Genomic DNA, 115,343 nt, shown 5'->3' with positions numbered 1-115,343 from the left:
CAGCACGCGCAACGCCCAGCGGCCGATGGTCGCGCGGGTTGCCGGTGTCATCGTGTGCCGCCGTCCGGCACCTGCATGCCCAGCGCATGCATCAGCAGGTCTGCCGAGCGATGCGCCAGACGCTTGCGCTCCGTTTCGTCGTTACCGCGCAGGCAGCTGCCCAGCATGTCGATCACCAGCAGCAGTTGCTCGTCGTCGACATCAGCCCGGCACAAGCCGGCGTCGCGGGCACGGTGCACGAACGGCAGGAAGATCGCCACGACGCGGCGGTCGGCCGATTCCACTGCCGGATTTGCGCGTTCCATCGAGCGCCAGAAATCCACCAGCGGCGCGGACTGGGCGATGTGCTCGGCCACGTCGTGCAGCAGCATGGCCAGTCCATCCGGGCGGTCGGCCAGATCGGCGGCCAGCCGCTCCAGGCCATCCAGCCCGCGTGCCATCAGCGCGGTCATCAACGCTTCCCGATCCGGGAAATTGCGGTACAGGGTGGCGCGGCCAAGGCCGGCGCGCTCCACCACCAGTTCCAACGGGGCGTTGACGCCGTGTTCGCTGAACACTTCGTCGGCAGCATCGAGAATCTGCCGGCGGCGGAGCGCGGCATCGGGGCGGGGTGTCGTCATGCCGGCATTATCGGACAGATTTGTCCGCTAATGCCAGAGCCCGCTTGCCGATTTCGCGCCCTCTCCGACCAACGGTTGGATCAGCCGGTGTTCTGCACCCCTTGCGAGACGCCGTTGACGCAGGCGACCAGCGCACGCAGCAGATCTTCGTCTTCGCCGTCGGTGGCGCGCCAACGCTGCAGCAGGTCGACCTGCAACACGCTGATCGGGTCGATATAGGGGTTTCGCAGGCGGATCGACAACGCAAGCCGCGGGTCGTGCTGCAGCAACGATTGCTGTTGCAGCAGCGCCTTGACCCAGCGCTTGGTCAGCGCCAGTTCGTCGCGAATCTGCGGGAAAAACCGCATATGCAGGTCACCGGACAGCCGCGAAAACAGCTCGGCGATATTAAGGTCGCCCTTGGACAGCACCATGGCGATGTCGTCCAGGAAGGTGCGGAAGAACGGCCAGTCCTGCGCCATCTCGCGCAGGCTGTCTTCATGCCCGGCATCCACCGCCGCCTGCAAGCCGCTGCCCACGCCGTACCACCCCGGAATCACCGCACGCGCCTGGCTCCACGCAAATACCCAGGGGATCGCGCGCAGATTCGACAGCGCCGCATCCTGGCCCAGCCGACGCGACGGGCGCGAGCCCAGCGTCATGCGTTCGATCACATCGATCGGCGTCGCGAGGCGGAAGTACTGCATGAAATCCGGCGCACCGACGAAGGCGCGATAGGCCACGGTGCTGCGTTCGGCAACCAGATCCATCACCGGCCGCCAGTTGTCCTCGCGCGGCTCGGGCGCGCGCGGACGCAGGCTGGACAACAGCACCGCACCGGTCATCTGCTCCAGCGAGCGCAATGCCAACGCGCGAATGCCGTACTTGCGATGGATCACCTCGCCCTGCTCGGTGACGCGCAGGCGACCGTCGACGCTGCCGCGCGGCGCAGCATCCAGCGCACGGCTGGTCTTGCCGCCACCGCGTGCGATCGAACCGCCGCGGCCATGGAAAAAGGTCAGCCGCACGCCCAGCTCGGCGGCCGCTTCCAGCAGTTCCACCTGGGCGCGCTGCAGGCCCCAGCGCGAGGCCGCGATGCCGCCGTCCTTGCCGCTGTCCGAATACCCCAGCATCACCATCTGCGTATCGCCACGCGCGGCCAGGTGTTGGCGATACACCGGGTCGGCCAGCAGGTCCTGCACGGTGCCGGTGCCGCCGCGTAAATCGTCCACCGTTTCGAACAGCGGCACGATATCCAGCGGCACCGCACCAGCGTCGTCGACCAGGCCACCACGCCGCGCCAAGGCAAGCACGGTGAGCACATCGGCGCGGTTATGCGCCATCGAGATGATGTAACTACCCAGTGCATCGGCGCCATGGCGCATGCGTGCATCGGCAAGTGCGGCGAAGACCGCATCCAGCCGTGCATTGCCTTCGTCCTCCACGCGCGGCAACGCCTGTTCGCCGGACGCGTACGGGCCGAGCAAGGCAGCGCGCTGCTTGGCATCCTGTTCGTCCCAGTCCGCCTGGCCGAGTGCATCGGCCACTGCACGCGCATGCACGCTCGATTCCTGGCGCACATCCAGCCGCGCCAGATGAAACCCGAAGCTGCGCACGCGCCACAACAGCCGGCGCACCGCAAACCAGCCGGCGTGCAGTCCCTTGTTGGCCTGCAGGCTGTCCAGGATCAATTGCAGATCCTGCTCAAGCTCCGACGGCGCGGTGTAGGCGCCATCGGCATCGTCCAACGTGGCCTGCAGGCGTGCGCGCATCAGATCGTTGAGCAACCGGTACGGCATGTCGCCGTGGCGCGGGCGCGAGCGCGCGGCAGCGTCCGGCAGCAAGGCGCGATAACGCTCCAGTTGCGCGTTCAACGCTGGGCTCACCGCCACCAGCGTGGTGGACTGGCTGAGCAGGCTGGCCAGCTGCCAGAGTTCTTTCTGGTAGCGGTCCAGCACGGCGCGGCGCTGCGCATCCAGCGTGCCGGCAATGGTGGTGGCATCCACGTTGGGATTGCCGTCCATGTCCCCGCCCACCCAGGTGCCGAAGCGCAGCAGGCGCGGCAGGGACGGCACGCTGCCGTAGGTTTCTTCGATGGCGTGTTCGAGGGTTTCGTACATCACCGGGATGACGCGATAGAGCACCTGGATGAGATAGAACCCAACGTGCTCGCGTTCGTCGTCCACGGTAGGACGCACCGGCGAGGAGTCGGCGGTCTGCCAGGAGGCGGTCAGCGCCATGCGGAAGCGCGCCGCATCGCTGGCGCGCTCGTTGGGCGTGCGCATGCCGTCGAGGTTATCGACCAGGCTGGCGACCATCAGCTGTTCTTTTTCCAGCAACGCGCGGCGCACCGCTTCGGTGGGGTGCGCGGTGAACACCGGCTCCACGTCGATGCGCGGCAACCACTCGCTCAGTTCATCCAGGCTCACGCCCTGCGCCTTGAGCCGGCGCAAGGCATCGTGTAGGCCGTCGGGCTGCGGCGTATCGATACCGCTGCGCTGGTACTCGCGGCGGCGGCGGATGCGATGCACGCGCTCGGCGATGTTGACCACCTGGAAATACGTGCTGAACGCACGCACCAGCGACTCGGCATCGCGCGGCTCACGGCCGGCCAGTTGCTCGCTCAGCGTGGAGGGCGGCGCATCGCTTTCGCGCCGCGCGATGGCAGTGGTGCGGACGCGTTCTATTTCATCAAGGAATTCCGCAGACACCTGTTCGGCGAGCAGATCGCCGACCAGTGCACCGAGGCGACGCACATCGTCGCGCAAGGGAAGATCGGGGGTAGCGAACACAAGACTGCTGCGGTACTCGTTCATCGGAAACGCACACCCTCTTCAAGCGCAAAGTCGTCGAAGACTAACCCAAAAGGATTAGAGGGTTGCGACGATCACGACGGTTTCAGCTCGAACCATCGCGCCCAAGCTCGACGACTTGCGCAGGAGCGCGTCCCGGCGCGACCAGACTCGATCGATGCGCTCCATCGCACCCGCCCACGCATGCGTGCTACGCCCTTTCGTGCTGCGCGCCACGCGAATTATGCGAACACCTCAGCCAACCGCCTCGTAAAGCGCACCTGGACGCGATGAGGCCTACCGGTAACACCTCCTCGCGCGCAGCTCCACAGCGACCACGCCCTGTCAATCAACGCGCGTGCGTAGCGCGCTGCTCCTTCACCGGCTCGCCAAGATTGCGCTTCAACCACTGCTCACTCTCTGCCAGCATCTGCAGGATCGATTGCCGCGCGCGGTAGGCATGCGATTCGTTGGGCAGCAGTACCAGCTTCGCGGTGCCACCCAGGCCCTTGATCGCGGCGAACATGCGCTCGCTCTGGATCGGGAAGGTGCCGGTGTTGTTGTCGTCCTGGCCGTGGATCAGCAGCAGCGGGTCCTTGATCTTGTCGGCGTAGTTGAACGGCGACATCGCCTGGTACACCGATTGCGCCTGCCAGTAGTTGCGTTCTTCGGCCTGGAAACCGAACGGGGTGAGCGTGCGGTTGTACGCACCGCTGCGTGCGATACCGGCCTTGAACAGCCGCGTGTGCGCGAGCAGGTTCGCGGTCATGAAGGCGCCGTACGAATGCCCGCCGATGGCGATGTGCTCGCGATCGGTGACCCCGCGCCGCACCACTTCATCCACCGCTGCCTGCGCATCGGCGACCAGCTGCGGCACATAGGTGTCATTGGGTTCGGCATCGCCTTCGCCGACGATCGGCATGGTCGGGTTGTTGAGCACCACGTAGCCGATCGCCAGGAACGCCTGCGGGCCCCAGTAGCTGATGGCATTGAAGCGATACGGCGAGTCGGTGACCTGGCTGGCGGTGTCGGCGCTTTTGAACTCACCCGGGTACGCCCACATCAGCAACGGCCGCGGGCCGTCGCGTTTGGGCTCGTAACCGGGCGGCAGCAGCAGCGTGGCGGTGAGGTCCACGCCATCGGCGCGCTTGTAGCGGATCTGCTCCTTCTGCACGCCGCGCAGCTGCGGCAGCGGATGGGCGAAGTGCGTCAAGGCACGCGGTGCTGGCGCCGCATCGTCCAGCGACTGCACGAAGTAATTGGCCGGTTCTTCAGGCGATTCGCGGCTGAGCAGCAACCGCGTGCCCTGCGCATCCAGCAGCGCCAGTGGCGCGGAATAAGTGGGCGCCTGCGAACGGAACAGCCGTGTGGCGCGCTTGCTCTGCAGATCGAAACGATCCACAAACGGCCGGTCGCCTTCCGGCGAGGCGCCCTTGCCGAGCAGGAACAGGCTGTTGCCGTCGCCGCTGGTCTGCAGCAGCAAGTGGCCCTTGCCGTCGGCCACCGTCGCCGGTGTGCCTGGGTCGTTGTAGCGGTCCTGCGAGGAACGGTCCCACAGCAGCTCGGGCGCTTGTCTGGGCTGATCGGGGGCGATGCGCCATTGCTTGATGCGGCGGGTCTTCCACCAGCTCTCGCTGAGGATGGCCAGATCGCCACGGCCCCACTGGATGCCATCGAACCGGCTGCCCAGCTGCGCCAGCGTCACCGGCGCACGCGTGAACGGCGCGGTCTGCATCCGCACCACATCGCGCACCTTGCTCGCGCGTGCCGGGTCGCCGCCATCCTGCGCCTCGGCCCAGACCAGGGTGGCTGGCGCATCGACGCGCCAGGCGATGTCGCGCACGCCAGTGCGTACCGCGTCGTTGCCGGTCGGCAAGCCTTCCACCAATGGCAGCTGGGCGATCTGGCGCACCAGCTTGCCCTGCAGATCCAGCACCTCGATGCGGCGCGCGAAGTTGTCCACCGGCACCAGGTACGAGAACGGCCGCTCGCTGCGTTCGCTCAGAATGTAACGGCCATCCGGCGACACCGACAGGTTGAGATAGATGCCCGGCGCGGCGATCGGGCGCACCTGCCCACTGACCGTGACGATGATGGGTTGGCCGGTGGCGTAATACTCGAACACGCGCGCATCGGCCTCGTTGCGCAACAAGTCCTGATAGGTCGGTAGCGAGCGCACGCCGGCTGCAGCGCTGGTCTGCTGAATCGCCGGGCCATCCGGTGTCGCATCACGTGCGGGCGGTGCGCCCTGCCCCGCCACCTGCTGTTGCAGCAGCAACCCGCTGCCATCTGGCAACCAGCGCAGATCGTCGTTGACGCTCGTGTTCAAGCCGGCCACCAGGCGCTTCGCCTGCTTGGCCGCCACGTCCACCAGCCACAGCTCGTTGGCGCCGCTGGCGGCATCCTCGCGGCGGAACGCCAGATAGCGCTGATCCGGCGACCAGCTCAAATCGGCCAGCGACAGCGGCGACGGCAGCCCGGCAATCTGGCGCTCGCTCCCATCGGCCACCGCCAGCAGCCACAGCTTGCTGGAGAAGGAGAAGCGGCTGGCCGCATAGGTCTTGGGGTGGATGCGCACGCCGGCCAGCTTGAGTTCGGGCTGAGCCACCTCGGCGATGTCCGGCAATGCCGGCAACTGCAGCATCGCGGCGAGGTCGCGCTTGGGCGACAATTGCAGCAACGGCGCGCGCGGCGCGTCCACCACCGCCTGCAGCGCCGGGGACGGCAACTGATAGCCGCTGCTTGCCGCTGCCGCTGGCGGGGATGCCGGCACACCGGCGGCCGGGGCCTGCAGCGGCGCGGCCAAAGCCACCACGCCTGCCCACGCCCATGTGTACCGCCGCACCGCTCGTGCCTTGGGCTCGCTTTGCATTGTCCGCTTCCGCTCTGGATCGACTCCGGACCATAGCAGCCGCCCGTCGGCTGCTCCCCTGCCGTTGGTTGGGGTGGGGGGCAATTCATGCCGGACGGGGGTGCTGCCGATATAATCGGACCCTCGTCGAGGGGCGCTGCGACCGTCATGGCAGATCGATCTGCCAACTGCACCAACCGTGCAGATAGATACGGCCAGGCTCGACAGGGATTTCTCGTTCAACGGCGCCCGGAATTGCAGACATTCGCCTGCCTACCGGAGCAATTGCATGAACGCTGTCGCAAAAACCGCTGCAAACGACGACTTCAAGGTCGCCGACCTTTCCCTGGCCGACTGGGGCCGTAAGGAACTGGACATCGCCGAGCACGAGATGCCGGGCCTGATGTCGATCCGCCGCAAGCATGCGCAGACCAAGCCGCTGAAGGACGTGCGCATCACCGGCTCGCTGCACATGACCATCCAGACAGCGGTGCTGATCGAAACGCTCAAGGACATCGGCGCCAACGTGCGCTGGGCCTCGTGCAACATCTTCTCCACCCAGGATCACGCTGCCGCCGCGATCGCCGTCAGCGGCACGCCGGTGTTCGCCTGGAAGGGCGAGACGCTGGAAGAGTATTGGGACTGCACCCTGGACGCGCTGACCTTCACCCTGCCCGACGGCACCCAGACCGGCCCGGAGCTGGTGGTGGACGACGGCGGCGACGTCACCCTGCTGATCCACAAGGGCTACGAGCTCGAAAACGGCAGCACCTGGGTCGACGAGCCTGCCTCCTCGCACGAGGAAGGCGTGATCAAGGCGCTGCTCAAGCGCGTGGCCGTCGAGCGTCCGGGTTATTGGACCCGCGTGGTCAAGGACTGGAAGGGCGTCTCCGAAGAAACCACCACCGGCGTGCACCGTCTGTACCAGATCGCCGAAGCCGGCAAGCTGCTGATCCCGGCCATCAACGTCAACGACTCGGTCACCAAGAGCAAGTTCGACAACCTGTACGGTTGCCGCGAGTCGCTGGCCGATGGCCTCAAGCGCGCAATGGACGTGATGCTGGCCGGCAAGGTCGCCGTGGTCTGCGGCTACGGCGACGTCGGCAAGGGCAGCGCCGCCTCGCTGCGTAACTATGGCGCCCGCGTCATCGTCACCGAGATCGACCCGATTTGCGCACTGCAGGCGTCGATGGAAGGCTACGAGGTCAACACCATCGAATCCACCCTGGGCCGCGGCGACATCTATGTCACCACCACCGGCAACAAGGACATCATCACCGCCGAGCACCTGCAGGCGATGAAGGACCAGGCCATCGTCTGCAACATCGGCCACTTCGACAACGAGATCCAGGTCGATGCCTTGAACGCGCTGAAGGGCGTGGAGAAGATCAACATCAAGCCGCAGGTGGACAAGTACGTGTTCCCCAACGGCAACGCGATCTTCCTGCTGGCCGACGGCCGCCTGGTGAACCTGGGCTGCGCCACCGGCCACCCGAGCTTCGTGATGTCCAACTCGTTCGCCAACCAGACCCTGGCGCAGATCGACCTGTGGGAAAAGCGCGACACCTACGAGAAGAAGGTCTACATCCTGCCCAAGCACCTGGACGAGGAAGTCGCCCGCCTGCACCTGGAAAAGATCGGCGTCAAGCTGACCACCCTGACCAAGGAACAGGCCGACTACCTCGGCGTGGACGTAGCTGGTCCTTACAAGCCGGATCATTATCGCTACTGAGACGTGGGCGCACGTTCGCCCATCCTCGACAGTGTGAATCAACGGGCGCCGCAAGGCGCCCGTTGTGCATCAAGGCCTTGATCGGCACGACGCGAAGCTGAATCTGCGTACGCTTCGCGCGACGCGTCGCCCCTTGCGCTGCGATCGGCCGAAAGTAGCGGGCCGCGCGGTCACCAAGGCCACCAAGGCCACCAACACCGTGACACTTGCTGCAGCCGCTGGTGGCCGATCTTCGCCAACGACACCGTCAGCCGCGTGAGCTCGCCTAGTCCGCATCCATCGCAGCAGGCTCATACACGGAAATCTGGCTCCGGCTGCGCGCGGTATAGGGCTGCCCGCTCCAATCACCCCATCTGGCCCGCAAGCGCAAGCCGGCGATCCGTGCCATCAGATCCAGCTCGGAAGGCCACAGATAACGATAGCGATCGTTGAAAACGCGAGTCGCCGATTCCCCGATCATCACGATGCGCTGCTGTATCAGCTGCCGGGCCGGATCGGCGCTGGAGCACATCAGCATCACCGGCACGTCGCCATCGTCCAGGGCTGGCGCCTCCAACGACCTCACCTTGCCGTCCGCCAGCAACGTCTCCGCCTGCGGCACCATTGTCTGCAGGACGAACACGCCGGAGGTTGCCAGGCGTTCGCGCACCGCGCGCAGGCAACGCAACTGCTCTTCCTGCGTCAACAGATAGCCGAGCGAACACACCGAATAGATCAGGTCGAACGGCCCGGCGACCGGGACATCGACGAAATCGGCGCAGACCAGGGTCAGTCGCTCGGCACCGGGCTTGGCACGTAGCATGTCCAACATGCCAGGCGAGTTGTCGATGCCGCAGACTGCCGCGCCGCCAGCGGCCAGCGGCAGCGCAATGCGGCCGGTGCCAATCCCCAACTCCAGGGCCGTGCCACTGCCGACCAGTGCCGCCAATGCCTGCGCACACTGCGCTGCACTGGCAGCGGCCCAGTGGTCCCTCAGGCGATCGTAGTACTGCGACACCTGATCGTAGGCGTGCGCCGACGATCCATCCATACCGTTCGCCGCGAAAGACTCGCTGCCCACCCTAAGCAACCATCCCGGTCGACGCATGCGCCGCCGACGCAATATCGCCCGTGGCGAGCCAATGCGCGCACTCGGCGCCAAGCTCGGCTACAACACGCTGCCGATAGGCCGCATCGACTGCCGGGGCCAATCGGTCGCGCCACCGCCCATTGAGACCTTGATTGAAGAAGGCCCGGCCGCCGTCGCGCCAGAAACCGGTGCCCTGTGGAACGTAGCGCGCCGCATGCGCGCGCATGTAGTCCAGACTGCAGTGCGCCAGCACGCGCTCGCAGCACTGGGCATCCAGCGGGATATCCAGGAATGCGGCAATGCGCAATACCTGCGCGGGCAGGTCATGCAGCAACGCGGAGTAATGCACCAACAGCACGTTGTCGTAATCGCGCAGCGCCCACCAGGAACGCACGCCCTCCCAGAACGGCCACAGCGGCGCACCATCAGCGCCCATCCAGGTCTGAAAATAGTCCTCGACCGAGCACGTGGGCGGTGGCATGACTTTCAATTTACCGTTGCTGGACGGCTCCGCATCCAGACGTGCCTGCGCATCCGCGCTGACTGCCCGCTGGTGGTCGTACAGGCTCCAGACGATGTCGCGCGCATCGCGGCCGACGTAGAGATAGCGGGCGCGTTCGGAAAGTACCAGCGCATCGGCGGGCAGATGGGTTTTCACGAAGCGGCGATGGCGTTGCTCGGCGAGCAGGCGCTGCTTGGTCGCCTTGTCCGGATACACCGAGTCGAACCAAGGCGACAGCCGCGAGACTTCGACCTCCTCGGCGCCACTGAAGATCAGTTGCGCGACGATCTGCTGCACCCAGGTCGTTCCTGCCTTGGCATAGCTGGCGATGACGACATCGTCGTCGCGAAAGGCGAAGTCGTTCCAGACTGTCGAGTCGAAAAAGCGATTGGAATATTCGCGCTGTTTGGAGGGCATGCCCACATCGGCGTCCTGTCGGTTGTCATCGCATCGGACTCATCGAACGTGCACGCGCCAGGACTTCGCAGCCGCATGATCCGCATACGCGCCCAGTCCAAATGCCGGGCAATAGGGCGTCACGCGCCGCTGCACGTCCGCACACTGCACTTGCAGGCCGCCTTTGACCTGCGGCAACGCGCATCGCCGTCGCCGACGATGCGCGTGGGGCCATCTGGTCAAGCCGGCCCTAGCACTGCAGTTATTGCGTATAGATATACGCCACCTTGCGCGGACCAAACATTTTTAGAATCTTAGAAAACACGAGTGACAGCATGGATTTGGCAGTTTTCATCACGCGCACCTCTTCTGGAAGTTTCAGAAATGGCGAAATCTGACATTCGCCTTATTCAGTTTAGCAATAGTCATATGGCCAATCAACATTATGGTTGTTACTTTATTTTTAAAATCAAATTACTGGGCATGTGTCGCAGAATAAGCCACGCAATGTGCGTTTATCCGAACAGATCTTCGCGCAGGTACTCCAGATATTCGCGCACATGCTGCTCGCGTGCGGCAACGTCGTCCGGCAGACGCAAGCCGCGCGCAAACCAACGCAGCCGCGGCCGTGCGTGCAAGTGTGGGTAAGGCTTGTGCGGCACCGGTACGCCGAGGAAGCTGCACAGTGGCGCCCAGCCTTGCCGAGCCGAAAATACCAGCAGCCGATCGGCTGGCACCGTATCGATCACCGCCTGATTCCAGCGGTTGAAGTAGTCGACCATGAAGGCGCGGTCCTGACTGCGCCCGCCCATCTGCTGCTTCAAGAACGTACTGAATGTTTCGCCTTCGGGGCCGACGAAGGTGCTCTTTCTGCCCGGCATCAGGATGGTCTGGGTCACAGACTCGAACCAGCTGTCGGGATCGCGCACCGTCAGGACCACCTTGGCCTGCGGATATACCTCAATCAATTGCCGCCAGTAATAGCAACCGGGATGGTCGGTGCTCGAACGGTAGCCGGCGAAGATGGCCGACCAGTCTGCGGCACCGCGTTCGGCGGCATTCCACAGCGGCAGTGCCGCACGCATGTTCGCGGCGACCTCCGTGGCGTGATAACACGGTCCAAATCCCAAATGTTCCAGCGCGAACTTCAGCGACAGCGTCCCGGTTCGGCCTAGGCCAGCACCAAGCACTTGTAACGACATGGCGATTCTCCGATCCATTACACGCAGGGCGGCAACCTAGCACGCAGCGATGGCGTACGTCCCAGCACGGGCAGTCAGGATGGATGCGGCAACTACACACGCCGCGCGCAATTTAATTGGCGGACAACAACGCGAACCGAAGCGACGCCCTCACCCACGCCAATTGGCATTGCGCTCCCAGAACGCGACGCTACGCCGATACGCATCGCGGTCCAGCGGGGTGCCCGAGCCGCCCTCTTCCACGCCCAAGGCATTGCGCAACATGGTGATCGGTGCCATCGGAATTTCGTCCGGCTCTGCGGTGTAGAGACAACCGACCACACCCCAGTCTGCCTCGATGGGCGTGCCTTCCCTGGCCAACTGATCGCGGCTGTAGAGGATGGGCAGCAGAAACGCGGCCACCGGTGGCTCGACACCTTCGAACCAACGCACCAGCACGGCCAATTCCTGCGTGCTGCGCGCCTCGTAGCCGGAACGCAGCAGGTGCCGGTTGTCATCGGTGACGGGAACGGTGAGGCAGCGGGTCGAGGTCCAGTTGCGGTGCACATGCAACTGACAGAACGGTGCATAGCCCTCGATCACGCGCAACGGCGGCTCATCGTTGAGCCGCTGGACGAACTGCTCCGGCGTGCAGTCCTGGATTGCATTGCGACGCCCATCGCGCGGAAACACGCGGTTGCGGGCGAACTGGGTCAAGACGATCGACATGGGCGGGCTACGCGGCGACAAAGAGCGCCAGGTTAGCGCGCAGGCGTTCGCACGACCACGTTGATCACCATCCACCAACCGCGCGGCGAACGGCCTGGTACAAGTGCTTGGCCCGGTTCCCAGCAGTCAGCGAACACGCACCCACAGCATGCAGCGTTGTCGCACCTGCGGTGGCGCTGACCCCATCCAGCAATCACCCAATGCGGCAGTTCGCCGGCGCTACCAGATCAGATCGTCCGGCACCTTGAACTGGCTGTAGTAGTCGTCATCGCTATCGGGCGCGGCCGGCGCGCTGTTGCGTCCGTGGTCCAGCACCACGGCATCGGCATCGCGGCTGTACACCTTGTCGGCGGCCGCGCGCGGAATCAGCTCAAAGCCATCGCCATGCCGCACGATCACCAGTGCGCCACTGGCCAGTTGGCTGCGTAGCGCAGGATTGACCAACACGCTGCGGATGACGCTGCCATCGTTGAAGCGATAGTCGATCTCGCCTTCGCGCTTGACCTTACTGGTCTCCACAATCTGCCGCACCTGCGCCAGTACTTCCTGCCGGCGTTGCTGCACATTGCGCTCTTCCGCCAGCGCACGATCGCGCTCGGCACGCTCGGCCTGCAACCGCGCCGCATCCACCTTATCGGCATCGGCAGGCGTAACCGCACCACCCTTGGCGTGCCGTTGCTTGACCTGCTCGCGTGCAACCTTGTCCACCTGGGCTTTTTTGACCAGGCCAGCCTTGAGCAGCTGTTCTTGCAGTGGATTACGCATGGCACATATCGGCAGTGAATTCGCTGCTAGTTTAACGCGGCAGGCGCCGGGGGGCCTTCGTCGCCGGTCCGGACCACCGCCATCGCTCGCCGCGATGCGCCCGGGCAGGTGCGCGACCGGCCAAGCAGCGCTTATGATTCATCACTTCCATACAGTTCAAGGACGAATGATGATCATCTGGGGATCGGGCGGCGACGCCATCGCACTCGGCGCCGCCGACGGCGCGCATTGCGACCAATGCGCGCAACAGCGCAGCTTCCGCAATGTCCTGTATTACCGCTACGCGCACCTCTGGTACCTCTTCAGCTGGGTTACCAAGAAGCAGTACCTGCGCGTCTGCGACGGCTGTAACCACAGCACATCGCTGGATACCAAGGCCTTCGAAGCGTCTCACGGCAAGCCGCCGATTCCTGCCTACCGCCGGTTTGGCGGGCTGGTGCTGCTAGGGCTCATTGCGATCCTGGTGGTGTTTGGCGCCTACAGCGCATCACAGACATCCAAGCAGGACAACGTGCTGCTGGCGCAGCCAGCGGCAGGCGACTTGTATACCGTGGACCTGCAGACGGTGGTGCCCGGCGCCTACGATGGACACGCCTACGGTGTGGTGCGGGTGCAGAGCGTCAGTGGCGAAACCGTCACCTTGGCGCTGCCGCAAAAGGGCTTCAGCAAGTGGAAGGGCGCAGAGCGCGATGCGGGCGGCAGCGCCGCCAAGCAGCCGGCGTATTACACCGACGAGCACATCGACCTACCGCTGACCAAGCTGCAGGAATTGCATACGCGCGACGAGCTCCGCCACGTGTATCGCTGAGTACGGCTCGCCGGCCGGTGCGGCGTGGGCTGCACCGGCGCACTGCGTGGGAGCGCGTGTTGCCTGCGACGTTTCTCGCTGTGTTGTTGCGTAGACCGCTTAAGACGGCTTCGAATACGTGCGACGACGAGCGCGCACAGGTTGCCTAGCGCGTAAAGAAGGCGCTCGTCCGGCAGCGTCTCGCTACTGCAGCAGGGTTGTTCGCAACGCGCGGTAGGCCAGACGCGCCACTCAAAACAACACCAGCCCGATGCCCTGCGCGCCAGCCGCAGCGGATTGACGCACTGTGCGACCAACCACGCTATTGCCGCCAAACTGCGCGCAGTTTGGCGGTGGCGGCATTGAATACGTATGCACAACACCGATGCTGCGCCGCGATGCGCGCTTAGCATCACCGCGCGCTGCACGTCGTGCGCGCGCTTTCCGGAACAGGGGCCGGAGGCCTCGATGTGGGCATCGCGGACTGCGCGGATGCTCGCACTTACCGACTGGAGACTCATCCGATGCGTAGCACGCCTGCTCATGCTCCACCCTCGCTCAAACAACGCTGCGGCCGCCTGCTGCTGACAGCGCTGGCCTTGCTGCTGACCACGGCCAATGTCCAGGCCGATGTCATCCTGCATGCCTTCAACTGGCCCTATGCCACCGTGGAAGCACGCGCCAAGCAGATCGCCGATGCCGGTTATCGCAAGGTGCTGGTGGCCCCGGCGTATCGCTCGCAAGGCAGCGCGTGGTGGGCACGCTATCAACCGCAGGATCTGCGTGTGATCGATGGGCCGCTGGGCGACACCGCCGCGTTCGCGCGCATGGTGCAGGCGCTGGCCAACAACGGTGTGGAAACCTACGCCGATGTGGTGCTCAACCACATGGCCAACGAAGCGGCGACACGCTCGGACCTCAACTACCCCGGCAGCGCGGTGTTGTCGCAGTACGCCGCCAACCCTGGCCGTTACGATTCGCTACGCCTGTTCGGCACCTTGCAGTCGAACTTTCTGAGCGCCAGCGACTTCGGCCCTGCGCAATGCATCGCCAACTACAACGACGCCTTCCAGGTGCGCAATTACCGTATCTGCGGCGGTGGCAGCGACCCGGGCTTGCCGGATCTGGTCGGTAACGACTGGGTGGTGCAACAGCAGCGCGCCTACCTGCAAGCACTCAAGGGCCTGGGCGTCAGCGGTTTCCGCATGGATGCCGCCAAGCACATGACGTTCGATCACCTGAATCGCGTGTTCGATGCCGGCATCCGCTCCGGCGTGTACGTGTTCGGCGAAGTGATCACCGGCGGCGGCACCGGCAACGGCGATTACGACCAGTTCCTTGCTCCGTACCTGCAGTCCACGCCGCATGCGGCCTACGACTTCCCGTTGTTCAACGCAGTGCGCAATGCATTTGCCGTCGGTGCCAGCATGCAGCAGCTGGTGGATCCGGCCAGCAGCGGGCAAGCATTGCCTGGCAATCGCGCGGTGACCTTCGCCATCACGCACGACATCCCCAACAACGCCGGCTTCCGTTACGCCATTCTCGACCCGGTCGACGAAACCCTGGCCTACGCGTACCTGATCGGCCGCAACGGCGGCGTGCCGATGGTCTACACCGACAACAACGAGAGCGGCGACAACCGCTGGGTCAACGCCTACCAGCGCGACGACCTGCGCCGCATGATCGGCTTCCACAACGGCGTACAGGGCACCGACATGCAGGTGCTGTCGTCCAGTTCCTGCCACATCCTGTTCCGTCGCGGCAGCCTGGGCATCGTGGGCATCAACAAATGCGGCAATCCGGTCACCACCACCGTCGGCATGAACAACAGCGTGTTGTACTGGAATGCAGACTACGTGGACGCGCTGGGCTCGGGCACCGTGGTGCGCATCACCAGCGGCTCCTACACGTTCACCCTGCCGGCACGCGGCAGCCGGATGTGGCGGCGCTGATCTCGACCACTCGCACTCCGCCCATCGGCGCCTTCTGCAGGAGCAGGATGTCCATCACACCAGCACACCTGGCAGTGCCGGATCTCGCAAACAGACAGCCAACATGGCGGCGGTGTGATCGCCACGCGTGGTTGACCGCATCAACCAACGCCTGCGCCGCATATTGCGTGCGCAGGCGTTGTGCGTGTGCAGGCCGCACGATCGCTTCGCTTCGCGCAACGAGACTGCGCGCGTGCGCCACGCTCGATCACGCGTGGACATGATGCGCCGGCTGAGATCGACACATTCTTGGTCAGCAGCTGAATCGATCAATAAAAATCGCATGCGCAGCGCAACGAAACGCTCGGCTCGGCGGACCTACTGGCGACCGGCTGCACGTCACCTCACCTGCCCACCTGGCATGCAGCCGTTCGACGCGAGCCGATGGCCTTGCCACATGAAGAACGATCGACACAACGTCGCGAGCAACCGTCGGGTGGGCTGACGGCGCGAGACGACGACGGAGATGCGGCCCACGCCGCAGCCATCCGCGGCTGCCTGGCAGCGACGCAGGCGCCGTGTCGGCAACTCCTGTCGCAACGCGATCGGTCTCACCGACCAGTGGTGTATTACCGGAGCCCAGCCGATGCCTTTGTACTTCGTCCGTCATGGCGAGTCGCTCGCAAACGAACAGAACTATTTCGCAGGCGCGCAAAACTCGCCACTCACCCCGCTGGGCCGTCGCCAGGCGCATCAGGCAGCCGACTACGTTCGTCAACGCGGGCTGCACTTCGACCAGGTCCACGTTTCAACGCTCGAGCGCGCGCAGGCAACCGCTACCATCATCCTGGAGGGCGTCATCGGGACACCGCAGGTGATCTCCAGCGCCGCCTTGGTGGAGCGCGATTTCGGCATCTTCGCCGGCAAGAACAAGACGCTGATCAAGAAGTCGATCGGCCACCGTGACTATGACGCTTGCTTCCACGATGCCGGCGGCGCACCACCCGACGGCGAACACTGGATGGACATGTATGCGCGCTGCAAGCATTACTACGAGACAGTGCTTGCACCATTGGACCGGCAAGGACAACAGGTCCTGGTGGTAGCGCACAAATACATCGTCGAAGTGTTTGCGCTGATCGCCTCCGGCCTGCCACCTGCCGACTACATCGACTTCCGGCCCAATTCCCGGCCGCTGTCGTGGGACGAGCTCAAGCAAATGACTGCGCGCAGTTCCTCGCGCATGAACTATCTGGGCGAGCAGACCGAAATCCACCTGTTGCAATGGATGATGCTCGCCGCGCTAGGCGGCTTCGCGCTGTCATGCGCGGGTGTCCGAATGCCGCATGTTGCCAGCACCACGGCCATCGTCGCATTGCTGGCAGTCAATGCGTTCTTCCTGTCGGTACGCATCGAGGCCGGGGCCTTGCGCCTGAACCGGGGGCCGGAAAACATCGCGCTCGGTGTGCTCAGCGTGGCACGCGCACTCTGAGCCATGCTGTTGCTCACACAGTTCCAGAACGAATGGATCCATGTGATCGGCCTGTTGTTGATCGTGCCGCCGGCATTGTCGGTGCCGACCTTCTCGCTGGCACGCGGCGGCGATTACTTCTTTGCAGCGCGCTATACGTTGGTGTTGTCGGTGCTGCTGCCGCTGCTCTTGCTGGTGTTGGTTGTGGATCACCGTGAGCTGCTGGGCAATGCGCATGCGCTGGAGCGATTCTTCTTGGTGCTGCTGTTTGCCTTGGCACTGCCCGCGCTGGCCGCACAAGGCTGGCGACGGGCACGTCCGATCGCCGCCGGCAAACTCGCGACCAACTGGGGCTGGGTGGGTGCATTGACGATGGTGCCGATGGCCTTGCTGGTCGGGCTACGCACCGAAGGAACTGCACTCGTCCAGACGTTGACGCATGGCGGTTGGCAGGCCTGGGGAGCATTGCTGCTGCCGTTTACGCTATTGCTGGCTTTCCGCGTGGGCAGTGCCTTGTACTTACGCGCGCACCAGAGCGTCACCGGCAAGCGCATCAATGCCGGCATTGCAGCGGATATTCATTTGCTGCAAACCTCGCCCAATATCTTCCTGTGGCTCAGTCTGCTGCTGCCTGGTACCTTCACACATGTGCCCACGTTGGTTGCCGGCGCCTTGTTGGGTTTTTTCGCGTTTGCCCTGCTCGATGAGACGTGGGTGGTCAGGCGTTTCCGTGCGCAGATCGCCCCAGCGCTGCGCAAGCCGGCTGGTTCACCCACCTCGGTGGCAAATGCCCACGATGCCGAAAACATCGAGCAAGACGAGGTGGCACTGGAAAGCCGTTGATAGCATTGGCAGCGACGCTGCCCCTGCACGCGTGACGCGATCGCGTTGACGTCACCGTGCACACACGCGATCCCGTCAGAACAACACCGACCCATGGCCGGTGTTGTTCTTCATTACGGTCACCGCAATAGCGCCATCGATTACCAGGCAAACGGTGCGGTGACCGTACGTGCCCCGAGCAGGAACGCATCGGCCACATGCACGAACGGTGCGACATCCACCTCCGATTCGCCGGCACGTACCAGCTGCACAAATCGCCGATACAGGCCATCGTATTCACTGGATGCAGGCAGGTCCCGGGCCTGCCCGTCGATGTGCAGTTTGGCGCCGCCTTCGCTGAGCATCAGCAGGCCCTGGGTGGTCTCCACCTCGATATCCCAACGCTGCTGGCCGGTCTGCAGGAAGTCGAACTCGGCCGTCACTGGCACGCCGGCGGTATCGACAAACGCAAGCCTGGCGTACAGCGGCGCCTGACGGTTTTGCGGCGTATGCAGCTCAGCCTCCCTCAACGCGAAGCTGCGCGGCAGCAGGTGAGTGACGATGGACAACGCATTGATGCCGGGATCGAACACGCCCATGCCGCCGGGTTCGAGAATCCAGTCCTGCCCGGGATGCCAGTGGCGGATGTCTTCCTTCCAGGTGATATGCGCACGCACGACCTGCTTGTCGGCCAACCACGCGCGTGCAGGTTCAACGCCCGCCGCGCAACGCGAATGCCAACTGGTGAACAGGCTGCGCTGCGCATGCTGCGCCACCGTGCGCAGGTCGTCGATCTCGGCAAGCGTGGCGGCCGGCGGCTTTTCCAGAAACACATGCCGGCCAGCAGTCAACGCCGCTTGCGCCAAGGCATGCCGCCCGACCGGTGGCGTGCAGAGCGCGACGGCTTCGAGCTCCGGATGCGCGGCGAACGCTTCGTCCAGGGTGTGATACGCCGGGACGCCGTCGACCGTGCCATGCCGGCTGACCGTGGCCACCAGCTGCACGTCCGCACGCGCGGCGATGGTCGGCACGTGCTGGTCGCGGGCGATCTTGCCGATACCGACAAGGGCAATGCGCAATGCGTCTGGATGCTTCATCGAAACCTTCGTGCTGTTAGGGGGCTCGCGACACTGCGCTGCCTAAGCGCAGCTAACAAAACTATGGTGCTTGCCGCCAGGCAGGCGTGGCCGGTGCTCGGTGCGGCATGTACCACGCGTAGACTCTGGCTCCTCCGCGCCGTCCACACCCGCCTGGCGACTGCTCGCTACGTTTTTACCGTTCTCAGGCAAAGGCAGCGGGCCGACGCAACGTATAGCGAGGCCTCCGGCCACATGTGCGACGGCGCAGTGTACGGTCAGGCGACGCCCCGCCGCGAGACATCGCTCCTGCTTGTTTTGCTATACCTGCACGGGACGTGTGGTGCTTCCTTCAGCGCTGCGCAGCTGCAACGCCTGTCGACAGGTGCGATACAGGCCGCCGCGCCGATTGCGCCACGTCTCTTGGAGGCCCGCAACCCCTGCAGCGATTGACGTAGTGCATCCGCGCGGATCAGGATCGCCGGCCGGCACGCGGGTGCCACACATCGCAGGACTGCATCGATGCTGCATCACGTCTCCATTGGCGTTGGAAACATCGAGGCATCGGCTGCCTTTTACGACGCCGTGCTGGGCGTACTCGGCTATGTGCGGTGTGGTCGGACCTGGCACCGGGCAGGCTCGATCAGGCCGTCGGCTACGGCCGCCCCGGTGGCGAGGATTGTCTTGCGTTGAAACAACAACAGGCCACGCAGTGCGCGCCGGGCCGCGGATTCCATCTCGCATTTGCCGCCAGCACTGCTGCTGCGGTGGACGCCTTCCATCTGGCCGCGCTGCAGCACGGCGGCCGCAGCAACGGCGCCCCGGGTTTGCGACCCGAGTACGGCGACGCGTATTACGCCGCGTTTGTCATCGACCCTGACGGCCACCACATCGAAGCGGTGGTCGACCGCACCGCATAAGCATCTGCCAGCGGTATCGGCGCGCATCGCCTTGCCGCTGCGCTTTCAGTCGACGGGCATCTAGCGGAGATCGCAGCGACGGCCGAGCGCGGACTACATTTCCAGCACCACCTTGCCCAGATGGCTGCCCTGCTCCAGATAGCGATGCGCCGCGGCCGCCTCGACGAGTGGGAAGCGCTTGTCGATCAGCACGCGGATCTTGCCTTGTTCGATCCATGGCCACACCACGCGCTCGACTTCGGCCGCAAGGCGCGCCTTTTCGTCGGCAGTGCGCGGACGCAGCGTCGAGCCGGTGAGGATGGCCTGCTTGCGCATCAGCTGCGGAATCGGCACCTCGATGGTCGAGCCGGCCTGCGAGGCGATATAGACGATGCGCCCGCGCGGGTTGAGCGCTTCCAGCGTATCGGCAAAGACCGCGCCACCCACCATGTCGAGCGACACGTCCACGCCGCCATGCGCCTGGGCCACGGCCACAAACGATTCGCTGGTGGAATCGATCGCCACATCGGCGCCCAGCTCGCGCGCTTGCGCCGCCTTGCTGGCCGAGCGCGCGGTCGCCAAGACATGCGCACCGGCGGCCTTGGCCATCTGGATCGCGGTGACGCCGATCCCGGACGTGGCGCCGTGCAACAACAGCCACTCGCCAGCCGCCAGCCGGCCGTGCTCGAACAGATTGGTATAGGCAGTGAAGATGGTTTCCGGCAACGCGGCCGCCTGGACCAGATCCATGCCGGCGGGAATCGGCAGCACATGCCGCGCATCGACCGCGGCATATTGCGCATAGCCTCCGCCGCCCAGCAGCGCACAGACACGATCGCCCACCTTCCAGCGACCGGCTGGCTCCACGATCTCGCCGGCCACTTCCAGGCCCAGCGTTTCCGGCGCGCCCGGCGGCGGCGGGTAGTGCCCTGCGCGCTGTAGCAGGTCCGGGCGATTGATGCCCGCCGCGTGCACGCGAATCAGCACTTGTCCGGGGGCCGGACGCGGGCGCGGTTGCTCGGTGGCATACAGCGCGTTGGCGTCGCCCTTGCCATCGCGGATGGCGACAGCGGTCATCGTGGTGTCGGACATGAAGGGGCTCCGTAAAGGGGCGCCCAGTGTAGGCAGGCAGATGTAAATGCCTGGCGTAGAGCGTGCGGCGCTCCACGCCACGCCTGCATCACGCGCGCCTGCGTGTACAACAGACGCGCGTGGCAGCACTCACTCCGCCCTAGGGGCGGCGCCCTGATCGATGTACCGGCGGATCGCTTCGAACACCTTGGAGGTACCGTCGTCCTGGCCAGACGGCAGACGCGCTGCAAAGTCGCTCAGCAACTTGCTGCCGTCCATGCCGGGCTGCTCGGCCAGGGCGAGCGCTAGATCGCCGACGCTACGCGCCAGCGCGACCCAGATGCGGCCCAAGGATTGGGCGATAACGTCCATTTCCTGCTCTTGCACGTCGCGCTCCAATCAAGCGGCGTGGTACCCGAACTTACCGCGGGCGCCGCGCCATGCGACAAGCGTAGACAAGCGGGCCCGGCCATGCGGCGGTCCTTGCACGCTGACATCGCCAGCAATCGGCACCCGCAACCAAATATGCATTCATCGCGATGAAGCGATATTATTCGAGCACGATCCGCCGGACCCGCCGCGATGACGCATCTCAGCTTCGAGTTTTACCCGCCCAAGACCGACGACCAGCGCGCGCAGCTGGACCGCACCGCAACCAAATTGAAGGGCTATGCGCCCGAATATGTGTCGTGCACCTTCGGCGCGGGCGGCTCCACGCTCAGCTACACCTCCGAGACGGTGCGCCACCTCAAACAGAAGCACGGCTTCGAGGCAGCGCCGCATCTGTCCTGTGTTGGCGGCAGCCGCCAGGAGATCCGTGAACTGCTCAAGCTGTATCGCGCCATTGGCTGCACCCGCATCGTGGCGCTGCGTGGCGACCTGCCCTCGGGCATGGGGCATCCGGGCGACCTGCGCTATGCGTCGGACCTGATCGCCTTCATCCGCGCCGAGCACGGCGATGCGTTCCGGATCGAAGTCGGCGCGTACCCGGAAACCCACCCGCAAGCGGTCGATGCCTTGAGCGACCTGCGCTACTTCAAGGCCAAGGTTGATGCCGGCGCCGATGCGGCGATCACCCAGTATTTCTACAACGCCGATGCCTACTTCCATTTCCGCGATGCGGTGCAGCGCATGGGCGTGGAGGTACCAATCATTCCCGGCATCATGCCGATCTCCAATTTCTCGCAGCTGCGGCGTTTTTCCGAGCAATGCGGTGCAGAGATCCCGCGTTGGATCGGCAAGAAAATGCAGTCTTACGGCGACGATGCCGATGCGGTGCGCGCCTTTGGTGCGGACGTGGTGGCCAGCCTGTGCGAGCGCCTGATCGCCGGCGGCGCACCGGCCTTGCACTTCTACACGCTCAACCTGGCCAAGCCGACTACACAGGTCCTGCAACTGCTGGGCCGCTGAACGCCGCCACGCATCGGCCCACGTGCGGCAATCCACCGGTAAACGATTCAAGCGACGCGTGTGCGGCCAGCGACACGCGCGCAGGCGCGCAATCTTTCGCGTTCCTCGCCAGCTCACGCGCGCCCGGCTACGCTGCGCGGATGTCTCGCCTCCTGCCAGTGATGTTGCTACTGCTCTGCCTGCCTGTCGCCACCGGCGTAAAGGCTCAGGAGATCCGTCGCTGCGTTACCCCGGACGGGCAGACCATGTTCACCGATCGCCGCTGCGAAGATGTGGGCGCCGCAACGCGAGCGCCACCAGCCCCGCGCCCGCAGGGCGATGCCGGGCTGCATCGCTATGGCTGCCCACGCAAGCTGAGTGAGCTGGTGTCGCTCCTGCAAAGCGCCGTGGACAGCCGCGACGTCAATCGACTGTCCAGCCTGTACCTGTGGAGCGGCCAATCCGACGCGGCCGCCAACCAGGTGCTGAGCCGGCTGGAAGCCATCGTGCAACGTCCGCTGCTGGACATCGTGCCGATGTATCCGCAGGCCGATACGCCTACCTGGGATGCAGACACTTCCACGACAACGCCATCCCTGGATGGCAGCGCAATCGACGCGCCATTGCCCGCGCCCACACGTCCGCGCCCATGGGGGTTGCGCCTGGAACAGAACCTCGCCAGCGGCACGCCTGCGCGCAGCGTGTTGCGCTTGCGCCGGCAGTACAACTGTTTTTGGGTGACGTTTTAAGGCGACCTACGAACGGACTGCGTCGACCACACAGCCGTCGCCACTCGTGCCAATGACACGCGCCGGCGTAGTTTTTTGGACACTCGCCTGTCGCGCCAAACGACGCATGGCGACAAGTTTTTCAGCAGCCACCTACTGGTACGAGATTGGATCGGCCCATCGCACACATGGGCTGCGGCGCCAGACTGCCTGTCGTCCGAACGCCCTATCGACATGACTCCGGCCGCACGCAGGCCCACATCAGGATGCGCTGGGAGGCGGCGCATCAAGACGGCGCATGATCTCCACAACTGCCTGCCGCGGGCTCAACATCGCGCTGTCGATCACCCAATGCGGCTCGGTCCAGACGCGATAGTCATGCGCCACCACAGATGACCACTCCGGCGGACGCAGTCCTGGGATCTCGCTACGTCGCGCCTCCACGCGCTGCCGGTGCAGCGCGCGATCGCTGCAGACCACTTCGATCTCAAACAGGCGGCTTTGCGTGCGCTGCGCCACCTCGCGCCAGGACGCCCGCGTCACTGGCAACGGGTTCACGCAGTCGGCAACCACCACACGGCCTTGGCGCAGGTTTGCCTGCGCGAGTGCGTAAGCGATCAGGTAGCCGGCTGGCCCGACCTTGTTGGCGAGCTCACCACTGTCGCGCAATGCCTGCTCGATGGTGTCGATCCGCAGATAAAACGCTGGGCATTGCGTCAACAAGGCCTGTGCGATGGCGCTCTTGCCCACACCCGGCAATCCACCGAACACCACCAACGTCGGCGGCGATTCGCTTACTGCGGCCACAGCGAGCGAATGGCCGCAATGCCTTGCGCGCCATGCGCGCGTGCTTCGCGCAGGTCGGCCGCCTGCATCCCGCCGAGCGCGTAGATCGGCAACGACACCTGCTCGCGCAAGGTCTCGAAGCCGTCCCATCCCAACGGTGTCGCCCCGGGGTGCGATGCGGTGGCCCGCACCGGGCCCAGCACCGCAAAATCGCAGCCAAGTCGCTGCGCATGACGCAATTCTTCCAGCCCATGGCACGAGGCGGCCACCAGTTGTTCTGCGGGCAGCGGGCGCTCCTGCAAACCGGCCAACTGCTCCGATCCCAGATGCACGCCGATCCCTAGTTCCGCAGCCAGCACGATGTCGCGATTGAGCAACAACTGCGCGCGCACACGGCCGCGCAGGTTCATCACCTGATGCAACAACGCCTGCCAACGCGCTGGCGCGACCTGGCGCCCGCGCAGTTGGATGCGGGTCACCCCGTCCTGCAGCGCGCGCTCCAGGCCCTCCAACCAGCGCGTATCGTCCTCGGGTTCGGGCGTGATCAGATAGCGATCGGGCTGACGCAGCACGCCCACTACCGGCACATCGGCCGGCGGCATCGAATAGCGAGTGAGCTTGTCGGCGGCCACCCAGGTCATCGCCTGGCCCTCGCGCCCGCGCGGGCTGCCTTTCCAGCTCACGATGTGGCGCACCTCCAGGCGCAGGCGCTTGTCCGGATACAGCTGCGGCACATCCATGACCCACTCGCCGACCTGAGCCTCGATGCCGAGTTCTTCATGGAGCTCGCGCACCAGCGCCTGCTCGGAGGTTTCGCCGGGCTCGCGCTTGCCGCCAGGGAATTCCCACAGGCCGGGCATGTCGCGGGTTTCGGTACGGCGCGTCAGCAGGATGCGGCCGCGCGGGTCGGTGATCACGCCGGCAACGACGTGGATGGAGCGAAGGGAATCGGGCATGCAACAAGAGTGCCGCGAGTGAGCGGTCCAACGCAATCGCTTGGGGGCTGGGATTCGTAATTCGGGATTGGTCAAAGCGCAGCACGTGCTTGTGCCAATCCGAACCCCAAGTTCCGGCCCTACAGCGGCTGCCCGATTCGCCACAGCACGCCACTGGGATCATGCAGGGTGAAATCGCGCGCGCCCCATGGCCGATCTTCCGGTGCACTGAAGCTCACACCGAACTGCTCATCCAACCCCACGTCATGCAAGTGCTGCCACCATCCGTCGGCATCGTCCACCCACAGATGCAGCATCAGGTTTTCGGCCAGCTCGCGCACATAGAAATCCTGCAGCAAGAACGCGCAGTGCGCACCGTGCCGAAAGCAGGTGACGTTGCCCACCTCGTCCTCCTGCACGAATCCCAGCGCACGATAGAACCGCTGCGACAGCGCGTAATCGCGCGCAGGCACGAACACTTTCAATTGCTGGCTGGCTAGAAGTGACACGACCGCACTCCACCGAGAACGTGGGTCGAGCATACGCCCAGGCGAGCATCGCCAGTATCGCGCCGCAGGCGACCAGCAATGACGAAGGGCTCCTTGCGGAGCCCTTCGATGTAGGTTCAGCAGACCGATGTCGCTTAGAAAGCGACCTTCCAGTTCAACTGCGCGCCCACCTCACGCTGACCATCGCCTGCACGTCCCTGCCCAACTAGGGACAGGCGGCTATTGGCGGAGGTGTTGAGGGAGACGCCGAGCTCGGCGATGCCGACATTGCGTGCCAGCGGTACGCCGCCAACCGTGAATGCGCTGCTACCGGCAACGAATCGCTGGCGGGAATCGGCGCGTAGTTCACCAGCGGCATTCTGCCAGGCCAGGCCAGCTTCCAGGCGTGCACCATCTTGCAGACCGCCACTGATATCCCAAGAGGCCCGCACGCCAGCGGTGGACGTCCACACTTCATCCTTGCTGGCATCAATCGCCAGCGCCGCACTGCCGCCAGCTTCCACTCCCGCGTCAGTGGACAATCGCGTGTAAGCTGCGGCGACGTGTGGGGTCAGCGTAAGGGCACCCAGCTCGAAGTCCCAGCCGCCCTCAACAAAAGCCGACACTGCGTCAGCGTCGTAACGACCGCCCAAGCGCTGGGCAATACCGGTCCCCACGCCGACAGTGCGTTCGGTGTCTATCTGGTAGTCCGCATAGCTGGCAGCGCCGTTGATCCATACAGCCTCGCCACGATAGCCACCATATAGCCCGGCATGCACCGCATCGACGTCGGAGGACGCGTTACGCGCCTGTAGCTGCTGACGCAGCGACTCGGCACCGGCGGCAAGCCCGACCGTCCAACGCTCGCCAAACGACCAGTCCACACCAGCCATCAGACCGTCGCGATTCTGGCGAGCACGGGCAGCGGAGCCATCACCATCCTGCCGATTGGAAGCGCCACTGCCGGCAACCCAGGCCGACGCACCGCCGTCTTCGGTAAAGTCCGGGGCCTGGCGCAGGCGCTGGCTGATACCTTCCCGCAGAAAACGGTCTTCCAGCAGCAAGGCACGATTGCTGGCATGGACTTCACCCGAGAGATCATCGAATGCAGCACGGGCAGTATCGGCATCCATGATCAGCAGACCGTTATAGAGTGCCAATGCATCACCGGATTGCCGCAGCGTATCCAATGCCGCAGCGGTAGCACGCTGGTTGCCGCTGATTGCGACCGTACCGAACACCAAAGGCGGGGCAATGGGAGCAACCGGGGTGACAGGCGCGATCGGCGGCGCAGGTGTCACCGGCGTAACCGGATCGACCGGGGTGACCGGAGTACCCGGATCGACAGGTGGGGCCGGAGTGACAGGCGGAGTAGTGTCCTTCACCGCGAGGGTCAACTGCACCTGGTTGGCGGTATAGACAACGCTCGGGTCTATAAAGGCAGAGCGCGAGGTCACTTGGTCGAAGCGGCCTTGCACCCCGCCAGCTGCCTCCAGAATCGTATATGTCTGGCCGTTCTGATAACTGACAGACGGGTCCAGCGCAGTCACGCGCAACGCGGCGTCGGCGGTGTTGGTCAAGCCGGAGGTACGGCCCAGATAGGCCGTGCCGCTCACGGCGAGCTGATCGTTCTGGCCGTTGCCGAGCACATCGACGTCATAGAACGATGTGCCGCTAATCGTGGCGCCCAACCCATTATTTGCAGAAAGGTATAGGTCTCCATCGAAGGTCATCTTGCCGATGCCGTTCTGGCCCGGCGACAAAGTGCCACCGTCGCCAAGAAAGGTGTCCCCGAGCCTGGCGTTACCGGCCAGGATGCCTTCGCCAGTTACCACAGCAATCGAACTGCGTACAGTCTCGACCGTGCTACCCAGATTGATCTGCTGTTGAAAACCTGACGTACCGTTAAGCACCAAAGTGCCGCCGGACACAGAGATCTCCTGGACAAGTGCTCGGCTGGGATTCGTGTAACCCTGACCGGTGTAAAGATCCGAGTTGATCAGCAGCGTGCCGCCAGTGACGTTGATCTCACCTCCGAACGCGGTCAGATCGCCATCCAAGCGAGTATTACCGGAGAGTTGTAGCAGTTGTCCGCCGACCCACGTATTGCCGCTGGGCACGCTTCTGATGGTGTTCGACAAAGTGGCATCGCCAGTGTGATTGAACACCAACCCACCGGAATTCACCTCCATCGAGATCGGCGATGCAGATAGTTGCCCGACCGCTTCGGCAGCGCGCCAAACCGGCGCAGTGGTGGCGAGCGACCACTGGTCCATGCCCCCACCCAAAGCCAGATAACCTGCGTTGCCCAGCGTAATCCCGCTACCGCCATCGATGCGGCCACCGCTCGCCGCGCTGAGCACCCCATAAGGTTCGAACACAGTGCCTCCAACGGTCAGACCGTTGGCTGTGACGATCGCTGATCCGACACCCCTGACGCGAACCTGATCGTGCTCAAGCCGGGGCGCAAACGTCGAGGAGTTGAGTCCGCCGGAAACCGACAAGGTATCCGTCGTGATCACTGCGCCGTCGAGTATCTCGACATTGGTGAAGGCCCGCATCGCACCACTATTGGTCCAGTTGGAACCAGCACCAGTAAGCGTCGCGTTGGTCCGGGTATTGGCGTAAGAATCATAGAAGGCAGCAGTGGTCGAACGGATCGCCGCACCGCCTTCAACCAGCAGCTCATTGCTGACATCAACGCGCGGGGCTTCGATCGCCGAACCAGTACCACTGACCACGATACGGCCGGTCTGGCCAAAGTTCTCGCTGATGCCGTGGGGGAGCTCGGCACGCACGTCGGTGGTTGCACGGAGCACAGCGCCGCCGGACAGAGTGAGGCTTCCGTCGCCGTTGGAGCCGACCGAGACCGTGTCTGCGTTGATCCTGCCTGTGCCGGTCACGGTCACCACGCCACTGGAATCGCTATGTACACCAAGGATCAGCTCTGCGGTATTGAGCTCACCACCAGCAGCCACGTTAACGGTGCCGTTGCTGGTGCCGTTGTTGCTCAGGCTGATGAGGGTGCCGCCCAGATGTACACCGCGGTCTGCGTTGACTGTGCCGCCATTACCGATGTTGAGGGTGCCGTCGCGGACCATGCCGACCAACAACAAATTGTCGGCGATGGCCAGAGTACCGCCATTGCTGACATTGACCGTACCGGCGCCATTGGTGCCGTCACCGAGGCTCATGCCGTAGTTATTGACCACCGAGTACGGGCGTGTTGTCGTGACAGTGCCGCCGTTCGTGATGTCCATGGTGCCAGTGCCGCCGCGGCCGACGCGGATCTCACGCGCGGTGAGCGCCGATCCGGCCCCGGTCACCAGCACATTGCCGCTACTGCCCTGCTGGTTGCCCAAGGTCATCAAGCCCGCAGTGGTGGCCTGGCTACCGCCCTGCAGCGTCAAGTTGCCGACGCCGGCTTCACCCACAAGCAGGTCCCAGAAACCGCTATTGATGGCCAGGCGTGCACCCGGGCCAGTCAGCCGCAGGGTGCCATTGCCAGCCGCGGTGCTGCCCAGCGAGATGTCTTCCTCGGAGGTGACCACAGCAGCGCCGCTGACATCGACCACAACCGTGCCGTTCGGGCCAACGCGGAAGCCATCGGTATACACGCGCGAGCTAGTGATAGTTTCATCGCTGTTGAAATCGAATACGGCGGCAAACGCGGAAGGCGCTGCAACTGAGCCGAGCGCAGCCAGCATCGCCGTGCTCAACAGAGAACGGTGGCAGAGGCTGAAGCCGGTTGTGCGAGGGGGAAAACCCTGAGAGGTGGCAAGTTCGGATGCAACCTGCATCAAACCGGTGGCGCGGTTGAGCACCAGGCGATAGATCCTGTTCATGAAGCTCCATTTGATGTTGATCAAGGACACGATGACGCCGCAATGCGCGGAACGTCGCGGCGTGCTTAGGCCCGGCGTATTGCAGGCGACGCGGGCTCACAAAGGTAAATGCTCGCCGCACCGCGACCTAGGCTGCACGCCCTGGCGTGGCGTAGGCGTGCACCTGAAGATCAAGTCAGTTTTTTCCTACTAGTGCATATGAGCTATATCTAAATTGCCAAGTATCAATCAACGATTACTACCTTCGATGGAATTTCCGGCAAGCAACGCAGTGCCGATGAGTCGTCGGCCCAAATAAAAAACCCCGCACGAGGCGGGGTTTTTCGAATCAGTAAAACCGCTACGCCCTAGCTGAGCTGACCGTGGCAGTGCTTGTACTTCTTGCCGCTGCCGCACGGGCAGGGATCGTTGCGGCCGACCTTGGGCTCGTCGCGGGTGACCTGCGAAACCGGCACCGGCGCGTTGCCGCCCTGCATCTGTTCCACTTCCTCGTCGGCGCCGTAACCGCCGGCATCCTGGTGCTGGAACTGCGAGGCCATCAGGCGTGCTTCGGCCTGACGACGCTCCTGTTCTTCCAGCTCGGCCACTTCTTCTTCGCTGCGGATACGCACGCGTGCGAGCAGGTTGACTACCTCGCGCTTGACGTTCTCCAGCATCTCGGAGAAAAGCTCGAAGGCTTCCTTCTTGTATTCCTGCTTGGGCTGCTTCTGCGCGTAACCACGCAGATAGATGCCCTGGCGCAGGTAATCCATCTTGGCCAGATGTTCCTTCCAGCCCTGATCGAGCACGGTCAGCATCACGTGCTTTTCCAGCGCGCGCATGGTGTCGTTGCCTACCGCCGCTTCCTTCTCGGCGAAGTGCGCATCCACCGCAGCCTGTACCTTGGCGGCAATCTGCTCGGCGTCCAGTTCTTCCTGCGTGCGCGCCATTTCGCGCAACGCCATCGGCATGCCCAGCTCCGATTCCAGCGTGGCTTCCAGTCCCTGCAGGTCCCACTGTTCGTCCACCGAATTGGGCGGCACGAAGCGGGCGACCAGGTCGTAGATCACATCGCCGCGGATACCGTCGACGTTGTCCTTCACCGACTCGGCGTCCAGCAATTCATCGCGCTGTGCGTAGATCACCTTGCGCTGATCGTTGTTGACGTCGTCGAAGTCCAGCAGGTTCTTGCGGATATCGAAGTTGTGCGCTTCGACCTTGCGCTGCGCCTTCTCGATCTGCCGGCTGACCAGGCGATCTTCGATGACGTCGTCCTCCTTCATGCCCATCATGCGCATCGCCTTCTGGACCCAGTCCGAGGCGAAGATGCGCATCAGATTGTCTTCCAGCGACAGGTAGAAGCGCGAGGAGCCCGGGTCGCCCTGGCGACCGGCGCGGCCGCGCAACTGGTTGTCGATACGCCGCGATTCGTGACGCTCGGTCCCGATGATATGCAGGCCACCGGCCGCCTTGACCGCGTCATGCCGGCGCTGCCAGTCGGTCTTGATCTTGAAGCGTGCGTCTTCGGGCGCATCCTCGCCCAGCGCGTGATACTCGGACTCGAGCGAACCACCCAGCACGATATCGGTACCGCGACCGGCCATGTTGGTCGCGATGGTCACCGCACCCGGCTGACCAGCGTTGGCCACGATGGTCGCTTCGCGCTCGTGCTGCTTGGCGTTGAGCACTTCGTGCTTCACCCCGGCCTTGCGCAGATGCTCGGACAGCATCTCCGAAGTCTCGATCGAGGTCGTCCCCACCAGCACCGGCTGGCCGCGCTTGGCGCAGTCTTCGATGTCGGCCAGCACTGCATTGAACTTGCCCTTGCGGTTGAGGAACACCTGGTCCGGATGGTCCTTGCGCACGGTCGGGCGATTGGTCGGAATCACCACCACCTCCAGACCGTAGATGCTCTGGAATTCGTAGGCTTCGGTGTCGGCCGTACCGGTCATGCCGGACAGCTTCTTGTACATGCGGAACAGGTTCTGGAAGGTGATGCTGGCCAGCGTCTGGTTCTCGCGCTGCACCGGCACGCCTTCCTTCGCTTCGACCGCCTGATGCAGGCCGTCGGACCAGCGACGCCCGGACAGCGTGCGGCCAGTGAATTCGTCCACGATGACCACTTCGCCATCGCGCACGATGTAATCCACATCGCGCTGATAGATGGCGTGCGCGCGCAGCGCGGCGTTGAGGTGGTGCACCACGCTCAAGTTCTGCGCGGCGTACAGGCCGTCTTCGGCGTTTTCAAGGATGCCGGCCTGCATCAGCAGTTCTTCGGCGTGGCCCATGCCCGCCTCGGACAGATGCACCTGCTTGCCCTTCTCGTCGATCCAGTAATCGCCCTCGCCTTCTTCGCTTTCCTGCTTGGTCAGCTGCGGCACGATGCGGTTGACGCGGATGTACAGCTCCGGCGATTCGTCAGCCGGGCCGGAAATGATCAGCGGGGTGCGCGCTTCGTCGATCAGGATCGAGTCGACTTCGTCGACGATCGCGTAATGCAGATTGCGCTGATAGCGGTCGGCACGCGACAGCGCCATGTTGTCGCGCAGGTAATCGAAGCCGAACTCGTTATTGGTGCCGTAGGTGATATCGCTGCCGTAGGCCTCGCGCTTGTCGCTATGCGGCATGCCCGGATACACCACGCCCACGCTCAGGCCCAGCCAGTTGTACAACTTGCCCATCTGCGCGGCGTCGCGGCGCGCCAGGTAGTCGTTGACGGTGACCACATGCACGCCCTCGCCCTGCAGCGCGTTGAGGTACACCGGCAGCGTGGCCACCAGGGTCTTGCCTTCGCCGGTGCGCATCTCGGCGATCTTGCCCAGGTGCAACACCATGCCGCCGATCAACTGCACGTCGTAATGGCGCATGCCCAGCACGCGGCGGCTGGCCTCGCGACACACCGCGAAGGCGTCAGGAAGGATCTTGTCCAGGGACTCGCCGGCGGCAAGCCGCTGCTTGAACTCCGGGGTCTTGGCTTGCAGCTCGGCGTCGGAGAGCTTCTCGATCGTCGGCTCCAGCGCATTGATCTGGGCGACGAGGCGGGTGAGCTGGCGCAGCTGGCGTTCGTTACGACTGCCAAAGACACGGGTAAGCAGACTGTTGATCATTGAAGAAACCGGTTGAAAAGGAACGGTTTGACCGACGCCGGTCCCAAGACCCGACCGCCGTAAACGAAACAGGGCGCACTGCGCCCTGTCATGGCAATACCATATTGTAGCTTGGGGCGAGCCTTCACGAATCAAGCACCTCCGCCGGAGCGTGCCATGCCTTCGTCAACCGCGCCCTCGGCGCCCCACCGGCGTGTTGGTGTCGCCCAGGAACTTGCGCGGATTGACCACGCGGCCATCGGCCCACACCTCGAAGTGCACGTGCGCACCGGTGGAACGGCCGCTGGAACCGGCCCTGGCCACCTGCTGGCCGGCGCGCACCAGATCGCCCACCTTCACCACCAGGCGCGAGTTGTGCGCGTAGCGGGTCACGTAGCCGTTGCCATGGTCCACTTCGACCACGTTGCCGTAGCCACCACGCACACCCGCGTAGCTGACCACGCCGTCGGCGACCGACATCACCGGGTCGCCCACGTTGGCGTGGAAGTCCACACCCTTGTGGAAGGCCGAGCCGCCGTCGAACGGATCGGCGCGACCGCCAAAGCCCGAGGTGATATAGGTGTTGCGGATCGGCATCCGCGAGGGCACCGAATTCTGCTCGAGCTGATGATCGAACATCAGCGAGGCCAATACGTTCAGTTGTTGGCCGGAGGCGGAGAACTGCTGTTCGACTTGCCCTAGCGTTTCCTTGAGCGACTCGACCGGCATGTCGCTGACCGGCTCATCGCCGCCACCGACGCCGACCGGCTCGTCGAAGTCGAACTCGCCGTCCTTCAACTTGCCCATTTCGGTCAGCCGTTCGCCCAAGGCATTGAGACGGGTGGCCTGTGCCTGCAGCTCGCCCATGCGTGCGGCCAGTGCATTGACCTGTGCCTGCGAGGCGCGCTGCGCCTGGGCCAGCTCGGCCTGTTGCTGCGCGACCTTGGCCTGCAGCGCGGAATTGGTCACCATGCCGGTAGCGGTACTTGCACCGACGCCGATCAGCATGCCCAGCCCGAGTACGGCGCCGAGCACCACCATCGGTCGATCCGACGCAAAGCCCTGGAACTGGCGGGCCATACGCTGGGCCCGGGTTTCGCGAGATTTGATTACAACTTTTTTTAACGCCATATGAGTGTCATGTCCAAGCCCAAGTCCAACGCACGCAACCCTTCCGCTCCGCAGCAGGCCATCGAGGCCGCGCTGGGTGAAAAGGCTGGCGACCCCTTGCGCCGAGCCTTATGGCTCGATGCGCTGGACCGGCAGTTGCGCCCCCTGTTACCGCCCCATCTGGCCATCCGTTGCCGGTTGGCCAATGTCCGAGGCGAACAGCTCGTTTTTCTGGTTGATTCACCGATCTGGCATGCCAAAGTGCGGCTCGCCGAGACCCAACTTCTTGATGCCGCCCGATCCATCGGGTTGAAGGCCACCGCAGTGACCGTCAAGACGGCAAGCACTCCGCTGCATTCCCCAATACAGCAGAACCGCGACCGTCCACGGCCGGTGTCCGAAGCCACGCACAAGGGTCTGCGCGAGGCGCTGGCGTCCCTGCAGGACGTCTTGCCGACTAAGCAGTGACGTCCTTGCGCCATCTCCGGACGGCCAGCAGTGCGTGAAAGGATTGCGAAGACCACGCACGACCCGACGCATCCTAGCGGTCGTGGCGCCTGGAGGAGTTAGAGAAGTCTTAAATAAAAGTTAAGAACAGCACCGAAATCCGAGCTGGTTCACACTTTTGATGCCGATTGCGGCATCCCCTGACACATAGACACGCCGTGGGCATCGATTGGCTGACGGTCGTCAGCGAGATGCGGGGGCGTTCATCCGATCTTCCGCAGCAGCCCATCGCCATGGGGCGAAGCCGCCACAATCTGAAAACTTCGCGGCGGGTCGTGCCGGGCTCAGGCGTAGACGGGGCTTGCGTAGGTCACCGGCGGTTGCTCGGTACCTTCCGGGAAGCTGACCCATTCCCAAGCGGTCTGGTCGGCCAACAGCGCGCGTACCAGCTTGTTGTTGAGCGCGTGGCCAGATTTGAAGCCTTCGTACGCGCCCAGGATGGCACCGCCGGCCAGATACAGGTCGCCGATGGCATCCAGGATCTTGTGGCGCACGAATTCGTTGGTGTAACGCAGGCCGTCCTCGTTGAGCACGCGGAACTCGTCCAGCACGATGGCGTTGTCCATCGAACCGCCGAGGCCCAGATTGCGCTCGCGCATGTACTCAAGATCGCGCATGAAGCCGAAGGTGCGGGCGCGCGAAATTTCCTTGACGTAGGCCGAGGTAGAGAACTCGATTTCCTGGCGCGATTGCTTGGCCGGGATCATCGGGTGGTTGAATTCGATGGTGAAGCCTAGCTTGTAGCCGTCGTACGGCTCGAAGCGCGCGACCTTGTCGCCTTCGCGCACTTCCACCGGCTGCTTGATACGAATGAAGCGCTTGGCCTTGTCCTGCTCGACGATCCCTGCCGACTGCAACAGGAACACGAACGGACCGGAGGAACCGTCCATGATCGGCAACTCGGCCGAGGACAGCTCGACGATGACGTTGTCCACACCCAGTCCAGCCAGTGCCGACATCAAGTGTTCGACGGTCTGGATCTTGGCGCCATTACAGGTCAGACCGGTGCACAGCGTGGTCTCGGTCACCAACTCTGCATCAGCGGGGACTTCGATGACCGGCTCCAGGTCCACACGTCGGAACACCACGCCATGGTCGACCGGGGCCGGTCGCAGCGTCATGTACACCTTGTCGCCGCTATGCAAGCCAACGCCGGTGGCGCGAATGGTGTTTTTGAGAGTGCGTTGCTGGGTCATATGCGAAGTTTGGGGGAGCAATGCAGACAGACGCTGAACCGGCTGTCTCGTACGCAGAGATTATCCGAATTTTAACAAGTTGCGCGTGACGAAAAGTGTCATGTTCTGGTCTTGCCGCTGCAAAAGCTGCCGGATCGTGACCGACCCGGCAGAAAGGACATGGCATTACTGCCCCGACCACGGTCGGGTGGGATGGGCTACGCCGCCGTAGCGACGCAGCCGGCGTCCGTCAATCAGCCTGGCGGCGCAGGAACGCCGGGATATCCAGGTAATCGTTGGGCAAGTCTGCCGCCGGCGCCGAAGAGCCGCCGCTGTTGTGGCTGCCAGCGCTGCTGCCGACCGAGTCGCTGCTCGGACGACGCAGGCCCAGGCCCATGCTGCCGCCGACGGCCTTGGACACCGCGTCGCCGCTGCTGGTGTCGAAGTCGCCGAATTCCGGCTGGCCGGTGGTGGCATTGCGCACCAGCTTGATCGGCGCGCGCTGGTCCGGACGCTGGGTCTGACGTGCAACCGCACGGTTCAGGCCGGTGGCGACCACGGTCACGCGCACTTCGTCCTGCATGTCGGGGTCGAGCACGGTGCCGACGACCACGGTGGCATCTTCGGAGGCAAACGCTTCGATGGTGCGGCCGATCTCGTCGAACTCGGACATGGTGAAGTCCGGGCCGGCAGTGATGTTGACCAGGATGCCATTGGCACCGGCCAGGTTCACATCGTCCAGGAGCGGGTTCTGGATGGCGGCTTCGGCAGCGGCCTGCGCGCGATCGTCGCCGCGTGCCGACCCGGTGCCCATCATGGCCAGACCCATTTCCGACATCACGGTGCGCACGTCGGCGAAGTCGACGTTGATCAGGCCCGGACGCACGATCAGATCGGCGATGCCCTGCACCGCGCCCTGCAGCACGTCGTTGGCAGCGCGGAACGCCTGAATCATGGTGGCGTTGCGGCCCAGCACGGTGATCAGCTTTTCATTGGGAATGGTGATCAGCGAGTCGCAATGCTGGCTCAGTTCCTCGATGCCCTTCAGCGCGACCTGCATGCGGCGACGGCCTTCGAACGGGAACGGCTTGGTGACCACGGCCACGGTCAGGATGCCCATTTCCTTGGCCAGCTGCGCGACGACCGGTGCCGCACCGGTGCCGGTGCCGCCGCCCATGCCGGCGGTGATGAACACCATGTCCGCACCCTGCAGTGCGTCCATGATGCGCTCGCGATCTTCCAGCGCCGCCTGACGGCCGACTTCCGGATTGGCGCCTGCGCCCAGGCCCTTGGTGACGTTGGTGCCGAGCTGCAGCTGCAGCTTGGCGCCGCAGTTCTTGATCGCCTGCGAATCGGTGTTGGCAGTGATGAATTCCACGCCATCGACGTTGGTGTTGACCATGTGCGCGACGGCATTACCGCCACCGCCGCCTACGCCAACCACCTTGATGACCGCGTTGGGAGCCATTTTTTCAATCAGTTCGAAATGTGCCATGTCAGTGTCCTCTTGAGCCGGGATTGGGGAATGGGGATTGAGGATTCGCAAACGCGAGGTTCCCTGCCCACTCCGCACCACGGCGAGTGTTGTTGTTTGAAAGTCGGGCCTCGGTTGTCGGGCCATGGATGCGCCATAGCGCTCCGCGACTTGCCGCACCTGCTCCTCGACGTAAATCCTGCAAAAAGTTTACCGCCTACCCGCTCACCGCTCTCTACTTGATCATTATCTTCGCCATCGCAACCAACGCCGCTTTGCCTTCGTTTCTTGCTCTTGCCAATCCCGAATCCCGACTTCCGAATCCCAGCCCGTCAGAATTCGCCGCGATACCAGTTCTTCAATTTCTTGAACAAGCTGCCTGCGCGGCCAGTCGGGATCGACGGTCGACGCGGGTGTTCGATCTGGCTACCCATCAGCAACAGGCCCACGCCGGAGGCGTGCACCGGATTACCGACGACTTCACCCAGGCCGGTGACGTGCTGCGGAATGCCCACGCGCACCGGCATTTGCAGCATTTCTTCGGCCAGCTCCACCACGCCTTCCATCTTCGACGCGCCACCGGTGAGCACCATGCCGGCGCGCACCATTTCTTCGAAGCCGGAGCGGCGCAGTTCGGCCTGCACCATTTCAAAAATTTCTTCGTAACGGCCCTGCACCGCCTGCGCAAGCGCGTGACGCGGCATGCGGCGCGGCGGGCGGTCGCCCACCGACGGCACCTGGATGCTTTCTTCGGCGGTGGCCAGCTGCGCCAGCGCGCAGGCATAACGCACCTTGATCTGCTCGGCTTCCGGCGTGGGCGTACGCAGCATGTGCGCGATGTCGTTGGTGACATGGTCGCCGGCGATCGGCAGCGAGGCGGTGTGGCAGATCGCGCCCTGCACGTACACCGCCAGATCCGTAGTGCCGGCGCCGATGTCCACCAGTACCACGCCCAGCTCACGTTCGTCGGCGGTCAGCACGGCAACCGACGAAGCCAGCGACGACAGCACCAGATCGTCCACCTGCAGGCCGCATTTCTGCACGCACTTGGTGATGTTGGCCGCGGCCGACTGCGCGCAGACGACAAGGTGCGCGTGCACCTCCAGGCGCACGCCGGTCATGCCGACCGGGTTGCGAATGCCTTCTTGCGAATCGTCCAGCACGTACTCACGGGGGATGGCGTGCAGGATGCGCTGGTCGGCAGGAATGGCCACTGCCTTGGCCGCGTCGAGCACGCGCTCCAGATCGCTCCAGGTCACTTCGCAATCGCGGATCGGCACGATGCCGGGCGAGTTCTTGCACTGCACGTGGTTGCCGGAAATCGATGCGTATACCGAACGAATTTCGCAGCCGGCCATGAGCTCGGCTTCTTCGACTGCGCGCTGGATCGACTGCACGGTGGACTCGATGTCTACCACCACGCCGCGCTTGAGACCGCGCGACTCGTGCGAACCGATGCCGATCACTTCGATCGGATTGCCGGGCGAGTACTCGCCGACTAGCGCGACCACCTTGGAGGTGCCGATGTCCAGTCCAACGATGAGGGATTTGTCGCCTTTGCGATTCATGTATGCAGACTGCGTTGAAGAGTGAATGACGGAAGCGCAGAGGCCAGACGATCAATCAGGCGATGCGGAAAGCGCGCGGCGATGGGATGGACCTCCGCCGGCGGCGCGGCGGGCGTGACCGGCGCCGTGTTCTTGGGCTTTTTGGCGTCGTGCGGGGTCTCGCCCGGTGCACGTTCGACCGTAAACCCATTGGTGTAGCGCAGATCGGCGCGCGCGATCGGGCGCTGCGGGTCGGCCAGCTGCGGCAGCACGCGCGCGAACCGCTGCAGACGCGCGCGTGCATCGTCGCGGCCGATCATGATCTGCAGACCGTTGCTCAGCCCCAGCGACCAGCTGCCGCGCGCGTCCATCTCCAGACGCTCCACATCCAGTCCGGTTGGTGCAAACAAGGCGCGCGACTCGTTGTAGAGCGCGACCACGTCCTGGGTTTTGCTGTCCGGTCCGCCGAGTTGCGGCAATTTGAAATCCTTGAGCAATGGCGGGGTGCGGAACAACCGGCCTTGCTCGGACAGCATGCGGTCGGTGCCCCAGCGCGCGAACGGCTTGTGCTCGGTCACGCGCACTTCCAGCACGTCCGGCCAACGCTTGCGCACCTGTGCGCTTTCCACCCACGGCAGGCGCGCAATGGCGTCTTGCGCCTGCTGCAGCTTCACCGCGAAAAATCCTGCGCGCGCATACGGCAACACCACCGCGCGCAATTCTTCGGCCGGCACCCGCTTGAAATCGCCGGACACCCGCAACTTGGCCAACGGCCAGCGCTCCGCGCCCACCCACCCATTGAGCACCGCAACCACTGGCAACGCGACCAGCGCCACCGCGATCAACCAGGCGAGGATACGCAGGGTGGCGTTCATGTGCGCGCTCCGCGCGCGGGAATCGGGAATCGGGAATAGGAAATCGTCAACAGCGGCGCACGGCCGGCTGTCGCTTTTGCGATTCCCGAATCCCGATTCCCCATTCCGCGCTTCACAGCGTCTGCTCCAGTACGCGCCAGACCAGCTCTTCGAAATCGAGGCCGAGCTGACGGGCGGCCTTGGGCACCAGCGAGTGGCTGGTCATGCCCGGGGCGGTGTTCACTTCGAGCAGATACAGTTGGCCGCTGCTGCGGTCGCGCATGACGTCAACGCGGCCCCAGTCGCGTGCACCGGCGGCGCGGAACGCATCCAGCGCGAGCTGGCCGATCTGCGCTTCGGCATCGCCATCCAGCCCCGGACACAGATATTGAGTGTCGTCGGCCAGGTACTTGGCGTTGTAGTCGTACCACTGGCCCTTGGGCACGATGCGAATCGACGGCAGCGCGGTCTCGCCCAGAATCGCCACGGTGAGTTCGTCGCCTTCGATCAATTGCTCCATCAACAGCGCGCCGTCGTAGCGCGCGGCCAGCAGCACGGCTTCTTCAAGCTGCGCCTGATCGAACACGCGGCTGATACCGACGCTCGAGCCTTCGTTGGCCGGCTTGACGATTACCGGCAAGCCGATCTGGCGTGCGGCAGCATGGATCTCATCGGCGCTGACGCCGGCGGCCAGACGCGCATAACGCGGCGTCGGCAGGCCCAGCGACAACCACACCTGCTTGGTGCGGATCTTGTCCATGCTCAGCGCCGAGCCGAGCACGTTGGAACCGGTGTACGGAATGCCAAAGGCTTCCATCAAGCCCTGCACGATGCCGTCTTCGCCGCCGCCGTTATGGCCGTGCAGCACGTTGAACACGCGATCAAATTGGCCGGCGACCAGCGCCTGCGCCAACGCAGGAATGCCATCGACCGGCTGCGCATCGACACCGCGCGCGCGCAGTGCGTCGAGCACGTTGCTGCCGGAATTCAACGAGACTTCGCGCTCGGAGGAGGTGCCGCCGAGCAGCACGGCGACACGTCCGAAGGCTGCCGGATCACTGGTGCGTGCGTTGGCGATCACCGCGCTCATGCCTGCTCTCCGACAAAGCCATGATTGATGATGTGCTGGGCCACATACCCGATATCGCCGGCACCCATCATCAGCAACAGGTCGCCGTCCTGCAGTACGTCCGGCAACACCTCGGCCAGGCCGGAAATCTGCCCGACGACCACCGGCTCGCTACGGCCGCGCGCACGGATCGCACGCGCCAGCGCGCGCGAGTCGGCGCCGGGAATCGGCGCTTCGCCGGCGGGATAGACTTCGCTCAGTACCAGCGCATCGACGGTGCTGAGCACGGCGGCGAAGGCGTCGAACTGATCGCGGGTACGGCTGTATCGGTGCGGCTGGAAGGCCACCACCAGGCGCTTGTCCGGCCAACCGCCACGGGCGGCGGCGAACACCGCCTCCAGCTCGCGCGGGTGATGGCCGTAGTCATCGACCACCTGCACACGTGCGCCGGTGCTGGTAGTGACTTCGCCCAGATCGTTGAAACGCCGGCCGATACCGGCGAAGTTTTCCAACGCGCGCGCAATGGTCTGCGGCTCCACGCCGAGCTGCCAACCGATCGCGGCAGCAGCCAGTGCGTTGAGCACGTTGTGACGGCCCGGCAACGCCAGCGTCACCGGCGTGGTGGTGCCTTCCGGCAGGCGCAGGGTGAAGCGCATGCGCGGCCCGTCCTGCACCACATCTTCGGCGCGCACGTCGGCGTTTTCGCTCATGCCGTAGCTCATCACGTGACGCGGCGTCTTGCCGGCCAGCGCAGCCACTTCCGGATCATCGATGCACAGCAGGGCCAGGCCGTAGAACGGCAGGCGCTGCAGGAATTCGGCAAACGCGGCCTGCACGCGGGCGAAATCGTTGCCGTAGTTTTCCAGGTGATCCGAATCGATATTGGTGATCACCGCCATCAGCGGATTCAGGCGCAGGAAGCTGCCATCGCTTTCGTCGGCTTCGGCCACCAGCCACTGGCCCCCGCCGAGTTTGGCATTGGCGCCGGCTGCCAACAGTTGCCCGCCGATGACAAACGTCGGATCCAGCCCGCCTTCGCTCAGCACGGCCGCAGCCAGGCTGGTGGTGGTGGTCTTGCCGTGCGTTCCTGCCACCGCGATACCGCGACGGAAGCGCATCAGCTCGGCCAGCATCGCCGCACGCGGCATGATCGGAATGCGCTGGCTGCGCGCTTCCATCAGCTCAGGGTTGTCTTCACGGATCGCGCTGGATACCACCACGCAATCAGTGCCCAGCACGTTGGCTGCCGAGTGGCCCCGCATCACACGCGCACCCAGCTTGGCCAGGCGGCGCGTTGCTGCGTTGTCGGAATTGTCGGAACCGGAGACTTCGTAGCCAAGCGTCAGCATGACCTCGGCAATGCCGCTCATGCCGGTGCCGCCGATACCCACGAAATGCACGCGCGGAAACGCACGTACCAGATCGCCGCTGTCCTGCAGGCGGCGGATCATTGAGCACCTCCTGCGGAGGCGTAAATCGGGAATCGGGAATCGGGAATCGTGTGGAGCGGAGCGCCAGCGGCAACGGATGCTTGGTCGGTGCGCTTGTTTACGTGCATCGAAATAGGTTCCTGCAAGTGTTCTGAGCTCTGCCGATTCCCCATTCCCGATTCACCACTCCCGGCTTCTTGAAGAATGATGTCGGCGATACGCTCCGCGGCATCCGGCTTGGCCAGGGTGCGGGCGGCTTGGGCCATCGACAGGCGACGTGCGGGGTCGGCGAGCAACGTCTGCAAGACCTGCTGCAGGCGCACGGCCAATGTGTCGTCCTGCTTGAGCAGCACGGCGGCATCGGCGCCGACCAGGTATTCGGCATTGCGGGTCTGATGGTCGTCCACGGCGGCGGCAAAGGGCACCAGTACGCTGCCGACACCGGCGGCGCACAGCTCTGCCAGCGTGGAGGCGCCGGCGCGGCACACCACCAGGTCTGCCCAGGCGTAGGCGGCGGCCATGTCGGCGATAAACGGTTCGACGCTGGCGTTGACGCCGGCCTGCGCATAAGAAGCCTCGGCTTCGGCGCGCAGTTTTTCGCCGCACTGATGGCGTACGTCGACATCCGGATGCCCGAGCGCCGCCAGTGCCGCGGGGACGGCCTGGTTCAAGACGCGCGCGCCCTGGCTGCCGCCAAGCACCAACACGCGCACCGGGCCACCACGCCCGACCAGGCGCGTGGCCGGCGCGGGAAGCGCTGCGATGTCCGCACGCACCGGGTTACCCACTGCTTCTTCGCCAGCGAAGCTGCCCGGAAAACCGGTCAGCACGCGGCGCGCAAAACGCGACAGCACCTTGTTGGTCATGCCGGGCGCGCGATTTTGTTCGTGCACCAGCAAGGGCACGCCAAGCAGGCGTGCGGCCAGGCCACCGGGGCCAGCTGCAAAACCGCCGAAGCTGACCACCGCACGCGGCTGTCGCTTGCGCAATACAAAGCCGGCCGCGCGCACGGCGCGCATCACTCGCACCGGTGCACCAAGCAACTTGATCACGCCCTTTCCGCGCAGGCCACTGATGGCCAGCGTGTCGATCTGGATGTCGTGCTGCGGCACCAGCCGCGTTTCCATCGCACCGTCGGCGCCTAGCCATGTCACCGGCACGCCGCGCGCGCGCAGTACCTTGGCCACGGCCAGACCCGGGAAAATATGCCCACCGGTACCGCCAGCCAAAATCATCACCGGCTGAATCCCGGCAGATGGTTGTGCGGGCTTTTGCGAGGGATTCGCATAGACGCTCATGCAATCCTCCCGAAGGTCGGTTCCACACGCGGCTGCATCCGGCTGGTGCCGCGCAGGATGGCCGATGCCGGCGCCACCGAGGGTGCTGCAGTCGACGCCGCTGCCACCGATGCCGGTGCTACAGCGGTCTCGCGCTGCGGCTTGCGTCCCGCTGTAGACGCAGGCGGCACCGGGTCGACCACCTGCTCAGCCGGCTCGGAGGACGCGCCCTGCGGCGACAACTTGCTGCGCAGGCGCTCGGCGCGATCCATTTCATACGACACGCGCAGCAGCAGACCCATCGCCACGCAGGTCATCAGCACCGACGAACCGCCGGACGAAATCAGGGGCAGGGTCAAGCCCTTGGTCGGCAGGATACCCAGGTTCACGCCCACCGAGACGAAGCTCTGCAGGCTGATCCACAGACCAATGCCGAACGCGATATAGCCGGAAAAATGGCGCTTCATTTCCACGCAGCGCATGCCCAGCCAGAACGCGCGACCGACAAGTAGCGCATACAGCGAGATCACGCCGCACACGCCGACAAAGCCCAACTCTTCGGCAATCACCGAGAAGATGAAGTCGGTATGCGCTTCGGGCAGATAATTGAGCTTCTGCACCGAGGCGCCCAAGCCCACCCCGGTCCATTGCCCACGGCCAACCGCCATCAAGGCATTCGACAATTGATAGCCCGACCCTAGCTGATCCGCCCACGGATCCAGGAACGAGGTGATGCGGCGCAGGCGGTAAGGTTCCAGGATCGCAATGAAGGCGAATACCGGCAGGCCGAACACGATCGGCATCGACATGCGCGGCAGGTTCACCCCGCCCAGCACCAGCATGCCGGCCGTGATCGCCAGCAGCAGCGTGGAGGAGCCGAAGTCTGGCTGCATCAGCAGCAGGCCCACCAGTGCGATCGCCACGCCCAGCGGCTTGAGCATCGCCGGCCAGGTCGCGTTGACCTCGTCGCGGAACCGCACCAGGTAGCTGGATAGCCACACGATGTAGAGCACCTTGACCGCTTCGACGGTCTGGAACTTGGATACGCCCAGGTTGATCCAGCGCTTGGCGCCGTTGACGCTGCTGCCCAGGCCGGGCACGAACACCACCATCAACAGACCGAAGCAGGCCAGCAGCAACACCTGGTTGTACTGCTCGATGGTCTTGAGTTCGGTACGCATGGCCCAAAACGCCAGGCCCACGCCAATGCCCAGAAACAGAAGGTGACGGGTCAGGTAGTAAAACGGATTGTCGGACAGCTCGATCGAGCTGGAAGCCACCATCACCACGCCCAACGAGGCGAGGGTGGCCGCCGCGCCGAGCAGCCACGGGTCGTAACGGCCGCCGATGGCGTCCAGTCGCGTGGCCTGGCGGGACATGTCGTTCATCAGCGCACCTTCAACGTGGCAAGGCCGATCAGCACCAGCACCACCGAAATGATCCAGAAGCGCACGATCACGCGCGGCTCCGGCCAACCCTTGAGTTCGAAGTGGTGGTGGATGGGCGCCATGCGGAACACACGCTTGCCGGTGAGCTTGAAGCTGGCCACCTGGATCATCACCGACAGCGTTTCGATCACGAACACGCCGCCCATGATCACCAGCACCATTTCCTGGCGCACGATCACCGCGATGGTACCGAGCACCGCGCCCAGCGACAGCGCGCCGATGTCGCCCATGAACACCATGGCCGGATAGGTGTTGAACCACAGAAAGCCCAAGCCTGCACCGGCGATTGCCGAGCAGATGATGATCAATTCACCAGCGCCAGGAATCAGCGGAATCTTCAGGTATTCGGCAAACACCACGTTGCCCGAGGCATAGGCGAACACGCCCAGGGCGCAGGCCACCAGCACGGTGGGCATGATGGCCAGACCATCCAGACCGTCGGTGAGGTTGACCGCGTTGGAGAAGCCGACGATCCAGAAATAGGCGATCACCACGAAGCTCACGCCGGCCAACGGCAGCGCGATCGATTTGAACATCGGAATGTAGAACGTGATTGCCGCCGGTACGTCGGCGGTGTAGTACAGGAACAGGCCGGCGGCCAGACCGAAGATCGACTGCAGCAGATACTTCCAGCGCGACTTCAGGCCGTTGGGATCGCGACGCACGATCTTGATCCAGTCGTCGTACCAGCCGATCGCACCGAAGCAGAGCATCACTGCCAGCACCAGCCACACATAGCGGTTGCGCAAATCGCCCCATAGCAACACCGACAAAGTGACGGTGAGCAGGATCAGCGAGCCACCCATGGTTGGCGTGCCGGCCTTCGAGAAATGCGTCTGCGGGCCGTCCTGACGGATTGGCTGGCCGCCCTTGAACTGGGCCAGCTTGCGAATTACCGCAGGGCCCATCCACAACGATAGAAACAACGACGTCAGCGCTGCCAGAATGCCGCGGAAGGTCAGATAGTTGAACAGCCCGAACAGGCTCTCCAGTTGCTGCAGCCAGCGGGCCAACTCAAGCAGCATGGGATGCGCCCTCCACCGGTGCCAGCAACGCGGTGACGATGCGGTCCATGGCGCTACCGCGGGAGCCTTTGACCAGCAGCGTGGGCGGGAGGTGCGCGGTGGCAGCCTGCGCAGCCGCTCCGGTGTGTTCGTGCATCAAAGAAGATTCCTGCGTTTGAGTCTGCGAACCGGCGACCTGCGCCAGATCCGCCTGCAATGCCGTCGCCAAGGCGGCATGGGTGGCAAACACGCGGCCGCCCTCGCCAAACGCCTGCGCAGCCGCGGCACTGAGCTCGCCCAATGCGTACAGACGTTGCAATTTTGCGGCGCGTGCGCGACGCCCGGCCGCGGCATGCAGTGCCGCGCCTTCCGCACCGAGTTCGCGCATGTCGCCCAGCACCAGCCAGCCATCGCCGGGCGCGGCGGCCAGTGCATCGATGGCCGCATCCAGCGACCCGGGGTTGGCGTTGTAACTGTCGTCGACCAGCACCGCGCCACCGGGCAACCGATGGGCGATCTGCCGGCCAGCCACCGGGCGCGCCTGCGCCAGACCAGCGGCGATGATCGGCAGCGCGATCCCGGCGCCCAGCGCCAGGCCGGTCGCCGCCAATGCGTTGAGCACGTTGTGGCGACCCGGCAATGGCAACGTAACCTGTGCCTCGCCCTGCGGCGTCACCAGCGTGAACTGCGCGCCATCGGCCTGCAGTCGCAGCTGACGTGCGCGGATGTCGGCGCTGGCCTGCAGGCCATAGCGCAACACCCGACGGCCCGGCACCGGCTGCGCATGCAGCTGCTGCTCGAACCAGGCGCCGAAGGCATCGTCGGCATTGATCACCGCCACGCCATCGGACGGCAGCGCGGCGTAGATCGCGCCTTTGGTCTGTGCGACGCCGAGCAGGCTGCCCAGGCGCTCCAGATGCGCCGGCGCGATGTTGTTGACCAGCGCAACCTGCGGCCGCGCGATGTCGGTGAGGTAGGCGATATCGCCCGGCTTGCCGGCACCCATTTCGTAGATGGCAACATCTGCATCGTCCGGCGCGGCGATCACTGCCAGCGGCAAGCCAATTTCGTTATTGCGGTTGCCCGGCGTGGCATAGACGGTGGTGCCGTCGACACGCCCTGCTTCGGTCAGGATCGCCAGCAGCAGCGCCTTGACGCTGGTCTTGCCGTTGGAACCGGTCAACGCGATCACGCGGGTGGCGCGATCGCGCTGCATGCCGGCCGCAATGCGTGCCAGTGCCAGTTCGGTGTTCTGCACCACCACCTGCGGTACGCCCAGCGTCGGCAACAGGCGCTCCACCAGCAAACCGCTGGCGCCCTGCGCGAGTGCATCGGCAGCGAAGTCGTGCCCATCGACACGCTCGCCGCGCAGCGCCACATACAGGCTGCCGTTGGACAGCGCGCGCGTATCGTTGCCGACCGCATCGATCATGGCATCGTCGCCGTGCAGCTCGCCGCCGGCCCAATGCGCGATCAACGACAACGGGGTGAGCTTCATGCGCGCACCCCCAGCAGGGTACGCGGCAGCAGCGCCTGCGCCGCTACCGCCGCGTCGTCGAAGGCATGCCGCACGCCAGCCACTTCCTGGTAGGGCTCGTGGCCCTTGCCGGCGATCAGCACGATGTCCGATGCGCTGGCCATAGCGATGGCCTGATGGATGGCGGCAGCACGATCGCGCTGCACGATGGCCGCATCCGGGCGCGCAAAGCCGCGCACGATATCGGCAACGATGACATCGCCATCTTCGCCGCGCGGGTTGTCGTCGGTGACGATCGCCACATCGGCGTTGAGTTCGGCAATGGCGGCCATCTGCGGGCGCTTGCCGGTGTCGCGTTCCCCGCCACAGCCGAACACGCAGATCAGCCGGTCCTGCGCATGCGAGCGGAGGCTGGCCAGTGCCTGCTCCAGCGCGTCGGGCGTGTGTGCGTAGTCGACCACGACCAGCGGTGCGCCATGCGCGCCGCCGAGACGATTCATGCGGCCGTGGATGGGCTGCAGCTGGCCCAGCACCTGGGCGATCTGCGCCGGCGCATGGTCCAGCGCGTGCAGGGCACCGGCGACCGCCAGCAGGTTGTCGACGTTGAAGCGGCCCAGCAGTGGCGAATGTACCGCGTGGACGGTGCTATCGATCCGCAGCGCGAAGCTGATGCCGTTGTGATCCAGCTGCAGCGCGTCGGCGCGCACCGTGGCGCCGCCCTGCCCGCGCGAACTCACACCGATCGCACGCAGCGCAGGATCGAGCGACGCGAACAGCGTGCGGCCGAATGCGTCGTCCAGATTTACCACCGCCGCCTGCAACCCAGCGCGCGTGAACAGCTTGGCTTTGGCGGCGCCGTACTGCGCCATATCGCCGTGATAATCGAGATGATCGCGGGTGAGATTGGTGAACACCGCTACGTCGAAATGCACGGCATCCACGCGGCCCTGATCGAGCGCGTGCGAGCTGACTTCCATCGCCGCGGCCTGCGCGCCTTCATCGCGCAGTTGCGCCAGCAAGGCATGCGTGGACAGCACCAGCGGTGTGGTGAAGCCGGTCGGCACGGCCGCGCCGTACAGGCCCACGCCCAACGTGCCCAGCGTACCGGTCGATGTACCGAGCAAGGTCAGCGCCTGCGCCAGCAATTGCACGGTGGAGGTCTTGCCGTTGGTCCCGGTGACGCCAACCATGCGCAGCGCGCGCGACGGGTGACCGTGGAACTGGTCGGCCATGCTGCCGAGTCGCGCACGCAGGCCGGGCACCGCGATCGCATCGGCCGGTACCGGCAGCTCGGCCGGCGCCGGTGGTTCGAACAACACTGCCACTGCGCCATTCGCACGCGCCTGTTCGACAAAGCCCAGCCCATGCGCGCCGAAGCCGGCGATCGCCACGAACGCATCGCCCGGACGCACCGCACGGCTATCCATCACCAGGCCGGACACCTGCACATCGCGCGCAAGCGTCAGGTCCGGCAATAGCTGCGACAGCGGCATGCTGCGGCTCACTGGCGGCTCTCCTGCAGCGGCGCAGGCTGCGCAGGCGCTGGCGGCGGTGCGATGGCGGTCGGGATGCCGGCCGACACTTCGTCCACCGGGTCCGGCACCAGCGCCGGATCCAGATCGGCCGGTTGCGGCTTGACGATCGGTTGCCCGGTCTTGCCGGCGGCCTGTGCGGCCAGCCACGACTGGATGTCGTCCGGCGGCACGTCCATCAACCGCAGCGCGCCTTCCATCACCTTGTGGAACACCGGTGCTGACACCAGGCCGCCGTAATACACCTTGCCCTGCGGATCGTTGATGACGATGACGGTGGCAAAGCGCGGACGGGTGGCCGGCACCAGGCCGGCGAACAGCGCGTTGTAATGCCCACGCTCGTAGCCGTTGGCGCCGTTCTTGCGGGCGGTGCCGGTCTTGCCGGCCACGTGATAGCCCAGGATCGCCGCGCCCTTGGCGCCGCCCTGGGTGACCACGGTCTCCATCATGTCGATGACTTCACGCGCCACCTCGGGGGTGATCACCTGACGGGTCTCGTTGTGCTGACCACGCACGAAGGTCGGCGGCGTCAGCTTGCCGCCGTTGCCCAGCGTGGCGTACGCCTGCGCAATTTGCAGCGGCGTGACCGACAGGCCGTAACCGTAGGACATCGTGGTCTTGGACGGGCCGCTCCAGCGCGCTGGCTGCAGCACCACGCCTGACGACTCGCCCGGGAACCCGCTATGCGGCGCACTGCCGTAACCGAAGTTGCGGATCGACTGGTAGAAGGTCTGGTCCGGCACCTTGGCCGCGATCTTGGCCGCACCGATGTTGGAGCTGCGGGTGATCACGCCGGTGACGTTGAGCACGCCGTTGTTGCGCGGCACATCGCGGATGGTGAAGCGCCCCACCGACATATAGCCGGGGTTGGTATCGATGATGGTGTCCTTGGTCACCACGCCGGCGGTCAGCGCGGTGGCCACGGTCAGCGGCTTCATCGTCGAACCCGGCTCCACCAGATCGGTGACCGCGCGGTTGCGTCGCGCCGACGGGTTGATGCCGGTGACCGAGTTGGGGTTGTAAGTGGGCAGGTTGACCATCGCCAGCACTTCGCCGGTGGCCACGTCCATCACCACCATCGACCCGCCGGCCGCATTGTTTTCGACCAGCGCGTTGCGCAGTTCCTTATAGGCCAAGAACTGGATGCGACGGTCGATGCTCAGCGTCAGGTCCTTGCCCGGCTGCGCCGGACGCACCAGGTCCACGCTCTCCACGATGGCGCCGCGCGCATCGCGCACCACCTTCTTGGAGCCGGGCTTGCCACGCAACCATTCGTCGAACGCCAGCTCCAGCCCTTCCTGGCCGCGGTCGTCGATGTTGGTAAAGCCCAACACGTGGGCCATTGCTTCGCCCTGTGGATAGAAGCGGCGGAACTCGCGCTGCGAGAACACGCCCGGAATCTTCAACGCCACAATCGCATGCGCCTTGTCCGGGTTGATCCGGCGCTGCAGGTACATGAATTCCTTGCCGGCCTTCTGCGCCAGCCTGGCGTTCAACTCGTCCAGCGGCTGGCCGAGCGCCTTGGCCAACTCGGCGATGCGGTCGGGATTGCGCAACAGTTCCTGCGGGTTGACCCAGATCGATTCCACCGGCGTGGACACCGCCAACGGCTCGCCGTTACGGTCGGTGATCATGCCGCGCGAGGTGGCAATCGGCAGTTCGCGCAAGTAACGGGCTTCGCCCTGGCGCTGGTAGAAATCGCGGTTGACCAGCTGCACGAACGCCGCGCGGCCGATCAACGTCACCGAGCACAGGCCCAGCGCGATGCCGACCAACGTCAGGCGGCCGCGCAGGTTGAAGTTGCTACGGGCGCGATTGCGGCCGGTCTTCATGGCGCACCTCCGTGTGCGCCACCCTGCGGGCGGCTGCGCCGTGCAAAACGGCTGTCCTGCCGTTTTGTCATGGCAACACCTCCGTGTGCGCCACCCTGCGGGCAGCTGCGCCGTGCAAAACGGCTGTCCTGCCGTTCTGTCATGGCAACACCTCCGTGTGCGCCACCCTGCGGGCGGCTGCGCCGTGCAAAACGGCTGTCCTGCCGTTTTGTCATGGCAACACCTCCGTGTGCGCCACCCTGCGGGCAGCTGCGCCGTGCAAAACGGCTGTCCTGCCGTTTTGTCATGGCAACACCTCCGTGTGCGCCACCCTGCGGGCGGCTGCGCTGTGCAAAGCAGCTGTCGTCCCAGATGGTCATGGGCGCACCACCACGATGTCGTTGGTTTCCGGGAACTTCATCCCGATGCGCGCACGCGCGACCTGATCGACACGGTTACTTTCCGCCCAGGTGGCCTGCTCCAGCTGCAGCCGGCCGAATTCGATGTTCAACTCGTCACGGGTGTGTTCGAGCTTGGACAACTGCACGAACAACTTGCGATGCATGTGGCGCATGTACACGACACCGATCGCCGAGGCGATGCTGCAGGCCAGCAGCACGATGAGCAGCAGGCGGCTCATGCAGCGTCTCCGTTCGGAGACGCCGGGAATCGGGAATCGGGAATCGGGAATCGGGGAGCAGCAGCGCTATTGCCTTTGCCCATTCCCGATTCCCCATTCCCCATTCCCAGCTTCTCAGCCACCCGCAACACCGCGCTGCGGGCGCGGGGGTTGATGTTCAACTCGGCGTCGTCTGCCTTGATCGCGCCGCTGATCAGCTGCAACGTGGGAACGAACGGCTGCGCTTCGGGCAGGCGGCGGTTGCTCGGCGGGGCCTTGGCGTAGCGGGCCATGAATTGCTTGACGATGCGGTCTTCCAGCGAGTGGAAGCTGATCACCGCCAGGCGGCCGCCCGGCTTGAGCGCGTCCAGGGCGGCATCCAACCCGGCTTGCAGATCGTCCAATTCGCGGTTGATGTAGATACGGATCGCCTGAAAGCTGCGCGTGGCCGGATGCGTCTTGCTGTCGCCGCGCGGCATCACCGACGCAATCAGGTCGGCCAGTTGCGCGGTGCGCAGCAGCGGCTGTTCGGCGCGGCGCGCCACGATGGCGCGCGCGATGCGGCGACTCTGGCGTTCTTCGCCGTAGGTCCACAGCACGTCGGCGATGTCGCGGTCGGCCGCCTGCGCCAGCCACTCGGCCGCGCTCTGGCCGGCGTCCGGGTCCATGCGCATGTCCAGCGGGCCGTCCTTGCCGAAACTGAAGCCACGCCCGGCCACGTCCAGCTGCGGCGAAGACACGCCCAGATCCAGCAGGATGCCGTCGACGGTCGCCGCAGCGACTACCTGGCCAAGCCCGGCGAAACTGCCGCGATGGATGGACACGCGCGCATCGCCACCGAACGTTTGTTCGGCCACTGCGATCGCCTCGGGGTCCTTGTCCATCACCAGCAGTCGACCTCCCGGGCCAAGGTGTTGCAGCACGCCGCGTGCGTGTCCGCCACGCCCGAACGTGCCATCGAGATAAGCTCCGCCTTCGGTCACCTGCAGGCCATCCAGAACCTGCGTGTACAGCACCGGCACATGGGCCGCCGGCGGCTGCGACACCGGGTGACCGGGCTGCGCTTCACCGCGCATCCGGGCACCCCGGCTCACAACCTGAGATCGAGCAATTCATCGCCCAGATCCCCGTCAGACAATGTCTGCTGGATCAGTGCGCGATGTGCCTGCTCGCTCCAGAGTTCGAACTTGTCGCCCATGCCCAGCAGCACGGCCTTTTTTTCGATGCCGACCGCATTGCGGTGGCTGGCCGGAATGCTCAGACGGCCATTGGCGTCCAGCTCCAGCACGGCGGATGAACCCACCAGCTTCTGTTGCAGCGTGCGGACCACGCGCTGGGTGTTGGGCTTGGACATCACATCGTCGCGCACCCGCTCCCACTCCTTCTCCGCGTACAGCCACAGGCAACCGGCCTCAAACGGGTTGTAGGTGAGAACCAGGCGATTGCCGCTCACGCGCGTGACCAGGTCGCGATATGCGGTGGGTACCGCCACGCGCCCCTTGTCGTCCACCGTGATGGCAGTCTCGCCCTGAAACACCGAATGCAACCTCGAATACCCGCTGGGGGATCATTGAACCACGAAAAACCACAAAACACCTGGTTTTCCCTCCGATGCCCACCTTAGCAGCGCGCCAAAGGTTGTCAACAGTTTTCAAGGTGGTAAATCGCCAGTCACATCAATGAGTTGCGGCACTCTTTAGAGACTTGTTCAAAGCTTATCCACAAGTTGCTGTTTCGTCTCAAATTTTGAGATTGAACGGAAATTCAGGGCCGTGAAGGCCATGTAAACCCGACCCCGGTCTCACTTCACGCTGCGCCAGCTACATACCGTAACTGCGCAAACCGGCGACAATCGCCGGCATGTGCCTGGTCGCTCTAGCCTGGAAAACCCACCCGCGCTGGCGTTTGCTGTTGGCCGGCAACCGCGACGAATTCCATGAGCGCCTCACCGCCCCGCTCGCGCGCTGGGCGGCACCTGCCGACAGCGTGCTGGCCGGGCGCGATCTGCGCTCGGGCGGCAGTTGGGTGGGGCTGGGCAGCGACGGCCGCGTTGCGGTGGTCACCAACGTGCGCGATCCGCTCGCCACCGCCTCGGGCCGCTCGCGCGGACATCTGATTGCGGACTACCTATCCGGCAGCTTGGGCGCGGCCGGCTATGCCCACGATCTGGCCGGCGCCGGGCACGAGTTTCCGCCGTTCAATCTGTTGCTGTGCGACGCAGAGCGCTGCGAGCACCTGAGCAACCACCCGCCGCTGGCGCGCCAGCTGGAGCCAGGCATCCACGGCATGTCCAACGGCCCGCTGGACACCCCCTGGCCAAAGACGCGTGCGTTGGCCGGCGTCCTGCACGACTGGTGCGCCCAAGACAGCAACGACCTGCAACCGCTGTGGGACGCACTGGGCAACCCCGCCACCGCGCCCGACCAGTCGCTCCCTAGCACCGGCGTGGACCTGTCCACCGAACGCCTGCTCTCGACCGCCTTCATTGCCGGCCCCAGTTACGGCACCCGCGCCAGCACCATCGTAGCGCTGGACCATCACGGCGGCGGCTTCATCCACGAGCGCCGCTTCGGCCCGGATGGCATCTTCCAGGGCGAAACACGGCTGGACATCACCGGCACACATTGACAAGCCAAAATCATGCGCATAGCGTGCGCATAACCGAGGAGCAAACGCATGAACCGCTACTACGATGTTTCTGCGCAGAAGAAGCCACTGAATCTGACCATCAACGCCGACCTAGCCTCGCAAGCCCGCGCGATGACCGGCAATCTGTCGGCGAAGGTGGAAGAGTTGCTGGCCGAATACGTCACCAAGGAACGCGACAACCACAGCGCAAGAGCGCTTGAGCTGCAACGCGCCGCGAGCGAATGGAAGTCATTCACCGAGGCGCACGGCTCCTTCGCCGACGAGTTCTCCACGCTATGACCGACCAGTTCAATGTCTACGCCAACGTCGGCCAGAACAAGAACATCCCGTACGTAGTTGTCGTTCAGTCGAAAATTTTCAACGCCTCACCACGCCGCGTCATCATCCCCCTGGTCCGAAAGTCCAAGCACTCCCCGACCCCATCCCGCTTCACCCCAGAACTCACCGTCGCCGGCCACAGCGTCATCCTGCAACCCCTGGAAATGACCTCAGTACCGCTAACAGTCCTCAGCAAACCGGCCGGCACATTGAAGGACCAGGGCCAGATCATCATCGACGCCCTGGACGAGCTGTTCACTCGCTCGTTTGGTTAGGCAGCACGCTGACAACCGCAGCGTGAGCGAGAAGGCCCACAACGCGGACGCGCCTGGTTCCGCACGCCGAAGCATCGGCTGATCCAGGATGGCCGCGCATGACGCCCGATTTGCCGCCAGTACGCCAGAGCGAAAAGCTCGTCCCATCCGCCCTTCGGGCACCTTCCCCCGCAAGCGGTGGAAGGGAGTGGATCGCGTAGCGAGAGCCCCTTGACCAGCCGTCTAGCTGCAAGCCCCCTTGAGTCAAGGGGGCGCGGCGACAGCCGCGGGGTTTTGGCATGCCCGGAGCCGGGGCCCGCGTTTTGTACCGCCTGCGGCGGTACGAAGCGTGGGCGCCTTCTTGGGCCTACGCCCAAAAAGGCGGCGGAGCCGGCCGATAAGCCGGGTTCTGTCGTGGACAGTCATTCGTCTAGGCGCTACGTCACCGCAGCGCTCAAGCAACCTACCCGGATCCAGCGCGGGCCACGCCAATGGATCCCTATTTGGTCTTGCTCCAGGTGGGGTTTGCCGTGCCGGTCCGTTACCGGACTCGCGGTGCGCTCTTACCGCACCATTTCACCCTTACCGGCCCCTCGCCACCCCTCTGCGGCCTCTGAGCGCACTTGGCGATGCGATGCATCGCTGGCACATTTCAGTGGCGGCAGAGGGGTGACGAGGGACGTAGGCGGTATCTTTCTGTTGCACTTTCCGTCGGCTTGCGCCGCCCAGGCGTTACCTGGCACCTTGCCCTATGGAGCCCGGACTTTCCTCGGCACTCTTGCGAGTGACGCGACTGTCTGGCCGACTCCGCCGAGGCGCATTCTACGCTATCGCCGCCATGCAGAACGGACGCAGCGATTCAGCCTGCGATGGCGCGATATGAGCACACCCGGGCGCGAAGAGGCCTTGCTCGAATCACGAGCACAGGCGAACGTACTCCCTGCGATGGCAGACCTAGCCGCCATACAACGCCTTACGCGGCGCACCGGTCAGCTCGGCAGCGAGCTTGGCCGCGGTGGAGGGCGGCAGGTGTTCGGCGAGTTTGGCGTAGACGCGGCGACCCTCGGCCAGTTGGCCGTCGGCGGCGTCGGCCGCGCCCTGCACCATCACCACGAACTCGCCCTTGCGCTGGTTGTCGTCGGCTTCGACCTTGGCTTGCAGCTCGGCCAGGCTGCCATCGAGCACGGTTTCGAATAGTTTGGTGAGTTCGCGGGCGATCACCGCCGGGCGGTCGTCGCCGAAGGCCAGGCGCAGGTCGGCCAGCGAATCGACGATGCGATGGGAGGACTCGTAGAACACCAGGGTGCGGGTCTCGCCGGCCAGGTGCGCCAAGCGCTCGCGGCGGGCGGCGCTCTTGGCCGGCAAAAAGCCCTCGAAGCCGAAGCGGTCGCTGGGCAGGCCGGCCACGCTGAGCGCGGCAATCGCCGCGCAGGCGCCGGGCACGGGACTGACCTTGATGCCGGCCGCGCGGGCGGCGCGCACCAGCTTGAAGCCGGGGTCGCTGACCAGCGGGGTCCCTGCGTCGCTGACGATGGCCAGCGACTCGCCCTCGCGCAGGCGCGCCACGATGCGCTCGGACATGGCGTCTTCGTTGTGGTCATGCAGGGCCAGCAGCGGGCGGTCGATGCCGAAATGGCTGAGCAATTGACGGGTGTGGCGCGTGTCTTCGGCGCAGATCGCGGCCACGCCACGCAACACCTCCTGCGCGCGCGGCGACAGGTCGGCCAGGTTGCCGATCGGCGTGGCGACCACGTGCAGGGTTCCAGGGGACATCATCAGCGGTCTTCCGGGGGCAAAGGGTAGAATCGTAGCGGTTTTCAACGGACCGCCCTGGCGGCCCCTGTCCAATGGATCTGAAATGAACAAGCGTGTTGCAAGGATCTCCGCCCTGTCGCTGCTGGTCATGCTGGCGGCCGGTTGCGCCACCAGCAGCGTTACCCAGACCGTCTCGCCGACGCAGAGCGCGGCGCTGGCGCTGCTGGACCAGGGCAAGCCGCGTGAAGCGGCGCAGCAACTGGAAGCCGAAGCCGCCAGCGCCAGCGGTGCGCAGCGCAGCCGCCTGCTGGCGGCGTCCGCGTTCGGCTGGCACGACGCTGGCGATGACGCCCGCGCACGCACGCTGCTGGCGCAGGTCAACGCACGCCACCTGAGCGGCGAAGACCGCGCACGCTTCGGGCTGCTAACCGGCGAGCTGGCGGTGATCGACAAACAGGGCGCCCCAGCGCTGGAGGCGCTGGGCGACAGCCCGCAGGGGCTGACGCAGCCGCTGCAGACGCGCTGGCTGGTGGCACGCGCCGCTGCGCTGGAAGCCACCGGCGACCTGTTCGGCGCCGCCGCCGATCGTGCACGCGCCGATGCCAGCCTGACCGGCACGCCCCGCAGCGACAATCAGCGCGCCATCGTGCGTCTGCTGGCGGCGCTGGATGATGCAACGCTCAAAGGCCGTACCGCCGCACTGCCGGCCGGCGACCCGCTGTACAACTTCGCCGGGCGCGCGCTGATCAGCCGCGGCCTGGCGCTGCCACGCGCGTTCGATCGCGATGCGCAATGGGGCTTCGACACCAGCAAGCGTCCGCCGGCCGAGCGCGATGGGTATCGCCCGCCGGTCAAGCTGGCGGTGCTGCTGCCACTCACCGGCAACCTGGCCACCGCCTCGGCGCCGGTACGCGACGGTCTGCTGGCCGGCTATTACGCCGAAACCCGCCGTCGCCCGGAAGTGCGTTTCTTCGACACCGCCGGCACTGCCGCAGGCGCCAACGCCGCCTACGACAAAGCTGTGAGCGCCGGTGTCGATTACGTGATCGGCCCGCTGGGGCGCGACGAAGTCAGCGCCTTGTTCGCGCGCGGCCAGCTTGCCGTGCCGGTGCTGGCGCTCAACCGCCCCACCGACAACAAGGCGCCGCCCACCGGCAGCGCGGGCTTCTCGCTGGCGCCGGAAGACGACGGCATCATGGCCGCCGAATACCTGCTCTCGCGCGAGCGCCGCAACGTGCTGATCGTCGGTACCGGCGACGACAACGGCAAGCGCACCATCAAGGCCTTCCGCGACCGCTTTACCGAGCGTGGCGGCACCGTGGCCGGCAGCATCAGTGTGGCCGATGCACCGGGCGACATCGGCGCGCAGCTGCGCAATTACGGCACTGCCGATGCGGTGTTTCTGGCGGTGCGCGGCAACACTGCACGTGCGCTGGCGCCGCAGTTGGCGTTGAGCGGATTTGCCGGCAAGTCGCGCGTCGGCACCTCGCAGCTGGTGGCCGGCACCGGCAAGGTCGAAGACGACCTGGCGCTGGACGGCATCGTTTATCCCAGCGAAACCTGGACCGCGCTCGGCGTCTCCGGCCTGCCGGCAGCCAGCCAGGTCGCCAGCACCCTGCCCAGCGCGCGCGGCCCGGCCGCACGCCTGTTTGCGTTTGGCTACGACGCCTGGAAGATCAGCGCGTATCTGGAAAAGCTCGCCACCGGCACCGACGGTGGTCTGCGTGGCGCCACCGGCACCTTGCATCTGGATGGCTTCGGCAATGTCTTGCGCACGCCGGCATGGTCCACCTTCAACGGTGGCCGGCCCGTGCCGATCGCCGACGGCCGCTGAGCCATGCCGGCAGCGCGCCAGCAACGTGGTGCGGCCGTGGAAGCGGCCGCACGCGTGATGCTGGAGCAGGCCGGCTTGCGCCTGGTGGCAGGCAATGCCACCTACCGCGGCGGCGAACTGGATCTGGTGATGCGCGACGCGCAGTCGCTGGTCTTTGTGGAAGTGCGTTACCGCCGGGACACCCGTTTCGGCGGCGGCGCTGCGTCGGTGGATGTCCGCAAGCGTCGCAAGCTGGTGCTGGCCGCGCAGTTGTTTCTTGTCTCTCACCCTGCACTGGCAGCGCTGCCGTGTCGCTTCGACGTGGTCGAGGCCAGCGGCGAGCCGCCGCAGCTGCACTGGATCCGCGACGCCTTCCGCGCCGACGATTGCTGATTCTTCCAAACGCTCGTACCGACCTCGATGCCGACCATCATGACCCACGCCGCGGTACCGCTTGCGCTTTGGTGCGCCAGCGAACGCGGACGCATTTCGCCGCGCCTGCTTGGTGCCGGCATCGTGGCGGCGATGCTGCCCGATGCGGATGTGCTGGCATTTGCGCTGCACGTTCCGTATGCCGATGCGTTTGGCCACCGCGGTGCCAGCCATTCGTTGTTGTTCGCCAGCGTCGTCGCACTGCTCGGCGCGGCAGCGCATCGCAGCCTGCGCGCGGATGTCGTGCAGGCCGCGGCGTGGCTGTTTGTCTGCACCGCATCTCACCCGATTCTGGATGCGATGACCTCCGGCGGGCTGGGCGTGGCGCTGGCGTGGCCGTGGAGCGAAACGCGCTGGTTCGCGCCGTGGCGGCCGATTCGCGTCTCGCCGTTCGCCAACGGATTCTTCAATGGGCGCGGCTTGAACACACTGCTCTCCGAGCTGCGTTGGGTCTGGCTGCCGCTCACCATCGCAGCGCTGGGATTTCGATGCATCCAGCGCGCCGCACCACAGGATCACCCGCAATGACCGACGTCCTTCCCACCTCGCTGGCCGAGCTGTTGGCAGCGCGGCTTGGACCCGATGGCTGGCTGACTGCCGACGACGCGCGCCGCCGTTATGGCGAAGACGATTCGCGTCGCTGGGCCTTGCCCGCCGCCGTGGCGCTGCCGCGCGATACCGACGACGTGGTGGCGATCGTGCAGGCCTGCCGTAAGTATGGCGTGCCCATCGTGGCGCGCGGTGCCGGCACCGGTACCACTGGCGCGGCGGTGCCGTTTTCCGGCGGCGTGGTGGTGTCGATGGCGCGCATGAATCGCATCCTGGCCTTGCGCCCAGAAGACCGCTGCGCGGTGGTGCAGCCTGGCGTGCTCAATGGCGATCTGCAGCAGGCCTTGCAGCCGCACGGATTGTTCTGGCCGCCGGATCCGTCCAGTGCGGAGATCTGCAGCGTCGGCGGAAATTTATCCACCAATGCTGGCGGCCCGCGCGCGGTGAAGTACGGTGCCACCCGCGACAACGTGCTGGGGCTGGTGGCGGTGACCGGCACCGGCGAGGTAATCCGCTGCGGCGGTGCGTACACCAAGAATTCCACCGGCTACGACCTCACGCATCTGTTGATCGGCAGCGAAGGCACCCTGGCGATCATCGTCGAAGCGACCTTGAAGCTGACTCCGCGCGCGGTGGCGCAAGCCGGGCTGCGCGCGTTGTACCGCGATGCGGCCAGCGCGGCGGCAGCGGTGTCGCGGGTGATGGCGCAACCCACCACGCCGACGATGCTGGAATTCATGGATGCCAGCGCCATTGCACTGCTGCGTCGCAACGGCAGCGACGTGCCCGAGGCCGGAGCGATGTTGTTGATCGAAGCCGACGGCGATCACGACACGCTGCCCTATGCGTTGCAGGCACTGCATGACGCGGCCGATGGCGAAGGCGTGTTGAGCCTGGATATCGCCGCCGATGGCAGTGCGCGCGACAAACTGTGGGCCGCGCGCCGCGCATTATCGCCGGCGCTGCGCACCATCAAGCCCGGCAAGATCAACGAAGACGTGGTGGTACCGGTCTCGCGCATTCCTGCGCTGGTGGCCGGCGTGGAAGCGCTGGCGGCGGAGTTCGCGCTGCCCATCGTCGCCTTCGGCCATGCCGGCAACGGCAACCTACATGTCAACATCATGTACGACCCAGACGATGCCGATGAAAACGCGCGTGCACACGCGGCATTGCCGCGCGTGTTCGCGCTGGTGCTGGCGCTGGAAGGCACGCTGTCCGGCGAACACGGCATCGGCGTGGCCAAGCGCGATTTCATGACCCAGGCCTTCAGCGCAGCGACGCTGGCCGCGATGCGCGCGATCAAGGCCGCGCTGGATCCGGATGGCATTTTGAATCCTGGCAAGGTGTTGCCACCCGTGGCGTGACCCGCTTGCAGCGTTGCAACTGGTTGACCGAACGTGATCCGTTGAACTCTACGCTGGTCTGGCTCGTTTCTCGCATCGAAGAACGCATTGCACCGGTGGCATGATCATTGGCGTTGAATTTGAGGTCGAGAGAGTGTGTGTCCTGCAGCAAGGATGACCTGCGGATCAGCATGGTCGCGACTCAACGCAACTGCGCATCCAGCCAACCAAGTACGCGCTGTTGTACATCCACGCCATGCTCGGTTTCGTAAAACCAGTGTGGGCCGCGCGGATAGGTCACCTGCTCGACCGTTGCGCCCTGCAATTTGAGCGCGCGGTACAACATGTCGCCTTGCGATGGCGGTACGCGCTGGTCGGCCTGCCCATGCAGGATCAGCACCGGCACATGCACCTTGTCGACATAGCGTATCGGCGAATGTGCGTCGTATTCGGCACGGTTACGCACCGGGTCGCCGAAATAGCCAGGCAGGTAATCGGGCACATCGGTGGTCAACGCCATGGCGCCGATATCGACCACGCCCGCGCCAACAATGGCGGTCTTGAAGCGCGACGAGTGCGTCACCGCCCAAGCAGACAGATAACCGCCGTAACTCCAGCCACCGATGGCCAGACGCGCGGGATCGATCACGCCTTCACGTTCGAGCTGGTCCACGCCATCAAGCACATCCTGAAAATCCGCACCGCCCCAGTCGTGGCGAGCCAGTTCGGTAAACGCCGCACCCTGCCCTTCCGATCCACGCGGGTTGGGCAACAGCACCGCGTAGCCATGGGTGGACAGCAATTGCGCCCAGTCATGCCAGGACCCCAGCCATCCGGACGCCCAGCCAGCTCCCGGTCCTCCGTGGATCTGCACCAAGGTAGGTAGCGGCGTCCCCGCCTTCCAGCCCGGCGGCGTGACCAACATGCCCGTGATAGATCGCCCGTCGCGCGATGAGGTCCAGCTCATTTCGCGCAGCTGACCATGCGTCCAGGTGGCGACCTGTGGATTGGTGCTGCTGCGCTGCGCGAGCTGACCAGCGCGCAGCGTCCAGACCTCGGCAGGCTGGTCGGTGCGCAGGCCGAGATAGGCGATATCGCCGTTGCGCGCCACGGTGAATGCCTGATACGGAAGCTGCGGCCGGGCAAGCGGCTTCCAGCGTCCACTGTCGGCATCGATGCGCAGAAAGGCGCCACGCACGCCTTGCAGTCCTTCGCCGATCAAACTGCTGTCGTTTTGCCAGCGTGCCAACCACAAGGTGCCGGGCCAGTCCTGCGCCAGCACCACGCGCCGCTGGTTGCGCAGCTGGTGCACGATCAGATTCGCCACCATGCCGTGCTCGCCCAGTTGCCCATAGAGCAGCCGGCGGCCATCCGGCGACCATTGCAACGGCAGTGCCGAGGCATGCGGCTCCAATACAGTACCGAGCGTGCCGTCCCGCAGCCTCAACAGCTGCACACGCGATGCATACCAGTAGTCGTTGAGTGTGGTGCCGTCGGACACGCGCAGCGCCAGTTGTCTGCCGTCCGGTGACCAGGCGAGGTCGTGCACTTGCAGGCCGGGAGGTGTCAGCACACGCGTCTGGCCGCTACGCAGATCACGCACCCACACCCGTGAAAATCGGGTCGGCCGCTCGATCTGCACGGCATCGCGCTTTGCGTCAGTATCGGCCGCTGCCTGCGCGGTAGGCGGATCCAGCGCCAGATAGGCGATCTGGCGCGCATCCGCCGACAACGAGAAAGCGCTGATATCGCCTGCCGAACGCGTCAGCAGCTGTGGCCTGGCATCTGGTGTCTGTTGCCAGACCTGCGTCGACGCCAGTTGCTCACCTCCGGTGACGTCGCCTGGCAACGGCCGCGTCGACAGAAAGAGCATCCGGCGGCCATCGGCCGTCCAGCGTGGATGCTGATCGTTGGCCGCATCGGTTGAGGGCATCGACACTGCGGCGGCGATACCGCGCACGGGTATCTGCCAGATCTTGCTCAGCGGCGGCTTGCCTTGCGCCTGCGGGGTGGCGACGGTATAGGCGATGCGGCGACCATCCGGACTGATCTGGGGGTCGCCCACGCTGCGCAGCTGCATGATCTGCGCAGGTGTCGGCACGGTCTGCGCAAACGCGCAGCCAATCAGCAACAGCCAACCCGACACCAACCACAGCGCACCGAACCGATACCGCATGTCACCACCTCTTCCAAATGCCGACGCATTCTGCGTCGCGCATGTTGGCACGCCATTAGCATCGGACTGGAAACACAGGCAAGGCACTCAAGACCATGTCCTTTGCCCGCCCCTGGTCTCGTTCTACACCACGCCCTTGAGGCGAGATGATTGCCGCACTGCAAGTCAGGTGCTTGCGAACTCCTGCATTGCGCGACCGACCACCCGGCCCGCCGCCACACCATTCGGCGTCACCGGATCTCGCTCAAGCTGCCTAGGCCGCCGCCAAAAAAAGATGTGCGCTGCTCAGCGCGTCACACCGATAAAGCGCAGCCCCACGCCCGGTTCGGTGACGATGTAATGCGGGGCGGCGGCATCGTCGTGCAGTTTCTGGCGCAGCTTGCCGACCAGGATGCGCAGGTAGTGGGTGTCTTCCTCGTGGGTGGGGCCCCACACTTCGCGCAGCAACTGCGGTTGCGTGACCACGCGGCCGGCATGTTTGAGCAGCAACGCGAGCAGGGCGTATTCCTTGCGACTGAGCGGGATGGCTTCGCCATCGAGGGTGACCTCGCGCAGGCCCAGGTGGATGTGCAGGCGGCCGTCGTCGAACACGCTCTCCTCCACCGTGCTGCCCGCGCCGGCCTGGCGCAGCAGCGCGCGGATGCGCGCCATCAATTCCTGCACGCCAAAGGGTTTGGTGACGTAGTCGTTGGCGCCGGCATCGAGCGCGGCGACCTTTTCGGTTTCGCCGGCGCGCACGGTGAGCATGATCACCGGCACGTTGGACCACTGGCGGATCTCGCGCAGCACTTCATGGCCGTCGCGGTCAGGCAGGCCGATATCCAGCACCACCAGCTCGGCACCCTGCCCGGCCAGCAACGCCAGCGCTTCCTCACCGGTGCCGGCCTGCAGCACGCGGTAACCCTGCGCGCGCAGGCTGATATCGAGAAAACGTCGGATTTGCGGCTCGTCGTCGACGATCAGCACGCGGGCGGGCGGGATGGCAGTGGTGTCAGTCGGCATCGGGGCGAGGTGGCGGGGCAGGAACGAGCAGCGGCAGCGTAATGCGGATCGTGGTGCCGTGGCCATGCGCACCGGCCAGCGCCTCCACGCTGCCGCCGTGCGCGCCGATCATGCCCTGGCAGATGGTCAGCCCCAGGCCGGTGCCGTGACGGCCGCGGTCGCCGCGCTCCACGCTGTAGAACATGTCGAAGATACGCGCGCGCTCGTCCTCGGGAATGCCCGGCCCCTGGTCGCCGATGTCGATCTGCAAGGCGCCGCTGCGCAGCTGTGCCTGCACGGTGACGGCCATGCCGGGTGGCGAAAATTTCGCCGCATTCTCCAGCACGTTGAAGATGGCCTGCTCCACCAGCGCCGGATGTACCCAGATCGCCGGCAGGTCGACGGCCAGATCCAGTTGCAGGCGCACGTCCGGCTGGTAGCGTTGCAGGCGGCGCGCGGCCGAGCCGATCAACTCGTCCACCCCGATCCAGTCGCGATTCAAGGTCAGCCCGGTGTGGCCAAGCTTGGTCATGTCGAGCAGGTTCTGGATGTAGCGGTCCAGCCGCTCGCCTTCGAGCTGGATGGTGTCGAGCAAGGCATGGCGATCCTGCGCGTCCATCGCATCGCCGTAGATGGCGAGGCTACTGGCCGAGCCGATCATCGAGGCCAGCGGCGAGCGCAGGTCATGCGAGACGGACGACAGCAACGCCGAACGCAGGCGCTCGGTCTCGCCGCTCACGCGTGCGCCCTCCAGATCGGCGACCAGACGCGTGCGCAGCGCCGCCTGGCCGATGTCCTCCACCATCGCTTCGGCCAGCCGGCGTTGCTCCAGCCCAGGACGCTGCACGCTCTGCCGGAAGCGCAACGCTGCCACGCCCAGGGTGCCGCGCTCGTGGCGTACCGGCAGGCACCACCATTGCGCACCGGCCAGCGTATCGGTGAAGCGACCCGCAGGTTGCCCGTGACGCTGCGTCCACTCCGCCGCACTGCGGTCGAGCGCGCCGAAGCTGGCCGGCGCGTCGCTTTCGCGCTGCTCCAGGCGCAGCCAGACCTCGGCATCCAGGGCGGTGGTCAATGCACGGCGGCCGGCTTCCAGCACCTGACCGAGATCGGCCGCCGTACTGAGTTGGCGACCTAGTGCCTGCAGTGCGTTGGCATGCGCATTGGCCGCACGCAGCGCCAGCACCTGGCTACGCAGGCGCGAGGCCAGGCGCCCGGCAACCAGTGCGGCGATCAGGAACAGACACACCGTCACCACGCCCTGGCGCGCGCTGATGTGCAAGGTGAAGCGCGGTTCGATGAAAAAGAAGTTGTAGGCGACAAAACTCAGCAATGCCGCGATCACCGCTGCGGCCATGCGCGTACGCGAGGCCACCAGCACCACCGCGACGATGAACACCATCGACAGGTCGTCGATATCGGTCCAGCGCTGCAACAGCCACGCCACGCCCACCGCACCGGCGGCGGCAATCGCAGCGAAGGCCAGGTCGTAGCCTTGCAGCCAATGGCGTGGATTGCGCCAGCGCTGACGTGCGCGTGCACGCGCATCGGCGGAGCTGACGATGACCAGCTCATAATGCGCGCCACGCTGCAGCAATTGCTGGGTCAAGGTGCGGTTGAACATGCGCGCCAAGGGGCGCTCGCGGGTGCGTCCCAGCACCAGGGTGGAGACACCGTTTTGCGCGGCGAAATCCAGCAAGGCCTCGGCGACGTTGGCACCGTGCAGTAGTGCGGTGTCGCCGCCCAACCGACGCGTCAAGGCGAACGCGCGGTCGATTTCCAGCTGCCAGCCGGCATCGGCCACGGTGCGCGTCTGCACGGTGACCACGGTCCATGGCGCATCACGGCGTTCGGACAATCGCCGCGCCACCCGCACCAGATAGTCCGAACTGCCACGCCCATCGATGGCCACCACCACGCGGCGGCGCAGCGCGGCGGTCCCCGGCAAGCCGCGCGCGGCCTGGGTGTCGCGCAGATCGCTGTCGACGCGGTCGGCGGCGGTCTGCATCGCCAGTTCGCGCAGCGCGGTCAGGTTGGATGGCGAAAAAAACGCCTGCAATGCCTGCGTTGCCTGTTCGGGAAGATAGACCTTGCCCTGCTGCAGGCGCTCGATCAGTTCGCGTGGCGGCAGATCCACCAGCACGATGTCGCGCAGGCGATCGAACACCGCATCGGGCACCGTCTCGGACACGCGCACGCCGGTGATGCGCAGCACGATGTCGTTGAGGCTTTCCAGGTGCTGGATATTGACGGTGGTGTAGACGTCGATGCCGGCATCGAGCAGTTCGACAATGTCCTGCCAGCGCCGCTCGTGACGGCTGCCGGGCACGTTGCGATGGGCTAGCTCGTCGATCAGCGCCAAGCGCGGCTTGCGCGCCAGCAGCGCATCCAGATCGAGTTCTTCCAGCGTGCGGCCCTGGTAGCTCACGCGCATGCGCGGCAGCAGCGGCAAGCCGTCCAGCAACGCGGCGGTTTCGCTCCGCCCGTGCGTCTCCACGATGCCGGCCACCACGTCCATGCCCTGCCGCAAACGCTCGCGCGCCCGCGACAGCATGGCGTAGGTCTTGCCTACGCCAGGCGCTGCACCCAGGAAGACCGTCAGGCGCCCGCCGTGTTCGCGTTGCAGTTCGCCGATCAAGGCGTCGGCCTGTTGGGTGCGGGCGTCGGGCATTTGGGTCCGGGATTGGGGAATCGGGATTGGGGATTGGGGAACCGGAAATCGCAAAGCCTACAGTGGCCCGACGCGTTCAGCGCGTTGGCTTCCCCCCATTCTCCACTCCCGTTTCTCCATTCCCAACCTGATCCAGCGCCAGATTCAACGCCAGCACGTTCACTCGCGGCTGGCCAAGCAAACCGAACTGTGGTGCCTCGGTGGCGCTTTGCAGTAATGCGGCGACGCGTTGCTCCGGCCAGCCGCGCGCGGCGGCGATGCGGCGCACCTGCACCTGCGCACCAGCCGGGCTCAGGTGCGGGTCCAGGCCGCTGCCGGATTGGGTCAGCAACTCGCTCGGCACCGCATCCGGTGCAATCCCGTCGCGTGCGGCGACCTCCGTGCGCGTGGTGGCAATGCGCGCCTGCAGGTCGGGATTGGAGCGCGCCTGGTTGCTGCCGGCGGCCGCAGTGAGGTCGTACTTCGCAGCCGATGGGCGCGGCTGGAAATAGCGCGCCGCGGTGAAGGGCTGCGCGACCAGCGCCGAGCCGATCACGCGCGTGTCCTGGCGCACCAACGAGCCGTGGGCCTGGGACGGAAACAACGCGCCGGTGATGCCGGTGGCGATCAGCGAATACGCCAGGCCCAAGCCCAGCAGGGTGAACAGTGCGAGCATCACCGCGCCGCGCAAGGCACCGTCGTCGCGCAACGGCAGCGCAGTGGAATGGGTGTTAGTAGAAGACGTGGTCATGGCTCAGGCACCCAGGGTGGCGACAAGCGCCAGATCGATCAGTTTGATGGCGGCAAACGGCAGCGCGATGCCGCCCAGCCCGTAGATCAGCATGTTCCGGCGCAACAGGGCGGTGGCGCTGGACGGACGGAACCGCACGCCGCGCAGGGCCAGCGGAATCAACGCCGGAATGATCAGCGCATTGAAGATCAATGCCGCCAGCACCGCATGGCGCGGACTGGACAGCTGCATCACGTTGAGCGCGGCCATCGAGGGAATCGCCGCCGCAAACAACGCCGGCAGGATCGCGAAATACTTCGACACATCGTTGGCCAACGAGAAGGTGGTCAACGCACCGCGCGTGATCAGCTGCTGCTTGCCCACTCCCACCACCGCCAGCAGTTTGGCCGGATCCGAATCCAGATCGACCATGTTGCCTGCCTCCTTGGCCGCCTGCGTCCCGGAGTTCATCGCCAGGCCCACGTCGGCCTGGGCAAGCGCCGGTGCATCGTTGGTGCCGTCGCCCACCATCGCCACCAGCCGCCCGCCGGCCTGCTCGGCGCGGATGCGGGCCAGCTTGTCTTCCGGCCGCGCCTGGGCGATGTAATCGTCCACGCCGGCTTCGGCGGCAATCGCGGCAGCGGTGAGCGGGTTGTCGCCGGTGATCATCACCGTCTTGATGCCCATCGCGCGCAACTGCGCGAATTTTTCCTTGATGCCTTGCTTGACCACGTCGCTCAGTTCAACCACGCCCAGCACATGCCGGCCTTCGGCCACGACCAGCGGTGTGGCACCGCCGCGTGCGATCTCTTCGATACGACCCTGCAATTCCGGCGACACCGTCGCGCCCATGCCCTGCACATACCCCACGATCGAATCGCCAGCGCCCTTGCGGATGCTGCGCCGGGCCAGATCGACGCCGGACATGCGCGTCTGCGCAGTGAAGGCGATGAAATGCGCGCCCTCCGGCTCGACAGCCACGGCACCTTGTTGGCGCGCCAGCTTGACGATGGACTTGCCTTCCGGCGTCGGGTCGGCCAGCGAGGCCAGCATGGCCGCATCGCGCAGCTGCGCACGGTCGATACCTGCCAGCGGATGAAATGCGGTGGCCTGGCGGTCGCCGTAGGTGATGGTGCCGGTCTTGTCGAGCATCAGTACATCCACGTCGCCGGCCACTTCCACCGCCTTGCCGGATTTGGCCAACACATTGGCCGACAATGCGCGGTTCATGCCGGCGATACCGATCGCCGGCAACAGGCCGCCGATGGTGGTCGGGATCAGGCACACCAGCAATGCGATCAGCAGCAGCGGGTCCAGCGTAACGCCGACAAAACCCGCGATCGCCGGCAGCGACGCCACCACGATCAGGAAGGTCAGTGTCATTGCGGCCAGCAACAAGGTCAGCGCGATTTCATTCGGCGTCTTCTGCCGATTGGCGCCTTCCACCAGCGCGATCATGCGATCCAGAAAGCTGTGGCCAGGCTCGGCCGTGACCTTGAAGACGATCTCGTCGGACAGCACGCGCGTGCCGCCGATCACGCCACTGCGATCGGTGCCGGCCTCGCGCAGCACCGGTGCCGATTCGCCGGTCACCGCTGCTTCGTTGATCGTTGCAACGCCGCGCACGATCTCGCCATCGGCCGGGACGAATTCGCCTTCGGACACCATCACGTAATCGCCAGGACGCAGTTCGGCCGCAGGCACACGGGTTTCGCGCCCGCCCAATGCGGTTTCGACGCGGCGCGCGACCAGATCCTTACGCGCACGCCGCAGCGATGCGGCCTGCCCACGGCCACGCGCTTCGGCAATGGCCTCGGCAAAATTGCCGAACAACACGGTGACAAACAGGATCGCCGTGACTGCCCAGCCAAAACCGGCATTGCCATACCCGCTGGCGGTGATCACCGCCGCCAGCAGCGTGCCGCCCATCACCACCGCCATCACCGGGCTACGCAGCAGATGCCGTGGCGACAGCTTGATAAAGGCCGCACGCATCGCTGCGATCAGCACCGCAGCATCGAACAACGCTGCGTCGCCGCGCTCGCGTTTTTCAGTCGTATCGATCGTAGACATTGCTCAATTCTCAGGACGCCGCCAGGGCGAGGTGTTCAGCGATAGGACCCAGCACCAGTGCCGGCATGAACTGCAGCACGGTCAGCACGAGCACGATTGCCATCAAGGTCAACGCAAAGGTGGGCGTTTCGACCTGCAGGCTGCCGGCCGACTCGGGCGCGCGCCGCTTTACTGCCATGCGCGCAGCCACCATCAGCGGCAGGATCAACGCCGGGTAGCGGCCCATCGCCAGCACCACCGAACAGCTCAGGTTCCACCAATACGTGGCATCGCCCAGCCCTTCAAACCCCGAGCCGTTGTTGGCGAATGCCGAGGTGTACTCGTAGAACACCTGACTGATGCCGTGGAAACCCGGATTGGAATTTGCGGTGAATCCAGGCACTGCCAGCGCCACCGCGGTGAAGCCCAGCACAACCAGCGGCTGCAACAGGATCAGCACCGCCAGCAATTGCACTTCGCGCGCTTCGATCTTGCGGCCGAACAATTCGGGCGTGCGCCCGGTCATCAAACCGGCCAGAAACACGCTCAATAGCAGGTACACCACAAATTGCTGCAGACCGCAGCCGACACCGCCCCAAATGGCGTTGATCAGCATATCCACCAACGTGACCAGGCCACTCAGCGGCGCCAGCGAGTCGTGCATTGCATTGACCGAGCCGTTGGAGGTTTGCGTGGTCAACGCTGCCCACAGCGCGGAGGCATCGGCACCGATGCGCACTTCCTTGCCTTCCATCAAGGCCGGCGACGTGGCACTGGCCGAATGCGCTTCGGACCACACCAACAACGCCGTGGATGCAGCCGACATCGTCAGCATGGTGCCGAACACCAACGCGGTGAGGCGCTTGCGCCCGGTCAGATAGCCGACCATGAACACCACGCTCATCGGCAGCAGCACCAGCGCCAGGGTTTCCAGCACATTGCTCAACGGCGTGGGGTTTTCCAGCGCGACAGAACTATTGGGGCCGTACCAGCCGCCGCCGTTGGTGCCGAGCTGCTTGACCGCCACCATTGCCGCCACCGGGCCGACCGGAATGGTCTGCGTGGTCATGCCGGCACTGCTATCCAACGGTGCAGCGGTGGCCGCGCCTTGCAGCGTGGATGGCACGCCTTGCCAGCCGAGCAACACGGCCCACAACAGGGCTAGCGGCAACAGCACGCGCACGCTGGCACGGATGACGTCGGCCCAGTAGTTGCCGACGTCGGCCTCGGGCAGCGCCTCTGCGCTAGACATTGGCTGCTGCGCTGCATGGCGCGCCAACGCTGTCTCCGGATCGTCCTGCCCGGCAATTCCTGGCCGGGTGCCCGCCATCGCGCCCGATGCCAGCGAGGTATCGGACACACGCGCAGCGGCACGCCCACCGAACAACGCGCGCAAGGTCGCTACTGCCAACGCCAACCCCATCATCGGCGTCACCACCTGCAGGCCGACGATGCCGGTCATCTGCGCCAGATACGACAGCTGCGCTTGGCCGGAATAATGCTGCTGATTGGTATTGGTGAGGAACGACACCATGGTGTGCAGCGCGGTATCCCAACGCATGTTGGGGATGTCGTCCGGATTGAACGGCAACCACGCCTGGGTCATGAACACGCCCCAGGTCAGCAGCCCGATCACCAGATTGCTGAGCAGAAACGCGATGGTGTATCCGCGCCAGGACATGCCTTGCTGCGGGCGGGTGCCGAGCAATGCGTACAACGGCCGTTCGACCCAGCCGAACAGCGCATCGCCCCGCATTGGCGCACCACGCATCACCGCCGCCAGATACCGGCCCAGGGGCCACGCCAGCACGATGGCCAGCGCGTAGACAATAAAGGTTTCACTCATTGGAACACACTCGCATCAGAAGTCTTCGGGCCGCAGCACTACGTACAACAGGTAGGCGGCGGCAACGAGTACGGCCACTCCGCACAGCAGGGACAACCAGGCAGGCATGTCGGCTACTCCCCGTGATGCGCACAGGGGTGCACAGCCGTTGTGTTGCGCGCGGGCGCATGCATCGGCTGCATGACAACAAGGCAAGGCGCTGCTGCACCGCGCGCGCAGCGCCGGTGGAGCAGACAGGTCAAGGGATGCATCGGGATCGTCCACGGCGGAACCGCTCCGCCACTGTGCACAGTCTCGTCCCGGGCTGCGTAAAGTCGCTATGGACGTGCCATGGGCGCTGCGTAAATTCCGCATAAAAAGCGGCCGAGCGGTGATTGATCGATGCTTGGGTTGTTTGCGCGCCTTCGTGCGGTTACTGCGTTGAAACGGGCGATTGGTTGGTTTGGCTGAGACTGGGTGAGCGAGCAGTTGGTCGAGGCGGTTGGTCGAGGGCGCACTGCCCTGGACGCTTCCGGGACACGCCGTGACTCCGTCCGTGGAGGCCCGGTGGCGGCATGCATGTCGCCACACGGTCCGGAAACCGTCCAGGGCAGTGCGCGTGGCTTGCGGGTTGCATGCGGATGAAATGGCGACACGCAGTGGCGCAAATAGATGCCGCTGCGAGGTTGATCAAGCTGATGCGGCTAGCGACTCAGCGACAGACATAACGACATGATTTCTGTACGTCTGTAGATCCTCTTATTTACTGGTTGTTCCCACAAAAAAGCGACCAGTAGGCATTCGATCTGCGCGCCACAGCAACGCACGCGAGCGATGTGCTGCTTTTAAGCGCGCATACCAAAAATTCTCGAATGGCCCTTGCCCGCCCACCGTCGCGGGACCTTATGCGGCATGAATGCCGCATAAGAGCCTACATGGACGTACTTGCGGCGTGTCCTGCGATGGTGGGCGGGCAAGGGCCCTGCAGTAACCGCGCAGATCAGCAGCTTCTCGTTGTCGCTCATCGAACGCAACGACCTGCGAAGGCGCCGGCGCGCGTTAGCAACTGAAAAACCTAAACCAGCGTGGTCGTAGGACGCGTTGTACTCCCGCCTGCTGGATACTCCATCTGCACATCGTTTAAAGCTCGCTAGCGGCATCCATGCCGCGAAAGGCCCACGAGAAACCCGACTTGTTCGCAATGTGTGCAAGAGCCACGCAAGTGCAGCAGCAAGACGAACACGCGTCATGGCAATCATCGACTGTTGGCCCGTGCCAGCAAAGTGTCGTCTTGCCCTGACGCCCTTACCGCAGCGGTAGGTTCAATACCGATGGCGTTGCCACCGGCGAGGTAAACGTCACCGTGCCGCCCACATCGCTTGCGTCGGTGTAACGCGCATCGCGGGTATCGATGACCAGCACCAATCGCTGCCCTGCGGGGATTTCGGCGGCGGCGGCCTGCAGCGACCAATCCAGGGTCACCGCGCGGCCGGGCGTCGCATCGCGCAGCGAGTACGGTGCATGCGTGATCAACGCGGCAACGCCCAGCGCATCCATGCGGTACAGATACGCAAACAGGCTCACCTTCGGCTGCGTGGGCACCACCGTGATGCGTAACGACGGGCTGCCCGCCAGCTGACGCACGTTGCCAGCCGGCGACCCGACCCACACCGCCGCGCCAGCGCGTGTAACCAGCGGAATCGACGTGGTCACCGGCAAGCCGATGCCCTGCAACAAGCCGCTGACCAGCACCACGCCCGAGTCGGCCAGCGTGGGCACATCGGTGGCAATGCGCGACTGCCAGCCGCTGGCAGTACCGGCGATCAGCCCGCCGGTGGGGCTGAGCAGCCCTGCCGGCGCAGACAGACCCAGGCGCGTGGTGGCTTGCTGCACCGATGCCCAATCCGGATACGTCAGCCATTGCCCGGCACGCGGCGACAGCCGCACCGGCGCTTCGCCATCCACGCCGTTGCGCACTTGTTTGAGATGACGGTCGAACCAACGCGTGGCTGCGGTGTAGACCTCGTTGGGCAGGCCCAGGGCGCCGGGCAGTTCCGTGGTGGCGTGATCGCCCTGACTCAGCAACAGTTGCTTGGGCCCGCGCAGCTGATTGAAGAAGGCAATGGTCTGATTCGGCGGGAACAACCCGTCGTTGAAGGCATTGCCCAGCAGCACCGCGGTACCGCGCGCGTTGAGTGCAGCCACGTCGGTGACCGGGCTGCGCGAGGCGGCCTTGGGCAAGAATCCCTGCACCGCACCATCGAAATCGCCCTGCGCCACTTTCGTACCGATCTGCGTCAGATCCGGGCCAGCGCGTCCGGTCAACGCGCCCGCGCCGACCAGCAACCCGACGCCTTGCTGGCTGACGGTGCGATTGGAATACAGCGAGGCCTCCAGGTCGGCCCAGCCACTGAGCGCAGCCACCGCCTTGATGCGCGGGTCGCGCTCGGCGGCCAGCAGGCTGATGCCCGCGCCGTAGGAGATGCCGGACGCGCCGATCGCATTCGGGTTGGCGGGCGTATGCGCCAGCGCCCAATCGATGACCGCACTGACGTCTTCCACGGTGTCCGGCCCGGCGATATCGATCTGCCCGGCCGAATCCCAGAACCCGCGCGAGGTGTAACTGACGACCACGTAGCCATCGCTAGCCAGCTGCGTGGCGCGGCCCAGATACTCCAGATTGGGCAACGACCAACTGGCCGGCATCACGATCAGCGGAAACGGCCCGTTTCCCTGTCCTTGCGGCACCAGCACCAGCGCCCCCATTGGCGCGCCATCCCAGCCGGGAATGCGCTCGTAGGTCTTGCTAAAGGCGCCCGCCACGGCCGATGCCGAGGACACCAGCAACGCCACCGCGGCGATGCCACGGATCCAAATCTTGTTCATGCTGCTCTCTCCCACGCGAGGCCGGGCCGGGATAGCCCAGCGGCAACTGCCATGCATCCGTGGTTCGGGGGAGAACGCCGCGAACGTACCAGACGGTACGGTATGGGTTCAAGGTCGGGAAGGCGGGAGGCGGGAGTGCCAGACCTGGAGTCACCTACCCAGGCATCTCCCTGGCCGCGGGCGTCTTAGCCGACGAAGTGCTGATACCCACGCTGCGGCGGTTGCCACGGGTTGCCGCCGGCGTCGTGCACGACCACGCCGGGCGCCGCGACGATCTGGCCGATGCGCGTTGCGGCCACTTCAGCGAATTGCATGGCCTGCAATACGGCATCGCGGTGCTGCGGGGCGGCGGTGAAACACAGCTCGTAGTCGTCGCCGCCACCCAATTGCCAGCCGCTGCACTGCGCTGCGTTGATGGCGTCGCTGCGTGGCAGCTCCGGCAGATCAGTCAGCGACAGGTGCGCGCCCACACCACTGCGCTCGCACAGATGGCCCAGATCGGCCAACAGACCGTCGGAGACATCCACGCAGGCATGCGCAAGCCCACGCAGCCGCAATCCTGCCTGCACGCGCGGCTGCGGGCGCAGCAGACGGCCGCGCCATGCTTCATGCAGCGGATTGGCCGCCACACGCGTGACATCCAACGCACCGGCCTGCCACAGCGACAACGCCGCCGCCGCTTCGCCCAACTGCCCGGTCACCCACACGTCATCGCCCACGCACGCGCCATCGCGCCGCAGCGCCGCCCCCGGCGGCACGCTGCCGATGGCGGTGACTGCGCACGACAACGGCCCACGCGTGGTGTCGCCGCCGACCAACGCAATGCCGTGCGCATCGGCGAGCGCAAAGAATCCATCGGCAAATGCGTCCACCCACGCCAGGTCGTCGTGCGGCAATGACAGCGACAAGGTGCACCAACGCGGCTGCGCACCCATCGCGGCGAGGTCGGACAGATTCACCGCCAGCGTCTTCCAGCCCAGATCGTCAGGCAGCGTTTCGTGCGGAAAATGCACCCCCGCATTGAGCGTATCGGCGGTGATGGCCAACTGCTCGCCCGTCGGGGGCTGCAGCAGCGCTGCATCATCGCCAATGCCCAGTGGCACGTCGGCACGGGCGGCGATGCGCGCGCGCAGACGGGCAATCACATCGAATTCGGGCATTTGAACGGCCGGGAGTGGGGATTTGGCATTCGGGATTGGGAACAGCAGGCTGTGTAAGGTGCGACACGACAGCTGGCGAGCTGTCCTTTAAAAGGCTGCGACAGCGCAGACATGGCGTATCGACCCAAGGCTGAGTCACTCAAGCGAATACGCTGGCGCCTTGCACCGACGGCACCAGCGCTCGCTGCCACTCCCGAATCACGAATGCCGCATCTCGGCGCCTCAGGCGCCCGACTCGACCTTGCGCCACTCCACCGCAGCGCGATCCAGCACGCCGTTGACATAGGTGTGGCCGTGTTCGGAGCCGAAACGCTTGGCGGTTTCGATCGCTTCGTTGATCACCACGCGGTACGGCACGTCCTGCCGGTACAGCAGCTCATAGGCAGCCAGGCGCAGCACGGCACGTTCGATCGCATCGACCTCTTCCACGCCGCGATCCAGATACGGCGTCAATGCGGTATCCAGCTCGGCGCGATGGGTGAGCACGCCCTCCACCAGGCTTTCGAAGTACGCCAGGTCGGCCACTTCATGCGCCTGCTCGTGCGCAAACTGGCCGATCACCTGCTTGGCGAAACCACCGGAGATCTGCCAGGCATACACCGCCTGCAAGGCACGGCGGCGTGCGCGCGAGCGCAGCACCGGGTCGATGCCGTCGCGACGGCCGTGGCGGGCATGTCCACCGGACTTGCTCATGGCAACAACTCCATCAAATTCACCAGTTCCAGCGCGGCCAGCGCGCATTCCTCGCCTTTGTTGCCATGGCTGCCGCCGGCACGCGCCTCGGCATCTTCCACCCGCTCCACTGCCAGCACGCCGTTGAGGACCGGCACGCCGGTCTGCAACTGCACGCTCATCAGGCCTTCGGCGCACAGGTCGGCCACATGTTCGTAATGGCGGGTATCGCCACGGATCACGCAGCCCAGCGCAATGATCGCTGCATGCTGGCCGGATTGTCCCAGGCGGTTGGCCGCGATCGGAATTTCCCAGGCGCCCGGCACGCGGATCACGTCGATGGCGTCCTCGCCGATGCCATTGCCGGCCAGGCTCTGGCGCGCACCGGTGACCAGCGCGTCGGTGATACGGGCATTCCAGCGGCTGGCGATGATCGCAAAGCGCGCGGTGGTGGGGCGAAGATCGCCTTCGTAGTGGGTCATGCGGGTCGGCAACTCGAGGGGGCGGGAAGTTTAACAGCTGCCGGGCCCAGGCCCGGCCGACATCTACGGCGGTCGCCCGCCGAAGCAGGCACTGCCGGGCGTCCAGGTCGCCAGCGCACCAGCTGCAGCGCGTTGCGCAAGCGGCAGGCGGATGCCGATGGGCTACGGGCGACCTTGCCGCCACCCGCGCCTTCGACGCCCACACCCGCTGGCAACCACGCGCTACCGGGACTGGATTGCGCTTACGGCACCACTGCCGGCGGCACCGCATGCACCGCTTCGCCCGCGTGGCACTCCAGATACTCCACCACCTCCAGCCCGAAGCCGGCCAGGCCGACCTGGCGGCGCGGGGTGCCCAGCACGCGCAGCTTGCCCAGGCCGAGCTCGGCCAGGATCTGCGCGCCAGCGCCATTGCGACGCCACTGGCTGACGTCCTTGGCATTGGTGGCGGCCTCGAGCTGCTGGCGCAACCGCGCCAACAACGATTCGCTGTCGCGCGGGGCCGACAACACCACCATCACGCCCTGCCCTTCGGCGGCGATCGCACGCAAGGCATCGGTGGCAGCCACCCCGAAATCATCGCGCTGCCAATGCAGCAGATCGGCCAGCGGGTTTTCCACCTGCACGCGCACCAGCGTGGGCGTGTGCGGATCGGCAGCGCCGCGTACCAAGGCAAAATGCAGATCGTGGGCGATGCGGTCGCGGTAGGTCACCAGCTTGAACGGCCCGAACTCGGTGGTGATGTCGCGCTCGTCCACGCGTTCGACGGTGTGCTCGTTGGCCAACCGGTAGGCGATCAGGTCGGCGATCGAGCCCATCTTCAGCCCATGCTCGCGTGCGAACACCTCCAGCTGCGGGCGGCGCGCCATGCTGCCGTCCGGGTTGAGCACTTCCACCAGCACGCCGGCCGGTTCCAGCCCGGCCAGCATCGGCAGATCGCTGGCCGCTTCGGTGTGGCCGGCGCGGGTCAGCACGCCACCGGGCTGCGAAATCAGCGGGAAAATATGCCCTGGCTGACTCAGATCCTGCGGCTTGGCATCTGGCCGCACTGCGGTTCGCACCGTATGCGCGCGGTCGTAGGCCGAAATCCCGGTGGTGACGCCTTCGGCCGCTTCGATACTGACAGTGAAGTTGGTCTGAAACTGCGCGGTATTGTTGCGCACCATCGGCGCCAGACCGAGTTGCGCGCAGCGCTCGCGGGTCAGCGACAGGCACACCAGTCCGCGCGCATGGGTCACCATGAAATTGATGTCAGACGGCTTGACCAGCTCGGCGGCCATGATCAGATCGCCCTCGTTCTCGCGGTCTTCGTCATCGACGATCACCACCATGCGCCCGGCACGCAACTCTTCGATCAGCTCGGGAACCGGCGCAAAATTCATGCCGCACCCCGCGTGCCGAGCAGGCGCTCGACATAGCGCGCAACCAGGTCGATTTCCAGATTCACCGCCGCGCCCACCGCAGTGGCCGCAAACGCGGTGTTGGCCACCGTGTGCGGAATCAACGCCACTTCAAAGCCTGCCTCGTCCACATCGTTGACGGTGAGACTGACGCCGTCCACGCAGATCGATCCCTTCTTGGCCACGTAGCGCAACACAGCAGGCGGCGCCGCAAACCGCCACCGCTGCGCACGCGCATCGTCGTGCACCGACTGCACCTGGCCCAGGCCATCGACATGACCACTGACCAGATGCCCGCCGAGGCGATCGGTCGGGCGCATCGCACGCTCCAGATTGATCACCGCGCCTTCGGGCAATGCGCCCAATGTGGTCAACGACAGGGTTTCGGTGGACGCATCGGCCTGAAAACTGCTCGTGTCGAATGCGATCACGGTCAGGCAGACGCCGTTGACGGCAATGCTTTCGCCGAGCTGCACCGCCTCGAACGGCAGGTTGCCGACAGCAAAGGTAAACCGCACATCGCCGCCCTGCGGCTGGCGCGCCGCCAGCCGGCCGACGCCTTCAATGATTCCGGTGAACATCAGCGCGCCCCCGGTTGCAGCAGCGATCGAGGTGAGTTGGCGCTGTGGAAGGTCGCGATGCGACGCGACAGGTGATGCAAAGACATAGTCGTTTCTCGCAGAAGTTGAGCGAAAAACGCCGCAAGGCAAAGCAAACAGGCGCACGCACAGCCGCAAGGCTGCGCGTTGGCCGTCTTCTTTCATCCGGACTATACCGTCGGCTCCGGCATCGGACCGGATCTGCTGACCTTCGCCAGCGCCCGCGCAGGGCGGATCGGTGGCGAAGCGCTCGCGGGCTCGCACGCTTGCACGTGCCTACCGCCGGTGGGGAATCGCACCCCGCCCTGAAGACGTTCGTAAGTGCCGGCGAACCGGCCGGCGCAGTTTAACAGCGCGCATCGGCGCCATTGCTGACCACCAGCGAAGGCCGACAGGACGCTGTGTCATGTCAGGAATTTCCCCATAGCCAGCTTTGTGAAAATTCTGTTAGATTGCGCGCCGCGACGGGAGACGTCGCGCTCTTCTCCAGCCTGCAACAGGCCGGAAGACACGGACATCAACTCTAAAGAGAACACTCATGCGCACCACCCTGATTCTGGCTGCCCTGCTGGCCGCCACCCCGTTGGCCGCCGCTGCTGAAGGCTTGAGCTACAGCTATGTCGAAGGCGGCTGGAACCGCACCGAGATTACCGTGAACGACGATTCGGACGATCTCGACGGCGGCTACCTGCGCGGTTCGTGGCAGATTGCCGAGCCTGTCTACTTGCTCGCCGGCTACCAGCGCGCCACCAAGGATTTCAACCTCGGCTCCGGCTTCGTGCTCGAAGGCACCTTGCAGCAGGCCAGCGTCGGTATCGGCTATCGCCAGGAAATGACCGAGCGCGTGGAGTTCATCGCCGACATCAGCGTACTGCGCTCCAAGGTCGAATCCGACCTGCGTCTGCGTGGCCGTTCGATCGACGACTCCTCCGACACCAGCAGCCTGGGTTTCGGCAACCTCGGCCTGCGTGGCAAGCCCTCGCCGCGTACCGAAGCGTGGATCAAGGCCGGCTACATCGACGGCAGCGACGTGGACGAAGGCGAATTCGTCGGCACCCTGGGCGGCCAGGTCAACTTCACCCCGACCTGGGGCCTGGTGGCCGAAGCGCAATTCATCGACGACGCCAACCAGTATCGGGTCGGCATCCGCGCAAGCTTCTGATCAACGCGGATCAGCTGCAGAAAAGACTCCGCGTGCGGAGCCTTTTTTGTGTCCGTCCAGGCCTGGCGCGATTAGCGTGTTCCTCTAGGGCAAAGAATTTCGCCACGGTAGATCTCCATACCGATCAAATACTCCCGGTGTAATGGATTGACCGTGGTACACGCAAACCGACACATGACGTTTGCCCATGTATTGATCGGGAGGCCAAGCGCAGGCACAGCACGCCAATGGCAATGCACACACGCGAATAGAATGCTCCCAGCAATAGCCAAATTTCGGCTGCAAACACCACCAGCAGAATGAGCGGAGGAAGTTGTGTTCCTAGAGCCTGCAACATCGCATAGACGCTTGCTGCCACGTGCATCCGGAAACGTCCGGAAGCAGGAGCCTGCTTCCGATGAAAACGTCGGGCCGCATCCTGCTATTGATTGATCGTGGTTTCGATGGCATCGACGATCTCATTCACCGGGATTGTGAAAACGCCAGCGTTGCCTTCTTCAAAGGCAGTACGCCAGGTTGCGTAGCCCTCCAGATACTCCGGGTTCACCGCAGCATGGCCGACAAGAGTCGTCACAGAGCTTTCGAGTGCCGTTCTGGACACCGGAAAATGCGGCAATTGCGTAGAGATGGCATTGGGCGCATGTGCATTTTTTACACGGACGTCGCGAACGCTGATATGGAAGACTTCGCCAATGTTCGGTTCGATCTCGATCCTGTTGATCAGCAGCGTCGAACCAGACTCTTCAGCCCTGTTGCGGTACTCCCAGACTTGCCCTTCCGCAAACTGCTGGGCTTGTGCAGTGACCATGGCCATAGTTAAAAATCCGATGACATAAAGGCAGGTGAGTTTCATCTGACGAGGCCTGAGAGCAATTTTTTGTCGGCAGCGTCTAATCGTTGCCTGCATCGTTGGTCTCATCGCATCCGCTCTGCCCTGGCAGGCCACGCATTCGGTAACGCCATAATCAAGCTTCAACGCTTACAAAACACGTGATCTACAGCAACAGCATCCTGCAAGCTTCGCTTGCACCAGAGCCAGGGCTCATTCAACGACACCAGGCAGATAGCGCAGCCGCAGGTCCTGGCCGAGTTGGCGCACATCGGCCAGATGCAGCGTGCGCCGTTGCGCCATTGTATCGATGCCCAACCCGGCCAGCAGCGGTCTGGCGGCATCGCCCAGCACCACCGGCGCGAAGTAGACCAGTAGTTCGTCGACCAGGCCGGCTTGCAGCAGCGCGCCGCTCAGCGTTGCGCCGGCCTCTGCGTGCACTTCATTGATGCCGCGCTCAGACAGTAGCGCCAGTACCGACCCCAGATCGAAACGCCCTTCGTGCAATGGCATCCCGACGAACTCGGCATTCTGCAGCGATGGAACGGGCACTGCGTTGCCATGCAGATAGAGCGTCGGCGCATCGCCCTGGCGAATGTGCTCGCACTCCAAGGTGCGCAAGCGCGCGTCCAGCACGACCCGCAACGGCGGCACGAAGGGCGTGTCATCGCCCAACCGCACCGTCATCGCCGGATCGTCGGCCAGCACCGTGCCGGCACCGGTCAGGATGGCACCGGCACGCGCACGCCAGCGCTGCACATCCGCGCGCGCATCGGCGCCGGTGATCCACTTGGATTGCCCGCTGGCCAGCGCAGTACGTCCATCCAGGCTGGCGCCGAGCTTGACCCGCAGCCACGGACGGCCACGCTCCACCCGCGACAGAAATCCCTGATTGAGTTGGCGCGCCTGCGCCTGCAGCACGCCACTAACCACCTCGATCCCCGCCTCGCGCAGCAGTGCGAAACCACCGCCATTGACTTGCGGAAACGGGTCGGCCATCGCTGCGACAACACGCGCCACACCTGCCTCGATCAAAGCCAGTGCACACGGCGGCGTGCGTCCGTAATGCGCACACGGCTCCAGCGTGACATACGCCGTGGCGCCGCGCGCCAGGGCGCCGGCAGCGCGCAGCGCGAACACCTCGGCATGCGGGCCACCGGCCCGTTGATGGAAGCCTTCGCCCACGCACACGCCATCGCGCACGATCACGCAACCCACCATCGGATTAGGCCGCGTGGTGTAGGCCCCGCGCTCTGCCAGACGCAGCGCCTGCGCCATCCAGCGGTGGTCGTAGGCCGTCACATTCATTGCGTTGCTCCTTGGGGCGCGATGGCCATCACCACGATCTGCATCGGGCCAAGCAACAGCTCGGCGTGCGCGTGCCAGCCAAGCCGCTGATAGAACGGCACCAGCGCCGGTTGGCAATACAGATACAGCAGCGGCACCTTCAATTGCGCGGCGGCACGCACGCAATGCGCCACCAGTGCTTCGCCGATCCCCTGCCCACGCGCCTGCGGCTGCACATACAGCGATGCCAGCCAGGGCGACCATTGCCGGATGCGGCCATCGTCGTTCTCCAGCAGGCTCACCGAGCCGAGCCAGTGCGACTGATCGAGCGCGACCCAGGTAGTGGGAATTACGCCATCGCGGGTATGGCTGCGCAGTTCGCACAGCGCTTCATCGATGGTCCAGTCCGGCAACAGGCTGCCGAACGCCTGCAGATGCGCCTGCGCGATGGCAGGCAGATACTCTGGCGTGTCCGCCACGCAGGCGATGCGCATGCGCTTAGCGCTTGCCGGGTTTGCCGGCACGTTCCAGCGCCGCTTCCAGCAACGGCAGCTGCTCGCTACCCACCGGGAGCTCGCGCTCGAGCTTTTCGATTTCTTCGCGAAAATCGGCCACATCCTGAAAACTGCGATACACCGAAGCGAAGCGCACATAGCCCACATGATCGAGCTTGCGCAACTCGACCATCACGTATTCGCCCACCCGCAGCGAACCCACTTCGCGCTCGCCGGACATGCGCAGCTGGTGCACCACCGCCCGCACCGCTGCTTCGATCTGTTCTTCGGACACCGGACGTTTTTGCAGCGCGCGGTCGAAGCTGGTGCGCAACTTGCGCGCGTCGAACGCCTCGCGCCCACCATCGCTCTTGACCACCGTGGGCAGTTTCAGTTCGATGGTTTCAAGGGTGCTGAAACGCTCGCCGCACGCCTCGCACTCGCGACGCCGACGAATCGTCGTACCGTCTTCGGACACCCGCGAATCGATCACGCGGGTATCGTTGTGCTGGCAGAAGGGGCAGTGCATCAGGCGTCCGGGAATAGGGAGAGGGGAATGGGGAATCGGAACAGCAGAGCTATCGCAGCGTTGCTTCTACCATTCTCGTCTCCCTATTCCCCATTCCCGCATCAGCCATACACCGGATACTTCTTGCACTGCGCGGTCACTGCGTCGCGCACCTTGGCCAGCACCGCTTCGTCGGCCGGGGCGTCCAGCACGTCGGCGATCCAGTTGGCCAGATCGATGCTGTCCTGTTCCTTGTAACCGCGCGTGGTGATCGCCGGGGTACCCAGACGCAGGCCCGAGGTCACGAACGGCGAACGCGGGTCGTTGGGCACCGAGTTCTTGTTGACGGTGATGTGTGCCTTGCCCAGCGCCGCCTCTGCATCCTTGCCGGAGACGTCGCGGCCGATCATGTCCACCAGCATGAGGTGGTTCTCGGTGCCGCCGGACACGATCTTGTAGCCGCGCGCGATCAGCGTGTTGGCCATGGCCTGGGCGTTCTTGACCACCTGCTGCTGGTAGGTCTTGAATTCCGGCTCCAGCGCTTCCTTGAACGCCACCGCCTTGGCCGCGATCACGTGCATCAACGGGCCACCCTGGATGCCCGGGAACACGATCGACTGCAGCTTCTTCTGCAGCTCTTCGCTGGCGCCCTTGGCCACGATGATGCCGCCACGCGGACCGCGCAGGGTCTTGTGGGTGGTCGAGGTGACCACGTGCGCGTGCTCCAGCGGGCTCGGATAGACGCCGGCGGCCACCAGGCCTGCCACGTGCGCCATGTCCACGAACAGATACGCACCGACGCTGTCGGCGATGGCGCGGAAGCGCGCCCAGTCGATCTTCTGCGAGTACGCGGAGAAACCGGCCACCACCATCTTCGGCGTGTGCTCGGTGGCCAGGCGCTGGACCTCGTCGTAGTCGATCAAGCCCTGCTCGTTGACGCCGTACTGCACCGCGTTGAACAGCTTGCCGGAGACATTGACCTTGGCGCCATGGGTCAGGTGGCCGCCGTGGGCCAGGCTCATGCCCAGGATGGTGTCGCCGGGCTGCAGTAGCGCCAGATACACCGCCTGATTGGCCTGCGAGCCGCTGTGCGGCTGCACGTTTGCGTAGTCCGCGCCAAACACCTGCTTGATGCGGTCGATCGCCAGTTGCTCGGCAATATCGACGAACTCGCAACCGCCGTAGTAGCGCTTGCCCGGATAGCCTTCGGCGTACTTGTTGGTCAGCTGGCTGCCCTGGGCTTCCATCACCAGTGCGCTGCAGTAGTTTTCGCTGGCGATCAGTTCGACGTGATCCTCCTGGCGGCCGACTTCAGCGGCGATGGCCTTGGCCAGTTCGGGGTCGTAGGTTTCCAGTCGGGCGTCGCGCGAGAACATTCGAAACTCCGGAGCAGCTGCAGCCAGTAGGGCCGCCGATTGTAAGCCTCTGCCGCACGGGTGACCAATCGCGCCGCTGGTGCAGGCAAAGCTGCACAAACGACGAAGGCGCACCGAAGTGCGCCTTTGTGTGATGCCCGGCCCGATTGCCCGGCAAGCGGTCCGCTGCTTGGCTAGTTGTTGAGGACCAGGTCGGCGATCACGCCAGTAGCGATCGCGACCAGCAACAGATTGCCGGTGTTGTCGCGCTGCCAACGGTAGCCGTACGGCGGACGGCGCAGGTTGTAGCGGTCGTAGTCGTTGATCACGTAGACCGGGCCGTGATAGCGCTGACCACGGGCCCAGTAAGGGCGCGGCGGCGGACCGGCGCGGTAGTAGCTGGGGCGATCGTAGACATACACCCGGTTGCGGTCGTAGCGACGGTCCTGATAGCGGGCATCGCGGTACCCCTCGCGGTAGCCGCTGCTGTAATAGCGGCGGTCGTCGCGACGGTCGGCCCGGCGCTCGTCGTGCCACTCGCGACGATCGTTGCGCCAGTTGCCATGATCGCGACCGCGGTCGTGGCGATCGTCGCGGTCGTGGCCACGACGATCGTGGCCGCGGCCCCAGTCGTCGGCAAACGCTGCCGGGGCCACGGAGCCCAGCGCCAGGATGGAAGAAAGCACAACAGTGACGATGCGTTTGCGGTTCATGACCAGCTCCTGTTTGCGATGTCGCAATTTCATTAAGAGGCCGCTCGCCTTAACGCATTCTTGCTGGAATCGGTTACGAAAACACCTATTCAGGTAATAGGTGGGCTGCCGTTTAGCTACCGCCTGACTCGGCGCGGCCCCGGGCACTTGCCCGTATAATCAGCGCAATCCCTTTTCCGCTGCCTCCGGCCTCGGCCGGCGGGCTGCCTGCGTCCACGGAGCACCCATGTCGCAATATATCTACACCATGAACCGCGTCAGCAAGGTGGTCCCGCCCAAGCGGCAGATCATCAAGGACATCTCGCTGAGCTTCTTTCCGGGCGCCAAGATCGGCCTGCTGGGCCTGAACGGCGCCGGCAAGTCCACGGTACTGAAGATCATGGCCGGCGTGGACACCGACTTCGAGGGCGAAGCCCGCCCGCAAGCCGGCATCAAGGTCGGCTACCTGGCGCAGGAACCGCAGCTCAACCCCGAGCACACCGTGCGCGAGGCAGTCGAAGAAGGCGTGGGCGACGTGCTGCAGGCCCAGGCCGCGCTGGATGCGGTGTATCTGGCCTATGCCGAAGAAGGCGCCGATTTCGACGCGCTGGCCAAGGAACAGGAACGCCTGGAGGCGATCCTGGCCGCCGGCGATGCGCACACCCTGGAAAACCAGCTGGACGTGGCCGCCGATGCGCTGCGCCTGCCGCCGTGGGACGCCATCGTCGGCAAGCTGTCCGGTGGCGAAAAGCGCCGCGTGGCGCTGTGCCGCCTGCTGCTGCAGAAGCCGGACATGCTGCTGCTCGACGAACCGACCAACCACCTGGATGCCGAATCGGTGGAGTGGCTGGAACAATTCCTGGCGCGCTACACCGGCACCGTGGTGGCAGTGACGCATGATCGCTACTTCCTGGACAACGCCGCCGAGTGGATCCTGGAGCTGGACCGCGGCCGCGGCATCCCGTGGAAGGGCAACTACACCGACTGGCTGACCCAGAAGGACGAGCGCCTCAAGCAGGAAGACAACCAGGAAAAATCACGCCAGAAGGCGATCCAGAAGGAACTGGAATGGTCGCGCCAGAACGCCAAGGGCGGCCGCACCAAGGGCAAGGCGCGCCTGGCCCGCCTGGAAGAGCTGCAATCGGTGGATTACCAGCGCCGCAACGAAACCAATGAAATCTTCATCCCGCCGGGCGAGCGCCTGGGCAACTCGGTGATGGAGTTCAAGAACGTCTCCAAGAAATTCGGCGACCGCCTGCTGATCGACAACCTGTCGATGATCGTGCCGCCCGGCGCCATCGTCGGCATCATCGGCCCCAACGGTGCCGGTAAGTCGACCCTGTTCAAGATGATCACCGGCCAGGAAAAGCCCGATTCCGGCGAAATCGTGGTCGGCCCCACCGTGCAGCTGTCCTACGTGGACCAGAGCCGCGACGCACTGGAAGGCAACCACAACGTATTCCAGGAAATCGCCGGTGGTCTGGACATCCTCAACATCAACGGGGTGGAGATCCAGTCGCGCGCCTATATCGGCCGCTTCAACTTCAAGGGCCAGGACCAGCAGAAGATGGTCGGCTCGCTTTCCGGTGGTGAGCGCGGGCGTCTGCACATGGCCAAGACGCTACTGCAGGGCGGCAACGTGCTGCTGCTCGACGAACCGTCCAACGATCTGGACATCGAGACCCTGCGTGCGCTGGAAGATGCGTTGCTGGAATTCCCGGGCAACACCTTCGTGATTTCGCATGATCGCTGGTTCCTCGACCGTATCGCCACGCACATCCTCTCGTTCGAAGGCGAGTCGCACGTGGAGTTCTTCCAGGGCAACTACCGCGAGTACGAAGAAGACAAGCGTCGCCGCATGGGCGATGACGCAGGCCCCAAGCGTCTGCGCTTCAAGGCGCTCAAGTAAGCACATCAAGGGCGCCGCAAGGCGCCCTTGTCACATGCGGATGCAGCTGCACGATTACAGGTCGTAGGACAGCACGTCTTCGAAGCCGAAGGTGTCGAAATTTTCGATGCGCGAGGGATACAGGCGGCCCACCAGGTGGTCGTATTCGTGCTGCACCACGCGTGCATGGAAGCCTTCGGCCTCGCGTTCGATCGGGCTGCCGTCGGGGGCGAAGCCGCGATACCGGATGTGGCGGTAACGCGGGATCACCGCGCGCAAGCCGGGAATCGACAGACAGCCTTCCCAGCCGTTTTCCATCTCGTCCGACAATGGCTCGATCTGCGCGTTCGCCAAGGCGGTGCGTGGCACCGTGGGCGCATCCGGATAACGCTCGCTGACTTCGAAGCCGAACACCATCAATTGCAGGTCCACTGCGATCTGCGGAGCGGCCAGACCCACACCGCGCGCGTCGTCCATGGTCTCGAACATGTCGGCCACCAAGGCTTGCAATTCGGCACTGCCCAGGTTGGTCACCGGTGGCGCCACGCGTAGCAGGCGCTTGTCGCCCATGCGGATAATTTCGCGAATCATGTCGATGCTCCTCAAGAAACGATACGGCGATCTTAGAGCGGCCAACACACGCTAGCGAGCAGCTGCCAGACAGAGGTGGACGGCGTTCATCCGCGTGTACGAGTGCCACGCAGCGCTTCCTGGCAGTGGCCGCGCCTGCCTGGTGTGAACCAGGCGCTTGATGGGTCGCCTCGGGCCCCGCAGACTTCGGGCCCGGCAGGCGCAGTGTGGAGAGCGGTGCAACGCATGACTGCGGTCGCTGTGTCGCTCAGGTGCCGATCTGTCCTGCCTGGTAGTCGCGCAATCGGTTGTTGCCTACGCTCAGCGCGGCAGGCGCGGTGCGGGAGCGCGGCGGTGAATGCGGGCGATCGCTGCGGCGCTCAGCCGCCGATGCGCTGACCGGTCTCGTCAAGCACGCGCTCGCCGTCTTCCTTGAAGAACGCGCGGGTAGCCGGAGGCAACAGGTCGAGCACCTGCTCGGATGGGCGGCACAGACGCGTCCCCAGCGGCGTCCGCACAAACGGGCGATTGATCAGGATCGGGTGCACGAGCATCGCGCTCAGCAGTGCGGCGTCATCCAGCGCGGGATTGTCGAGCCCCAGTTCCAGATACGGCGTGCCCTTCTGGCGCATGGCATCGCGTACCGACAGGCCGGCATCGGCAATCAACGATTGCAGCGTTGCACGGCTTGGCGGGTGCTGCAGGTAGTCGACGATCTGCGGTTCGATGCCGACATGCCGGATCAGCGCCAGCGTGTTACGCGAGGTGCCGCAGGCAGGGTTGTGGTAGATGACGGTGTGCATGGGTGCCCTTGATGGGTTCGATGGACTGCGTGTGTCGCTGCAAACGCTGACCACGTAAGTGCGCTAGGTTGATCGCGCAGTGTACGAGCGCATGTACTGATTCCGCATATGCGCGAATCTGCGCTTCCTGGCGAATTCCTTGGTTACGTGCCCCCACCCGAATCGCTATGCGGAGCGTTGAGTTCCGACTGTTGCTCACTGCTTGCGACTCACTGCCTGTTTCTCGCAGTGCGCCAGCACAGCTGCCGACTGTTTCGTTAAGGGGAACTCCTGGCATGTCTCCTGCCTGGCACGCGCGCGCCCTCCTAGCCTATGTGTGTCCGTGCCGCAAACGGTGATCGACGATCGGGATGCGCGCCATCGGCCAAGCCACCTGGCGGTGAGAGCGGCGAGGCTTCATCCATCCCGCATCCGCCCACGTCGAGGTACCCCGCGGGCACGCCGGGCGCTGGGCTCGCCGCGACCCGCAGCCTCCGCCGCGTCAGATTTCCGACCAAAGCGTCCTAAGACAGCGGAAAAATTCCCAGAAATTATGCCGGCGCAACCACGAAGCTGACTTTTTCAGGCCGGTGTTTCGCATTGAAGCTTCCAACTGTCAAAAGATTGACATAAATCACGGATTCATGGTTCAGTCATGAACAGACTGAAATGGAAGATTCCCCCGAACCCCGGCGGTTTCGCACGGTGTTCTTTCTGCGGTTGGACCCAAGGAAATCCCAACGATGATGAGCTTTCGCAAGCCCGGATGGATGCTGTCCGGTGTGCTGTGTGTTGCCTGCCTGCCGGCTGCTGCGGGGGCGCAAGACGTCGCCGCCAGTTCCAAGGTTGGCATCGATCCCGTCACCGGCAAGCTGCGCCCACTGACCGACGCCGAGAGCGCGGCACTGGACCAGCAGGCCGGTGCGGCTGCCCGCAGCGCGGCGACCCGCACGACGGTGCCGCAAACCGAGGCGGCCGCTCGCGCCACCGAGCGTCGCCTGCCTAACGGCACCGTGGCGCGCAAATTGCCGGCCACGCAAATGAGCTCGCTGACCGCGACCCGCCAGGCCGACGGCCGCATCGTAATCGAGCACAGCGACGACGCCGACACCCAACCCGCCCACGCCGAGCACGGAGCGCTGCCGCATGAATAAGCCCTTGTTGCTGTTATCGCTTGCTGTGGGCGCGGCACTGGCGCCGCTCCATGCATCGGCTGCCAATGTCACGCTGATCAATGGCGATGCCGGCACCGTTGTCGGGTTGAATGACCCCACCGCTGCGGCACCGCTCGGCGGCAATCCCGGGCGTTCGGTGGGTGAGCAGCGTCGCATCGCCTACCAGTACGCCATGGACCTGTGGGGCGCGGTGCTGCAGAGCAACGTGGAAATCAAGGTCTACGCCTCGTTCGCACGGCTGACCTGTACCGCCACCGGCGGCACCCTGGGCCAGGCCGGCCCGAACTGGATCGTCAACAACTTCCCGGGCGCCAAGGCCAACACGCTGTATCCGTCTGCGTTGGGCGATGCGATCGCCGGGCAGGATCTGGTGCCCGATCCGGCCGACCCGGCCGATGTGTTTTCGCAATTCAACGGCGACCTGGGCAAGGATGACTGCCTGGCCGGCTCGGGCTGGTATCTGGGCCTGGACGGCAAGACCCCAGAGGGCCAGATCAACTTCCTCAACGTGGTGATGCACGAGATCGGCCACGGACTGGGCGCTGCCGGTTTCCTCAACAAGACCACCGGCGTGCTCGGCTCGGGCAGCGGCCTGACGGACGTCTACACCTCGCAGGCCTTCGATAACGTGCAGAACAAGCGCTTCGACGACCCGACCATGACCAATGCATTGCGTGCCGAAGCGATGCGCACGCCCGGCCGCACGGTGTGGGCCGGCACGCGCGTCAATCGCGAGGCGGCGTTGATCCTGGATCCGCGCACCCTGCTGCAGGTCACCGCGCCGGCCGCTGCCGCCGGCAAGTTCGAAGTGGGCTTTGCCAGCTTCGGGCCGCTGGCTACCGCCGGCAATTTCCCCGCCCGCGCGGTGGTGACGGTCAACGATGGCGTCGCCGCCGCATCGGCGACCGATGGCTGCGAGACACCGTTCGTCAACGCAGCCGAGGTGGCCGGCAAGGTGGCGCTGATCGACCGCGGCACCTGCGCCTTCGCGATCAAGGTCAAGAACGCCCAGCTCAATGGCGCGGTGGGCGTGATCGTGGCTAACAACGCCGCCGGCGTGCAGACCATGGGCAATGCGGCGCCGCCGATCACCGACATCACCATCCCGGCGATCATGGTGTCGCAGACCGATGGCGCACGACTCAAGGGCGCCGCAGCGGTCGTGGCGGGGCTGTACGAGGACCCAGACCTGTTGCAGGGCACAGATAGCGCAGGACGCACGCGGTTGTATGCGCCCAGCGTGGTCGCCGGTGGCTCGACGTTCTCGCATTTCGATACCGATCTACAGCCGAACGCATTGATGGAACCGTTCGATACGCCGGAAGTGCAGGCGCATCTGAACATCGACCTGACCCCGGCATTGTTTGCCGATATCGGTTGGACCTTGAACCGTGGCCTGACCCGGCTGGGCAACTGCAATACGCTGGTGCCGACGGTGGAGACCGGTGGCCTGATCGTCGGTGCCAACCTGACCGCGGAGAGCAGCCTGTGCAAGACGCAGAATGCCGGCAACCGCTTCGGTTATCTGAACTGCATGAACGATCACATTCGCGAACTGGAAGACCAGGGTGCGATCAGCCGTCTGCAGCAGGCCGCCACGTTTATCTGCGCGACCAAGGTGCGCCCGTAATCCAAGGCGTAGACGGTCGGATGTCATGCGAACGGCGCCGAGAGGCGCCGTTCGTCTATCCGCAATCAGCTGTATGCCGAATGCAGCGCGGCGTGTCGATGCGCTCCGCCATCGCCTATCGACGCGATGCACATCGATGCGCCGCGCCTGCGCAAGGGCGACACGCATCTACATAGATACCTCGCCCAGGCCGGTCGGATCGCCACCGGCTGCGCATTGCCATGCCTTAACGATCCGCGGCATACGGCGAGGTCAGCACCTGCGGGGCGCGGCCCAGTGCGGCGCCCAGGCGATCCATCACAAAACGCAGATAGAGATTGCTGCTGAACTGGTTGTAGTCACGTGCGTTATTGAAGGTCATGCGCCCGCCCAGGAACAACTGCGGGGCCACCTGCCATTCGGCGGCGCCACTGAGGTTGTACGACACGCCGGTGCGGCTTTCGCCCGCGTACACCGGGTCGGTGTAGCGATCGACCAGGCCGAGCAGCGCCGCCAGCGATGCGGCGTCGTAGGCGGCCTGTTGCAAGGTCGGGTCGGTGGGGAAATACGGTGTGGGGTCGGTCTTGAAATGCTGTACGCCCACGCTGGCATCGACCTTCCAGTTGACGCTCTGCCCGGCGCTGCGGCCGCTCCAATGCACCGGAAAGCCGAGGTCCACATACTCCTGCGGGCTGAAGTAACCGCCGTGCCCGTAGGTGAAGCCGCTGAGGTTCTTGTCGTACTGCATGGCGGTCAGATTGACGCCGGCGGTCAGCGACTGATGCTGCGTTTCCAACGCATGCACGTAGAAGCCCAGGTCGCCCTGGCGGTGATCGTTGTCGGCTACGTTGTTACCGGTCAAGCGATGCGCGGCGAGATTGGCATACCCACCAAGCAAGCCGTTGTCGGCGGTGGCCGAGAGCACGATGCCGTTGCTGGTGACGCCGCCCCATTCGCGGCCGCTGCGCGCATCCTGTGCGCCGGCGAACGACAGCACGCTGTCGGTGACCGCGCGCCGCGAGGCATCGGCCGACCAGCTCACCGTCTCGCCGATGTCGCCGCGATAGCCGACGCCGCCGACGATGTTCTGCTCCTGGAAGCCGATCGGCGTGCTGCCGACGTCGGCGTTGAAACCGCCGTTGCGATAGCGCACGCCGAGCCCCACACCGGTGTCGTCCTGGCTGAGCCGGCGTGCACCGTTGCCGGTGGCGGCCATGCTGTTGAGCGTGGCCGCCAGCGAGGTGGGCGTCTGCTGCGCGGCGGCCGAGCTGCTGGCCAATGCCTGCAACGCGGCACCGTCGCCGGCGGCAAGCTGTTCGCTGATGGCGGTATTGCTGAGGATGTCGCGCGCCAGCTGCGCGATCGGCGTGCTGGACGCATTGACGCTGAGCAGGTACGCCGGCAGCGGTTCGTTGGCCAGCGCGGCCAACGCCGCCGGTGTGCTGTTGTTGTTTTCAGTCAGCAGCTCGCCGAACAGCCCAGTATTCAACGCATAACGGCGCAGGCGTTCGCGCGTGGCGACGTTGTCGCCCTGGGTGGCGAGCAACTGATACACCGACGAGTTGGTCAGCGTGTCGATCGGGCTGCGGTCGGCGGCAAGCGCGTCGTTGACCGCGGTCTGGGGGCCGGCGCCGAAGTGACTGGCGGTGGCGTAATCGGTGGTCAGGGTGCCGGCATCCACCACGGTGGGCGTCAGCGTGACGCCGAGCTTGCCTTCGCCCACCGCGAATTCGGCCTGCACCGGCATTTCGATGTCGTCCAGCCGGCCCAGGCCGTCTTCGCCATCGCGTGCGCGATACAGCGCGCCACCGGCCAGGTTGTCGCTGTTTTCCGATTGCACTGCGCGCAGTTCGTCGAGCACGCTGTTGCCGCTGCTGGCCGGCGGCAGTGCCTGTGCCGCGACGCCGCGCGGGCGCAGGTCGTCGGCCGGTGCGAGCGTCGGCACGCTGCGGGTGGGCAGGCGCGAACGGCTGGCCGGCGCTGCCAGCACCGCCGGCGCCGCGCTGGCGCTCACCGGCGGCGGCAGGGGATCGGCGCTATTGCCGGCGTAGGCATACGCGTCGGCAGTGACAGGCGCGGGGACGGGCGCAGCGAAGCGGGCAGCGGCCGGTTGCGCGGGCAGCGGCGCCAGCGCGTTCTGCGCGTAGGCATTGCCTGCGTCCGTGCGCTCGGACAGCACCGCTGGAGAACGCGGCATGGCGCCGGTCATGCCGGAAAACGGATTGAGCGGGCGGCCGGCCGAGGCAACTGCCGCCGGGCCACGTGCACCCGGCAGGCCGTTGTCGAGCTGACCGGCCTGGCGCTGCTGCGCGGCCAGCGAGGCGCGGAAATACTGCTCGGCCTTGCGGTTCTTGCCGGCGCTGCGATACACGCGGCCGGCGGCGGCCAGCACCTCCGGCGATTCCGGCGCCTGCGCCACCGCGCGTTGCAGATAACTCTCGGCGTCGCGCAGATCCGATTGCGCGGCGGCGCTATTGGCTGCGGCGGTTAGCGTATCCAGATCGCTGGGGTGGCGCTGCAGAATCTGCTGATAGATCGCCAGCGCCTGGCGCTGATCGCCGGCAGCGGCATACAGCCTGGCCAGTGCGGCCTGCGCGTCGCGGTTGTCCGGTTGCTGGGCCAGGATCGGCGACAACGCGTCGTAGGCCCCCTCCAGATTGCCGAGCTCGCGTAATGCATCCACCTGGCGCAGCGTATAGGCGCTACGCAGGCTTTGATACCGGCGCAATTGTTCCGGCGTCATGGTGGTGGATTGCAGCTGGCGCAGCACCGCCGACAACTCCGCGTCCTGATGCGCGCGCAGCAGCACGCCGGCATATTGCAGGCGGTCTTCGGTGCGCGGGTTGGCGCCGGTGACCAGGCGCTGCGCCAGCACCAGCGCGCGCGGGGTGTTGCCGGCGTCGGCATGCGCACCGGCGAGCGCAGACAGCAGTTGTGGGTCGTCGAGCTGGTTGCCGAGCGCGGTTTCGGTACGTGCGAGCAACTGCTGCGCCTCGCTGACCCTGCCCTGCGCCACCAGCAGCCGCGCCTGACGCGCCTGTAATTCGATCCAGGCGGTGGTGCGCAGCTGGGTCATTTCCGGCGTGCGCGCGGCGGCCGGAATACGATCCAGGCTGTCGTAGGCGCCTTGCCAGTCGCCGCTTTCCTGCGCGAGCAAGGCGTTGGCGTGCAGTGCTTCGGGCTGGTCGCCATGCACGGCAAGCAGTCCATCCATGACGCTACGCGCTTGGTCGGGACGGCCGGCCTGTTGATACAGACGCGCCAGATCCAACCGGATCCAGGCATCGCCGGGGCGTTCGACCATGGCTGCTTCCAGCTCGGCCTGCGCGCTGACCGCATCGCCTGCCTCCAGCGATTGCCGCGCGCGGGCGCGCTGCACGTTGGAACGCAGCAAGGCTTCGCCGCCGGATTTGGCGCGTTCGGCGGCCGGCAGCCGATTGAACAACTCGCTGGCTTCGGACATGCGGCCCTGGCGGCTGTACAGCCCGACCAGGCCCTGCAGGGCGCCGGCGTTGTCGGCATCGCGCGACAGCGCCTTGCGATAACTGGCTTCGGCGGCGACCGGGTCGCTGGCGCTTTGCAGACCGCCCAGCGCGACATGGCCGGCCGGCTCGTTTGGCAGCAGCTGCACCGACTGCTCCACCAGCTGGCGTGCCTGCGCGATGTCTCCGCGCGTGCGCGCGGCGTCGGCCTGCTGCAGCTGTTGCCAGTAGCGCGCGCTGTCCAGCGCCCCTTTCCATTTGCCGCTGTTGGCCGCGGCCGGGCGCAGCAGTTCCTGCGCTTCGGCAAAGCGTTGCTGACGCAACCGCACCGAGCCCAGCCCACCCAAGGCTTCCGCGTCGCGCGCACGGGCACGCAGCACCTGCGTGAAACGTTGTTCGGCCACGCCAAGATTGCCGGCATTGAGCGCGCGGAAGCCTTCGCTCAGCGCGATGCCGTTGGGATCAGCGGGTGCCGCGGCAGCAGCCGTGCGCTGTTCGCGCAATTGACCGAGTTTGGCGGTCACTTCCGCGTCGGCGGGAGTGCCGGCCAAAAATGCCTGATACAGCGGTGCATCGGCGGTGCTGGCGTTGAGCCACAGCAGCGCCTGGCGCCAGCTGGTACGCGCCGGGCCGCCGACATCGGCGCGTTGCGCCAGCGTGCGCAATTGCGCAATGCCCTCGCGACGGGTGGGCTCGCGATAGCTCAACACCTGGGCCAGCGCCAGCTGCACGGATGGGTTGGCCGGTTCGCTGGCCTGCAGCGTGCGCAGACCCTCGCGCGCACGCTCCCAACCGGTTGGTGTTCCGGCCAGCGACTGGTAGTACTCCAGCGCCAGATTGGGCGGCGGCGCCTTGCCTGCGAAGACGGCCTCATAGCTGCGCGCCGCTTCCACATAGCGCCCTGCCGCAGCGGCGCGGCGCGCGTTGCGCAGGTTGGGATCTTCGCCGGCAGTGGCGCTGCCGCGCGCACCGATCGCCACGCGCAGGCGCTGCGCCTGCGGCGATTGCGGGTGCGCGCCCTCGAGTTGCTGCAGACGCTTGCGCGCTTCGGACTGGCGGCCCTGCGCCAGATCGATCTGCGCCAGGCCGAGCAAGGCATCGGGCTGATCGGGGTCGATGCCGAGCAGCTTTTTCCAGGTGTCGGCGGCCAGATCGTCGCGTCCCTGATCGTGCCAGTAGTTGCCCTGCCCGACCAGTTGCTGGGTCGCGCTGGTCTGCGCGTGCACCGGGGAGACGAGCAGGCACAGGTCGATCATGCCGGCGAGGTAGAGCGGTGTCAGGTTTTTGCGGAGCATGCAGGCGTTCTCCAGGCGGGCAGCAGGCGCCCGTCTGCGGCAAAGCGGTAGCGGTTCTCAAGCCAGCCCTGTCCGAACAGGACCAGCGTGCGTTCGAAATACGGCAGCGCGGCGGCGGCCGGTGTGGCGGCAAGCGGAATCCGCTGCGCCTGCGCCTTGAGTAGCGTTGGCTGCCGCAGCGCGCTCAGGTACGGCAGCAATGCGGCGGAAAACCCTACCGGCACGGCGCCGGTACCCACGCCACGCGCGGTGTCGATCTTTTCGGCAAACGCGGTGCCCGCAGCGAGCAAGTCGGCCGGGCCGGACAAATCCTGCAGCAACTTCGCACGCAGCGGTTCGCCGGCATCCAGCATGCCGGCCCACAGATACACGCGGATGGCATCGTAGCTGCCGACATTGCCGCGTTTGGGGTCGGCGCCGAAGGCCTTGCCGTCCCACACCGTCCAATCCGGCGCAAAGCCGACCGGCGCACTGTCGCGCAGCACGCGCGCAGCGTTGGCGGCAATCGCCGCCCACGGCCCCTTGGGGTCGGCGCTGGCGCAGCGGCGAAGTAGCTGGATGGGCAGATAACTGGGATTGAGCGTCCAGCGGCCGGTTTCGACAAAGCCGCTGCGACCGGGCAACAACATTGGCCCCAGGCCGGGCAGCGCGGCCACTTCCTGGGTGCGCATCAGTTGCAGGATCTGCTGGCCGGCCTTGAGGTAACCCGGGCGGCTCCATAGCCGGCCGGCTTCCAGCAAGGCATAGGCAATCCACAACTCGCCATCGCTGGCGGTATTGGCATCGAGCACGCGCCAGTCGCCACTGCCATCGCGGCCCCACAACCAGGCCGGCAGATTCAGATCGGGGCGACCGCCGCACAGGTTGTGCCGGGTCCAGCCCAGCACCTTGTCGAACAACACCTGGTCATTGGCCACCAGTGCGAAAAACAGCGCGTACGACTGGCCTTCGGAGGTGGAGCGTTGATCGGCGTTGAGGAAATCCACCACCCGGCCGTCGGGCTGGATGTGTTTGGACACGAATGCATTCCACAGCGGCCAGGCGCCGCACTGTGCGGGCGCTGCCGTTGCGCCGGCCGGCAACAGCGCGGCCGCCGACGCCAGGGCGCCGACGCGCAGCACGCCGCGGCGCGTCAAGCCATTGCCTGTGTGTGCGTTCATGCGCCGTGGCCGTCGTTGAGGCGCTCGGCAGTGTGCCGGCGCAGCAGTACGCGCGCGGCCAGGGCCAGCAGCAGTGCCAGCAGCACCACGGTCAGCGCCAGCCAGACCGGGTGATGCGAGAAGTACCAGCGCAGCCAGGTCGGCAGCGGCAAGTGGCCCACGTAATAAGTCTGGTTGCCGACCAGGCTGGTGACCTTTTTCTGCTGCAGCAGTACCACGCTGCCCTGGAAATCCTTGAGCAATGCCGGGTCGAACCAGGCATCGAACAAGCGGCTCATGTTGGCCGGATCTTCGGTCTGGAACGCGACCACGCTGCGGCCGGATTTCAACGGCGATTCGAAGCCCATCAGCAACACGTCGTCGGGCTGCGGCTGCAACGCGATCTCGGTGGTGGTCGGCAGGTCGGTACGGCGCGCGTCGAAAGACAGAAAACCGGGCAGTTTTTCGAACAGCCAATCGGTCAGGCCGATGCGCCGATTCTGCCCGTCCTGGCCCACCGGCAGCTGCGCGCGCCATTGCTTGAATAGCGGTTGCGACTCGGCGCTGCCCAGCAGCAACAGATCGCGATCGGCGTGCTGCTGCACAGCGCTGGCGGCGATGACCTGCGCATGCAGCGCGGGGTAGCCGGTGGATGCACCGAAGCGGCCGAGCAAGGTCAGCACATTACCCAGATCCTGGTCACCCGGATTATTGGGCAGCACGATCGCCGATTCGGACAGATCGGCCAGCCGCGTAAACGGGTAGCCGGCATTGGCGAACGCGGCCAGGTTCGGCATCGCCATGTAGTGATGGAAGCCGCTCAGGTCGATGGTGGAATCGGCATCGATGGCGCCGGATACATCCGGGAAGGTGTTCTTGCAGGCCTCGCCTTGCGGGCGATCGAAAAAGAAGTGAAAGCGCAGCTGGCTATTGGCCGAAAACGCACCGACCGGCAGTTTCAGATCCTGATGCACCGGCATGCTGCCGCGCGTGCCCAGGCTGTTCCACCAGCGCATCGGCGTGGACTCGGCGAACGGGCGGCCGGTCAACGGCAAGGTGGTCACGAACGACGTGTTGATGCTGACGTTGAGCGCGGACTTGTTGTCCTCTTCCGGCAACGTGTAACGGTATTTCAGCGCCACCGGAATGCCGTCGCGCTCCCACACGAACAGGTCCGGCGGCAGCTGCAGACCGACCCGGATCAGGTCCGGGTGATAGCCGCTGACGTTGAGCGCGCCGACCTGGGTGACCAGGTCGCCGAAGCGCACCGGGTGGTCGCTGGAAATCCATTTGGGCGCGTCGTATGGCTGCCGCGGCGTCGGCGCGGACATCTCGCCTATCCGTGCCACCGCGCCGGTCAGCGGCGCGCGCAACGCCAGTGCGGTGGCGGCGCGTTGCAGATCGTCAGTGTGGCGGCCGAGCACCAGCAGCAGCTTGCCGTTGGGGTCGGTCGGGTTGACCATCACCGCAACCGTCGGCCCACGGATATCGGCTACGCCACTATCGGCCGTGGCGAACTGCGCCGGCAAGGTGTCGGGCGTGGCGAACACCACTGCGTTACCGGTCGCCGGCAGGCTGCTGGTCGAGGCCGGGAACACCGCGCCGCGATAGCCGGCCAGGGTGCCGAACCACGACGCCACGGTGCCGGCCGCCTGCAGCGTCGCCATGTCCGGCTGCTGCGGGAAATAGAACGGCAGCTCCAGACGCCGGGTATCGCGCACATCGAAGAACGGCACCGGCAGCAGCGCCAGGTTGTTGGCCAGCGCCAGCGGGGTGGTGGTCAGCGACAGGCTGGTGGCCGCGTCCACATTCGCCCACAGGCTGCTGTGGTCGGGGTCTTCGCACTCGCGGGTGTAATGCCCGATGAGTTGCAGGTTGAGCTGGTTGTAGTCGGTGATCAGCCGCGGGTCGACCGGCAGATCGGCCGAGAGCAACTTGCCGGCGTTGGCCTTGTCGGTGGGCAAGGTGGCCACTGTGACGCCGTTGATGGTGACCTTGAGGTGCGACAGGTCTGGCAGCAGCGACGGCGAGTAGCTGTATTTCAGATTGAGCGTGGCGGCGGTGACGATTTCGTCGCTGCGCACGCTGAAGGGCACGCCGGCACTGCCCTGCACGCCGCGCAAGGTGATTTCGTAATCGATGCCCAGATCGCGCAGCGTGGCCGCACGCGTGCTGCCGGCGGGCAGCGGTGCGGGCATGGCAGGTGCCATTGCTGTTGCGGTGGCGCTTTGAGCATCGGCACCGGCCTGCGCGGCAGGCGCGGTCGGTGCGGACTGTTGCGCCTGCGCCAGACCGGCCAGAAGCGTGAGCGCGCAGGTCAACACGGCCGGGGACATTCGCATCAGTCGCTTCTTGACAGAGAAAAGGGAAACACCACGCATCGCGCTCACGACTCCAGATCCACCGCGCGCGCCGGGCGGAACCCCTGGCGCGTGCTTTCCACCATATGCCGGCCCAGGCGCCCGAATCCGCGCGCACTGGCCGCCAGTACCTGCCCCATCGAGCGCCAGAACGAATCGCGATCGTGCTGGCCCCACTGCGACAACCAGATGTCCGCACGCGCAAAGGTGGATGCCACCAGCCAGCGTTCCTGTTCCATCGACATCTGCGTGAACTGGATGCTGACCTGACCATCGCGGTCCTGCCGCACTACGGCCGGCAAGGTCTGCTCCACACCGCGATGACTGAGCCCGATCTGCACCGCAGAGCCGGGTTCGATCGGCTGCGGCTGCGCGAGCTTGATCGCCATGCCGCCGGTGGAAAAATTCACCGAGCGGCAGGCCAGCGCAGCGCCGTCGGGCAGATATAGATTGACCGGAACATCCAGCGGCACACGGTGCGCGCTGCGCACCTGGCGGGTTTCGCTGGCGGTGGCGATCGTGGCGCCCAGCAGCACCATGTTGTAGAGCGTCCAGGCCAGATTGAACCAGATCGTCTGCTGCTCACCGCTACCACCGACATAGACCAGCCGCAGCACGCCGGCCACCACGCCCGCCACGTTGAGCAACAGCAGGAACAGATACGGCTTGGCGATCTGCGCATCGAAATAACTGCGCGCCACCAGCCCGCCCTTGGGCGTGACGTTGAATTTGCCGAGCTTGGGATTGAGCAAGGCCACCAGCGTCGGGCGGAAGATGTACCAGGCCAGCGTGGTCTCGTAGACCTCGTTCCACAGCAGATGCCGGAACCGGCTTTGCACACGCAGATTGGTCAGATTGGCCTGCAGGATGTGCGGCAGCGCATAAGCCAGGATCATCAATGCCGACGCCTGGATCACATGGGCGCCAAAAAACAGATACGCCAGCGGCGCCGTGAGATAGATGATGCGCGGCAACCCGTAGAAAAAATGCAGCATCGCGTTGAGATAGCACAGCCGCTGCGACAGCTTGAGCCCGCGGCCGAGCAGTGGATTGTCGATGCGCGCGATCTGCGCCATGCCGCGCGCCCAGCGGATGCGCTGCGCCACGTGCCCGGACAGGCTCTCGGTGGCCAGGCCTGCCGCCTGCGGCACCGCCAGATACGCCGTGCGATAACCGCGTCGCTGCAATTTGAGCGCGGTGTGCGCGTCTTCGGTCACGGTTTCCACCGCCACACCGCCCACCTCTTCCAGCGCAGTGCGCTTGATCACCGCGCACGAACCGCAGAAGAACGTGGCATTCCATTGGTCGTTGCCATCCTGCAACAGGCCGTAGAACAGCTCGCCTTCGTTGGGCACCTTGCCATGCGTATCGAGGTTGCGCTCGAACGGATCCGGCGAAAAGAAGTAGTGCGGCATCTGCACCAACGCCAGCTTGGTGTCACGCAGAAACCAGCCCATCGCCACCTGCAGGAACGAGCGCGTCGGAATGTGGTCGCAATCGAAGATGGCCACGTATTCGCCGCTGCACTTCTTCAACGCCGCGTTGATGTTGCCGGCCTTGGCATGCGCATTGTTGGTGCGGGTGACGTAGTTGATGCCGACCTCGGCGCAAAACTCGCGGAACGCGTCGCGGCGGCCGTCATCGAGCAGGTGGATGGTGATCTTGCCGGCCGGCCAATCGATCACGCTGGCGGCCAGCACGGTGGTGCGCACCACCGACAGCGGCTCGTTGTAGGTGGGGATGAACACGTCCACGCTCGGCCACAGGCTCTGGTCGGCGGGCAACGGCACCGGTTTGCGGTTGAGCGGCCACAGCACCTGGAAATAGCCCAGCACCAGGATCACGAACGCATACAGCTCGGCGCCGAGCAGGCCCAGGCCAAGAATGAAATCCACCGCGCTGCCCACGCCCATGGTCTGGGTCATGCGCCACCAGATGTAGCGGCACGACACCGCCAGCGACATGCCCATCATCATCAGGATGACCACGCGCCCGCCACGGTTGCGCACCGCCAGCGCCACGGCGAACAGCACGCCGGAGAACACCAGCTGCTGGGTGACATCCATCGGCACGGCGACCACGAACACCAGCAGCAATGCGCCCAGCAACCACAGCGCCCAGGTTGCCAGCGTGGGCAACGGTGAGGCGGAACGAAGGCTGGCAGTGGTCATCGGGCAATCCTGGAAACGTGGCGGACATGCGGCAACCCGGGGGCAGACGCATGACGCGCTGGCCGGGCTTCACGACAGATAGGTCTCAACGCGAGCGCAGGCGCTGGAGCGGGCTTTGCGCAGCGCTGCGCGCGTCGGCCTGCAGCAAACGTTGGAACAACTGTTCCAACGGCGTCTGCACCGGTCGCTGCTGCGACGATTGTTCGCGTGCGCCCGGCTCGTCGCCCCGACGCAACTTGCGCAGCGGCGCCAGCGCATCGTCGAGCGATCCGTTGGCTGCCTGGTCGGCAGGCGCTGCTCGATGCATCGCCAGCGACGGCTGAGCAGCGGGTGGCTCACCCAGTGCGGACGCTGCCACTGAACCCGCTGTTGCCGAGGTTGCTGCCGATGCAGATGCCGGCACGTGAACCGGCGCGAGCGCAGCCTCCGGCGCAGGCGGCGCTGCTTGCGCCGTTGCCTGGGCTTCGGCATGCGTTAGGTCCGGCTTGCGCGGCGGCAGCTGGGTGTAGGCGAAATCGTGATACCCCTCGCTTGCCTGCGTGCCCAGACGCGCAAACAGGCTGGAGACATCGTCGTGTCCCGGCGCGTTCTTGGTGTTCTTCGGTGCCATCACACTCCCCTTGCCCACTCGCACATGCTCATGCCGTCCGCGCCAATACAAACAGGCGCAGATCGACGGTCTCGCCCGGCACGCTCTGCACCGCCAGGCCTGCCAGCATCCCCAATTGCTGGAACCATCCTTCGTAGACACCTTGCAGAAACCCGTCGCTCCATGCGGCCCCGTCCAACGCCACGCTCAACGGCGCACCTCCATGCCGGATCTGCACGCGGTCGGCGTGTTCGTCCATCGCGCATTGGCCCCAGTCGCAACTGTCCCAGATCGCATTGGCGGCTTGCTGCACCTCGTCCAGCGCAGCGCAGGGCGCCAGCCGGTGCTCGCGCGCAAAACGGCGGCCGATCCGTGCCATCAAGGTGGCCAGATCCTGCTCGGGCAGCTCGGCGCCGAACTCCTCGGCCATCGCCCGCACAAAGCCCAGCCACTGCCGGGAGCAGCTACGGGTGCGGTACAGCGACAAGGGCTCAAGTGCAGGCATTCAACGGGCTTCGCAAGAAAGAGACGTCACAGACAGCAGGTGCACCAAAAGTGATGCAAGCGTGATGCCAATGTTAACGTTTGCCAACTAGCGATTGAGAGATGCATCTCACTTTTTCGGGCATTCCCCGACAGCGCGCTGCGTGTTTCGGCAGCTAATGCCCGCTTGCGTCACTCATGGCCGTTGCTGGTCAGGCATTTCGGGCATCGGCGGCAGACCGAACACGTCACGCAGGTAACGTAAATAACCCACGTCTTCGCACATGCTCTTGCCCGGCGAATCGCTCAACTTGGCCACCGGCTGACCATTGCAGCGGACCATCTTGATGACGATCTGCAGCGGCGTCGGCCCCAGGTCGTTGGTGAGGCTGGTGCCCACGCCGAAGGCCAACCGGCAGCGGGTGTGGAAGTGCGCGTACAGACGCATGACCTTGTCGATGTTGAGGCCATCGCTGAAGACCAGCACCTTGGTCTTGGGATCGATGCGGTGGGCTTCCAGATGCGCGATCACCCGCTCGCCCCATTCGAACGGGTCGCCGGAGTCATGGCGCATGCCGTCGAACAGCTTGCAGAAATAGAGATCGAAGTCGCGCAGAAACGCGTCCAGCCCCACGATGTCCGACAGCGCAATGCCCAGATCGCCACGGTATTCGCGTGCCCACGATTCCAGTGCGGCCACCTGGCTGTCGCGCAACCGCGGCCCCAGCGCCTGGAACGCCTGCAGGTATTCGTGCGCCATCGTGCCCAGCGGGGTCAGCCCGAAGTGCTTGGCGAAATACACGTTGCTGGTGCCTACGAATTGCTCGCCCAGGCCGTCGCGCAACAGTGGCAGCAGCTCGCCATGCCAGTGCCGCGAATAGCGGCGACGGGTGCCGTAGTCGGCGATCTTGCAGCCGGCCGGCATATTGCGCAGGCTGCTCACCTTGGCGCGCAGACGGCTGCGGCCCTCTTCGAAATCGGGCTCGGAGGTGTTGCGGAACCACACCTCGTTGATGATCGCCAGCAGCGGTACTTCGAACAGAATGGTGTGCAGCCACGGGCCGCGAATGGTCAGCTCGATCTCACCCGGGTGCGTGGTGGACGCCGACAGCTGGAGGTACTTGCGGTCCAGATGGAACAGCGCCAGAAAGTCGGCGAAGTCCGGCTTGATGAAACGCAGGCTGCGCAGGTAGTCCACCTCGTCCTCGCGCAGGCGCAGCCGGCACAAGGCATCGATCTCGCGCGAGATCTCATCGATGAACTGCGCCAGATCCACGCCCGGCGTGCGGCACTTGAAGCGGTAATCGACCTGCGCGGCCGGATGCTGATGCAGCACCGCCTGCATCATGGTGAACTTGTACAGGTCGGTGTCGAGCAGCGAATGGATGATCATGCCGCCGGATTATGCCCGCAGCGGCAGGGCTGGTGCGCGTCGCGGCATCGCTGCGCGTGCAGAGGCCCGCGCGCCAATGCAGCCGCGCCCGATACCACCCGGCCCCGCGTGCAACCGCCCCTTCAAGCGGGCTCAGGGGCAACGCGCCAGGTCGCGTTTCCGCCAACACTTTGCAATGGCCCTGGGCGAACATCAGCGGTGGGCGGAGAACCCAAGGTCCGACTGCTCCACGGGGTAGCCGTGCCTGGTAGCCCGCCTGACGAGGCGGTGCTACGCCACCCCAACGGCGGCCGTCGCGTCCAGGCAACCGACACGCCTGGGCACTGCCTGCGCCTCCAAGCTTCCAGCGCACCGGGACGGCCCTCAGTGTGGCGCAACGCATTGCGCGCCTCGCGGCACCCTTCCTCCACACGACGACTTATTTTGACAACACCTGTTGCGCCGGCTTGCCCTGCACGGTGAAGTCGCTGTCGCCTGGCCCGCCGGCCTTGGGGTCGGTGTACCAGCACCATAACGCGATGCCTTCCATGCCATGTGCCTGCAACACCGTGCGCCACTGCTGCAGCACCTGCAATTGCAGCCGCGTATCGACAGCGGCGCTGCGCTGTTCGGGGCTTTCCCACGGCGCGGCCAGGCTGCCGCGCGCCGAGCGCAGGCCAAGCTCGGCCACCCACACCGGCTTGCCCACGCGCTGACCGAGGTCCTGCAGGCGTTGCGCGGCGGCATTCATTTCGGCAGCGCGCGCGTCGGAAGCGTCGGACAGACGCGGATACAGGCTGGTGCCGACCGCATCGAACAAGGACCAATAGCGGAAGGTTTCTGCATGTTCCATCCCATCGGCCACGTACAGCAGCTTGCCGCGGTAGACCTTGCGCACCGCTGCCACCAGGTCGGGCCATTGCGGCGCGTCCTGCAGCTTGCGCAATTCGGTGCCGACCACCAGCGCTTCGGCGTGTTCGTCCTCGGCCAGCTGTGCCAGCGGCAGCAGCGCCTTTTGATATGCGGTAAACCAGGCTGTCTGGTCGGCCGGCGCCACCTCACCAGCCCAATGACCAGGCACCCACACGTGCACCTTGAGCGTCGGCTGCAGGCCGGAACGATGGCTCTGCCGCAAGGCGGCGCGCATCGCCTCCAGGCTGCTGTCGCTCCCCAGCACCGGGTCGTTCGATTGCGGATTCGCCTGCCAGACAAAGGCCACCAGCAATGCCTTGCGCGCGCCGGTGCCGGCCAGCGCATCCAGCGACTGCGCGGCGGCAGCGCTTTCCCACGGCGCATTGGCCGAGACCTTGACGTTGGCACCCATCCACATCGGCGCGGCCGCATTGCATCCATTGGCCAGCAGGCACACGGCAAGCAACGCTGCCAAGCTTAAAACGCGCTTGAACATGCGCCAGACGCCTCGGTGGTCGACGTTGCCGCGCCTTGCACGCACTTGTCGGTGCGCAGCGTTGCATGACTCACGTCCGGCTGCAGCGCAGTGGCGGTTGCAGGGCCGTTTGGCATGGCGGCGGCGCTCATCTGCGCGGCAACGTGCGTCTTGATCGGAGCATCCGCATTGACCAACGGCGTTACCGCTGCAGCTGGGGCGGGAGTCGCCACACCCGCGACCGGCAGCGATGCCGGTGTGACAACGACCACCGCGTCGCCCTGCAACAACGACTGGGTATCGGCAGGCGCTGCACGCATCCAGCTGCCCCAGCCCTGCGGTTGCACCCACGCTGCGCCGATCAGGCCAAGCAGCAGCAATCCTGCTGCCTGGCTACGCTGGTCGGCCCGCAAGGCGCGCAGCAACAACGCTGCCGGCACCCACAGCAGCAGCAAGGCATCAAAGCCCGCCCAGCCGAACGCAAACGACAGCGCGGCTGCACAGATCACCGTACCGGCGCTGGCCACCACGCCACGTGCCAGCGCACTGCTGCGCGTACGCAACACCAACGCCAACACCGGGAAGCAGGCCACCGCCGCCACGCCCCAACGCATCGCCGGCAACCAGCCTTCGGCCTGTGCGGCCAGCGGTAACGGCAGCGGACTGGCCCCTTGCCCGATGCTCGACAAGGTCGGCCACGGCGCATTGAACACGGTCAGGTTGACGTAGGCCCACATGCCGACCAGAAACGCGAACGGAAGGTAGCACACCAGATAGAACGAGCCCGGCGCCTTGCGCAGCATCTGCGGCGGCATCACCAGCAGCAGCCACGGCGCCACCATCGTCGACAACGCCAGCGTCTGCAGGTCCAGGCACAACAGGATGCACAGCCATCCGGCGATACGCAGGTAGGTGAAGGCCTCCACAGGCGCCTGCAGGCGGCGCAGCGTGCGGCACAGGCCGTAGAACGCCAGCAGGCCCACTGCCTGACTGCCACCAGCGGCGATCGGCAGCAGGAACAGCGGGTTGCAACCCACCAGCAGGGTCAGCCCGCTGGCCCAGCCACGCCCGAACACGCCCGCCAGGTCGCGCCACAGCAGGGACAGAAACAACGCATTGGCAGCCACCGCCAGGAACGGCCACACCTGAAACGGCAGATCCCACCGGTGCAACGCCAGATCCACCGCCCATGCCAGCAGCCCGCTGGCCGGCACGCCGATACCGGGCGCACTGGCCGGCGCGGCACCGCCCATCGACTGCACCAACAAAGGCTGGCTCATCAGCGACAGCGCCACCACAGCCACCAGAAACGCCGGCAAGCCGCTGTCACGACGCGCTACCGGCTCACTCTTCGAGTGCGGCGCGGCGTTCGTTTTCCGAATGCTTGCTGATGCCATGCGTGGTCTTCTCCCAATAGAACGGATTGTGGATCAGCTGCCAGAGACCCTTGTAGGCGGCGATCGATTGCAACGCCCAGTAAAACGGCACCGTCAGCGCGTACGGCGCCAGCTTGAAGTAGTCGCGTTTGAACGCGGCAACCAGCGTGATGTAGATGAAGAACGCATTGGCCAGCAGCAGATTGACCAGCGACACCGCCGCCAGCCACGGCGGAAAGAAACGTTCGAACATGCTGGTGCCAGTGAGCATCCACACCGCATACAGCGCCCACAGCACCGGTACGCCCAGCGCGGTGAAAAATCCGCCACCGATAAAGAACTGAAAGCCCCAGAAGCCCTTGAAGCCGGTGCTGCGGTACAGATGCACCGGGTCGCGCATATGCACCAGCCAGGTCTGCATGTAGCCCTTGAGCCAGCGCGAGCGCTGCCGGATCCAGTTGGGAATGCTGACGTTGGCTTCTTCGAACGTGGTGGAATTGACCACGTTGACGCGGTAGCCGTTCTGGATCAGCCGCACGCCCAGGTCGGCGTCTTCGGTGACGTTGTACGGGTCCCACGCGCGCACCTGGCGCAACACATCCAGACGAAAGTGATTGGACGTGCCACCCAGCGGGATCGGGATGCGCAGGTATTCCAGTGCCGGCAGGTAGAAGTCGAACCAGAGCGTGTACTCCAGCGTAAACATCCGCGTCAGCCAGTTTTCGTCGGCGTTGTAGTAGTTCAACCGCGCCTGGATGCACACCACGTCTTTTTCCGCTTTGCGGAACGCGGCCACCACACGCTTGAGCTGGTCCGGCTCGGGCTTGTCTTCGGCGTCGTAGATAGTGAGCAGTTCGCCGCGCGCAAAATGCAGTGCGTAGTTGCAGGCCTTGGGCTTGGTCTTGGGTTGCGACGGCGGCACCCGGATGATTTCGAAGAACGCTTCCAGGCCGAGTTTCTTGGCTGCCTCGATGGTGTCGAAGTCGTCGGCTTCCAGCACCAGCTTTACGTCGAGCTTGCTGATCGGGTAATCCAGCTTGCGCAGCGCGTTGGCCAGGATCGGCAACACTTCCGGTTCTTTGTACATCGGCACCAGCACGGTGTAGACCGGCAGGTCGTCGTCGCGCAGCGCAGCCACTTCGTCTTCGGTGACCTTGATGTCGATGCGGTGGCGCGAGCCGAACCACACCAGCAACAGCTTCAGGCCGAACGTCGCCAGAAAGCCGAGCGCCACCAGCACGTTGACGGTGATCAACGCAGGCACCGGGAACAGCACCATCGCGATCACCAGCAACGCGGCGATCGCCCACAGCGTGTACTTCTGCCCGCGCGTGACCACCTGGCGCGCCGAATAGGTCGGCGCATGCGCCGCAAGCAGATTCAACGCGTTGTCGGTGAGCTGCTCGTCGGCATAGCGCTGCAGGCTCCAGATGACGTCGAACTTGGCGGTGCCGACAAAGCGCACATTCTCGCCGTAATGCGCGCGCGCCCAGGCGAACACCGCCGGGTCGGGGTCGGCCACTGCCAGCACCAGCACGCCGTTCTCCCGACGCCACGGCAACAGCAGCCGCTGCGCATAGCTATCGAGATCAGTGGCGGTGAGCAGCTCGGCATCCGGCGGCTGTTGCACCAGATCGATGAACTCCAGCCCGAAATGCGCGGCAACGATGGCGTAGAAGCGCTGCGCCGGCACGCCGCGCTGAGCCAGGATCACATCGCCCAGGCGCGAGTTCCAGCGTTGTTGCAGCGCCAATGCCGAGCGCAGCTGTTCGTCGGTGATGACGCCTGCCGTGACCAGGGCGCGACCCAACAGACCGCGTTCGCGGCTGATGTCCGGCGCCCGTCCCAGCGCGTCCGTCTCGCAGGTGACCGTCATTGTCGTGGCGTCCTTAGAAACGCCACCAGGCGGCCACGAACGGCCCACCCGCGGCACCGGTATTGCGGCCCATCACCGGCTGCTGGTACCCCACCTGCCACTGGCTGCCGCCCGGCGCGGTGTACAAGGTGGACAGCTGCAGCTTGGTCAGGTCGTAGTTGGTGCCGGTGGCGACAAAGCCGGAATCGCCAGGGGTCGTGCCGACGACAAACGCGTCGTTACGCCCGTTACCCAACCCCTGGATCACGTTGACTTCGCCGAGCAGCAACCAGCTCGGGGTCAGGCTCAGACCGCTGGACGCGTCTACCCGCACTTCGTCGGAGGCCGCACTGCCGCGCAGGCGCACCGCACCACCCAGATCGACGTAGCCGTTGCGCCCGCCCAGCGTGTAACCACGGCCGCGGCTGTAACGCAGCTCCAGTCCGTAATCGCCAAGACCGAGTGCCGGGTCGCGCCCAGGATTGTTTGGGTGGTAGGTCTTGCTGCGGCCATACGCCGGGATGCTGACCAAGGCCTGCACCGAACTGCGCCAGACGTCGTCCGGAGCACTGGGCAGCGCGTAGCGCAGACCGATTTCCTGATCGGCAAACCCGGTCGTGCTGCGACGGGCACGGCCCGGTGCACCATTGACCGGCTCATCGTTATTGAAGCCGACTTCGGTGAAATAGAAATTGCCGATCACGCTCAGGTTGTCGCTCAGACCATGCTCGACATACACGTTGAGCTGGTCCTGACGGCTGCGTCCGTTGTTGGCGAAATCGCCACGGTGGTGACTGTCGTCGAACCAGCCGGTGCCATCGCCATGCAACGCCTTGACGATCACCAACGTGTCGCCCTGCGGCCGGGTCCAGGCACCGGCGATGGCGCTGCCCGGCAATGCAGCCAGCGCGCAGCTCAGGGCGAGCGCAGACACCGCAGCTACCGGCATGCGGCGGGCGTCGCGGGACGGGGTAGCCGATGTAGCAACCGGGCTGGACTGCACGGAGGTAAGGCACGACTGACGTACCCGCGAGCGCGGGTCGTTCTGTAAAGACATTTGTACGATTCCTGGTGGGGGACCCGTTAGGGACAGGAAGCAGGCGCTAGATCACACTTCGCGGCGAAACGTATCACAGTTTCGTCCGGTTCCCCATCACGGATTTATCACTAATTTAACGCCCGCAACGTCATTTCTGACGTAACAATCTTGGCACCTGAGCGGCAGCGTGCGTCCAGATCGCCAGCCACACCCCGAACCGGGTCAGCGGCCCGCGCTGGCCGGCTTCGAACTTGCGGAAATACCGCCACAACCCGCGGTGTTTATGCCATTCGACGAAGAACGGTCGCGTGCGGCTGGACACGCCGCGCACATGCACCACTTGTAGGTCGTTGGCCACCGCGACCAGCGCGCCGGCCTGGCGGGCGCGCCGGCACAGGTCCAGATCCTCGGCGTGCAGGCGGTAATGGCCGTCCCAGCCGTCCAGGCGATCAAACAGGCTGCGCTGCATCAGCATCAAGGCGCCGGAGATCGCATCCACCGGCTGCAGGGCAACTGACGGATCGGCGGGCACCGCCAACTGGGCAGCGGCACGCGGGGCGCGCAGCATCGCGGCAAAATCCGGGTCGCGGCGACGCACGGCCGCATCCGGCCGGCCCTGCTCGTCCACCTGCTCCACTCCCAGCAGCACTGCGGCATGCCCGGCGGCGCGCGCGCACAACTGCACCAGGGTGTCGGCTTCCACCATCAGATCTGGATTGATGAAGACCAGCCAGGGCGCCTGCGAGTTGCGCGCGCCCTGGTTGCAGGCGGTGGCAAAGCCCGGGTTGTCCGGGTTGGCGATGAAGTGCACCCGCGCATCGGCCAGCGCATGCCGCTGCACCACGTCCAGGGTGTCGTCGCTAGATGCATTGTCGATCACCCGGATCTCGCTGATGCCGTCGGCCGCCCGCAGCCGCGACAGGCAGGCATCGATGGTGCTGCTGCTCTGATAGGTGACGACGACGGCGGCGATCTGGAGGGGAGTCATCCGGACATTATCCGGTGCCAGGACCGCACAACGCCATCGCAGCGGCGGGCCGGCATGGCGGCCGGCGGCGGCACGCGGCATACTGCGCGGCCGACGGCCGCCACGCGGCTTGCCTCGGCGCCGCCTGCGGCACTCCCACACTTGATCCTTGAGATGACGGCCAGCGACCTTTCGGTTTCGCGCTGCCCTTCCACTCCATGCCGCGCGACCGCCTGATGGCGCCAGCGCGACACCGACGGCCCGGCAGCGCCGTCCGTATTGCGGCCGGCTTTGCCGGACCTGTTGGATCGGCCTCACACAGTTGGTCTATACCACTTAATTTTCCTCCGGCCGGGTTGCGGAGTGCGCGGTCATGAGCGCAACCCATCAAGTGCACGGCATGAGCCTGGAGCTGGCCCTACCCGACTGGCCGGCACTGACCGTGGATGAAATCCGCCACGTGCTGCAGCGGTTCTCCGGGCTTGGTGCTGACGAAGGCGTGCGTTGGCACAGCGCGCGTCCATTCTCCGCTGCTGCCTGCGTGCAGACCGCGTCGGGCGCGGTGATCGTCAAGCGCCACCACTGCAGCGTGCGCAATGTCGCCGCCTTGCGCGAGGAACATCGCTTCATGGCGCATCTGCGCTGGGCCGGTGCGCCGGTGGTGGAGGTGCTGTATGCGGCCGACGGCCAAACCGCACTCGCACAGGACCAATGGGTCTACGAGGTGCAACGCGTCGGCGCCGGGCGCGACCTGTATCGCGATGCATTGTCGTGGACGCCATTCAGCGACGTTGCGCATGCGCAGGCCGCAGGGGCTGCACTCGCGCGACTGCATCACGCCGCGCAGGGCTTCGACGCACCGCCGCGCTCCACCAATGTCCTGGTCGCCAATCTGCGGCTCTTCGCGCAGCAAGACCCGGTGCAGGCACTGCAGCGCGCGTTGCCCGCGCGGCCGCATCTGGCCGCAGCGTTCAAAGACGTCCCCTGGCAGCACGATCTAGCCACCCACTTGTTGCCCTGGCACGCGCGTGCCTGGCCATTGCTGTCTGCGCCGCATGCGATGCCGCCGCTATGGACGCATGGCGACTGGCATGCCTCCAATCTGTTGTGGGAGACCGACCACGGCGCCACCGAGGTCAGCGCAATCTTCGATTTCGGGTTGAGCGATCGCTGCAGCGCCTTGTTCGATCTGGCAACCGCCATCGAACGCAATCTGATTCCGTGGTTGCAGCTGGACGCCGGCGCGCGTGCGCAGGCGCAGCTGCAACAACTCGATGCCTTGCTGGATGGCTATGCGCTGCATCGCCCGCTGAGCGCCACACAGCTGCGCTGCCTGGCCGCGCTGTTGCCGATCGTGCATGCCGATTTCGCCTTGAGCGAGATCGAGTACTTCGCCGCCATCACGCATTCGCCCGACAACGTGGATATCGCCTATCACCGCTATCTGCTCGGCCACGCGGACTGGTTTGCCAGTGCCGATGGTCAAGCGCTGCTTGCGCATCTGCATGCGCGCGCAGCGCTGCTGCAATGAGCGGCACCACCGTTGCTTTCCTCTCCCTCTTGCGAGTTCCGTGCATGTCCCGTCTGTCGCTAGTTGCACTTCCCCGTCGCCCGCTGACGCTCGCCCTGGCACTGGGCCTGGCCACGCCTGTGTTGGCGCAACAACAGCAACCCGGCGCGTCGGCGGTGCAGCTGGACACGGTCAACGTGCTGGGCGAGCGCAGCGAGAGCAGCACGGCGCTCACCGGCTTCGGCGCGACGCGTCTGCTCGATGCACCGGCCTCCATCGCGGTGATCGAGCGCCAGCAATTGCTCGATCGCCAGGCGCGCGTGCTCAGCGAAGTGCTGCGCGCCGATGCCTCCGCCGGCGATGCGTATGCGCCGATCGGCTATTACGAGAACTTCGTGGTGCGCGGCTATTCGCTCAATGCCGCCAACAGCTACCGCATCAACGGCCTGAGCGCGGTGGGCGAGCAGTCGATTGCGCTGGAAAACAAGCAGCAAGTGCAACTCCTCAAGGGCCTGGCCGGGCTGCAATCGGGCGTCAACGAACCGGCCGGGTTGATCGACTACCGCACCAAACGCCCGGAGCACGTGCGCAGCGTGACCCTGGGCACCGACGAGCAGGGCTCGCGCTATGTCGCCGCCGACCTGGGCGACTGGTTCGGCGCCGAGCGCACGCTCGGCCTGCGAGTGAACGCCGCGCGCGAAGACATCAACAGCTATGTCGATCACGCCGATGGCTACCGCAATTTCCTGTCGCTGGCCGGCGACTGGAAACTCACCCCGCAAGCGCTGCTACAGCTGGATGTGGAATATCAGCATCGGCAACAGCGCTCGGTCCCGGGCTACCAATTACTCGGCGGCACGCAGGTGCCGCGCGACATCGATGTGCATCGCCTGCTCGGTTACCAGCCGTGGGCGCGGCCGGTGGAAATGGACTCGCTCAACGCGCAGCTGCGCTATGCGTATCAGTTCAACGACGAGTGGCGCGCCACGGCCGAGGCGGCGCGCAGCCGTTCGGCAATCAACGATTTCTCCGCGTTCGCCTGGGGCTGCTACGGCGCGGCAAGCTGTGCCGACATCGCCACGCCCAACTTCTTCAGCGCGCAGGGCGAGTACGACGTCTACGACTATCGCAGCCCGGACGACACCCGCGTGCACGATCAACTGCGCGCCACCCTCGAAGGCCACCTGGTCACCGGCGCGCTGGAGCATCACCTGAGCATCGGCGGCGACTGGCTACGCCGCACCATCGACCGCTTTGGTTCGGTCAACGAATTCGTCGGCAGCGGCAGCATCGATCGCGATCCGGACGTGTTTGCACAGACCGATGTGGCGCTGGACCCCAAGCAGCGCCGCCTGGATAGCCGTCAACGCGCGTTGGTGCTGGCCGACCGCATCGGCCTGGGCGCCCAGTGGGAATTGTCGCTGGGCGCACGCGCCGTGCGTCTGGACGAGCGCGCCTTCGACCGCGACGGCCTGCTGGAGCGACGCACCCTCAAAGACGCGGTCTTGCCGCAGGCCGCACTGCTGTTCAAGCCGCAGCAACACGTGTCGCTTCATGCCAGCTACGCCAAGAGCCTTGCCGCCGGTGGCACGGCGCCGTGGTTTGCCGACAACGCCGATGAAATCCTGCCGCCGACCAATGCCTACCAGCTGGAAACCGGTGCCAAGGTCGAGCTGGAGGGCCTGCGCCTGGGCGCGGCGCTGTTCGACATCCGCCAGGCCTATCAATTCACCCAGCCGCAGGCCGACGGTGGCCTGCTGTTCGTGCAGCAAGGACGCCTGCACAACCGCGGGCTGGAGCTGTCTGCCGATGGGGCGGCAACCGAGCAACTGCGCCTGTTCGCCAGCGTCGCGGCCATCCGCGCGCGCGCCGAAGACACCGACATTGCCGACTACGAAGGCCATCAGGCCATCAACGTTCCCAAGCTGCGGGCCAGCGTACAGGCCGACCACAGCGTGCCCGGCGTCGATGGCTTGGCGGTGCTGGCTGGCATTCAATACAGCGGACGCAAGTTCGCCGACCGGCTTGGCAATGCCAGCGTGCCGGCATACACCGTGGCCAACCTGGGTGCGCGCTACGCCACTGCACTGGGCGGCCTGGCGACCACCTGGCGGTTGAACGTGGACAACGTGTTCGACAAACGCTACTGGCGCGATTCGGGCGAATACCAGGGCGATGCCTATCTGTTTCCGGGTGCGCCGCGCACTGCACGCCTGACCGTGCAGGTGGATTTCTAAGACCGCACCGCTCCCCCCATCGTTGTCGACCGTGTCCTTCCGCAGACGAGGGAATCTGCCCGGCGTGCAGCGGCGGTGAGTCGCCAGCAACATGCGGCTGACTCCACCACCGCTCACTGGCTGCAAACGCACGCGTCGAAAAGCCGCGCCCTTCCACCGCGATCCATCGTCCATCAGGCCTGCATGTCCTTACTCGAATCCATCGCCGTTGTGATCAACCTGCTGGGTGTATGGCTGACCGCGCGGCGCATCCGTTGGTGCTGGCCGGTGGGCATCGTGGCGGTGGCGCTGTATGCATGGCTGTTCTACCAATGGAAGCTGTACTCGGACATGCTGCTGCAAGGCGTGTATGTGCTTACCCAACTCTATGGGTGGTGGCAGTGGCAACGCGGCAGCACCATGGACACGCGCATTCGCCCGTTGCCGATGCCGCAGCGCGAACTGTGGCTTTCGCTCTCCATCGGGGCCGCCTTCGCGGCGGCGCTGGGTGCCTACATGCATCACCGTACCGACGCCGCACTGCCCTGGCTGGATGCGGCGCTGGCCAGCTTCAGCCTGGTGGCCAGCGTGTGGGCTGCGCGCAAGCGCATCGCCAACTGGGTGCTGTGGATCGTGCTCGACTGCGTGTATGTCGGCGTGTTCGTCAGCAAGGCGCTGTATCCCACCGCCCTGCTCTACGCCGGCTTCGTCGCATTGGCGGTCTACGGCTGGCGCAGTTGGAAAACCCAGACCCGGAACCCAACCACTGCACGCTGAGATATGCGTGCTTTGCAAGCGCGTTCTTCTTTACCATCCCGGCATGCGCGCTCTTCATCTCATTGCCTTGCCCATGTTCCGCATCTTCGACCGGCGGTGCGCCGCATGACCGCCTCGCGCCAGCACGCCATCACCGACATCATCGCTGCGCAGATCGCAGCCGGCGAATGGGGCCCGGACCAGCGCCTGCCGGTGGAACGCGCACTTGCCGAGCGCTTCGGCTGCACCCGCATCACCTTGCGCGAAGCCTTGCAGCATCTTGAAGCCGAAGGCCGCATCTACCGCGAGAACCGCCGTGGCTGGTTCGTCAGCGCGCCACGCGTGCGCTACGACCCGACCAGCATCGCTGGCTTCATGCAGTACGTAGCCGCACAAGGACGCAAGCCACGCACCGAGCTGTTGAGCGCAACCCGCCAGCCTGCAGGCGCCGCGTTTGCGGCCGCATTGCGCCTGGACACACCATATGAAGACGTCTTCGTCCTGCAACGCCGGCGCTGGATCGACCGCCGCGCCGTGCTGCTGGAAACCAATGTGGTGCTGGCGGCGTGGGCACCGGGCCTGCTCGGACACGACCTGGCCGGCTCGCTGTCGAGCGTGTTCAACCAGAAGCTGGGACCGTTCCTGAGCCGCGCGCAGGTCTCGATGCATCCGGCCGGCCTGGACGCCACGCAGGCGCTGCTGCTGCAGTCCACCACCGGCACGCCGTGTTTCCGCCTGCAGCGGATCAGCTTCGCCGAAGACGGCCGCGCGGTGGAACTGGATATCGAGTCCTGGCGTCACGACGCACTGGACGTGGTGGTGCGCACCGATGCGCCGACGCGCTCAGGGTCTTGAGGGGCTAACAAACTACGTCACGCCAGTCCATTGCAGGCTGATCTGCGGCCTGGCTGCAGGGTCCTTGCCCGCCCACCATCGCGGGACCTTACGCGGCATGGATGCTGCGTAAGCGCTTACAAGGACGTACGTGCAGCGTGTCCCGCCACGGTGGGCGGGCAAGGACCAGTCGAGTTGGACGGTGCATGGCTTTTAACAAAGCAGCCAGGAAACTCTCTGGTGCGGTGTCCTCGCCGCTTGCAGGACCGTGTGGCGGCATGGATGCCGCCACCGCGCCTCCACGGACGGATTCACGGCGTGTCCCACGAGCGGCGAGGGCACCGCGCACTCGACCACTCGGCGTTTGACCTGGACTCATGACGGCCTCCACCAAAGACGGCCGACAAAGCCCCTGCACTCACCGCACAGCGAGCCGTCGTCAGCTTGCAGGGCACAGCGCTCAAGCAACCGCACTGTCCGCGTGGTACATGCCGCCCGAATACCGGCTGCGCCCCCCTAGCGATGAGCATGCCAATTTGGCAGCGGCACTACGCGTCGAACAGCATGCGTTGTGGGTCCGGCGGTGGCAGATCTGCGAGCAGTCGGGTCAGTTGGTCGCGTTGCGCACGCAGCGGGTCGTGCATCAGAAAGTTGGCCAGCCGTGCGTGCCAGGCCGGCCAGCGTGTGGCCAGGGCATCCATGTCGCCATCGGCCGGGCGGCCTTCGTGTGGGGAGGCGACGAAGGCGGTGTCGCACAACACGTTGCGCCATCCCAGCCCGCCCATGCGCAGGCTCAAATCCACCAGCGCGGCATACCAGGAGCCGTAACTGCTGGCATCCAGCCCGCCGGCCTTGCGCCGTGCAGCACCACGCAACAACACTGCATGCCCGACCGCCGATGGCAGCTCCGGATGCAGCGGCGGCATGGCCGCACAGGCAGCGGCCAGCCGCTCCAGCGCGTCCGGCAGTGGGTTGAGTTCGCCCAGTCTCGGCCAGCTGCAGGCTTCGCCCACATTGCTCCAGGGCGTGGCCGTGGCAATCGCCGCATCGCGTGCAAAACACGCGGTGAGTTGACGCAGCCAGCCAGGCAATGGGCAGGCATCCATCCCCAGCACCACCACGTCAGCGTCGCCACAGGCAGCGAGCATTTCGTCCAAATGCGCCACCTCGCCGAGCATGCGCTGGCGCCGGG

Annotated in this window: 92 protein-coding genes, 3 other RNA genes and 2 riboswitches (2 of these 97 only partly in view); of the genes, 25 read left to right on the top strand and 70 right to left on the bottom strand. The window is 65.3% G+C overall.

From position 1 onward, the window contains the following. The 4 genes from BJD12_RS17050 to BJD12_RS17035 form a co-directional block, all read right to left on the bottom strand. Positions 1-51: the 5' portion of an Lnb N-terminal periplasmic domain-containing protein gene (locus BJD12_RS17050; RefSeq protein ID WP_005991506.1), read on the bottom strand. It extends 987 nt beyond the left edge of the window; the window shows 51 of its 1,038 coding nt (coding positions 1-51); it begins with the start codon at positions 49-51; its stop codon lies beyond the left edge, outside the window. Next, a complete protein-coding gene (locus BJD12_RS17045; RefSeq protein WP_005991507.1) occupies positions 48-620 on the bottom strand; it encodes a TetR/AcrR family transcriptional regulator in 573 nt (190 codons plus the stop codon). The genes BJD12_RS17050 and BJD12_RS17045 overlap by 4 nt, the downstream gene beginning before the upstream one ends. Positions 621-700: 80 nt before the next feature. After that, positions 701-3,415, bottom strand: a complete 2,715-nt coding sequence (gene ppc / locus BJD12_RS17040; RefSeq protein WP_005991509.1) for a phosphoenolpyruvate carboxylase — start codon at positions 3,413-3,415, stop codon at positions 701-703. A gap of 325 nt (positions 3,416-3,740) precedes the next feature. Beyond that, the gene (locus BJD12_RS17035; protein WP_042827901.1) at positions 3,741-6,263 is read right to left on the bottom strand and encodes a S9 family peptidase; all 2,523 of its coding nucleotides are present in this window, start codon (positions 6,261-6,263) and stop codon (positions 3,741-3,743) included. Between the two features lie 122 nt (positions 6,264-6,385). Next, a riboswitch (S-adenosyl-L-homocysteine riboswitch) is annotated at positions 6,386-6,500 on the top strand. A 31-nt stretch (positions 6,501-6,531) separates the two neighbouring features. Here BJD12_RS17035 and ahcY point away from each other — a divergent pair. Continuing rightward, positions 6,532-7,974 carry an adenosylhomocysteinase gene (ahcY, locus tag BJD12_RS17030; RefSeq protein WP_005991516.1) on the top strand — a complete coding sequence of 481 codons (1,443 nt, stop codon included), beginning with the start codon at positions 6,532-6,534 and terminating at the stop codon, positions 7,972-7,974. A gap of 265 nt (positions 7,975-8,239) precedes the next feature. Here ahcY and BJD12_RS17025 read toward each other — a convergent pair whose 3' ends face one another. From BJD12_RS17025 to BJD12_RS17005, 5 genes are all read right to left on the bottom strand, one after another. After that, positions 8,240-9,004, bottom strand: a complete 765-nt coding sequence (locus BJD12_RS17025) for a class I SAM-dependent DNA methyltransferase (protein ID WP_005991518.1) — start codon at positions 9,002-9,004, stop codon at positions 8,240-8,242. A gap of 31 nt (positions 9,005-9,035) precedes the next feature. Continuing rightward, a complete protein-coding gene (locus tag BJD12_RS17020) occupies positions 9,036-9,968 on the bottom strand; it encodes a sulfotransferase domain-containing protein (RefSeq protein ID WP_042827902.1) in 933 nt (310 codons plus the stop codon). A gap of 488 nt (positions 9,969-10,456) precedes the next feature. Then, on the bottom strand, positions 10,457-11,143 hold the full coding sequence (locus BJD12_RS17015; RefSeq protein ID WP_042827903.1) for a sulfotransferase family protein: 687 nt from the start codon (positions 11,141-11,143) through the stop codon (positions 10,457-10,459). Between the two features lie 150 nt (positions 11,144-11,293). Continuing rightward, positions 11,294-11,851, bottom strand: a complete 558-nt coding sequence (locus tag BJD12_RS17010) for a DUF3228 family protein (RefSeq protein WP_005991524.1) — start codon at positions 11,849-11,851, stop codon at positions 11,294-11,296. 219 nt (positions 11,852-12,070) lie between these two features. Continuing rightward, on the bottom strand, positions 12,071-12,616 hold the full coding sequence (locus tag BJD12_RS17005) for a DUF2058 domain-containing protein (protein WP_005991526.1): 546 nt from the start codon (positions 12,614-12,616) through the stop codon (positions 12,071-12,073). A gap of 169 nt (positions 12,617-12,785) precedes the next feature. Between BJD12_RS17005 and BJD12_RS17000 the strand changes: the two genes are divergently transcribed. From BJD12_RS17000 to BJD12_RS16985, 4 genes are all read left to right on the top strand, one after another. Beyond that, on the top strand, positions 12,786-13,424 hold the full coding sequence (locus BJD12_RS17000) for a hypothetical protein (RefSeq protein WP_228997706.1): 639 nt from the start codon (positions 12,786-12,788) through the stop codon (positions 13,422-13,424). Positions 13,425-13,984: 560 nt separating this feature from the next. Then, complete coding sequence (locus tag BJD12_RS16995; RefSeq protein WP_162096964.1) at positions 13,985-15,355, top strand: alpha-amylase family protein; 1,371 nt, start codon at positions 13,985-13,987, stop codon at positions 15,353-15,355. A 625-nt stretch (positions 15,356-15,980) separates the two neighbouring features. Further along, positions 15,981-16,826, top strand: coding sequence for a histidine phosphatase family protein (locus BJD12_RS16990; protein WP_074059432.1), 846 nt, complete (start codon positions 15,981-15,983; stop codon positions 16,824-16,826). 3 nt (positions 16,827-16,829) lie between these two features. Beyond that, complete coding sequence (locus BJD12_RS16985) at positions 16,830-17,648, top strand: hypothetical protein (protein WP_005991535.1); 819 nt, start codon at positions 16,830-16,832, stop codon at positions 17,646-17,648. Positions 17,649-17,788: 140 nt separating this feature from the next. Here BJD12_RS16985 and BJD12_RS16980 read toward each other — a convergent pair whose 3' ends face one another. Continuing rightward, positions 17,789-18,724, bottom strand: a complete 936-nt coding sequence (locus tag BJD12_RS16980; protein ID WP_005991537.1) for a Gfo/Idh/MocA family protein — start codon at positions 18,722-18,724, stop codon at positions 17,789-17,791. Between the two features lie 107 nt (positions 18,725-18,831). Between BJD12_RS16980 and BJD12_RS16975 the strand changes: the two genes are divergently transcribed. Both BJD12_RS16975 and BJD12_RS16970 read left to right on the top strand, forming a co-directional pair. Further along, a non-coding RNA gene (locus tag BJD12_RS16975) (sX9 sRNA) lies at positions 18,832-18,908 on the top strand. A gap of 406 nt (positions 18,909-19,314) precedes the next feature. After that, positions 19,315-19,623, top strand: coding sequence for a VOC family protein (locus BJD12_RS16970; protein ID WP_005991541.1), 309 nt, complete (start codon positions 19,315-19,317; stop codon positions 19,621-19,623). Between the two features lie 93 nt (positions 19,624-19,716). On the opposite strand, the gene BJD12_RS16965 is transcribed toward BJD12_RS16970, so the two are convergent. Beyond that, on the bottom strand, positions 19,717-20,694 hold the full coding sequence (locus tag BJD12_RS16965; protein WP_005991543.1) for an NAD(P)H-quinone oxidoreductase: 978 nt from the start codon (positions 20,692-20,694) through the stop codon (positions 19,717-19,719). Between the two features lie 129 nt (positions 20,695-20,823). Next, positions 20,824-21,060, bottom strand: a complete 237-nt coding sequence (locus tag BJD12_RS16960; protein ID WP_039424262.1) for a hypothetical protein — start codon at positions 21,058-21,060, stop codon at positions 20,824-20,826. A 195-nt stretch (positions 21,061-21,255) separates the two neighbouring features. Between BJD12_RS16960 and metF the strand changes: the two genes are divergently transcribed. Beyond that, complete coding sequence (metF, locus tag BJD12_RS16955; RefSeq protein WP_005991547.1) at positions 21,256-22,083, top strand: methylenetetrahydrofolate reductase [NAD(P)H]; 828 nt, start codon at positions 21,256-21,258, stop codon at positions 22,081-22,083. Positions 22,084-22,223: 140 nt separating this feature from the next. Then, positions 22,224-22,811 (top strand): hypothetical protein, encoded by a 588-nt coding sequence (locus tag BJD12_RS16950; protein ID WP_042827904.1) that lies wholly within the window; start codon positions 22,224-22,226, stop codon positions 22,809-22,811. Between the two features lie 240 nt (positions 22,812-23,051). Here the strand turns inward: BJD12_RS16950 and BJD12_RS16945 are convergent, their stop codons facing one another. The 6 genes from BJD12_RS16945 to BJD12_RS16920 form a co-directional block, all read right to left on the bottom strand. Beyond that, positions 23,052-23,597 carry a P-loop nucleotide/nucleoside kinase family protein gene (locus BJD12_RS16945; protein ID WP_005991552.1) on the bottom strand — a complete coding sequence of 182 codons (546 nt, stop codon included), beginning with the start codon at positions 23,595-23,597 and terminating at the stop codon, positions 23,052-23,054. Beyond that, positions 23,585-24,532 carry a Nudix family hydrolase gene (locus BJD12_RS16940; RefSeq protein ID WP_005991555.1) on the bottom strand — a complete coding sequence of 316 codons (948 nt, stop codon included), beginning with the start codon at positions 24,530-24,532 and terminating at the stop codon, positions 23,585-23,587. The genes BJD12_RS16945 and BJD12_RS16940 overlap by 13 nt, the downstream gene beginning before the upstream one ends. 119 nt (positions 24,533-24,651) lie before the next feature. Beyond that, complete coding sequence (locus tag BJD12_RS16935; protein ID WP_039424253.1) at positions 24,652-25,020, bottom strand: VOC family protein; 369 nt, start codon at positions 25,018-25,020, stop codon at positions 24,652-24,654. Between the two features lie 134 nt (positions 25,021-25,154). Then, a complete protein-coding gene (locus BJD12_RS16930; protein ID WP_229003622.1) occupies positions 25,155-28,874 on the bottom strand; it encodes an autotransporter domain-containing protein in 3,720 nt (1,239 codons plus the stop codon). A gap of 317 nt (positions 28,875-29,191) precedes the next feature. Beyond that, the gene (gene secA / locus BJD12_RS16925) at positions 29,192-31,930 is read right to left on the bottom strand and encodes a preprotein translocase subunit SecA (RefSeq protein ID WP_005991559.1); all 2,739 of its coding nucleotides are present in this window, start codon (positions 31,928-31,930) and stop codon (positions 29,192-29,194) included. Between the two features lie 165 nt (positions 31,931-32,095). Beyond that, positions 32,096-33,040, bottom strand: coding sequence for a M23 family metallopeptidase (locus tag BJD12_RS16920; protein WP_039424258.1), 945 nt, complete (start codon positions 33,038-33,040; stop codon positions 32,096-32,098). On the opposite strand from BJD12_RS16920, the gene BJD12_RS16915 reads away from it, so the two are divergent. Continuing rightward, positions 33,041-33,487, top strand: coding sequence for a DciA family protein (locus BJD12_RS16915; RefSeq protein ID WP_074059431.1), 447 nt, complete (start codon positions 33,041-33,043; stop codon positions 33,485-33,487). It begins immediately after the preceding gene. A gap of 323 nt (positions 33,488-33,810) precedes the next feature. Here BJD12_RS16915 and lpxC read toward each other — a convergent pair whose 3' ends face one another. The 15 genes from lpxC to mraZ form a co-directional block, all read right to left on the bottom strand. Next, complete coding sequence (lpxC, locus tag BJD12_RS16910) at positions 33,811-34,722, bottom strand: UDP-3-O-acyl-N-acetylglucosamine deacetylase (RefSeq protein WP_005991566.1); 912 nt, start codon at positions 34,720-34,722, stop codon at positions 33,811-33,813. A 229-nt stretch (positions 34,723-34,951) separates the two neighbouring features. Then, positions 34,952-36,196 (bottom strand): cell division protein FtsZ, encoded by a 1,245-nt coding sequence (gene ftsZ, locus BJD12_RS16905; protein WP_005991568.1) that lies wholly within the window; start codon positions 36,194-36,196, stop codon positions 34,952-34,954. A gap of 311 nt (positions 36,197-36,507) precedes the next feature. After that, a complete protein-coding gene (ftsA, locus tag BJD12_RS16900; RefSeq protein ID WP_005991570.1) occupies positions 36,508-37,743 on the bottom strand; it encodes a cell division protein FtsA in 1,236 nt (411 codons plus the stop codon). After that, positions 37,740-38,597, bottom strand: a complete 858-nt coding sequence (locus tag BJD12_RS16895) for a cell division protein FtsQ/DivIB (protein WP_005991572.1) — start codon at positions 38,595-38,597, stop codon at positions 37,740-37,742. Before BJD12_RS16895 ends, ftsA begins: the two co-directional genes overlap by 4 nt. Positions 38,598-38,709: 112 nt before the next feature. Then, positions 38,710-39,666 (bottom strand): D-alanine--D-alanine ligase, encoded by a 957-nt coding sequence (locus BJD12_RS16890; protein ID WP_005991574.1) that lies wholly within the window; start codon positions 39,664-39,666, stop codon positions 38,710-38,712. Then, positions 39,663-41,096, bottom strand: coding sequence for a UDP-N-acetylmuramate--L-alanine ligase (murC, locus tag BJD12_RS16885; RefSeq protein WP_005991576.1), 1,434 nt, complete (start codon positions 41,094-41,096; stop codon positions 39,663-39,665). The genes BJD12_RS16890 and murC overlap by 4 nt, the downstream gene beginning before the upstream one ends. Further along, a complete protein-coding gene (gene murG / locus BJD12_RS16880; RefSeq protein WP_005991580.1) occupies positions 41,093-42,373 on the bottom strand; it encodes an undecaprenyldiphospho-muramoylpentapeptide beta-N-acetylglucosaminyltransferase in 1,281 nt (426 codons plus the stop codon). Before murG ends, murC begins: the two co-directional genes overlap by 4 nt. After that, positions 42,370-43,740, bottom strand: a complete 1,371-nt coding sequence (gene ftsW / locus BJD12_RS16875) for a putative lipid II flippase FtsW (RefSeq protein ID WP_005991582.1) — start codon at positions 43,738-43,740, stop codon at positions 42,370-42,372. The genes murG and ftsW overlap by 4 nt, the downstream gene beginning before the upstream one ends. Beyond that, positions 43,740-44,825 carry a phospho-N-acetylmuramoyl-pentapeptide-transferase gene (mraY, locus tag BJD12_RS16870; RefSeq protein WP_005991584.1) on the bottom strand — a complete coding sequence of 362 codons (1,086 nt, stop codon included), beginning with the start codon at positions 44,823-44,825 and terminating at the stop codon, positions 43,740-43,742. Before mraY ends, ftsW begins: the two co-directional genes overlap by 1 nt. Beyond that, entirely contained in the window at positions 44,815-46,302 is a 1,488-nt protein-coding gene (locus BJD12_RS16865) for a UDP-N-acetylmuramoyl-tripeptide--D-alanyl-D-alanine ligase (protein WP_005991586.1), read from the bottom strand. The genes mraY and BJD12_RS16865 overlap by 11 nt, the downstream gene beginning before the upstream one ends. Next, positions 46,299-47,774, bottom strand: coding sequence for a UDP-N-acetylmuramoyl-L-alanyl-D-glutamate--2,6-diaminopimelate ligase (locus BJD12_RS16860; RefSeq protein WP_005991588.1), 1,476 nt, complete (start codon positions 47,772-47,774; stop codon positions 46,299-46,301). Before BJD12_RS16860 ends, BJD12_RS16865 begins: the two co-directional genes overlap by 4 nt. 8 nt (positions 47,775-47,782) lie before the next feature. Then, positions 47,783-49,645 carry a peptidoglycan D,D-transpeptidase FtsI family protein gene (locus BJD12_RS16855; RefSeq protein ID WP_005991590.1) on the bottom strand — a complete coding sequence of 621 codons (1,863 nt, stop codon included), beginning with the start codon at positions 49,643-49,645 and terminating at the stop codon, positions 47,783-47,785. A 355-nt stretch (positions 49,646-50,000) separates the two neighbouring features. After that, positions 50,001-50,264, bottom strand: a complete 264-nt coding sequence (gene ftsL / locus BJD12_RS16850) for a cell division protein FtsL (protein ID WP_005991913.1) — start codon at positions 50,262-50,264, stop codon at positions 50,001-50,003. Next, a complete protein-coding gene (gene rsmH / locus BJD12_RS16845) occupies positions 50,261-51,319 on the bottom strand; it encodes a 16S rRNA (cytosine(1402)-N(4))-methyltransferase RsmH (RefSeq protein WP_039423778.1) in 1,059 nt (352 codons plus the stop codon). Before rsmH ends, ftsL begins: the two co-directional genes overlap by 4 nt. A 14-nt stretch (positions 51,320-51,333) precedes the next feature. Then, positions 51,334-51,789 (bottom strand): division/cell wall cluster transcriptional repressor MraZ, encoded by a 456-nt coding sequence (mraZ, locus tag BJD12_RS16840; protein ID WP_074052654.1) that lies wholly within the window; start codon positions 51,787-51,789, stop codon positions 51,334-51,336. Between the two features lie 314 nt (positions 51,790-52,103). On the opposite strand from mraZ, the gene BJD12_RS16835 reads away from it, so the two are divergent. The 3 genes from BJD12_RS16835 to BJD12_RS16825 are packed head-to-tail and all read left to right on the top strand — an operon-like array spanning position 52,104 to position 53,485. After that, positions 52,104-52,871 carry an NRDE family protein gene (locus BJD12_RS16835; RefSeq protein ID WP_005988737.1) on the top strand — a complete coding sequence of 256 codons (768 nt, stop codon included), beginning with the start codon at positions 52,104-52,106 and terminating at the stop codon, positions 52,869-52,871. A 48-nt stretch (positions 52,872-52,919) separates the two neighbouring features. Next, entirely contained in the window at positions 52,920-53,171 is a 252-nt protein-coding gene (locus BJD12_RS16830; protein ID WP_005988736.1) for a type II toxin-antitoxin system CcdA family antitoxin, read from the top strand. After that, positions 53,168-53,485, top strand: coding sequence for a CcdB family protein (locus BJD12_RS16825; protein WP_005988734.1), 318 nt, complete (start codon positions 53,168-53,170; stop codon positions 53,483-53,485). The genes BJD12_RS16830 and BJD12_RS16825 overlap by 4 nt, the downstream gene beginning before the upstream one ends. Before the next feature lie 361 nt (positions 53,486-53,846). Here BJD12_RS16825 and rnpB read toward each other — a convergent pair. Both rnpB and rsmI read right to left on the bottom strand, forming a co-directional pair. After that, positions 53,847-54,273: RNase P RNA component class A (rnpB, locus tag BJD12_RS16820), an RNA gene on the bottom strand. 145 nt (positions 54,274-54,418) lie between these two features. Then, the gene (gene rsmI, locus BJD12_RS16815; RefSeq protein WP_005988733.1) at positions 54,419-55,240 is read right to left on the bottom strand and encodes a 16S rRNA (cytidine(1402)-2'-O)-methyltransferase; all 822 of its coding nucleotides are present in this window, start codon (positions 55,238-55,240) and stop codon (positions 54,419-54,421) included. An 82-nt stretch (positions 55,241-55,322) separates the two neighbouring features. Here rsmI and BJD12_RS16810 point away from each other — a divergent pair, with 82 nt between their 5' ends. The 4 genes from BJD12_RS16810 to BJD12_RS16795 are packed head-to-tail and all read left to right on the top strand — an operon-like array spanning position 55,323 to position 59,377. Continuing rightward, on the top strand, positions 55,323-57,053 hold the full coding sequence (locus BJD12_RS16810; protein ID WP_005988731.1) for a penicillin-binding protein activator: 1,731 nt from the start codon (positions 55,323-55,325) through the stop codon (positions 57,051-57,053). Positions 57,054-57,056: 3 nt separating this feature from the next. After that, positions 57,057-57,425 (top strand): YraN family protein, encoded by a 369-nt coding sequence (locus BJD12_RS16805; RefSeq protein ID WP_005988730.1) that lies wholly within the window; start codon positions 57,057-57,059, stop codon positions 57,423-57,425. Between the two features lie 27 nt (positions 57,426-57,452). Next, positions 57,453-57,992, top strand: a complete 540-nt coding sequence (locus tag BJD12_RS16800; RefSeq protein ID WP_005988728.1) for a metal-dependent hydrolase — start codon at positions 57,453-57,455, stop codon at positions 57,990-57,992. After that, a complete protein-coding gene (locus BJD12_RS16795) occupies positions 57,989-59,377 on the top strand; it encodes an FAD-binding oxidoreductase (RefSeq protein WP_005988727.1) in 1,389 nt (462 codons plus the stop codon). The genes BJD12_RS16800 and BJD12_RS16795 overlap by 4 nt, the downstream gene beginning before the upstream one ends. A gap of 181 nt (positions 59,378-59,558) precedes the next feature. Here the strand turns inward: BJD12_RS16795 and BJD12_RS16790 are convergent, their stop codons facing one another. The 13 genes from BJD12_RS16790 to BJD12_RS16720 form a co-directional block, all read right to left on the bottom strand. Then, complete coding sequence (locus BJD12_RS16790) at positions 59,559-61,532, bottom strand: alpha/beta hydrolase family protein (RefSeq protein WP_005988725.1); 1,974 nt, start codon at positions 61,530-61,532, stop codon at positions 59,559-59,561. A 285-nt stretch (positions 61,533-61,817) separates the two neighbouring features. Next, positions 61,818-62,534, bottom strand: a complete 717-nt coding sequence (locus BJD12_RS16785; protein ID WP_005988723.1) for a response regulator — start codon at positions 62,532-62,534, stop codon at positions 61,818-61,820. Further along, positions 62,524-65,184, bottom strand: a complete 2,661-nt coding sequence (locus BJD12_RS16780; protein WP_005988721.1) for a sensor histidine kinase — start codon at positions 65,182-65,184, stop codon at positions 62,524-62,526. The genes BJD12_RS16785 and BJD12_RS16780 overlap by 11 nt, the downstream gene beginning before the upstream one ends. Before the next feature lie 76 nt (positions 65,185-65,260). After that, positions 65,261-65,914 carry a potassium-transporting ATPase subunit KdpC gene (kdpC, locus tag BJD12_RS16775; protein WP_005988720.1) on the bottom strand — a complete coding sequence of 218 codons (654 nt, stop codon included), beginning with the start codon at positions 65,912-65,914 and terminating at the stop codon, positions 65,261-65,263. A 3-nt stretch (positions 65,915-65,917) separates the two neighbouring features. After that, positions 65,918-67,966, bottom strand: coding sequence for a potassium-transporting ATPase subunit KdpB (gene kdpB, locus BJD12_RS16770; RefSeq protein ID WP_074059430.1), 2,049 nt, complete (start codon positions 67,964-67,966; stop codon positions 65,918-65,920). 10 nt (positions 67,967-67,976) lie between these two features. Beyond that, complete coding sequence (gene kdpA, locus BJD12_RS16765) at positions 67,977-69,791, bottom strand: potassium-transporting ATPase subunit KdpA (protein ID WP_005997263.1); 1,815 nt, start codon at positions 69,789-69,791, stop codon at positions 67,977-67,979. A 15-nt stretch (positions 69,792-69,806) separates the two neighbouring features. Next, positions 69,807-69,899 carry a potassium-transporting ATPase subunit F gene (locus BJD12_RS16760; protein ID WP_006452907.1) on the bottom strand — a complete coding sequence of 31 codons (93 nt, stop codon included), beginning with the start codon at positions 69,897-69,899 and terminating at the stop codon, positions 69,807-69,809. A gap of 1,176 nt (positions 69,900-71,075) precedes the next feature. After that, the gene (locus tag BJD12_RS16750; protein WP_005997264.1) at positions 71,076-72,656 is read right to left on the bottom strand and encodes a CocE/NonD family hydrolase; all 1,581 of its coding nucleotides are present in this window, start codon (positions 72,654-72,656) and stop codon (positions 71,076-71,078) included. Positions 72,657-72,841: 185 nt separating this feature from the next. Further along, complete coding sequence (thiL, locus tag BJD12_RS16740; protein WP_005997265.1) at positions 72,842-73,816, bottom strand: thiamine-phosphate kinase; 975 nt, start codon at positions 73,814-73,816, stop codon at positions 72,842-72,844. 222 nt (positions 73,817-74,038) lie between these two features. Beyond that, on the bottom strand, positions 74,039-74,509 hold the full coding sequence (nusB, locus tag BJD12_RS16735; RefSeq protein WP_005997266.1) for a transcription antitermination factor NusB: 471 nt from the start codon (positions 74,507-74,509) through the stop codon (positions 74,039-74,041). After that, positions 74,506-74,970: a 6,7-dimethyl-8-ribityllumazine synthase gene (gene ribH, locus BJD12_RS16730; RefSeq protein WP_005997267.1), complete on the bottom strand. Its 465-nt coding sequence runs from the start codon at positions 74,968-74,970 to the stop codon at positions 74,506-74,508. The genes nusB and ribH overlap by 4 nt, the downstream gene beginning before the upstream one ends. A 242-nt stretch (positions 74,971-75,212) precedes the next feature. Beyond that, positions 75,213-76,352, bottom strand: a complete 1,140-nt coding sequence (gene ribB / locus BJD12_RS16725) for a 3,4-dihydroxy-2-butanone-4-phosphate synthase (protein ID WP_005997268.1) — start codon at positions 76,350-76,352, stop codon at positions 75,213-75,215. Then, positions 76,349-76,951, bottom strand: a complete 603-nt coding sequence (locus tag BJD12_RS16720) for a riboflavin synthase (RefSeq protein WP_005997270.1) — start codon at positions 76,949-76,951, stop codon at positions 76,349-76,351. The genes ribB and BJD12_RS16720 overlap by 4 nt, the downstream gene beginning before the upstream one ends. A gap of 167 nt (positions 76,952-77,118) precedes the next feature. After that, positions 77,119-77,286: riboswitch (FMN riboswitch) on the bottom strand. Between the two features lie 221 nt (positions 77,287-77,507). Between BJD12_RS16720 and BJD12_RS16715 the strand changes: the two genes are divergently transcribed. After that, entirely contained in the window at positions 77,508-78,131 is a 624-nt protein-coding gene (locus BJD12_RS16715) for a hypothetical protein (protein ID WP_005997272.1), read from the top strand. 421 nt (positions 78,132-78,552) lie between these two features. Here the strand turns inward: BJD12_RS16715 and BJD12_RS16710 are convergent, their stop codons facing one another. The 6 genes from BJD12_RS16710 to BJD12_RS16685 all read right to left on the bottom strand — a co-directional run bounded on the left by BJD12_RS16710 (position 78,553) and on the right by BJD12_RS16685 (position 83,317). Next, complete coding sequence (locus BJD12_RS16710; RefSeq protein ID WP_005997273.1) at positions 78,553-78,984, bottom strand: hypothetical protein; 432 nt, start codon at positions 78,982-78,984, stop codon at positions 78,553-78,555. 189 nt (positions 78,985-79,173) lie between these two features. Next, a complete protein-coding gene (gene ribD, locus BJD12_RS16705; protein WP_005997274.1) occupies positions 79,174-80,268 on the bottom strand; it encodes a bifunctional diaminohydroxyphosphoribosylaminopyrimidine deaminase/5-amino-6-(5-phosphoribosylamino)uracil reductase RibD in 1,095 nt (364 codons plus the stop codon). Beyond that, entirely contained in the window at positions 80,265-80,741 is a 477-nt protein-coding gene (locus tag BJD12_RS16700; RefSeq protein ID WP_005997275.1) for a GNAT family N-acetyltransferase, read from the bottom strand. Before BJD12_RS16700 ends, ribD begins: the two co-directional genes overlap by 4 nt. A gap of 4 nt (positions 80,742-80,745) precedes the next feature. Next, entirely contained in the window at positions 80,746-81,270 is a 525-nt protein-coding gene (nrdR, locus tag BJD12_RS16695) for a transcriptional regulator NrdR (RefSeq protein ID WP_005997276.1), read from the bottom strand. Positions 81,271-81,371: 101 nt separating this feature from the next. Continuing rightward, on the bottom strand, positions 81,372-82,625 hold the full coding sequence (gene glyA / locus BJD12_RS16690) for a serine hydroxymethyltransferase (protein WP_005997277.1): 1,254 nt from the start codon (positions 82,623-82,625) through the stop codon (positions 81,372-81,374). Between the two features lie 173 nt (positions 82,626-82,798). Then, the gene (locus BJD12_RS16685; RefSeq protein WP_042828663.1) at positions 82,799-83,317 is read right to left on the bottom strand and encodes an RcnB family protein; all 519 of its coding nucleotides are present in this window, start codon (positions 83,315-83,317) and stop codon (positions 82,799-82,801) included. A gap of 226 nt (positions 83,318-83,543) precedes the next feature. On the opposite strand from BJD12_RS16685, the gene ettA reads away from it, so the two are divergent. Further along, positions 83,544-85,205, top strand: coding sequence for an energy-dependent translational throttle protein EttA (gene ettA, locus BJD12_RS16680; protein ID WP_005997279.1), 1,662 nt, complete (start codon positions 83,544-83,546; stop codon positions 85,203-85,205). Between the two features lie 54 nt (positions 85,206-85,259). Here the strand turns inward: ettA and def are convergent, their stop codons facing one another. Together def and arsC are read right to left on the bottom strand one after the other, a co-directional pair. Beyond that, a complete protein-coding gene (def, locus tag BJD12_RS16675) occupies positions 85,260-85,775 on the bottom strand; it encodes a peptide deformylase (RefSeq protein WP_042828662.1) in 516 nt (171 codons plus the stop codon). Positions 85,776-86,134: 359 nt separating this feature from the next. Further along, positions 86,135-86,557 carry an arsenate reductase (glutaredoxin) gene (gene arsC / locus BJD12_RS16670; protein WP_005997281.1) on the bottom strand — a complete coding sequence of 141 codons (423 nt, stop codon included), beginning with the start codon at positions 86,555-86,557 and terminating at the stop codon, positions 86,135-86,137. Between the two features lie 722 nt (positions 86,558-87,279). On the opposite strand from arsC, the gene BJD12_RS16665 reads away from it, so the two are divergent. Together BJD12_RS16665 and BJD12_RS16660 are read left to right on the top strand one after the other, a co-directional pair. Next, positions 87,280-87,690: a post-PEP-CTERM-1 domain-containing protein gene (locus BJD12_RS16665; protein ID WP_005997282.1), complete on the top strand. Its 411-nt coding sequence runs from the start codon at positions 87,280-87,282 to the stop codon at positions 87,688-87,690. Further along, complete coding sequence (locus BJD12_RS16660) at positions 87,683-89,341, top strand: PA domain-containing protein (protein ID WP_005997284.1); 1,659 nt, start codon at positions 87,683-87,685, stop codon at positions 89,339-89,341. Before BJD12_RS16665 ends, BJD12_RS16660 begins: the two co-directional genes overlap by 8 nt. Before the next feature lie 226 nt (positions 89,342-89,567). On the opposite strand, the gene BJD12_RS16655 is transcribed toward BJD12_RS16660, so the two are convergent. The 12 genes from BJD12_RS16655 to BJD12_RS16600 all read right to left on the bottom strand — a co-directional run bounded on the left by BJD12_RS16655 (position 89,568) and on the right by BJD12_RS16600 (position 108,856). Then, positions 89,568-94,097 (bottom strand): cellulose synthase subunit BcsC-related outer membrane protein, encoded by a 4,530-nt coding sequence (locus tag BJD12_RS16655; protein ID WP_058564088.1) that lies wholly within the window; start codon positions 94,095-94,097, stop codon positions 89,568-89,570. Beyond that, positions 94,079-95,257 carry a cellulose synthase complex periplasmic endoglucanase BcsZ gene (bcsZ, locus tag BJD12_RS16650; protein WP_005988769.1) on the bottom strand — a complete coding sequence of 393 codons (1,179 nt, stop codon included), beginning with the start codon at positions 95,255-95,257 and terminating at the stop codon, positions 94,079-94,081. Before bcsZ ends, BJD12_RS16655 begins: the two co-directional genes overlap by 19 nt. Further along, positions 95,254-97,578: a cellulose biosynthesis cyclic di-GMP-binding regulatory protein BcsB gene (gene bcsB / locus BJD12_RS16645; RefSeq protein ID WP_042827634.1), complete on the bottom strand. Its 2,325-nt coding sequence runs from the start codon at positions 97,576-97,578 to the stop codon at positions 95,254-95,256. The genes bcsZ and bcsB overlap by 4 nt, the downstream gene beginning before the upstream one ends. A gap of 44 nt (positions 97,579-97,622) precedes the next feature. Beyond that, positions 97,623-99,767, bottom strand: coding sequence for a UDP-forming cellulose synthase catalytic subunit (gene bcsA / locus BJD12_RS16640; RefSeq protein WP_005988772.1), 2,145 nt, complete (start codon positions 99,765-99,767; stop codon positions 97,623-97,625). Between the two features lie 85 nt (positions 99,768-99,852). Then, entirely contained in the window at positions 99,853-100,377 is a 525-nt protein-coding gene (locus BJD12_RS16635) for a hypothetical protein (protein ID WP_005988774.1), read from the bottom strand. A 28-nt stretch (positions 100,378-100,405) separates the two neighbouring features. Further along, positions 100,406-100,861 (bottom strand): cellulose biosynthesis protein BcsD, encoded by a 456-nt coding sequence (gene bcsD, locus BJD12_RS16630; RefSeq protein ID WP_039427005.1) that lies wholly within the window; start codon positions 100,859-100,861, stop codon positions 100,406-100,408. Positions 100,862-101,035: 174 nt separating this feature from the next. Next, positions 101,036-102,232 carry a nicotinate phosphoribosyltransferase gene (gene pncB, locus BJD12_RS16625; RefSeq protein WP_005988778.1) on the bottom strand — a complete coding sequence of 399 codons (1,197 nt, stop codon included), beginning with the start codon at positions 102,230-102,232 and terminating at the stop codon, positions 101,036-101,038. 418 nt (positions 102,233-102,650) lie between these two features. After that, positions 102,651-103,619, bottom strand: coding sequence for a glycoside hydrolase family 113 (locus tag BJD12_RS16620; protein ID WP_039427927.1), 969 nt, complete (start codon positions 103,617-103,619; stop codon positions 102,651-102,653). Continuing rightward, positions 103,601-104,896 carry a hypothetical protein gene (locus tag BJD12_RS16615; RefSeq protein ID WP_039424827.1) on the bottom strand — a complete coding sequence of 432 codons (1,296 nt, stop codon included), beginning with the start codon at positions 104,894-104,896 and terminating at the stop codon, positions 103,601-103,603. Before BJD12_RS16615 ends, BJD12_RS16620 begins: the two co-directional genes overlap by 19 nt. A gap of 46 nt (positions 104,897-104,942) precedes the next feature. Beyond that, positions 104,943-106,850, bottom strand: coding sequence for a glycosyltransferase family 2 protein (locus BJD12_RS16610; protein ID WP_005988783.1), 1,908 nt, complete (start codon positions 106,848-106,850; stop codon positions 104,943-104,945). Positions 106,851-106,863: 13 nt separating this feature from the next. Further along, positions 106,864-107,886, bottom strand: coding sequence for a hypothetical protein (locus BJD12_RS16605; protein ID WP_161793275.1), 1,023 nt, complete (start codon positions 107,884-107,886; stop codon positions 106,864-106,866). Positions 107,887-108,016: 130 nt separating this feature from the next. Next, positions 108,017-108,856: a glycosyltransferase family 2 protein gene (locus BJD12_RS16600; RefSeq protein WP_039424833.1), complete on the bottom strand. Its 840-nt coding sequence runs from the start codon at positions 108,854-108,856 to the stop codon at positions 108,017-108,019. Positions 108,857-109,208: 352 nt separating this feature from the next. Here BJD12_RS16600 and BJD12_RS16595 point away from each other — a divergent pair, with 352 nt between their 5' ends. From BJD12_RS16595 to BJD12_RS16580, 4 genes are all read left to right on the top strand, one after another. Then, the gene (locus BJD12_RS16595) at positions 109,209-110,366 is read left to right on the top strand and encodes a phosphotransferase enzyme family protein (protein ID WP_005988786.1); all 1,158 of its coding nucleotides are present in this window, start codon (positions 109,209-109,211) and stop codon (positions 110,364-110,366) included. 44 nt (positions 110,367-110,410) lie between these two features. Continuing rightward, entirely contained in the window at positions 110,411-112,582 is a 2,172-nt protein-coding gene (locus BJD12_RS16590) for a TonB-dependent receptor (protein WP_005988787.1), read from the top strand. 183 nt (positions 112,583-112,765) lie between these two features. Then, positions 112,766-113,338 (top strand): nicotinamide riboside transporter PnuC, encoded by a 573-nt coding sequence (gene pnuC, locus BJD12_RS16585; protein WP_005988788.1) that lies wholly within the window; start codon positions 112,766-112,768, stop codon positions 113,336-113,338. Between the two features lie 105 nt (positions 113,339-113,443). Continuing rightward, the gene (locus tag BJD12_RS16580) at positions 113,444-114,172 is read left to right on the top strand and encodes a UTRA domain-containing protein (protein WP_005988789.1); all 729 of its coding nucleotides are present in this window, start codon (positions 113,444-113,446) and stop codon (positions 114,170-114,172) included. 377 nt (positions 114,173-114,549) lie between these two features. Here BJD12_RS16580 and BJD12_RS16570 read toward each other — a convergent pair. Further along, positions 114,550-114,641: non-coding RNA, sX9 sRNA (locus tag BJD12_RS16570), on the bottom strand. Positions 114,642-114,699: 58 nt separating this feature from the next. Continuing rightward, positions 114,700-115,343 carry the 3' portion of a glycosyltransferase family 2 protein gene (locus BJD12_RS16565; RefSeq protein WP_039424824.1) on the bottom strand. 187 nt of this gene lie beyond the right edge of the window, so only the last 644 of its 831 coding nucleotides appear in the window; the start codon falls outside the window, past its right edge; it ends in the stop codon at positions 114,700-114,702.

Source organism: Xanthomonas vesicatoria ATCC 35937 (genome assembly GCF_001908725.1).
Classification (GTDB): Bacteria; Pseudomonadota; Gammaproteobacteria; order Xanthomonadales; family Xanthomonadaceae; genus Xanthomonas; species Xanthomonas vesicatoria.
The sequence above is the reverse complement of the archived record's forward strand: the minus strand, read 5'-3'. Positions and strand labels throughout refer to the sequence as shown.

Bases quoted from the DNA above. Each gene is read 5' to 3' on its own strand.
- BJD12_RS17045 (WP_005991507.1), bottom strand. From the start codon at position 620: ATGACGACACCCCGCCCCGATGCCGCGCTCCGCCGCCGGCAGATTCTC.
- ppc (WP_005991509.1), bottom strand. From the start codon at position 3,415: ATGAACGAGTACCGCAGCAGTCTTGTGTTCGCTACCCCCGATCTTCCC.
- BJD12_RS17035 (WP_042827901.1), bottom strand. From the start codon at position 6,263: ATGCAAAGCGAGCCCAAGGCACGAGCGGTGCGGCGGTACACATGGGCG.
- ahcY (WP_005991516.1), top strand. From the start codon at position 6,532: ATGAACGCTGTCGCAAAAACCGCTGCAAACGACGACTTCAAGGTCGCC.
- BJD12_RS17025 (WP_005991518.1), bottom strand. From the start codon at position 9,004: ATGGATGGATCGTCGGCGCACGCCTACGATCAGGTGTCGCAGTACTAC.
- BJD12_RS17015 (WP_042827903.1), bottom strand. From the start codon at position 11,143: ATGTCGTTACAAGTGCTTGGTGCTGGCCTAGGCCGAACCGGGACGCTG.
- BJD12_RS17010 (WP_005991524.1), bottom strand. From the start codon at position 11,851: ATGTCGATCGTCTTGACCCAGTTCGCCCGCAACCGCGTGTTTCCGCGC.
- BJD12_RS17005 (WP_005991526.1), bottom strand. From the start codon at position 12,616: ATGCGTAATCCACTGCAAGAACAGCTGCTCAAGGCTGGCCTGGTCAAA.
- BJD12_RS17000 (WP_228997706.1), top strand. From the start codon at position 12,786: ATGATCATCTGGGGATCGGGCGGCGACGCCATCGCACTCGGCGCCGCC.
- BJD12_RS16990 (WP_074059432.1), top strand. From the start codon at position 15,981: ATGCCTTTGTACTTCGTCCGTCATGGCGAGTCGCTCGCAAACGAACAG.
- BJD12_RS16985 (WP_005991535.1), top strand. From the start codon at position 16,830: ATGCTGTTGCTCACACAGTTCCAGAACGAATGGATCCATGTGATCGGC.
- BJD12_RS16980 (WP_005991537.1), bottom strand. From the start codon at position 18,724: ATGAAGCATCCAGACGCATTGCGCATTGCCCTTGTCGGTATCGGCAAG.
- BJD12_RS16965 (WP_005991543.1), bottom strand. From the start codon at position 20,694: ATGTCCGACACCACGATGACCGCTGTCGCCATCCGCGATGGCAAGGGC.
- metF (WP_005991547.1), top strand. From the start codon at position 21,256: ATGACGCATCTCAGCTTCGAGTTTTACCCGCCCAAGACCGACGACCAG.
- BJD12_RS16950 (WP_042827904.1), top strand. From the start codon at position 22,224: ATGTCTCGCCTCCTGCCAGTGATGTTGCTACTGCTCTGCCTGCCTGTC.
- BJD12_RS16940 (WP_005991555.1), bottom strand. From the start codon at position 24,532: ATGCCCGATTCCCTTCGCTCCATCCACGTCGTTGCCGGCGTGATCACC.
- secA (WP_005991559.1), bottom strand. From the start codon at position 31,930: ATGATCAACAGTCTGCTTACCCGTGTCTTTGGCAGTCGTAACGAACGC.
- BJD12_RS16920 (WP_039424258.1), bottom strand. From the start codon at position 33,040: ATGGCGTTAAAAAAAGTTGTAATCAAATCTCGCGAAACCCGGGCCCAG.
- BJD12_RS16915 (WP_074059431.1), top strand. From the start codon at position 33,041: ATGAGTGTCATGTCCAAGCCCAAGTCCAACGCACGCAACCCTTCCGCT.
- lpxC (WP_005991566.1), bottom strand. From the start codon at position 34,722: ATGACCCAGCAACGCACTCTCAAAAACACCATTCGCGCCACCGGCGTT.
- ftsZ (WP_005991568.1), bottom strand. From the start codon at position 36,196: ATGGCACATTTCGAACTGATTGAAAAAATGGCTCCCAACGCGGTCATC.
- ftsA (WP_005991570.1), bottom strand. From the start codon at position 37,743: ATGAATCGCAAAGGCGACAAATCCCTCATCGTTGGACTGGACATCGGC.
- BJD12_RS16895 (WP_005991572.1), bottom strand. From the start codon at position 38,597: ATGAACGCCACCCTGCGTATCCTCGCCTGGTTGATCGCGGTGGCGCTG.
- BJD12_RS16890 (WP_005991574.1), bottom strand. From the start codon at position 39,666: ATGAGCGCGGTGATCGCCAACGCACGCACCAGTGATCCGGCAGCCTTC.
- murC (WP_005991576.1), bottom strand. From the start codon at position 41,096: ATGATCCGCCGCCTGCAGGACAGCGGCGATCTGGTACGTGCGTTTCCG.
- murG (WP_005991580.1), bottom strand. From the start codon at position 42,373: ATGAGCGTCTATGCGAATCCCTCGCAAAAGCCCGCACAACCATCTGCC.
- ftsW (WP_005991582.1), bottom strand. From the start codon at position 43,740: ATGAACGACATGTCCCGCCAGGCCACGCGACTGGACGCCATCGGCGGC.
- mraY (WP_005991584.1), bottom strand. From the start codon at position 44,825: ATGCTGCTTGAGTTGGCCCGCTGGCTGCAGCAACTGGAGAGCCTGTTC.
- BJD12_RS16865 (WP_005991586.1), bottom strand. From the start codon at position 46,302: ATGAAGCTCACCCCGTTGTCGTTGATCGCGCATTGGGCCGGCGGCGAG.
- BJD12_RS16860 (WP_005991588.1), bottom strand. From the start codon at position 47,774: ATGCCGCTGTCGCAGCTATTGCCGGACCTGACGCTTGCGCGCGATGTG.
- BJD12_RS16855 (WP_005991590.1), bottom strand. From the start codon at position 49,645: ATGAAGACCGGCCGCAATCGCGCCCGTAGCAACTTCAACCTGCGCGGC.
- ftsL (WP_005991913.1), bottom strand. From the start codon at position 50,264: ATGAGCCGCCTGCTGCTCATCGTGCTGCTGGCCTGCAGCATCGCCTCG.
- rsmH (WP_039423778.1), bottom strand. From the start codon at position 51,319: ATGCGCGGTGAAGCGCAGCCCGGTCACCCGGTGTCGCAGCCGCCGGCG.
- BJD12_RS16835 (WP_005988737.1), top strand. From the start codon at position 52,104: ATGTGCCTGGTCGCTCTAGCCTGGAAAACCCACCCGCGCTGGCGTTTG.
- BJD12_RS16830 (WP_005988736.1), top strand. From the start codon at position 52,920: ATGAACCGCTACTACGATGTTTCTGCGCAGAAGAAGCCACTGAATCTG.
- BJD12_RS16825 (WP_005988734.1), top strand. From the start codon at position 53,168: ATGACCGACCAGTTCAATGTCTACGCCAACGTCGGCCAGAACAAGAAC.
- rsmI (WP_005988733.1), bottom strand. From the start codon at position 55,240: ATGATGTCCCCTGGAACCCTGCACGTGGTCGCCACGCCGATCGGCAAC.
- BJD12_RS16810 (WP_005988731.1), top strand. From the start codon at position 55,323: ATGAACAAGCGTGTTGCAAGGATCTCCGCCCTGTCGCTGCTGGTCATG.
- BJD12_RS16805 (WP_005988730.1), top strand. From the start codon at position 57,057: ATGCCGGCAGCGCGCCAGCAACGTGGTGCGGCCGTGGAAGCGGCCGCA.
- BJD12_RS16800 (WP_005988728.1), top strand. From the start codon at position 57,453: ATGCCGACCATCATGACCCACGCCGCGGTACCGCTTGCGCTTTGGTGC.
- BJD12_RS16795 (WP_005988727.1), top strand. From the start codon at position 57,989: ATGACCGACGTCCTTCCCACCTCGCTGGCCGAGCTGTTGGCAGCGCGG.
- BJD12_RS16790 (WP_005988725.1), bottom strand. From the start codon at position 61,532: ATGCGGTATCGGTTCGGTGCGCTGTGGTTGGTGTCGGGTTGGCTGTTG.
- BJD12_RS16785 (WP_005988723.1), bottom strand. From the start codon at position 62,534: ATGCCGACTGACACCACTGCCATCCCGCCCGCCCGCGTGCTGATCGTC.
- BJD12_RS16780 (WP_005988721.1), bottom strand. From the start codon at position 65,184: ATGCCCGACGCCCGCACCCAACAGGCCGACGCCTTGATCGGCGAACTG.
- kdpC (WP_005988720.1), bottom strand. From the start codon at position 65,914: ATGACCACGTCTTCTACTAACACCCATTCCACTGCGCTGCCGTTGCGC.
- kdpB (WP_074059430.1), bottom strand. From the start codon at position 67,966: ATGTCTACGATCGATACGACTGAAAAACGCGAGCGCGGCGACGCAGCG.
- kdpA (WP_005997263.1), bottom strand. From the start codon at position 69,791: ATGAGTGAAACCTTTATTGTCTACGCGCTGGCCATCGTGCTGGCGTGG.
- BJD12_RS16760 (WP_006452907.1), bottom strand. From the start codon at position 69,899: ATGCCTGCCTGGTTGTCCCTGCTGTGCGGAGTGGCCGTACTCGTTGCC.
- BJD12_RS16750 (WP_005997264.1), bottom strand. From the start codon at position 72,656: ATGAACAAGATTTGGATCCGTGGCATCGCCGCGGTGGCGTTGCTGGTG.
- thiL (WP_005997265.1), bottom strand. From the start codon at position 73,816: ATGCCCGAATTCGATGTGATTGCCCGTCTGCGCGCGCGCATCGCCGCC.
- nusB (WP_005997266.1), bottom strand. From the start codon at position 74,509: ATGAGCAAGTCCGGTGGACATGCCCGCCACGGCCGTCGCGACGGCATC.
- ribH (WP_005997267.1), bottom strand. From the start codon at position 74,970: ATGACCCACTACGAAGGCGATCTTCGCCCCACCACCGCGCGCTTTGCG.
- ribB (WP_005997268.1), bottom strand. From the start codon at position 76,352: ATGAATTTTGCGCCGGTTCCCGAGCTGATCGAAGAGTTGCGTGCCGGG.
- BJD12_RS16720 (WP_005997270.1), bottom strand. From the start codon at position 76,951: ATGTTCACCGGAATCATTGAAGGCGTCGGCCGGCTGGCGGCGCGCCAG.
- BJD12_RS16715 (WP_005997272.1), top strand. From the start codon at position 77,508: ATGCGCACCACCCTGATTCTGGCTGCCCTGCTGGCCGCCACCCCGTTG.
- BJD12_RS16710 (WP_005997273.1), bottom strand. From the start codon at position 78,984: ATGAAACTCACCTGCCTTTATGTCATCGGATTTTTAACTATGGCCATG.
- ribD (WP_005997274.1), bottom strand. From the start codon at position 80,268: ATGAATGTGACGGCCTACGACCACCGCTGGATGGCGCAGGCGCTGCGT.
- BJD12_RS16700 (WP_005997275.1), bottom strand. From the start codon at position 80,741: ATGCGCATCGCCTGCGTGGCGGACACGCCAGAGTATCTGCCTGCCATC.
- nrdR (WP_005997276.1), bottom strand. From the start codon at position 81,270: ATGCACTGCCCCTTCTGCCAGCACAACGATACCCGCGTGATCGATTCG.
- glyA (WP_005997277.1), bottom strand. From the start codon at position 82,625: ATGTTCTCGCGCGACGCCCGACTGGAAACCTACGACCCCGAACTGGCC.
- BJD12_RS16685 (WP_042828663.1), bottom strand. From the start codon at position 83,317: ATGAACCGCAAACGCATCGTCACTGTTGTGCTTTCTTCCATCCTGGCG.
- ettA (WP_005997279.1), top strand. From the start codon at position 83,544: ATGTCGCAATATATCTACACCATGAACCGCGTCAGCAAGGTGGTCCCG.
- def (WP_042828662.1), bottom strand. From the start codon at position 85,775: ATGATTCGCGAAATTATCCGCATGGGCGACAAGCGCCTGCTACGCGTG.
- arsC (WP_005997281.1), bottom strand. From the start codon at position 86,557: ATGCACACCGTCATCTACCACAACCCTGCCTGCGGCACCTCGCGTAAC.
- BJD12_RS16665 (WP_005997282.1), top strand. From the start codon at position 87,280: ATGATGAGCTTTCGCAAGCCCGGATGGATGCTGTCCGGTGTGCTGTGT.
- BJD12_RS16660 (WP_005997284.1), top strand. From the start codon at position 87,683: ATGAATAAGCCCTTGTTGCTGTTATCGCTTGCTGTGGGCGCGGCACTG.
- BJD12_RS16655 (WP_058564088.1), bottom strand. From the start codon at position 94,097: ATGCTCCGCAAAAACCTGACACCGCTCTACCTCGCCGGCATGATCGAC.
- bcsZ (WP_005988769.1), bottom strand. From the start codon at position 95,257: ATGAACGCACACACAGGCAATGGCTTGACGCGCCGCGGCGTGCTGCGC.
- bcsB (WP_042827634.1), bottom strand. From the start codon at position 97,578: ATGCGAATGTCCCCGGCCGTGTTGACCTGCGCGCTCACGCTTCTGGCC.
- bcsA (WP_005988772.1), bottom strand. From the start codon at position 99,767: ATGACCACTGCCAGCCTTCGTTCCGCCTCACCGTTGCCCACGCTGGCA.
- BJD12_RS16635 (WP_005988774.1), bottom strand. From the start codon at position 100,377: ATGGCACCGAAGAACACCAAGAACGCGCCGGGACACGACGATGTCTCC.
- bcsD (WP_039427005.1), bottom strand. From the start codon at position 100,861: ATGCCTGCACTTGAGCCCTTGTCGCTGTACCGCACCCGTAGCTGCTCC.
- pncB (WP_005988778.1), bottom strand. From the start codon at position 102,232: ATGATCATCCATTCGCTGCTCGACACCGACCTGTACAAGTTCACCATG.
- BJD12_RS16620 (WP_039427927.1), bottom strand. From the start codon at position 103,619: ATGTTCAAGCGCGTTTTAAGCTTGGCAGCGTTGCTTGCCGTGTGCCTG.
- BJD12_RS16610 (WP_005988783.1), bottom strand. From the start codon at position 106,850: ATGACGGTCACCTGCGAGACGGACGCGCTGGGACGGGCGCCGGACATC.
- BJD12_RS16605 (WP_161793275.1), bottom strand. From the start codon at position 107,886: ATGTCTTTACAGAACGACCCGCGCTCGCGGGTACGTCAGTCGTGCCTT.
- BJD12_RS16600 (WP_039424833.1), bottom strand. From the start codon at position 108,856: ATGACTCCCCTCCAGATCGCCGCCGTCGTCGTCACCTATCAGAGCAGC.
- BJD12_RS16595 (WP_005988786.1), top strand. From the start codon at position 109,209: ATGAGCGCAACCCATCAAGTGCACGGCATGAGCCTGGAGCTGGCCCTA.
- BJD12_RS16590 (WP_005988787.1), top strand. From the start codon at position 110,411: ATGTCCCGTCTGTCGCTAGTTGCACTTCCCCGTCGCCCGCTGACGCTC.
- pnuC (WP_005988788.1), top strand. From the start codon at position 112,766: ATGTCCTTACTCGAATCCATCGCCGTTGTGATCAACCTGCTGGGTGTA.
- BJD12_RS16580 (WP_005988789.1), top strand. From the start codon at position 113,444: ATGACCGCCTCGCGCCAGCACGCCATCACCGACATCATCGCTGCGCAG.